Raw genomic sequence first — 115,343 nt, 5'->3', positions numbered from 1 at the left:
GTTAGACTAATGTCTTATTCCCACGGTTTACTCAAAAATTGGCGTAAACACCTCGCAAATAAATTAATTAACTTATTGAAATTAAAGTAGTTCACTTGTTGTTTACTAATTAAGCGCCTACAGTTTACGAAAACGTTAACATGTTGTTACGACTATTGTCGCAATTCAATATTTGAGTAGCGTTGCTAAATTGATTAACGAATATAAAAAACCACCCATCGTAATCTTGCGATGTTTAAAGGGGAAAATAAAAATGGCTTTTAAAAATGAAGAACAAGCAAAAGCTTATTGGGCAGAAAACATTTCATTACTGTTTAAGTTATTAGCGGTATGGTTTGTGGTCTCTTTTGGCTTTGGCATATTACTTGTAGATGTACTAAATGAAGTACGTTTTTTTGGGTTTAAACTTGGCTTCTGGTTCGCCCAGCAAGGCGCGATTTATACCTTTGTAGCTTTGATTTTTGTGTACGTTTTCAAAATGAATACGTTAGATAAAAAATATGGCGTAGACGAATAGGAGCTAAGCAATGGATGTTCAAATACTCACTTTTATAATCGTCGGTTTAAGCTTTGCGCTTTATATCGGCATTGCAATCTGGGCTCGTGCAGGGTCAACAAATGAATTCTATGTTGCCGGTGGTGGTGTACCTCCACTAGCCAATGGTATGGCAACTGCTGCGGATTGGATGAGTGCTGCGTCATTTATTTCAATGGCAGGTATTATTTCGTTTGCTGGCTATGACGGTAGTGTTTACTTAATGGGGTGGACGGGTGGTTATGTACTACTGGCCATGTGTTTAGCGCCTTACTTACGTAAATTCGGCAAGTTTACTGTGCCAGACTTTATCGGGGATCGTTACTACTCACGTACTGCGCGTTTAGTGGCTATTTTATGTGCCATCTTTATTTGTTTTACTTACATTGCGGGTCAAATGCGTGGTGTGGGTGTGGTGTTCTCTCGTTTCTTAGAAGTTGAAATTGAAACCGGCGTTTACATCGGTATGATTATTGTTTTCTTTTATGCTGTACTTGGTGGCATGAAAGGCATTACTTACACGCAAGTTGCGCAGTACTGTGTACTGGTATTTGCTTATTTAGTACCGGCTATTTTCATCTCTATGATGGCAACCGGTCACTTTTTCCCACAAACGGGGTTTGGTGCCACGCTAAGTGATGGTTCAGGCATGTATGTATTGGATAAATTAGATGGTTTAAGTACTGAGTTGGGCTTTGGCCAATACACTGAAGGCTCGAAGAGCATGATTGATGTATTTGCAATCACAGGTGCTCTTATGGTGGGTACTGCTGGTTTACCACATGTAATTGTTCGCTTTTTCACTGTACCTCGCGTAAAGGACACACGTATTTCAGCGGCGTGGACACTGGTGTTCATTGCTATTGTTTACACAACAGCACCTGCAGTAGCTTCGTTTGCCCGTGTAAACATGATTGACACCATTAATGGTAAAGACGGTAGCGGCACAGCGTATGCAGATGCGCCTGCATGGATCAAAAACTGGGAACGTACAGGCCTAATTACCTTTAATGATAAAAATGGTGACGGCAAAATGTTTTACACATCAGGTAAAATCACTGACCCTAATAGCGCGAACGAAGTAAACGTTGACCGCGATATTATGGTACTAGCGAACCCTGAAATTGCCGACTTACCAGCATGGGTTATTGCACTCGTTGCTGCTGGTGGTATTGCCGCGGCACTATCGACTACAGCGGGCTTACTATTGGTTATTTCAACCTCAGTATCGCACGATTTGCTAAAACGGACACTCAAACCGGATATAACCGACAAGCAAGAATTACTTGCAGCGAGGTTAGCAGCGATGATTGCTATTGTAATATCCGCCTACTTTGGGATTAACCCGCCAGGATTTGTGGCCTCGGTTGTAGCCTTTGCCTTCGGCTTAGCGGCAGCGAGCTTCTTCCCTGCAATTATTATGGGTATTTTCTCTAAATCAATGAACAAATTTGGTGCGATTGCTGGCATGGTAACGGGTATTACCTTTACTGCGGCTTATATCATCTACTTTAAGTTTGTGAGCCCTGAGCTTAATAGCCCAGAAAATTGGTTCCTAGGTATTTCACCTGAAGGGATTGGTCTAATCGGTATGATGATCAACTTTGCAGTAGCAGCAGTTGTAATGAAAATGACTAAACCAACACCAATTGAAATCCAAGAAATGGTGGAAGGCATTCGTAATCCTAAAGGGTCTAGTGAAGCACATGCTCACTAATCCATATAGCTAATGATATAACGCATCAAAGCCCGACTTAAGTCGGGCTTTTTATTTGTTTAAAAAATGACTACATTTCAGGTTAAGTCGCTTTTTTATTGAGGATGATTTATGAGTAGTGAGCAACAGGAAGTCGCGCAGTTTATTAACAAGCAAGCACCATTTTCAATGTTACAAGACAGTGCCTGCAGTTATTTTGTAAACCATCTCGATAGTATTTATTTGACCCGAGAAAACCAAACGCAATGGCTTAACAGTGAACAGCCTAAGTTATTTTTAATACGCTCCGGGTTATACGATTTAGTCGATGCCAAAGGCGATACGGTAACGCGTTTAACTCAAGGTGATTACTTTGGTTACCCCTCTTTACTAACGGGAGATGCAATTCAAAACAGTTTAGAAGTACAAAAAGAGGGCATAGTGTATATGCTCGACCAAACGCATTTTGATTATTTACGCCGAGAATATAAAGCCTTTGAGCAATACTTTGTCCGTGCACATGCAAATCGATTACTGTCATCGCATTATAAGAGCAACAACGACAGTTGGTCTGAGCGTAAAATATCAGAGATCATGACTCGCAAAGCGATAACGCTGCCCCCCGATGCCAGCATCCGTCATAGTGCTAAAAAAATGCAAGAGCATGGGGTTTCTTCAATAATGATCACCGAAAACTCGCACCTTGTTGGGGTGGTTACTGACCGTGATTTACGTAATCGAGTGCTTGCTGATGAGGTGGACCCCGCGCAAGCTATCAATAGTATTATGACCAATAAGCCTAAGTTTATATTTGAAAATAATCGTGTGTTTTCAGCGCTACACTTAATGCTTAAGCATAATATTCATCATTTACCTGTGCTTGATGAAAATCATAAACCGCTAGGTATGATCACTAGTACAGACTTACTACGTCAACAAAAAAGCGACCCTGTCCAGCTCATTGGTCGTATTTATAAAGCGCATAATGTCGCTGATTTAAAGCGTTACGCTAAAGAAATTCCTGAGTTATTAAAGGGGTTTTCTAATAATATTGATGATATTTCACTGATTGGAAAACTACTCAGCGGTTTAACCGATGCGCTAACCTCGCGGCTAATATTTTTATTTCAACAACAACATGGTGTTGCACCTACGAGCTTTAGCTTTATTTGTTTTGGCTCTCAAGCGCGCGAAGAGCAAACACTGCATTCAGATCAAGATAATGGCTTGTTATTACCCGATGGTCTAAACGATGAGCAGCACGCGTACTTTAAACAAATGGGTGAATTTGTTTGTGAAAACTTAGTTGAATGCGGTATTCGTCGTTGCCCTGGTAACATTATGGCCAGCAGTGATGCGTGTCGAATGAGTGTTAGTGATTGGCGGGCGAAGTTTTTAAAGTGGATCACCAGCCCCACACCCCAGGCAATGCTCAACTGTAAAATATTTTTTGATCTGCGTTTTATTGAAGGATCAACCACGCTTTATAGCCAGTTTTGTGAAGAGTTAACCCATATTTCTCGCAACGATCTTTTTTATGCGGCAATGGCCAGCGATGTGAATACCAACAGCGCGCCGATTGGTTTATTCAATAACTTTAAAACCGAAAAAACCGAGCAGCACCACAAATACATCGATCTTAAAAAGCGCGGGGTAGTGATCATTAACGATCTGGCAAGGCTGTATGCATTAAAAGTAGGCATCCGCCGTGCTAACACCCAAGAGCGATTAGACGCCTTATTAAAGTATTCATTGTTAAGCAAAGAAGATATTTATAATTTAAAAGATTGTTGGCGATTTTTAACTCAGCTTCGGCTGCGCACACAAATAAACGAAGAGGGGTTACCCAGCAATTGTATAAACCCAGATAAGCTCAATTCGTTAGAGCGTCATCAGCTTAAAGAAGCGTTTTACCTAGTAAAACAAGCGCAGCAAGGCGCGGCGTTTAAATTTGCGCGTGGGAGTTTGTAACAACAATGGTTAAGCAGCTTATTACTCGTTATTTAAAGCGCCGCCACTTGCTCATGCAAAGTGCTTTAAAGCAACGTTACTTAGTGATTGATTTGGAATTAACAGGGCTTGATCCTAAACAACATGAAATTGTTTCGGTTGCTTGGGTACTTATTGATAACGAATGTATCAAAAACAGTCAGTCGCAGCATTTGGTTAATAAAGAGGTGAAAAGTCTAGAGCAGAGCCCCGTTTTTCATGGCATTAGTACTGACTCGGTGGCACAAGGGCAAAGTTTACAAAGCATTTTAACGTCTTTAAGCGCTCACTTTAGTGACTGTATTTTAGTATTTCATAATGCCATGCTCGATTGGGGTTTTTTAAAGTTAGCACTAAAAAATGCAGGGATCACCCAGCGCCCCAAGTTGATTATCGACACCTTACAAATAGAAAAAAAGCGTCTGCTAAAACATAGCTCAGATATAAAATTAGACGATTTAACTCTTAATGAATGTCGTAAACGCTACGACTTACCAAGCTATCATTGTCATCACGCCCTTACCGATGCACAAGCTACTGCTGAGTTGTTATTAGCCCAATGCCATCAAATAAGCGCCGGTAAGGAGCTCAAAGTAGTCGAGTTGACGTAGGTTGGGCAGAGCGAAGCGAAACCCAACCTATAAAGAATGCATAAATACTTGGTTAATGAGGCAGTTTACTTTTGTTTTTATTTGTATAATTATGGGAACGTGTGATTTATTATGAATTCAAGGAACGAATATGAAACTTATCATCGCTATTTTTATTGCCTTATTCCCTCTTATTACTTTTGCTAATTCAAGCGTGCCAGCTAATCGTCATATTGCAGTGCAGGGGTCAGCTGAGGTATTTGTTGAGCCAGATATGGCTCAAATTATATTTGAAGTAAAAAGCACTGAAGATACATTACTTGAGGCTAAACGTGAGCTTGATGGCCGGATTAGCTTGCTACTTGAACAATCAGACAAATACGGTTTTGGCCAAGACGATGTTTATATATCTGGTTTAAAAAGCAAGTTATACACTATGATTGGTACAGAATCTGGGACTGTTTCAGGCGATAAGTATTTAGCCCTGAAAACAGTTAAAGTCACATTAAAAGATATTAAAAAAGTCGATGAATTTATTAATTTTGCTCAAAGCTTAAAAATAGACAATATCGAAAAAATTAATGGTTTATCCTCTAAAGTTAATCAGTTAGAGGCAGAGGCAACACAATTAGCAATCGATAACGCAAAAGCGAAGGGAAATAAGCTCGCTCAAGCTTTTGGCGCTGAACTTGGCAACGTTTACAGTATCAGTGCAAATTCCAGCAGCTCAGATTACGATTATGACGCGGGCGGTGTTAAGCACATTATTTTATCTAGCCACAGAAATAGTATGGTTGCTAGTAATAACGAGAATCCATTTATGCAGCAGCAATATTTAGGCGCAACAATAAGCGTTAAAGCATCAATAAAGGTGGTGTTTGATTTAAAACTAAAATAGCAAACAGTGCAAATACCCACTAGCAGGGCTAAAAGTAAAAGTGCAGTGTGTGTTGATTATGACGTTAATTTAAAGTTTCTAATGCTTGGCTCTTATAATCACAGGCAAGGTCGATTACAATACCGCCATCTAAAAGGCGACGCTGCCTTTCTCTGTACGTAACTAGAGTGGATTTTATATTTCATGGCAATCAAACTTGCAATTAATGGTTTTGGTCGTATTGGTCGAAATATTGTCCGTGCACTATACGAATCAGGCTTAAGCGACGAGATCAAAATTGTTGCAATTAACGAACTAGCCGACCCTGAAGCTATTGCCCATTTATTAAAATACGACACCTCTCATGGTCGTTTTGCTTTTCCAGTTAAACTAGGTGAAGACACTATCAGCGTTGCTGATGACACCATTGCGTTATTTTGTGAACAAAATCCAGTTGAATTACCGTGGCAAACGTTAGATGTTGATGTGGTGCTTGAATGTACGGGGGTTTACCACTCACGTGAGCACGCACAGTTACATTTGACTGCGGGCGCAAAAAAGGTGCTGTTTTCACATCCTGCGGATAATGATGTTGATGCCACTATTGTTTACGGTATTAATGACGATGAGCTTAAAAGCGAGCATACTATTGTCTCTAATGGCTCGTGTACCACCAACTGCGTTGTTCCTGTTATTAAAGTACTCGATGATGCTTTTGGCATTGAATCAGGTGCTATTACAACCATTCATGCGTCAATGAACGATCAGCAAGTGATTGATGCGTATCATCATGATTTACGCCGTACGCGTGCCGCCAGCCAGTCTATTATTCCTGTAGATACAAAATTAGCCCGTGGTATAGACCGTATTTTACCTAAATTTAAAGGTCGCTTTGAGGCCATTGCGGTCCGTGTACCGACCATTAATGTGACGGCGATGGATTTAAGTGTCACGGTTAATGCAGATGTAGATTTAAGTGCGGTTAATAATGCCCTTAAAGCACAAGCTAAAGACCGCCTTGAAGGTATTTTAAGTTACACCGAAGAGCCATTGGTATCGGTTGATTTTAACCATGACCCACATTCTTGTATCATAGATGGCACACAGACACGTGTTAGTCATAAACGACTGATAAAGTTATTAGTTTGGTGTGATAACGAGTGGGGATTTGCGAATCGCATGCTCGATACCGCGCGTGCTATGATGGCATTTAAGTAATATTTTAAACGTATTTTTCAGGTTCAGTATCGTTAACTAAGGAGATGTTCATGTCGGTCATTAAAATGGCAGATTTAGATTTAAACGGCAAACGCGTATTAATTCGTGAAGATTTAAATGTACCCGTTAAAGCAGGAAAAGTGACGTCAGATGCACGTATTCGTGCTGCGTTACCTACTATCAAACTAGCGTTAGAGAAAGGCGCGAAAGTGATGGTTATGTCACACCTTGGCCGTCCTACGGAAGGGCAATACGAAGAAGAGTTTTCATTGGCTCCGGTTGTCGATTACTTAAATGATGCACTTGAGCAAACAGTTCGCCTAGAAAAAGATTACCTAAACGGCGTTGATGTTGCAGATAACGAAGTCGTTGTTTTTGAAAACGTGCGTTTTAATAAAGGCGAGAAAAAAGACGACGAAACCTTATCAAAGCAATTAGCTGCATTATGTGACGTGTACGTAATGGATGCTTTTGGTACTGCGCATCGCGCACAAGCATCAACGCATGGTGTAGGTTTATTTGCTGATGTAGCGTGTGCCGGTCCATTATTATCGGCTGAACTTGAAGCGCTAGGCAAAGCACTTGATAACCCAGCACGCCCGCTCGTGGCGATTGTGGGTGGCTCTAAAGTGTCAACTAAGTTAACCGTACTTGATTCGTTATCTAAAATTGTTGACCAGCTTGTTACCGGTGGCGGTATTGCTAATACCTTTATTGCAGCTGCAGGTTATCCTGTAGGTAAGTCCCTTTTTGAAGCTGACTTAATGGACGAAGCTAATCGCTTATGTGCAGCAGCAAAAGCTAACAATGGTGAAATTCCGGTACCGACTGATGTTGTTGTGGGTAATGAATTCTCAGAATCAGCTGTAGCAACACTTAAAGATGTAAGCGAAGTTACCAGCGACGATATGATTTTTGATATTGGCCCTGATACAGCAAACAAACTTGCAAAAATTATTGCTAATGCGGGCACCGTTGTATGGAATGGCCCAGTCGGTGTTTTTGAATTTGATCAGTTCGGTAATGGTACACGTGCTATTGCCCAAGCAATTGCTGATTCAAAAGCGTTTTCAATTGCAGGCGGTGGTGACACTTTAGCAGCAATTGACAAGTACGGCATTAGTGACAAAGTTTCGTATATTTCTACCGGTGGTGGTGCTTTCTTAGAGTTTTTAGAAGGTAAAAAACTGCCAGCAGTAGTGATGTTAGAATCACGTGCTAAGTAATACGTAAAGTATTAGCTAGCCGTTAGGCAGATGTGGAGTGTCCGCATCTGCTACACTTAACTGATAAATACCTCTCACTTTTATTTATTAGTTATTTAATTCGAATTTTAGGCATTGAGCTTTAAGGTTCGAGGTGCAGTTATTGCACCAAACTAACAAATCCGTTCAAACTAGATAGTTTAATGACTATCGATAAATTGGAGAATACCCAATGGCTTTAATCAGTATGCGACAACTTCTGGATCATGCCGCTGAGCATGGTTACGGTGTACCCGCGTTTAATGTAAATAACCAAGAGCAAATGCGCGCAATTATGGAAGCGGCTGATAAAACAAACAGCCCTGTTATTGTTCAAGGTTCTGCGGGCGCACGTGCGTATGCCGGTGCACCTTTTATTCGTCATATGATTTTAGCGGCAGTTGAAGAATGGCCACATATCCCCGTGGTTATGCATCAGGATCACGGTACATCACCGGGTGTATGTCAGCGTTCAATTCAGTTAGGTTTTTCATCAGTAATGATGGATGGCTCGTTAATGAGCGATGGTAAAACTCCGTCAAGCTACGATTACAACGTTGATGTAACACGTAAAACAGTTGAAATGGCACACGCATGTGGTGTTTCAGTTGAGGGTGAGCTAGGTGTATTAGGTTCACTTGAAACCGGTGAAGCGGGTGAAGAAGACGGCGTTGGCGCTGAGGGTAAACTTACCACAGAGCAAATGCTAACGAATCCAGAAGAAGCGGCAGATTTTGTAAATAAAACCCATGTTGATGCGCTGGCTATTGCCTGTGGTACATCACACGGTGCCTACAAATTTACTCGTCCACCAACCGACGACATTTTAGCGATTGATCGTATTAAAGAAATTCATGCGCGTATTCCAAACACGCACTTAGTAATGCATGGCTCGTCTTCTGTACCACAAGAGTGGTTAGAAGTGATTAACCAATACGGTGGCGAAATTCCTGAAACATACGGTGTGCCAGTTGAGCAAATTGTTGAAGGGATTAAATACGGTGTGCGTAAGGTAAACATTGATACTGACTTACGTTTAGCGTCTACCGGTGCAATTCGTCGTCATTTAGCAATGAACCCGTCGAATTTCGACCCACGTAAGTTTTTAGCCGCTGCAACACAAGCGATGACTGATATTTGTATCGCCCGTTACGAAGCGTTTGGTACTGCGGGTCAAGCAAGTAAAATTAAGCCAATTTCACTTGATGAAATGCACCTTAAATACTTAAGCGGTGAGTTAAACCCAAAAATAAAATAATGAGCCAATAACGGCGATACTCTCGCACTCATCATAAAAAGCCAGTTGCTTACGCACTGGCTTTTTTGATCTGTAAGAGATCAGTATTTTACTTACCGATAAATCTGGGATCACTCGATTACTAACTAACCTTATCTGGGATCATTACTTTACTAAGTGAAGGGCTTAAAGTGACGCATTTTGTACTTTTAAGTGTCGAATATCATAATTAATGGATAAAAATCACACAGTAAATCATTGGTTTAGCTTTGTTAGTGGGTAAAATAGTGATCCGAAAAGGGATCTGCTTGATAAAACTCTGATCCTTGTATTTAAGATCTTAATAAACCTGATCTAAATAGGTGCCGACTTTTATTATTAAGCCTAAAAATAGCTGCTAGTTAGTAATTTGATGATCCCAAGTTAATATCATAAATAGTGCCTTTAATAACGACTCACTTTACTGCAAACCACTTTTTTATTTACTGCTCAAGATGATAAAAATATGACATATTCAATTTTTTGTTACTATTTTGTGTTTTTTTTAGTCTCATTTTAATTTAGACGTTACACTTTAATAAAAATGTCATACTTAGTCATAATAATGAAACCTACTCAATAGCCTAAGAGATAAATTGGAATGTCACGTAAAGTATTAGTCGTTGATGACGAAGCACCTATCAGGGAAATGTTGGTTTTTGTTTTAGAACAAAATGGCTTTCAAGCCATTGAGGCAGAAGATTATGATTCTGCAATAGCCGCAATGGTAGAACCTTATCCAGATATGGTGTTACTCGATTGGATGCTACCTGGTGGTAGTGGAATTCAAATCGCTAAAAAATTCAAACAAAATGAACACACACGCCAAATCCCTATCATTATGCTGACTGCTCGCGGCGAAGAAGAAGACAAAATACGCGGTTTAGAAGTCGGTGCTGATGATTACGTTACTAAGCCGTTTTCACCTAAAGAGTTAATGGCGCGTATCAAAGCGGTTATTCGCCGAGTAGCACCTACCTCTTTAGAAGAAGCAATTGAAGTGCACGGCCTGCGCCTAGACCCTATTTCGCATCGTGTTACCTCAGGGGGCAGTGAGCTTGATATGGGGCCAACCGAATTTAGACTATTACACTTTTTTATGACCCATCCAGAGCGGGTTTACAGCCGTGAGCAACTGCTTGATCATGTATGGGGCACGAATGTGTATGTTGAAGACAGAACAGTAGATGTTCATATTCGTCGCTTGCGTAAAGCGATTGCTACGCTTGGACACGACCGCTTAGTACAAACGGTACGCGGAGCTGGTTATCGCTTTTCGAGTAAATTATAGTGTGCTTACAATTAAGCTTACTTAGTTAAGTAGCAATCTATTAACCTAGCTCAGTCAACTTGTCTGCTAGCGTTTATAAGGTAAAGAGCGTGTATGTATCGAGTTATTAACAAGCAGGCGCTAACAAAGCGGCTGTTTGTCTATTTTATACCTTTACTTTTAATTGGGGTGCTTATTGGTGCCCCATTTTTGATGTTGTTTTTGGGCGCTTTTTCGCTACTTATGTGGCATTACCATCAACTTTATCGTTTAAGTGATTGGCTGCATAATCAGCGCAGCTTTAACCCACCTGAAGGTGAGGGGTCGTGGGAGCAAGTATTTGAAGGCATCTATCAGCTGCAACATCGTAATCGTAAAAAGCGTAACGAACTGGCAGAGCTGATACGCCGTTTTCGTGACGGTGCTGAGGCGGTGCCTGATGCTGTTGTTGTATTGCAAAACGATTTATCAATTGTGTGGTGTAATCAACTTGCACTCAAAGTGTTAGGGTTACAATGGCCGGTTGATCATGGTCAGCGTTTAGATAACCTCATTCGCGATCCTAAATTTGCTAAATATATGCGCCGTAAAGAGTTTAGTGATGCACTGGAGCTTGAAAGTGGCCACAGTGTAGAACAAGTACTTGAGTTTAGGGTGATGCCTTATGCTAACACTCAGTTATTGGTGGTAGTACGTGATGTCACCCGTTTAAAGCAGCTTGAGCAGATGCGTAAAGACTTTGTTGCTAATGTGTCTCATGAGCTCAGAACCCCTTTAACGGTTGTTACCGGCTACCTTGAAATGCTCGACAGTGATTCGCTTCCTCCGCCTGCAATGTGGAATAAGGCACAAACTACCATGCTAGAACAATGTAAACGCATGGATAGTTTAGTGAACCAGTTACTTTCGTTATCACGTATTGAAGGCGCAAAACGCCACAGTAATGATAAGGCAGTAAAGGTACCGCAATTGCTAAAACTGATTGAAACTGAAGCACAGTCTATAAATCAAGATAAAGGCCATCAACTTATTTTTAATATTGATGCGTCACTTGATATTACCGGTGCTGAGGATGAGCTCAGAAGTGCGTTTTCAAACTTAGTATTTAATGCCATTCATTATACTAAGCCAGATGGTAAAATTGAGGTGTGTTGGCAGCGCAACAATGAACAGGCATGTTTTAGTGTTACCGATAATGGTGATGGTATTGCACCAGAGCATATAAATCGCTTAACTGAGCGTTTTTATCGGGTCGATAAAGCCAGAAGCCGCACCACAGGAGGTTCAGGATTAGGCTTAGCAATTACTAAACATGTACTTACTCGCCATGGTAGCCAATTAAAAATTAACAGTGAACTGGGTAAAGGCTCCTGTTTTTCTTTTGCGTTTTCAAGCGATAGGCTGATCTCTATTCCGCCATTAGTGACGAGTAATACTGCTAGTCATAAAAGTGTCATTTAAGAGTCACACCATTGTCATGTACTCACTTTAGAGTGAACCGCAGTTAGGAAATGGGACGAACAAACTGGAGAACCCCAAAATGAAATTTAAAAACTTAGTTGCCGCAATGGGTGTGGCTGTTACAACATTTGTATCTGCGCAAGCAGTAGCATTAGAAGACGGTATGCCTGAGTATCAAAAAATTAGCGGTGTATCAGGTAACTTTTCATCGGTAGGGTCTGATACGTTAGCCAATATGATGACCTTTTGGGCTGAAGAATATAAGCGTATTTACCCAAATGTAAATATTCAAATTCAAGCGGCAGGTTCGTCTACTGCGCCACCAGCATTAACAGAAGGAACGGCAAATTTAGGTCCAATGAGCCGTGCTATGAAGTCGAAAGAAATTGAAGCATTTGAAAAGCGCTATGGCTATAAGCCAACACAAGTACGTGTAGCAATTGATGCATTGGCGGTATTTGTTCATAAAGATAACCCAATTGAAGGGCTGCGTATTGACCAAATCGATGCTATTTTCTCATCAACACGTAAATGTGGCGCACCAGAGCAAGTAAACCGCTGGAGTGATGTTGGTCTAGAAGGTGATTGGGCTGCAAAAGACGTGCAATTATATGGACGTAACTCAGTATCAGGGACTTACGGTTACTTTAAAAAGAAAGCCTTATGTAAAGGCGATTTTCGTAATAACGTGAACGAGCAACCGGGTTCAGCTTCTGTTGTACAGTCAATTTCAGCATCACTAAATGCCATTGGTTATTCTGGCATTGGTTATAAAACATCGGGTGTGCGTACTGTTCCGTTATCTAAAAAAGGTACTAACTTTGTTGATGCCACGCTTGAAAACGTAGCTCAAGGTAAATACCCACTTTCACGTTTCTTATATGTTTATGTAAATAAACACCCAAATAAGCCACTTGGCCCAGTTGAAGCTGAGTTTTTAAAGATGGTACTTTCGCAAGAAGGTCAAAAAATTGTAGAAAAAGATGGTTATGTGCCACTTTCTGCAAAGCTAGTTGAAGTTGAGTTGAAAAAGTTAGGCTTAAAATAAACCGCTAATAATTAAAAAACCGCTCAAATGAGCGGTTTTTTTTGGTTTACAATTTATGCCGATTGATATTAGTCAGCTTTACTTAAGTTTTCAGCTTGTACTTTGCATTGATTATACGCTTCGATGCATTTAGATGAGCAAACCTGTGACTTAAGGCTGTCGGTGGTTGTTTGTTGTTCACAGCTGGTTTCGCATTGATAACTTTGCTGAGCGCATTGGTTAAGTGCTGGATTACCTGCTTGGCTTTGGCACCCTGCCAATGCTGCAAAAGAAAAAGCCACTAGAGTGGTTTTAATAAAAGTTTTCATACTTATCCTTAAAGTGAGGCTACACCAGTATTAAACTTCAACCTGTATATTGTCGATTAATCTAACACTTCCTAAAAAGGCGGCAGCTAAAATAACAAATCGTGTATCTTCGAGTGTAGCAGCTTTTAATGTATCTCGTTGAGCTATCGAAAAATAATCTGGTTTTAGCCCTGCGCTTTCTAAAGTCGCTTTAGCATCAGCTTCAAGAGTAGCAAACGCTTTATTTCCGCTTTTTAGTTGCTGCGCACAGTGATTTAAAGTGTTGAATAAAATCGTAGCGGTTTGCTTTTCATCACTTGATAAATACCCATTGCGTGAGCTCATGGCAAGGCCGCTAACTTCACGCATCGTTGGCACACCAATAATTTCTACTGGTATCGACAAATCACGGGCCATTGTTTTAACAACTTGCAGCTGCTGAAAGTCTTTTTCACCAAAGCAGGCGTAATCAGGTTGGACTAAGTTAAATAGTTTAGTGACAACTGTTGCTACACCTTTAAAATGACCAGGACGTGAGCCGCCGCAATAGCCCATCGAAATACCTGGTACATCAACAAAACTTTGCACCCCTAAGCCATTTGGGTAAATAGCCTCTACACTGGGGATAAACAAAATATCCGTTTCAAGATCGGCTAAACCTTGTTTATCGGCATCTAAGGTACGCGGATAATTGTCTAGATCTTCGTTAGCACCAAATTGCATCGGGTTAACAAAAATACTAACAACGACTTTGTCGGCCAGTGTTTTTGCTTTTTCTACCAACGAAAAGTGACCGCGGTGCAAGTTACCCATAGTAGGTACTAGTGCAACACTTAAACCCGCTTGGCGCCAAGCTCTTATTTGACTGCGTAATGATTTAATTTCAGTGATTGACTGCATTATTTAAACTCGTGTTCAGCGCTTGGAAAAACGCCGCTTTTAACATCGTTACAATACTTTTTAACAGCGGCAGGCATGTTGCCTGTTTCGAGTAAAAAGTTTTTTGAAAATTTAGGAATGTAGCCTGCAGAAATACCGACTAAATCGTGCATAACCAAAATTTGGCCATCGGTTACATTGCCCGCACCAATCCCTATAGTCGGAATGCTTAATGAGTCAGTAATACGTTTTGCTAAGGCACTTGGAATACACTCAAGCACGAGTAGTTGAGCACCCGCTGCCTCTAATGCTTTTGCATCGGCAATAATTTTTTGTGCTTGTGCTTCTTCACGGCCTTGAATTTTAAAACCACCAAATACGTGCACAGATTGCGGAGTAAGCCCTAAATGCCCACACACCGGAATACCTTGCTGAGTAAGTGATTTAATGCTGTCATGTAGCCATTCGCCACCTTCAAGCTTGATCATATTAGCACCTGCGCGCATCAACTCTGCGGCATTTTTACACGCATCATTTGGATTTGCATAGGTCATAAACGGTAGGTCGGCAATAACAAATAGGTCACGGCTTCCAGCGCGAACACAGCGAGTATGGTACGCAATTTCTTGGTTTGTCACAGCGAGTGTGTCATCGCCACCTTGTAATACCATTCCCAAAGAATCACCGACTAAAACAACTTCAACGCCATTCTCATGAAATAACTTAGCAAAACTGGCATCATAAGCTGTTAACGCAGTGATTTTATTACTTTCAGCCTTCATTTTATTCAAAGTTGAAACGGTTATTTTAGACATAATATTCTCGCAGACAGTGGCCTTAGTTAATTACAGCGGTAATTGTTGTAAGTCGTTAAGCGGTAGGTTATTTGCTATCTGTTTGATAGATGCGCCGCTTGGTAAAATAAGTTCGGGTGCAATTTCTTGCAGCGGGTAAACAACAAACTCTCTCTCGTTTAATCCGTAATGAGGCACCGTTAAACGTTTAGTATTTATAACCTGCTCACCAAATAATAAAATATCAATATCCAGTGTGCGTGCGCCCCAACGCTCAGCCTTTCTGACTCGACCATGCTCCAGCTCTATGGCTTGCGTTAAATCAAGTAACTGCTCTGGCTGTAGCGAGGTATTGATACAGGCAACCGCGTTCACATAATCGGGTTGATCTTGTGGCCCCATAGGCTTGCTCGCATAATAATGTGAGCAAGCGATAAACTCGCTGTTAGGCAAGTTTTTAAGTGCAACAACAGCATCATCAAGTTGTTTTTTAGGTGTATTAAGGTTGGCACCTAAGCCTAAATAGACACGTTGCATTATTTACTCAGCTGGTTTTTTAGTGGTGCGCCGACGAGGACGCTTACGTGGTTTTGGTCCGCCTTGATGACCTAGCTCTCGCACCATTTCTTTTTGGCCATTAATATCTTGACTCAAGTACTGCGTCCACCACTGTGCAAGCTCTGTATGCTCAGTTTCACCGGCATCAACACGCAGTAGTAAAAAGTCATAAGCGGCTTTAAAACGAGGCTGCTGTGTCAAGCGATAGGCACGTTGGCCTGCACGTTTGTCTAAACGTTGTTGAATATGCCAAATATCACGGGCGCCTAACGTAAAGCGTTTTGGTACTGCAATATGCTGAGCGTTCTCACTAAGTACTTTATTAATTGCTTGGGCAAAGGCATCGTATTCAGAGAGTTGTTCTTGACGTCGAATTTTTTCAGTACGTTCAACCAATGGAAACCACAGTAACGCTGCAAATACAAACGCAGGGGTGACTTTTTTCTCTGCATTAATGCGAATGTCAGTGTTTGCAAACATTTGCTTGATGAAGGTTTCTTCAAGCCCGCCTGGGTTTTTATCTAAAATGCGGTCAAGTTCAGGGAACAACGATTTAAATAACCCGTATTTGCGCAGCATTAAAAAGTTTTGTTGTGCTTTGCCGTTTAAAAACAGCTTGAGTATTTCTTCAAACAAACGTGCCGGTGGAATGTTATCAAGCAAGCTAGCTAGAGCGGTGATTGGCTTTTCGCTTGCAGGTGCTATTTGCATATCGAGTTTAGTAGCAAAGCGCACTGCACGAAGCATACGCACGGGGTCTTCACGATAGCGTGTTTCAGGATCGCCAATTAACTCAATTTGTTTTGCCTTTATGGCCGCTAAACCATTGGCGTAATCATAAATACAAAAATCATTGATTGAGTAATATAAGGCATTGATTGAAAAATCACGACGCTCGGCATCTTCTTCAATGCTGCCAAATACGTTGTCGCGAAGTAGTTGCCCATGTTCGCTTGATTGGCTAATTTGATTTTTGTCTTCTTGTGCTTCGTGATGGCCGCGCATGGTGGCCACTTCAATAATCTCACGACCAAAAACAATGTGCGCTAAACGAAAGCGGCGGCCAATTAAACGGCAGTTACGAAACAGTTTTTTAACTTGCTCAGGGGTTGCATTGGTTACAACATCAAAATCTTTGGGTTGTTGACCTAACAATACATCGCGAATGCAACCACCAACTAAGTAGGCATCATAGCCACCATCTTTTAGGCGATAGAGTACTTTGATTGCATTTGGGCTAAATTGTTTGCGAGAAATACCATGCTCACCTCGAGGGATCACCAACGGTTCACTGCTGATTGCGACATCTTCGGCACTGGCATTCGGGCCGATAATTTGTCGACAAAATTGAAAAAGCTTGGAAATAATAGTCTGTCTCCTAGAGAAGCGGTTGATTGACTCGCCATTGCAATCAAAATGACAACAAGTACCTTCTCATAGAGCTGTACTTACTGTTTTATGTAATTAGCATATATTTAGGCGGCTATCATATACCAGCAAGGTGGAAAAATTAAGTTGCAGTGCTGAAATTAAGCCATTTTTAACGATTTTATTTGAATTTGTTATACCCAATCCGCGAAAGAGCGTTAAATCTGTATTTCACGCGTAGTGGGAACGCGGCTTAAGTTAAAATGTGCCACGCCCCAAGCAAGTAATTGCTCTGTGGTTAAATCCATAAGTTGGTCGTGGGTTGGCAAACCTAAAAAGTTAAATACCGCTATCAAAGTTGGTTTGGGATTTTGTTTGCAAATAGCGGGGGCGTAATTTTGTTTAGAGAGTTTAAATCCGGGTTTTGCTACCGCTAAAGGTAAATGAGCAAATTCTGGAATAGGGTTATTAAGTTGCTTAAACAGACTTATTTGATGGGCGGTAGGTTCAAGTAGATCAGCGCCTCGTACAATTCGATTGATCCCTTGCTCAATGTCATCAATAACCACCACCAGTTGATAGGCAAATAAACCGTCGCTACGTTTTATAATGTAATCTTCATGGGCCAGAGCAGGGTCAACGTCAATACGCCCCTGAATAAGGTCGTTATAAGTTACGGTTGCATGGCATTGAGTTAAGCGAAGGGCATGACCCTGTTCACTGAGTTGGCTATGTTTACATTGCCCTTGATAAATTCCACCTAGCGCTTTTATTTGCTTACGAGAGCATTGGCAGGCATAAATAAGGTGTTGTTTTGACAGTGAGTTTACTGCATCTTGATAAATAGTAAGACGCTGTGTTTGATACACAACGTTTTCATCCCAATTAAGGCAGTAGGCGTCTAAGGTATTTAGGATATCGGTGGCTGCGCCTTTAACAACGCGAGTGGTGTCTATATCTTCAATGCGTACTAACCATTTCCCTTGGTTAACTTTTGCATCTAGGTAGCTACCTACAGCCGCCACAAGTGAGCCAAAATGTAACGGCCCCGAAGGAGACGGTGCAAATCGGCCGCGATAGTCAGATACTTGCGCGGTAACGGCTGTAGAAGACATGGCTATAACTTAATTAGCCGCGTCCAGCTTGTTTTTCTTTAATTTCGGCAAGTGTTTTACAGTCTACGCATAAATCAGCAGTAGGACGTGCTTCTAAACGACGAATGCCAATTTCAATGCCACAAGACTCACAAAAACCAAACTCGTCTTCTTTAATTAAGTTGATTGTTTTTTCAATTTTCTTAATTAATTTGCGTTCGCGGTCACGAGTACGAAGCTCTAATGAGAACTCTTCTTCTTGTGCTGCGCGGTCAACGGGATCAGGAAAGTTAGCTGCTTCGTCTTGCATGTGTGACTTAGTACGATCAACTTCGTTTCGTAAATCATTACGCCAAGTTTCTAAAATTGTTTTAAAATGAGCACGTTGTGCTTCATTCATGTACTCTTCACCCGGTTTTTCTTGGTATGGTTCTAAACCGGCTTGAGCCAATAAACCATGTCTTTTTTGGTCTGGCATAACTCTCTCCTAAATCCTTAATTTAATGCCTCAGCATTAGCCGGCGGTATAAATAACAGAAACTCATACCCTAGGCAAATTTATTTTTAAATAATCGAATTAGCTTCAACCCTGTTTACCCATATAAAAGTAGCAAAAGCAGTGTTTATACTTTTTTATTACAGTATCGGTTTATAAACTGGCGTTGTTATGTGGGCAAAAATAATAAAAACAACTTATCTTTTACTTTTCGGTTAAGTATTTTTTAGGCGTAATGCAATACCAGCGTTTAAAAGCACGCTGAAAAGCGCTTTGTTCAGAAAAGCCCAGCGCAGTGGCAATGTTTAACGAACTGAGTCCTTGTTTTAGTAATATAAGGGCTTGTTGTTTGCATATTTCGTCAATAATTTTGCTGTAGCTGGTGTGTTGTTGTTTTAAGTAACGCTGTAGGCTGCGAGTTGATAGCGCTAATGCCTGAGCAGCTTGCTGAACACTTAAACGCTCTGGCAGGTGTTGTGTTATTAGCGCTTTGAGCTGACTAATATACTGAGCTTCGTGGTTGTAGTTAATAGCCTGTGCGGCTAATAAAGTTTCTAGCTCGTTATTAGCGCCTTGTAGTGGGCAGTGTAGTAATTGGCTATCAAAGATCATGCTATTTGTTGTGCTATTAAACTCAATAGGACAGTTAAATACACTTTGATACTGTTTAACTTCATTGATGGGCGGTTGTGGGCGCATTAATTTTATTTGGCTGAGCATCAACGGGGCTTGCCATTCACAACATTGTTGAGCAAAAGCAAGCCAGCTACTAAAAAGCTCATCTGCCATGAAGTGTGTGACTGGTGTTTTGGGGTGCCATTCTAGGCTGCTGTGTTGTTGGTGATGATGTAGGCTAATAGTGCCAATGTTTCTAACTAAGGTATGCAGCTTTAAAGCATGTTGTAATGCGCTTAATAAAGAGTCACTCACTAAAGCAATATGCCCAAGTAATCCCCAGTTTTGCGCATTAAGCGCTTGACCAAACTCTAATCCTACTGTGTTCCTATTTAAGTGTTTTGCGCCAATGCTCATGAGCTGTTCGTAATCAGCAAGCGGGTATTTATAGCGACTGTTATTAAGTTGCTGCCCTCCTTGAGTAATATTATTAAGTAAGTGTTCTTTATTCAGACCTTGAGAAGCTAAGTAACTAGTTAAAGAACGAATAATTTGGCTACTTACAAAATACATAAAATATCCTTTTCTAGACGGTTAAAGTTTAAGCTGCCCTAACTGGCGGGCAAAGTCAATTTTGTGCGTTTGAGGTCAAGATTTTAATAAGTATTTACGGCATGGTTGTAAAGTTAAACAATAATAATGACAAGGAACACCACAATGAAGCCCCATTTACTCTCACTTTGTATCGCCAGCAGTCTGCTTTTAGTAGGCTGTGGTGAAGATAATGATAATAACGTTGCACCACCAATTGTCGTGGTGCCTGATCCCGCTCCAGAGACAAGCGCGCCAATAATTGCATTTGATGACGATAATAAACTTGATGCGAATATCCGTTGGACTACCTTCGGTGTGCCGCATATCACTGCTGATAACTTAGAGAGCTTAGCGTTTGGTAGTGGTTATGCTTATGCTAAAGATCATGCGTGTCTATTGATGGATCAAATTATTAAAGTGCGCGGTGAACGCTCGAAATACTATGGTCCAGATAAAGTACCAGGCAGTGGCGACTCAACGCATTTAATTTCTGACTTTGGTTATAAAGCCTTGGGTGTGAATGAATATGCTCAAGCCAATTATGATCAATTAGAAGAGAACAGCCGAGCGCACTTTGAAGGGTTTGTGCAAGGCTTTAATAAATACGTTACTGATACGGGGGTTGATAATTTAGCGCCGGAGTGTGCCTCTGCACCTTGGGTTACCAGTTTAACAGCACAAGATATGTTGGCGTACTCTATGGCTACAGTGCAGCTAGCCAGCTCGGCTAACTTTTTAGAGCTCGCTTTTTTAGCAAACCCGGGTGATGCGAATGAGTATCTGCCAATGCCTACGTCAGAGCAGCCAAGTGCTGTGTCTTCAATGGTAGGCAATATTAATCAGCGAGCAAAGCAATTTAAGCTAGAGAAAAAATTTGAGCACTTAGGGTCAAATGGTTGGGGGCTTGGTAAAGATATGATGGCCAATGGTAAAGGTGGTCTATTAGCAAATCCTCATTTTCCTCACGAGGGCAATTTACGCTTTTGGCAATCACACCTAACCATTCCCAACGCTATGAATGTAATGGGGGGCAGTTTGCAAGGGATGCCAGGAGTGATCAATATTGGTTTTAATGAGCACATAGCTTGGACCCATACTTTTTCTACAGCACGTCATTTTTTAATTTATCAGCTAGCACTAAATGAAAATGATCGCATGGGTTACAGCGTTGAAGGTGATAATTATGAAATTACTTCAAAAACAATTAACGTTGAGGTAACTGTGGCACCAGGGACCACAATTACACTTAGCAAACCGTTTTACTATAGCCACCATGGTTTAATGATTGAAACACCTGCCGCAAATGGTTTAGGGTGGAACGACAGCCAAGCATTTACCATCAAAGATGCCAATGAATTTAATATGGATGTGGTTGCTCAGTGGTCAGCTATTAATCAAGCAACCAGCTTAGAAGAGATGAAGGCCTCGTTTGCTAAATACGATGGCGTTTCATTTAATAACACCATGGCCAGCGATAAAGAAGGTAATGTCTTTTTTGTTGATGACAGCACCGTTTTGAAACTGGGTGATACCGCAAATATGGCAATTCGTTTGCAACCTGAATTGGTTGCACTTAGAGAGTCGACGGGCTTTGATTTAGTACCTGGTAACTTAAAGTTATTTGAGCCGCAAGGCGTTGTGCCTTTTGAACAAGCTCCCCAGCTAAGTCGCACTGACTACGTACAAAACTCAAATGACAGCTATTGGGTTACTAATCTTGAACAACCTCTTGTGGGCTTTGCTGCGCAATATGGCGATGTTCATCAGCCATTATCATTGCGTACCCGTATGGGTTTGAAGCTCATAAAAGAGGGAGGCGGTGAAGACAGTAAGTTTGATTTGGCTGAACTTGAAAATGCGCTAGTAGGCAATCGTATCTATTTAGGTGAATTAGTATTTGATGATTTAGTTGCCCAGTGTAAAGCGCGTGGCGCAACACCGATTACACTAACTAATGGAGCAAGTATTGACCTAACAGCTGCCTGCGCCGTGTTAGAGGGCTGGAATGGCGCTATGAACCTTGATACACAAGGTGCTGCGTTAATCAGAGAGTTTGCTCACTTATTTAATGGTGATGAATACTTATATGATAATTTTGATGTGACCAACCCTGCAAATACGCCAAATACCTTACTTGCCGATGGCTCTGCGTTAACGGCTTTAGCGCATGCAGTGCTTAATTTACAAAGCAATGGCGTGGCATTAAACAGTACTTTAGGTGAGCTGCAATTTGTTGAAAAAACGCTAGCAGGCGGTATTGCTTCAGGCGAGCAACTTCCTTGGAGTGGGCCAATGAGTGTGGAAGGAGGCTTTAATGTGTATCGTTTTGATCGCAGTAGCAGTCGTTCATTTTCTACGGTGATCCCATATATCGATCATCAAACATTGGATGATGCGATAACAGGTAAACCGTTAGCGTCAAATTTAACAGCCAGTGGTTACCCTGTTAATTATGGATCGAGCTGGATGTTTGTGATGAACTTTACTGATGATGGTCCTGTGGCAAAAGGGTTACTGACTATGTCGCAAAGTTCAGATTCAAGCTCAGAACATTTTGATGATCAATCGCGTTTTTACTCAAATACGCCAGTATTAAGGCCTATATTATTTAAAGATGCAGATATTAATCTAAATTTAATTGATGAAATGGATTTATCAATGAATAAAGAGTAAGCACACTTTGAGCGCCAGTACGAATGCTGGCGCGCTGTTTACCTAGTCAACAAACGGCACTTTTTCAATTAAAGTAACTTCACTCGCTGAAATGTGTGCTTTATAAGCTAATACTTCTACGCCTTGCTCAATGGCCTCGCTAAGCAATTGTGCATAGGTTGGGTCAATATGCGCCGCAGCACTGACTTGTGTGATGCCTTGGTGCAGCACCGCAAATAGTAATACCGCACGATGCCCTTGTTTTACCATGTCGATTAATTCACGAATATGCTTTTGCCCACGAACTGTTTGGGCGTCAGGGAAGTAACCCTGACCACTTTGTGGATGATCTTCGCTCAGCAGCGTGACTGATTTTACTTCAACATAGCAATTGGCTTTGCTGCTGTGGGTAAGTAAAAAGTCGATGCGGCTGTTTTCACTGCCATACTTCACTTCACTTTGTATTTGTTGATAGCCTGTAAGCTCATCAATAACCCCATCATTTAGTGCTTCTTCGACCACTTTATTGGCGATAGCGGTATTTACACAGATAAGCTGTGATACATTATTTTGTGTCAGCTCTAATGACTGCGGGTATTTTCGCTTGGTATTACTGCTGGTGGAATAAAAGGCATTAAAACCAGCATCGGCACAGCCCGTCATTTTACCCGTATTAGCACAGTGAGCAGTAAAAGTGGTGCCATCACTGAGCTCTAAATCAGCTAAAAAGCGTTTGTAACGCTTTAATAAAGTGGCAGATTGTAATGGCGGGGTGTACTTCATTAATGACTTCCTTATGTAACCTGAGCGCTGGATAAAAAATTTATTTCAAGTAGTTGTTTTAGCGCTAACTGCGTTGAGTTCACTTTTTCTAGAGATAATAAACTTAAATGCTTTTATAGCTCAATATGTTAGCAAACTTCTTTACCCGAGTTTAGGGTAAGTAAAATTGAGGTTTACAGGCGGGTTGAGGTTATTCACCTCAAGCAGTTGGGAACTTAAGCGCTCTATAGTAAACTCAACCGCACATTTAAGTGCAAGGATATTCTAACATGAGTGAAAAATTTGTTGTTCAATTAAGCGAGCAGTTGGCACCAGGGCATTGGGGCGAAAGTGCGTCATTATCTTTTAACGAACACGGCGCAACGGTTCATTTATCTGAGCAAGAAACATTAAAAAATGTGCAAAAAGCGGGTCGTACAATTGCAAATCAAGGCATTAAAAATGTTGTTCTTGAGGGTGATGTATGGTGCACAGAGAGCCAATGGGCTTTTTATCAAGGCTTTGTATCACCAAAAGTACTAAACGGTGTTGAGTTTGTTGATAACGCACAATCTGATCTTAAAGAACTCGCTGATTTAAAAGCATCGGCAACGTGGGCACGTGAAATGATCAATGGCACAGCCGATGACATATACCCAGAGAGCTTAGCTGAAAAAGCCGCTGAATTTATTCAATCACTTGCACCAGAGCATGTTAGCTATCAAATAATAAAAGGCGATGCGCTATTAGAACAGCAGTGGATTGGTATTCATGCCGTAGGTCGTGGTAGTGAGCGTCCGCCAGTATTACTTGAGCTTGATTACAACCCAACTGGCGATGAGAACGCACCGGTAAGCGCAGCACTTGTTGGTAAAGGTATTACCTTTGACTCAGGTGGTTACTCAATTAAACCAAGCGAAGGCATGTTGGGTATGAAGTGCGACATGGGTGGTGCAGCAACCGTAACCGCAGGTTTGGCACTGGCAATTAGCCGTGGCGTAGAAAAGCGTATTAAGTTGTTTTTATGTTGTGCAGAGAACTTAATTTCGGGTAATGCATACAAACTAGGTGACATTCTTACTTACAAAAATGGCACAACCGTTGAAATTGTAAACACCGATGCTGAAGGGCGTTTAGTATTGGCTGATGGCTTAATGGCCGCAGGCGAGACAGGCGCTCCGCTTATTATTGATGCAGCAACCCTTACTGGTGCAGCCCTTGTTGCTGTTGGTCAAGAGTACAACGCATTGTTTGCCCTTGATAAAGAGCTAGTGCGTGAAGTGGAAGACTTTGCGTCACAAGAAATGGAAGCTGCATGGCCATTACCACTTGAAAAATGGCATCAACAAAACTGCCCATCGCCGTATGCGGATACAGCAAATAGCCGCGCCCAAAAAGGCGGTGGTTTCGGTGGTGCATCTAACGCTGCTGGTTTCTTATCTCGCTTTGTGCCAAACGATGGCAAAGGCTGGGTACACATTGATTTAGCCGCTGCATTTAATATGGGTGGTAGCACAAGTCAATGGGCTTCAGGTGCAACTACACAAGGTATGCGCACCGTAGCACGTACCCTACTTGAAAAGGCATAATCTACTGAGATTACGCATTAGTTAAAAAAATAGGTACCTTAGGGTGCCTATTTTTTTATGCGCCAAACAAGCAATTTTGTTTTATTTACGGTAAAATCCTTCGCCATTACGTGTTTGGGCATCTATTTTTATTTAAACCTCGCTCAAATATTATACATACCACTGGGATCCCTACTATGTCAGAAAAGTGCTATATCACGGCTCAACAATTACTTGAAGATTCATTCCGCGTAGCGGCACAAGTGTATAAAGATGGCTTTCGTCCAGATTTTATTATTGGTATATGGCGCGGTGGTGCTCCAATCGGGATTGCGGTTCAGGAATATTATGATTACAAAGGCATAGAAACGGATCACATTGCGGTTCGTACCTCGTCTTATTACGGTATTGGTAAGCAATCAAAAGAAATCAAAGTACATGGTTTACACTACATAGTTGAAAACGCTAATGCAGGTGACTCTTTACTGATTGTTGACGATGTTTTTGACTCCGGTCGTAGCATTGTGGCGTTAAAAGAGAAGCTCTCTGAGCTAATGCGTTTAAACTTACCACGTGATATTCGTATTGCCTGCCCATACTACAAGCCAAAAAATTCAAAAGTTGATACAGTGCCTGATTACTACATTCATGAATCTGAAGAATGGTTAGTATTCCCGCATGAATTATCAGGTTTAACGCCGGATGAAATTATTGAAGGTAAATCTGATTTAGCTAAAATCCACGATATTTTACTTGAAAAGTAAGTAACCTGACCTCTGGATAATAAATCTATCTCAAGCAGCTATTTTCAGCGCTAACTGCGTTGAATTTACTTGCAATAGGCCAGCTATTGACGCGAAAATTCGCCTTGTTTTCACTGTAAATCTCTGGCTAGAGAAAATAAATCTAACTATCACCCATAATCAATATGTTAGTAAATCTCTTAACCATAGTTCAGGTTAAGTATTATTTTACCTAATAAAAAAGGCCTTAATGGCCTTTTTTATTGTCTTTAAAGCTGTGCAAAGCTATCTACATAGTCACTTAATTTGGGTATATCGACAGCTTGCAGTCCTTGCGTGCTTCTTTGCACTAAGTTTTTCTCTACTAACTCACTCACTACACGCCTGTATGCACGCTCAGTGGTTGCAAAGCGCTCTGCTTCTGCATTTACCGTAGGGTAAGCACGTAACAAGGTGGGATTGTTATTCTCTGCACGTAATAAGCAGTCTTTGGCAATATTGTAGCTCAACGGCAGTAACAGCTTATCTAAATTAATTTTTTGATTTTCTTGAAACTTAGCCGCAATCGTTTGCGCCGTATATAAGCTTAGCTCGGGTTTATCGAGTAATAATGAACGCCAATGTTTTAATTCAATCAAATTATACGTGACATCACTAAAGCAGGTTACCGTGTAAATGCAGGGGTTATTATTGAGTGCTTCAATTTCGCCAATTAGGGTATTGTTACAGTCGAGTTGGCCAAGTAGCAGGCGCCTGCCATTACCTACATCGTAACTAAACGATACAGTTCCACTTCGCACTAATACCAACTTAGTTAACGGCTGGTCTTGCTGTATTAATATTTCTTTTTTTGATTGCTGAAAACTACTGCCGGCAAACGTCAGCAGTTGATCAACAAGGTAACTGGAAAAATGGTATTGAAACATCAATCATGCTCTTCGGACAATTGTCCTATTTATTACACCTTAATGACGATAGCATTAAGATTAAGAATTTACGCTAACTTGCCCACGCTGTTAATATAATTAATGGCGTTAAATGACCTTCATTCTTCCGTGTAATGATTAAAAATTGTGGTATTAACCAGTATATTTTAAGGTTTTATTGGTAAGTTAGCTTTTTTATTTTAACTACTGCGTAGCGTAGCTAGATAATGTACTAAAATTTAACGCGTAATACTAACCTAAAGCCTAGGAGAGAACAATTGAGTTGGGAATATTTAGGTTATTTAGCATCCGCCTTATTAGTCATATCATTAACCATGACTGATGTAACCAAACTACGTTGGTTTAATTTACTTGGCTGTATTGCGTTTACTTTTTACGGTGCGGCTATAGGCTCAGTGCCGGTGGCTTTTACCAACGGCTTGTTGGCTTTGGTCAATATCTATCACATTATTAAGTTATATCGTCAGTCAAAAGTTGATACAAAAAAGGGTTAACGCAAGTTAACCCTTTTTTGTTTTTAATTACTCAGCTTTTGCGACGTCTTTTTCGTAGCGTAACGTACCCGCAATCCACGTTTGCAGCACCTGAGTTTTGTATAGCTGCTCAATGGGGACTTTAAAGTAGTCTTGATCAACCAGTATAAAGTCAGCCCATTTACCTTGCTCTAAACTCCCTAGCTTAAACTCTTGATGCGCTGCATACGCGCCGCCAAGGGTAAACGCACGTAATGCATCTTCTCTGCTTAACACTTCACTGGCGCGCCAACCGTTTTCAGGCAATTGATTATGATCCATACGTGTAATGGCAGAATATAAGCCATCAAACGGGTTCGCGAGCTCGACAGGGTAATCAGAACCCGCTGCAATAGTCGACCCCTGCTCTAAGAATGTTTGCCAAGCGTATGCGCCTTTGAGTTGTTTATCGGTTAAACGCTGCTCTGCCATGTGCATGTCCGATGTAGCATGCACAGGTTGCATTGATGGAATTATTTTCAGTGTTTTAAAGCGCGGTATATCCTCCGGCGAGACTATTTGCGCATGCTCCATGCGATTACGTAGTAGTATGCCACCGGTTTGCTTAAATACATTTTGATAGGCATCAAGCACAATTTTATTTGCTCTATCGCCAATGGCGTGGGTATTTGCACTAAACCCGCTTTTAAAAGTGAGTGTAAATAATTGTTCTAGCTTTTCTTGGGTTTCAAGCATTAGGCCAAAGTGGTTTGCTCTGTCGGCGTATTCTTCAATAAGCGCGGCACCGCGTGACCCTAACGCACCATCAGCGTAAATTTTTACACTGCGAATAGATAAAAAATCTTGAGCATCTTGATACCGGCCAGCTTTAAGCATCATATTTAAATCTGGGCTTGCTGCACTTAACATCGCTACAATTCTAAGCGGTAATGTGCCTAACTCGGCGCGCTGTTTATAAACTTGCCACGTGGTTTTATCAATACCCGCATCGTGGGTTGAGGTAATGCCTAAGCTTAATAAATGTTTACCTGCGGCATCTAATGCATTACTGACCGATTGCGCAGACGTTGCAGGCATATGCTGGGTAACCAAGGTTTCTGCTTTATCTATAAAAATACCGGTTGGTTTGCCAAACTCATCTTTTATAATTTCTCCACCAGTAGGCGATAATGTATCAGCGTTAATATTAGCAAGCTCCAGGGCTTTTGAATTAACCCAAATAGCGTGGCTATCTACTCGCGATAAAATAACAGGGCGGTCGCTGACGACTTTGTCTAAATCAGCGGCGGTAGGGAAACGTGTGTCTGACCATAGCTCTTGGTTCCAGCCCCGACCAATGATCCAACCTTCTTTGCCTTTGGCAAATTCGTTGAGCTTAGCGGTTATTTCATCTACCGATTTTGCGCCGCGCACATCCAGCTGTGACAAGTTATCACCAAGGCCAATTACATGCCCGTGGGCATCAATGAGTCCTGGTAATAAGGTTTTACCATTGGCGTCAATTAGGGTTGCGCCCGGAAAACTATTTTTCAAGCTGTCGGGGCCTGTTTTTACAACTTTGCCATCTTTTATGATTAAGGTTGTAAATGTGTTTACTTCGCCGTGGCGCATTTTTCCTTTGTATAAAGGGGTGTAGCCATTGGCATTATATATTACTTTCGTTTGTGCAATTGCCACACTAGATAAGGCGCAGAGGCTTGCAAGTAATACCGGTTTAATTAATTTATTGAGTTGCATATGAGGTATGTTGTTATTATTTGTACTATCACAGTAGCAAACTCAAATTTAGAATACCAATAGCATAATTTATTAATAGTCGAATAAGCCCAGCTTTTAGCTAGAGCAAGCAAATTCAGGGTGGGATAGGGTGCGTGTTAACAGGAAAGAATTTGTTTAATCTTCTCAAATAAAGCCTAATTAACTAGGCTTTATTTGAGGGAGCTATTTATTTACTGGCGTACAAACTATATTCACTTAATGACAATTGTGCGTCTTTGTCACGGTCGTAGCTGCCAAAGCGTGACCATAAAGCAGGATCACTGGCAGTTTCCGAACGAGTTAAAAAGCCATCTTGATTACGGTCAAGTTTTTCAAATTCTGAGGCAATATAGCTGCTTGTCGCAAAGCTCATGCAGCTAACAACAGTAAGCGTTAGCAAAATAATATGGCGGATAGGTTTCATCTAAATACTCAGTACAAATTGGTGGTTAGATAGTTTTTAAACTCAGTTAAAGAAATTCTGTTGTCTTGATTTTCATCCCAATTTGAAAATGAGTTTAATAGCTGAGGCTGAGCAGCAAGCTCACTATGGGTTAAATACCCGTCGTTGTTGGTGTCTAGATGTTCAAAGCGTTGCTTTACATCAAGTGCACATGCACTATGACTAACAAATAGTAAAGCACCAATAAGGAGAAGCTGTATTTTCATGGTTGGCGTTCCAAGGCATATTTTAATTGCTGGCAGTAATGAAATAAAGCACTTGCCATAATTTAAATCCCAACATTAAATCCGTTTACACACTCCCTCAGGGATTATGGCAAGTGCTTTTAACTCTATACTAATAGATTAAACTTGAATCTAAACTTAAGGTTTAAAGTTTTGGAATTCTTTTTTAGAAATCATCTCGTTGTTATCTTTGTCTAAATCGGCAAACTGCTTAAGTAATTGTTTATCTTGCTTTGCCTCAACAAGCGATATTTGGTCATCCATATTTTTATCTAAATGCATAAAACGTACATTTAATGGCGATGCCAGTGCGGTGGCACTAATAGCTAAAAATAGGAGCGAAAAAGCACCAATTAGTTGTTTCATGAATGTACTCCTTTATTTTATAAACAGCTTAAATTCGTTTAGAGATATGAGTCCGTTTTCATCGGTGTCTATCTGTGCAAAGTTCTCATGTAATAAAGCATCTTCACCTGCTTCAGCTTCACTTAATGTGCCATTACTGTCTTTGTCTAAACGATTAAATTCAGCATCTACATCAAGAGCGAATAAATGAGTACTGGTTAGGCACAAACCGATAAGTGCAGCGTTCTGTAAATTGTTTTTGAACATTCCTTGGCTCTTTTTAGATTAATATTAATGTTCTCGTAACAAAAATGATGCCAATATTTATTTTTATTAATAATCAGTGAGTTATGTTTTTTTGTGATGGTTGGTGCGTAATTTTTACAAGTAACTGTGTGTTTTATGCAACAATTTTGCAGTTATAAGCGTTTAAAATTTTTTAAATCAATTGCTTAACTTGTCGCTATTTAGAGACAGCAGGGGTTTTTATCCTTGATGGTTCAGCGAGTGTATAAGTTGAGCGCTTAATAATAGAACGTTTAAAAATAGCAAAGGACTTTTGTATGCCCGCAGTCATGGCTGAAAAATATAAAGCATTGATAAATTGGCGCCCCAATTTAATTGGCCAATTTGTAATGAGCATGCTGTTGTCGCTGTTGCCCTTATCTATAGTAGTTATTGTGTTTTTAAATGTATTAAATAAGCAATTAGCGGTCACTCAGCAAATTGTGAGTAATAATTACCAAGTAACTAAGTCGTTTAATGTGCTTAAGCAAGAGCTTAATAGTTTAGAAAGAGCAACTAGGCAAAACTGGGTATTAAAGAGCGACTCACTCGATAAGCTAATCGTAGATAAATGGCAATCATCATTGCAAAACATCAATGAGCTAAAACAGCTTTCAAATAACCAAGCAAATACACACCAATGGCAACGGCTAACGGATACTTTGCAAACGGCGCATACTCAACTTGTGGTTGAAGCGCGTCAACAAGCTGAATTATTTGTGCCAATCAGCGAAATACTAGCGGAGCTAACATTGTGGTTACGTGAGGAAAATGAAGCCAAAATCACTCAAAACCAAATTAAGCTCACAAATTTACAAGCTTCCTTTATAAACTGGTTGATTGCACTTACGCCTTTAACGCTGCTTGTTGGCGGCGGTTTTTTGTGGCGCATAAGCGGGCGCTTAAAAAGCTTAACCTCAGTGATTGATAAATTAGGCCAAGGAGATTGGCAGCAAAAAATATCGGTGCAAGGGTCGGCTGAACTCATAGAGTTAGGTAACAAGTTGCAGTGGGTGCAAGCGCAGCTGCATATGTTAGAACAACAAAAAGATACATTTTTACGCCACGTTACTCACGAATTAAAAACCCCTTTGGCTTCTATGGTTGAGGGCACTGAATTACTAGCCGATGAAATCGTTGGCCCCATCAATAACGAGCAAAAAGCGGTACTTGGGCTGATCAGTCAATCGATGGTGAGGCTACGTACTATGATAGACAGTTTATTGAGTTATAACGCCATTCGCACCAGTAAAGACAACGTCAGTGAAGTGGAATTTAATCAGCTAATAAAAAAGGTAAATAACCACTTTGAGCACCGCTTAAATGCGCGAGAACAATCGCTTATTTGGCACAATAGTTTACCTAATATTTCTCTTAGTTTGCCACGGGAGTTAATTGAAATGATTTTAATTCAGTTAATTTCCAATGGCTTAAAGTTTTCTCAGCCAAACCAAGTCGTTACTATTAGCTTGAGTCTAGAAAATAATGGCCTAAATATGCAAGTAGCAGATGAGGGTTGTGGCATTAAAGAGCATGAAAGAGATCATGTTTTTGGGGCATTTTATCAAGGTAAACATACCAAAGAGATTAGCTTACAAGGCAGTGGTTTAGGCCTTACTATAGTCAAAGAGTCAGTTGAACAGTTACATGGGCAACTAAAAATTGAGCATAATGAGCCGCAAGGCTGTCGATTTAACATTGTCATCCCCTATAAAAATAAAGGAGTTAAATAATATGTCTGCGCGTTTAATGGCTATTGTATGGCTAACCAGCAGTCTTGTTTTTTTATCTGGGTGTGAAATAACAAACACTCAAACACAGGGTGAATCAGCATTAAATGTACCCTCTCAGCCAGATAGCAAAACGAATCAGCCAAATCCCAAACCTCGGCCAAAATCAGAGCCAATATATCCCTCTGCAGCGCAAGTTATTGCTTGGCATGCCAATCAGTGCGGTGGTTTTAAATTAGCGCCTAGCAATGAAACCTACTTAGGGGAGCAAGCACTGAAAGCGTTTTTTAGTACAGCATGTTTAAAGCTTAGTAGTGACCCCAATACTGTGATGAGTCAATTACTTAAGCTGGATCAGGCGTACTATTGGCCCGATGATATAAAGCACTATTTATGGCTGCAAAAACAGCACGTATTAATGCAAATAGATGCAAAAAAACAACAGCAAGCATTGAACGCCAAAATGCAAAAAACCTTGTCGTCATTAGCCGCAATTGAACAGCAACTTTTACTACGTGAAGAAACCAAGGAGCAGTAACTATGTCAGTCACACTTCCATCAAGTGCTAAAGTTTTACTCGTTGATGATGATGCCAGCTTGCTGCAATTACTGGCGATTCGAATTCAATCAAAGGGTTATGAAGTAACGACCTGTGATAGTGGTATGAACGCATTACAACTACTTAAAAACCAAGTGTTTGATGCGGTGATCACCGATTTAAGAATGGATGAAATGGACGGCATGGCGCTTCACCGACAGTTGCAAAACCGCTACCCTGCGTTGCCTGTTATTATGATGACGGCTCATGGATCTATCCCTGATGCGGTAGAGGCCACCAAGCAAGGTATTTTTGCCTTTATCACAAAACCCGTTGATAAAGATGAGCTGTTTGACAGCCTAGCCAAAGCCATTGAGATACATGGGGTTAATAATGATGAAGTCGCCCCGCAAAGTAATATTGTCACCCGCAGTGGCGCTATGCTGCATTTGTTGGAGCAAGTGAAACTATTAGGGCCTACACAAGTTAACGTGCTTATTTCTGGTGCCAGCGGTACCGGTAAAGAGTTGCTTGCGCAGGCGATTCATCAGCATAGCCATGTTAGTGATGGCCCATTTGTGGCAATAAACTGTGGGGCCGTGCCTGGTGAGCTATTAGAATCAGAGCTATTTGGTCACAAAAAAGGGGCATTTACTGGCGCAGTAAAAGATCACCAAGGCCTATTTCAGCAAGCGCAAGGCGGTACCTTATTTTTAGACGAAATTGGTGATATGCCGCTTAATTTACAAGTTAAGTTGTTGCGTGTGCTACAAGAAAAAACCATTCGCCCAGTGGGCTTTCAAGAAGAAATTCCCATTAATGTGCGAATTGTTTCTGCAACCCACAAAAACCTGCCTGAAGCGATTAGTAATCAACAGTTTAGAGAAGATTTATACTACCGGTTAAACGTCGTAAACTTAAAGTTGCCCCCGCTGTGTGAACGCCGTGAAGATATTAGCTTATTAGCCAACTTTTTTAGTGCCAACATCGCAAAGCGTATGGAGCAAAAAGAAAAGCGCTTTGCAAACGATGCCATGCATGCCCTAGTAAGGTATGATTGGCCAGGTAATATACGTCAATTACAAAATGTAGTGGAGCAGGTGGTTGCGTTGACTCCTAGTGAGGTTATATCTGAACATTTAGTGCTTAGTGCCCTAAACAGTAATGAAAGTAACGTTGAGCCATTATCACTTAATGAAGCTAAAAAAGAATTTGAACGAGACTATGTAATTAATACCCTGAAAATGGCAGGGGGCAATGTGGCAGAAGGCGCCAAACTTGCCAAGCGTAATCGTTCTGATTTTTATAAGTTGATTAAAAAGCATGAGATTGACGTAGATAGTTTAATTTAATTTGGTTTTTAAAAGGAAGTGAGCATGCAGTTATTCATGGTGTATTTAGGAGGACGCATTCAAGGTTGTCACATAGAAATGCACGACGTACGTTTTGTGGTAGGCCAAAATATTGAGCAAACCTATACCAAACTAAAAAGCCAATGGGTGGGTGATAAAAACAGTGTACACATGGATAGCTACATGGCGGTTAACCATATTGATGGTTATAAAATCGAGGTGGTTGATAGTTATATAGAGCAAAATAAGCAACTTTATTTTGTTAACTTAGGTGCTTACAGAAGCGACTCATTAGCAGAGCAACACGACTTTGCTTTGTATGTTGCCAGCAGTAGTGAAGAAGCAAAACAGCGCGCTAAAAGTGATTTACTCGCAGGGCTTAGCCATCTACATAAAGATGATTTACATGACGTTGATGATTGCTTTGCTATCGACTTACTCGATAGCCAGCTTAATATTAAACTAACCCCAAGTGGTCAAGCACAAACAATTAAACCTGACTGGTTTGGTTATCATGTATTATAATAAATGAGGATTTATTAAGTTTATTAGGATGTTGTGTGAAAAAGTATGCGTTTATACTTTTGCTAGTTGGCTTAAGTGGCTGTAAATCACTGTCGGGTTTACCGCCCGTTGTTGATTTAAATAAACTGGTAAAGCAAGTAAAAAACGATCCTACTGACGTAGTTGCAATTCACAAGCAAGCACAAAAAACACACCGTTCTATTAAGGCACAGGTTGGTAGCGTAAAACAGCTTTTAGCCGCATTAGAAAGCGTTGTTGGGCGCAAGTGGGGTAAACAAAACACTCAGCAACCTAGTGCCAAAAAATACGTAAAATACAGTAATGATTACCAAGCTCGTGCCATTATTGATTTTGAGCAAGGCACTGTAAAAGTAGAAACCATCGCTTTAAAAAATACAATAAGCTTGTTACAGCAGGCTATTGTTATGACCTTACTGACCTCTAGCGATCCCGATAAAACCGATATTTTTACCAGCGAAGCGCCAATTTTAGAAGGCGAGCCGTTTTTATACCAACAAGTACTCGACCAAGATAAGTTACCCATAAAATATAGCTGGCGTGCTAATCGATTTGCGCGTTATTTAGTAAATAATAACTTAAAAAAGCAACGTCAATATGGGCACGTTATTTCGTCGGTTAGTTTTGACTTAGTCGAGCAAAATGCCCATTTAAGAAAGCAAAAGTACAGTGATTATGTGCTGGCGGCTGCAAAAAAATATCAAATATCGGCAGCACTTATTTATGCCATTATTGAAACTGAAAGTAGCTTTAACCCGCATGCGGTGAGTTCATCCAATGCCTATGGATTAATGCAAGTGATCCCGGCTACCGCAGGGCGCGATGTATACCAAAAAATTAAAAAAGTACCTGGGCAACCAACCAAAGCAGTATTGTTTAATCCAAAACATAACATTGATATTGGCAGCGCCTATTTAAGTATTTTAAAAAATAATTACTTACATAAAATTAATACCGATAAAAGTAAGCACTTTGCCATGATCTCGTCTTATAACGGCGGGGCGGGTAATGTACTGCGCATATTTAATAAAAATAGAAGTGTGGCGTTTTCACGAATAAACCAGCTTACTGCAAGCCAGTTTTATAATATTCTCACCACTAAGCACTCACGTGCGGAATCAAGACGCTATTTATACAAAGTCACTAAAGCAGAAAAAAACTATCAGTAACTTATTTACTCATCATTTTCTAGTTGTTCACTTTTGGCAGCCATTTTAAAAGCTACTATTACTAAGCCAAACATAGCAAATGGGATTGCAGCTAACAAATACTCCACCAAATGGCTGTCTTGAAAATTAGCCTGCAGCAAGAAATGCCCTGCAACACACATAATAATAACCACCAAAAGGATGGGCAGTAACATAAGTTCTTTTTTTGCTGAGTGGTTTTTCATTCGCTGTTTAGGTATTAAAAAATAATGCGCTATTGTAATGAGCTTAATAAAGCTTGGCAAACAACACAGATTTTTTAATGACTATTAGGTATGATTAACATCAAAGAAAAGCTTAAAAGTAGTGGTTGGGAATAAAGTGCAACAGAGTTTAAAGCAAGTTTACCTAGTGGGTGGAGCAGTGCGAGATAAACTGCTAAACATACAATCAAAAGATAATGACTATGTTGTTATTGGTGAAACGCCAGAGACAATGGAAGCGCTCGGATTTTTACCCATTGGCAGCGATTTTCCGGTTTACTTACACCCAAACACTAAAGAAGAATATGCACTAGGGCGCACTGAGCGTAAAAGTGGTAAAGGTTATACCGGCTTTGTGGTGGATGCCAGCCCAAACGTAACTCTTGAAGAAGATTTAGCACGCCGAGATTTAACCATTAACTCTATGGCACTAGACGAAAACGGCACTATTATTGACCCTTTTAATGGTCAAGATGATTTAAAAAATAAAATACTGCGCCACACCACCCACGCATTTGTAGAAGACCCTGTTCGGGTATTACGTATTGCTCGCTTTTTAGCCCGTTATGGTAGTGACTGGTCTATTCATCCAAGTACTACTGCATTAATGCATGAGCTTAAAAATAAAGGCGAGTTGGAACATCTAGTACCAGAGCGAGTCTGGCTTGAAACAGAAAAAGCGCTTGGCGAAAAACACCCTGAGCTTTATTTCCAAGCATTAGATGGGTTAGGTATTTTTCCTGAAATAGAACAGATGAAAAACACCCCGCAGCCGGCAAATCATCATCCCGAGGGCGATGTGTTTGTCCATACTATGCTAGTGCTTAGACGAGCAGCCGATTTAGGCTTTAACCTAGAAACGCGTTTTGCTGCTTTAACTCATGACTTTGGTAAAGCGCTAAGCTATAAAAAACGCGGTAATTTACGCGGCCATGAGCGTGAAGGGGTTGCTGTAGTTGAGGCGTTTTGTGAACGTTTAAAAGTGCCTAATCGCTTTCGTAATATAGGCGTGCTTACCAGTGATAACCATACACTTTGCCACACGCTTGAACAGTTAAGACCGCAAACTATTCATAAATTAATCGTCACTAATTTAAATGCGCTAGTGCATCCAGAGCGTTTTATTGCTTTTACTCAAGCGTGCCAGTGTGATGCACAAGGACGAGGCGAAACGCTGGTGGATAAGCCCTATCCACAAGCCGCTAAATTACGTGCTATTCACAACGAACTACAAAAAATGGATAAAAAACAGATAGTGCAAGACGCGCTTAAAAGCGGCAAAAAAGGCCCTGAAATAGGCGAGACAGTAAAACAAGCTGAAATAGATTGCATTAAAGGTTTTTTACAGCTTAATGGCTAACTTGTAAGATTTATGTAGTTAAGCACTACGAGCTAAAACCTCAGCTTGCATGGCTTGTTTATTACTTACCTTGGGCTTTTTAGTCGCGCCCTCTTGAGCATGGTTATTGGCTGCATTAGGACGATATAAATCGAAAATAAACTCTATTTCTTCGGGTTCTAGTAACTCTTTCATTTTGACTCCTCCTAGGTGAGTAGACTAAGGCTGAGCAAATGAATTAAAAGTGAATCGTTACACTTGAGTGTGGATTAAATTGTAACTGCAAAGCTTTAATACAAGGCGGCTTATAATTAAACCGCTTTTTGTTTAATTATTTAAAGGCAAGCTCACAGTAAATACCACTCCATTGCCTCGCTCATTATTGTGCGCCGTTACTGTGCCTTTGTGGTAATCACACACTAGTCTTACAATATAAAGCCCTAAGCCTAAATGCGGTTGTTGCTGCATTTGTTGGCTGCGCACCGATACCATAGAATCAAAAATATGTTCAGTAAGTCCCTCAGGCAATAAAGTACCTGTATTACTTACCGTTAATGTTGCTTTGCTTTCATTTTGCTTAAGGCTGACTTCAATTGCGGTGTTAGCTTCACTAAATTCCAAGGCATTATTAATCAGCTTATCGAGCAGTTGCGCTATAAATTCAGGAGCACCTTGCATCAATAGTGTGCTTTGGCAAATGTTGAGTGTAAATAACTGGTTAGGATAAGTAAGTTGATAGCCCTGCATACAGCCACTAATTACTTTTTGTAAATCAAACGGCTCAGGCTCATTGCTTTGAATACTTTGCTCAAGGCGGGTTGCCTCGCTCATGGTGGTAATTATTTTTCCTAAGCGCTCAACCCCTTCGCTAGCACGCTCAAGGTATTTTTGACTCAGTTCACTTTGCTGCAAGCTTTGTAAGTTCTCAAGTGATGAACGTACAACCGCAACCGGCGTGCGCAGCTCGTGAGATAAGCGCGACGACATATTTTCTAAATAATCGGTATACCCTCCAAGGCGGCTCACTATATTTGAAAAGCTACGCGATAAATCGCCTATTTCGTCATTGGCATCGCTGTAATTTATGTGGCCTGTTACCCGCCCTTGTGCATCAATGGCTTGCTCTGCTGTATCGCGTAGTCGCCTAATACGACTTGATATACGTGAGGCAAAAAAGAACAAAGTGACTGTGCCAATTAACATGACCGCTAAAATTACATTAAATAGCTTTTCCAGCGATTTATTACGCAGTGTACGCACGCCATTGGTGGTTTCTTCAGCTATAACTGCCCCAATAACTTTATCCTCAATCCAAATAGGATACGCAGCCGATAATATCACCGCTTTGTTATCGGGAGTGAGCCGCCACGACGAGGCCGGTTTGCCTTTAAGTGCTTTGGCTAAATGAGCGCCTTGCATTGAAGCTACATCGTGTAAGGTATCTATAAATTCATCTTCAGGGCGCGTTAAAATTTTATAATACAAAGGATGTAAATAGGCCTGTTCAAAGCGCTGCCACGCAGTTTTTGGCGCTTGATTTTTTAGCCCATCGGCCCACACACCATCGGCATTTTGAATACTGCCCGATTGCGCTAATACACGGTGATGATTATCGACCACCCAAATGCGACTGCCGCTGTGGCCCATGCCTTTTAATATACGGTTTATTTCAGGGGAGGGCACCAGTACCGAACCTAAATCATTCGGGTTATTTAAGTTCGATGTAGACATAATACTAGGGGTTTGGTTTGGTTGTTTACTATCAACATCGGCAATGGCAAATCCCAGTTTATTGCCAAGCATACTCAAAGGAAAGCGCAGCTCAAGGTTGTAACCAGTGTCAGTTTTTTTAAAGAAACCCTGAATTTTAGTAAAAGGCATTTTACTATTGGCATCAAATGCGTTGACCCAGCCATCTTGGCGCGGAGCAATAATATAAGTATTAAATTGCCCATCAGGGTTTTTTAGGCCAATTTTTACATAGTCATTATTGGTAATGCTGAGGCTGTTTTTGGCACGGTAAACTAAAGCATCGTCAGTGACGTTAAAGAGCGCATATAAGTAATTATCAAACTTACCCACCATGTGGCTAAATGATAAGTTGCTCAGTTGATGGTTATCATCGGCTGTTTGTAAGTAACGTTTGTCATAAAGCCAAAATAGCGATTGGTAAGCGTCCCAATCGCTGAGTTTGCCATCGAGCTGAATTGGGCTTTTTAAATTATAAGCATAGAGATCGCGGCCTTTTACAACTTGATCTAAAAAGTTGGTTTGTTCGTCAAATAAAGCGGGGCGTTCGTGCAGGGCCGTTGCCAGTGCGCGTGTAGTACCTACGAGCGTTTTTTCTTGGCCTTGGCGTAAAAACTTTTCCATTTCCCATACGTACTCATAGCCTAACCATGGCAACAAAAATAAAAAGCACGAAAGCAGAATAAATTTACTGCGTAGGCCAAATCTCAGCATGTGGGTTGCTCCCACCTGTAACCCATGCCATACACGGTATCAATGCAGTCAAACTGGCTATCGAGTGCTATAAACTTTTTACGAATGCGTTTTACATGAGAGGTAATGGTACTGTCGTCTACATAAATTTTAGCATCGCTCATTAACTCATTACGGCTTTTAACGTGGCCAGGTCGTTGGGCGAGTGAATGCAGCATCCAAAACTCAGTTACGGTTAAATCAACCAACTGTTGCTGCCAAAGCACCTGCATGCGTTGCGTGTCGAGTGTTAGTTGACCGCGAATTATTAATGCGTTGGCATCAGCGGGTTGCTCTAATGCTTCCATGCGGCGAAATAGCGCACCAATACGCGCGGCTAAATGCGCTAAGCTAATGTCTTTGGTTAAGTAGTCATCGGCGCCCATGCGCAGGCCGCATACGGTGTCTATTTCGCTGTCGCGAGCGGTTAAAAAAATAATTGGTAAGGTTTTAGAAAGTGAACGCAGTGTTTGGCACAGTAAAAAGCCGCCATCTATTTCATGGCCTAAGCCAATATCAACAATGGCTAAATCGGGGAGTGCTTCTTTAAAAGCTACTTCTGCTTGAGTGCGGTTTTCATAACCACTTACCTGATAGCCTTGAGCGCTCAGCATTTCTATGTAGTTTTCGCGAATGGCAGTTTCATCTTCAACGATAGCTATTTTTTTCATTTTTTAATTACTCATATTGACTTAGGCGCACTATAGCGAAGTTTTTGCGCTAAGTACGGTTAAAAACACAATTGCCATTTTTTTGCCACAATTGCTCAGCAGTTTGCCATTTTTACTCCCCTTTATTGCCACTTCATGGTGTTTTAATACAGCTATTGAAATTACCAATACAACGCAAGTGCCAACCAATAGCTTGCCAACCATTATTAATAGTAAGGAATAGACCATGAAGAAAACATTAATCGCACTCACACTTGTTAGCACTTTTTGTACGCCAGTATTTGCTGCGGATACCCCATCAAAAGAAGCAAAAAAAGAAACACTTGTTGGCCTGAGCACCGGTGCCATTATTGGTGGTGTTGTTGGTGGGCCAATCGGCGCGTTTGTAGGCGCATTTGCTGGTGGTTTGATTGGCGATGCCAAGGTGGCTGAGCAAACCATTGCTGAGCAGCAGCAAGCTTTAACTGTAATGGCAGAGAAAACCAACGACTACCAGCACGTACTTAATCATAACAGTCACCTAGAGGCGCAACTTGAACTACTGGCGCAACAAAATGAGCAATTAACTCAATCGCAGCTTAATAATTTATTGGCAATGACAGTGCAATTTAAAACAGGCTCTAGCGATATTGCTCCTCATTTTGCCAAGCAGCTTGATCAATTGGTAGCGTTATTAAAAAGCCAACCGCAACTCGCACTCGATTTAAGTGGCTTTGCCGATCAGCGCGGTGCAGAGCAAGCGAACTTATTACTGTCAAAAGCCAGAGTAAACGCCGTACAAAGTTACTTAATTAAACAGGGGATTAGCCATACACGTTTAAGCGCACAAGCGTTTGGCGAGCAACAAAGCATAGCAAATAGTAACACCCTTGAAGATAACTTTTTTGACAGGCGCGTTACCCTGACTACCCGTGCGCTTAATCAAACGACTGATCAAACAGCAAGCAATTAATCGCAAGGCGTTCGATGGAGTGATTTATGTTGAGTAAACCCACCAAAGTGCTTACCAAGGTAAGCCTTTTTATTTTTATTATCATCGTGCTTTTGGCCAGCTTTAAAAGCCATGCACAGTCGCCAAAACTATCCTTGTTTGATAGCCAAGGAGTGGCGGTAAATCCTGGGGTTATTTTAAAAAGCGATGCAAAAATGACCCTAACAGGGCTAATTAATCATGTTGTAGTAACGCAGCACTACATAAATGAAAACCCTTTTGCCGTAAATGCACGTTATGTATTTCCTTTACCCGATGAAAGCGCCGTGCAAGCAATGACCATGCGCATTGGCGAGCGAGTTATCAAAGGTAAAATAGCAAAAAAACGCCAAGCTGAAAAACAGTACCAAGCTGCCAAAAAAGCAGGCAAACAAGCTTCATTGCTGCGACTGCAGCGTGCAAATATGTTTATTACAAATGTGGCAAATGTAGGGCCAGGAGAAGAAATAGTTATAACGCTTGAGTATCAAGAGATTATTGATTACCAACACGGAACCTTTGCGATTCATTTTCCAACCACAATTACGCCACGCTATCATGCAATAACAGGGGAAGTTAACGATGAACAAGATAAGCATGCGATAAAAAGCGCTAATGCACCTTTGTTCACTCCACAGGGTTGGTTAAGCCCTGTTTACACAAAACAAACCAATGAGGCGACAAATGCCAGCGATTTAAGCTTAACAATTAATATGGATATAGGCTTAGAATTGGTTGATATAAACGCTAAGTACCATCAAGTTAATATTGAAAACCCTGCATTTGGGCAATACAGCATTGTGCTAAAACCACAGCAAGCCATAAATAGAGACTTTGTACTTGAGTTTAAGCCACTACAAATAGCGCAAGCGCAAGCTGCACTTTTTACTCAGCAAGCACAAAATGGTGAGCAGTATGCGTTAGCAATGCTAATGCCGCCAAGCGATAGTTTTACTCAATCTCAGCGTTTACCGCGTGAAATGGTGTTTGTAGTTGATACTTCGGGATCTATGCATGGGCAGTCTATTGAACAAGCTAAAAAAGCGCTGTTTTACGCATTATCATTATTAGATAGTGATGATAGCTTCAATATTGTCAGTTTTAATAATGAGGTTGCAGCTATGAGTGAAACCCCATTAATTGCCAGTGACTTTAATTTACGTCGCGCAGAGCGTTTTATTTATAACTTACAAGCCGATGGCGGAACTGAAATAAAAGGCGCACTTGATGCAGTACTCGATGGTACGCAGTTTGAAGGGTTTGTACGCCAAGTTGTATTTTTAACCGATGGTAGCGTAAGTAACGAAGATCAGTTATTTAAACATATTGCGCATACCTTAGGTGATAGCCGTTTATTTACCGTGGGCATTGGTAGTGCGCCTAACCGTTATTTTATGCGTCGTGCCGCTGATATAGGTAAGGGAACTTACACCTTTATAAGCAGTGCTCATGATGTGCAGCCGAAAATGCAGCAGTTGTTTGATAAACTTGCTCATCCGGCTTTGACTAATTTAGCGTTAACAAATACAAATGGAGACAGCTTAGATTTTTGGCCCTCACCTTTGCCTGACCTATATTTTGCTGAGCCTATTATGGTGGCTATTAAATTAGACAATACCGATGCAATTACTTTTACGGGGCAAACGGCGCATGGGGAGTTTAAGGTTAAGCTTAATCCGCAAGCAAGTTCAAAAGCCACAGGAATTGATAAGCTTTGGGCACGTCAAAAAATAAAGTCGTTATTGTTATACAACCAACAAAGTGTTGTAAAACAGCAAGTGCAGCAGCTCGCGCTTGAGCATCAATTACTTAGCCCATTTACTGCGTTTATTGCCATAGAAGAGACGACCATAAAAGAAGTTGCTAAACAAAGCACACAAGTGGCTAATACTATGCCACAAGGAATGAGTATGCGCTTGCCGCAAACTGATGGGCAAAGCAAAATACATATTGTGTTTGGAGCATTACTACTTCTAGGTGGTCTGTTATTAGTAAGGCGTTGTAAATGAAAAAGTGGCTAAGCATAGGTTTACTTGCCTTAGGGCTGAGCTTGTTTGGCCATGGTGTATACATGCAGGCAAAGGCGTGGCTTGCACAAGTGTTAATAGAGCAAGCTTGGCAAACGACCCTTAAATCGCCCAATAAAAAAATTAAGCCGTGGTTTTATGCTGATAGCTACCCGGTGGCACAAATAATATGGCCAAAGCATAATAAACGACTAACCGTGCTTGATGGTGCAAGTGGTAGAAACTTAGCGTTTGCGCCGAGCCACTTTTTACCAGCTGGGGAGTTAGGTGGGGCTGATTTTGGTAACTCGCAAGGAGCACTTATTGCTGGCCACAACGATACCCACTTTGCGTTTTTAAAAAACGCTAAAGTGGGGGAGCAATTTTCTCTACAACTTAAAAATGGCCAAGTGCAGCATTATTCAGTAACTCATGTTGAGGTAATTCATCAGCACAACACCGATTTTTTGCAGCAATCAGGGTTGTATTTATTAACCTGTTACCCTTTTGATTCACTGGCCTCGGGTACCGATTTAAGGTGGTTAGTGTCGGCAGAAATATCCTCACCCGAAGTTGAGTTAGGAATATCAACCACTAGTTCTTGATGGCGTTGACTAATCATTACGCCTATAAACACCACAAATATGCTGATCCACTGGCCAAGAGTTAGTACTTCGTTGAGGATAATGGCTGACAAAATTAAAGTGAAAATAGGGATTAAATTAGAGTAAGCCGCGGCGGTTAATACCGACACTTTACTAATCGCATAGTTGTACATGCCGTACCCACCCAAAGTAACACAAGAGCCTAAGTACAATATGCTCATTAGTGCGGTTAAATCGTGTTGGTTTTCACTGGGTAGGTCAATAAATAATAAAAACGGAGCAAAAAACAAACTACCACTCACACCTTGCAGAGCAATCAATGTGAGTGGGGAATAACGGTTAGCTAAATGTTTTATACACACGGTATAAAATGCCGCGCACACCATGGCCATTAATTCTAAAAAATTCCCCAGTAATGGGTTTGGGGCTTGGCTTGAACTCGGTGAGAGCAAGGTCAGTAAAATACTGCCGCCAATACACAGCGTAAAACCCACCACAATAGCTTTACTAATATGCTCTTTGAGCATGAAAAACGCTAAAAATGCCACAATAATGGGTAAACAAGAAACAATCACTCCCGCTTGAGATGCTGAGGTATATTCCATTGCGTGGCCTTCAAATAAAAAGTACAAGCACGGCTCAGCCAGCGACATGCCTAATAAGTACTTCCAATCGCCTTTTAAATATTCAAAGCGAATTACGTAACGCCATAAACATAACGAAATCAGTAAAGTGGTGAGCATACGTAAAAATATCACCAAGGCAGGGTCATAAATCGCAATCGCGTATTTAAGTGCAATAAAGGAGCTACCCCACAAAAAGGTGGCAATAATTAAACATAAACTGGCAGGCATAAGGTGTAATTTAATCGGTTGAATATAGTGCGATCCTAGCATGCAGAGGGGGTGATTGAATATTTTTTACTTGTTCAAAAATACCGAACTGGTATAAATAAATTCATCATTTATTGCGCTAAGTAAAAAACATGCAAAGGGATCAGGTCGTAGTTGTAAAGCTAGGTACAAGCGTACTCACTGGCGGTACCGATAAGTTAGACAAAGCACATATGGTGGAACTTGTTCGCCAATGCAGTGAGCTAAAAAAGCAAGGTCATCACGTTATTTTAGTATCAAGCGGTGCGGTTGCCGCAGGTCGCGAACAGCTATTAAAACCCTGTGGGCGCACATTAATAGACAAACAAATGTTGGCCGCCATTGGACAGGGGCAGCTCATTCATATTTGGCAAAGCTTATTTGCGTTGTATGGCATTAACGTCGGGCAAATGCTACTAACGCGCGCGGATGTTGACGACAGAGAGCGTTACTTAAATGCCCGCGATACCCTCAATGCCTTATTAAATTATGATGTAGTGCCGATCATTAATGAAAACGACGCAGTTGCTACTAGCGAAATAAAAGTAGGTGATAACGATAACTTGTCGGCATTGGTGGCAATTTTAGCCAATGCCGATAAGTTACTGCTACTGACCGACCAACAAGGGTTATTTACCAGCGATCCCCGCACCGACATTAACGCCACCTTGATTGATGAAGTTACCCATATTAATGATGAGTTACGCCAACTTGCGGGTGGCAGTGGTACAAACCTAGGCACAGGGGGTATGGCAACCAAACTGCAGGCAGCAGATATTGCCAGAAGAGCTGGGGTTGAGGTGATTATTGCCAAAGGCGCTGATGAAAATGTGATTTTAAAATGCATGAGCGAGCAACTGCCAGGCACCCGTTTTTTAAAACTTACTGCTCCTAAAGATGGCCGAAAAAAATGGTTATTGGCAGGGCCTAAAAGTAGTGGCCAAATTTTAATTGATGCCGGTGCGGTGCATGCATTGCAATCTAAGGGGGCTAGTTTACTTGCTAAAGGCATTACGCGTGCAATAGGTGAATTTGAACGTGGAGATTTAATTAACTTAATTGATGTAAACCAGCAAATTATTGCACGCGGGTTAACTCGCTTTAGTCATCTTGAAATCGATAAAATAAAAGGCGCACACTCTAATCAAATCAGCCATTTACTTGATTACGATAGCGGCGTGGAAGTGCTACACAGAGATGATATGGTGGTGTTGTAATTAAGCACTTTTTTAACGATATAGCGCAACGTATAATCCGCTTATAGTGTTGCGCTTTTTTGTGTTAAAATCTTGCACCTTAAATTTGTTGTAAAGAGTATTGAAGATGAAATTAGTTCGCTGGGTTTTAGGTTGTATCATCTTATTTTTTAATTTTGTTTTTACGCCGCGTAGCAAAAAACGTGATCCGCAAGAGCAAACTAAGCTTGATCAGCAAACCGCACAATTTAAGCTCTATCAATTCAAAGCATGCCCTTTTTGTGTAAAAGTACGCCGTTCAATTAAGCGTGAAGGCTTAAAAATTGAAACACGCGATGCAAAAAATGATGAACAATACCGCCAAGAGCTATTAGAGCAAGGCGGAAAAGTTAAAGTACCTTGTTTACGTATTGAGCAAGATGGCCAAGTAAAATGGCTTTATGAATCAAACGATATTATTGCTTACTTAAACAAAGTAGCCGCTTAAAATATTTATTGGTATTTCATACCATCTCACTTATTAAAAGAGACATTACCATGACAATTCGTACCCGTGTTGCTCCGTCGCCAACTGGTGACCCGCATCTTGGCACCGCTTACATTGCCTTATTTAACTACTGTTTTGCTAAACAGCAAGGCGGTGAATTTGTACTTCGTATTGAAGATACTGACCAAGTTCGCAGCACACCTGAATCTGAACAAGCCATCATGGATAGCTTACGCTGGTTAGGCCTTGAGTGGGATCATGGTCCTGATGTAGGTGGTGAGTTTGGTCCATACCGTCAATCTGAGCGCAGTGATTTATATAAAAAATACGCTCATCAGTTAGTTGAAGACGGCAAAGCATTCTACTGTTTCGCAACCAGCGAAGAACTGGACCAAATGCGTGAAGAACAAATGGCCGAAGGTCTGCGTCCTAAATACGATGGTCGTGGCTTAAACCATACAGAAGACGAAATTAAAGCAAACCTAGCTGCTGGTAAACCGTACGTTATACGTATGAAAATCCCAAGCGAAGGTACCTTTAAGTTCAACGATTACCTACGCGACGAAATTGAGATCCCGTGGGAAAACGTAGACATGCAAGTGCTATTAAAAGCGGATGGTTTTCCAACGTACTTTTTAGCTAACGTGGTGGATGATCACCATATGCAAATTAGCCACATTTTCCGTGGTGAAGAGTGGATAAACTCAGCGCCTAAGCTATTAAAACTGTATGAAGATTTTGGTTGGGAAGCACCGGTACTAGGTCACTTACCATTATTGCGTAATCCAGATAAATCAAAACTGTCTAAGCGTAAAAACCCAACGTCTATTAATTACTACAAAGAAATGGGTTACTTACCAGAAGCGGTACTAAACTACTTAGGCCGTATGGGTTGGTCAATGCCTGATGAGCGTGAAAAGTTCACCCTTAATGAAATGATTGAACATTTTGACATGAAGCGTGTATCGCTTGGTGGCCCAGTATTCGACGTAGACAAGTTAAGCTGGTTAAACGGTATGTGGATCCGCGAAAACTTAACTGATGCAGAGCTAATGCAGCGTTTTGTTGACTGGAAATTTAATGGCGACATGCTGGCTAAAGTATTACCAGAAGCTAAAACGCGTATAAATACGCTCTCTGACATGGTTGATTTAGCAGGGCACTTTGTAGGGGGCATCCCGACTTACGACCCAGCGCTATTAACAGCCGGTAAAGCTGACGAAGATGTTATTCGCCAAGCATTACAATTTTTTGTATGGCAGCTAGAAGGCTTACGTAGCTTTGAAAAGCCTGCTATTTTTGCAATTGCAAAAGAAGTCGCTACCTTCCACGAGCTTAAAATTAAAGACTTCTTAGAGCCTATATTTGTGGCTATTACCGGCAAAACATCATCTACCTCGGTATTAGATGCAATGGAAATTTTAGGGTCTGACCTATCGCGTGCACGTTTACGTGTTGCGCTTGCCCATTTAGGTATTTCTAAAAAGCAGGCTAAAAAGATAGAACGCGCATACCGCGATTACCCAAGTGCGTAATCGCGTATATAGATTCAAAAGCCGCTTTATTTAAGCGGCTTTTTTGTACCCGTAGTTTTAAGATGGAGTTGCCAGCATAGGGTAAGTAAATAAGAAAAAGTGAAACACATTAACGAGCCAATGACATAAAATAGCCCATTCTAATCGGCTAGTTTTATAGTAAATATAGCCATAACCAAAACCTGCAACGGCCGCCACAAGCATATAATGAGTACCCGCTGAAAAGTGTGCCAGTGAGAATACACAAGTACTGATCACCGGTGCGAGCAGTGCAAACCTGCTCGGGGTTATTAGATTTGAAAGCTTAGTTTGTATCACTCCCCTAAATAATGCCTCTTCTGCAACGCAGGTAAAAAGTAGGTTGATGGCTATAAATAACAACCAAAATTCAGGTACTTTTGGCGCAAATTCAACAAGGTTTAACGTTAAAGCAGTTATAAGCGCCGCTAAAATAGTGATAATTATGATTAAAGCAGGGTAGCCGATAGTCACTGGCTTTGCCGTTTTGTTTTTTGCAAAAAAATAAGCGCTCAGCATTAAACCCGCTAATGCTTTATCAAAATTAGCATACAAGGTAAATGCAATTGCGTTACTGGTGACTTGTTCATTAACAACAATTGGCAGGTTATTAAAACCCGCAAACCAGTGTAAGGCCAACCCGAGTGAGGCTATTATAAATAAAGACGTTAGAACATTACGTTTTAACGCTGAGGTTGCCAATAGCATAAAGTGAAACAATCCCACATAAACAGCTATAACAGCAACCGCGGTTAAGTTTATATATTCTTGATAATAGGCAGTAATAACACTTAGCAGCAATAAGTATTGCCATAATGGTTGGCGAAATACAGTGAGTTTACACTGTGGGAAAACACATAAAATAGCGGCAGCTAAAAAGTAAAAAGTCATTGGCAAATACTGCTTGTTGTTTGATAGGGGAAATGAGAGAAAACGAATCACATAGCGTTATAGTCTCAATTAGATAATCTTGAGCTATTAATAATTATAGGCTTGTCCGGTACAAATAACGGCTAAATCACAATTGTAGCGGGATACTGATTGGCACTGCTCTAGTGTAAATGCATTGCCACCTAAATAAAGCACATCATTTTTAAGGGATTCTATAGCTTGTGATTTCAAACGGTTGTAGCTAATTGAGGATGTTCGCGTATCATCTGATACATCGCAGCTTTCGCCTTTTATTCCACCAAGGGGGCTTGCACCTCTATCGAGAGCGTCCTGAACACTGTAAAACTGCTCTAGGCCACGTTTTTTAATATGGCTTGAAACGTGTTCTGATAAAACGTCGTCGTCGATATTGGTTGTGTAAGTAACGTTATTACAGCCAGTTAAAAATGAAACCGCACATATTAATAAAGAAAAATACTTCATTAGTTAATCCCTTAAACTCGTATTTGCCTAATTTACTTAGTAAATTAGCGAGTTGCAAATTATCATTTTTCACCTTTATTAAACAGATTCGACCTCTCAAGATTTTTTTTCTGGTAGTATAGCTAGGTTATAAGCAGTTTAAGCAGTGAACACACTATGTTAAGTCCTTACTATCAGCAGCATGCTGATTATGTTTCAATTTCTCGTGAGCAAGGTTGTCGCTTTGCTAAATGTGTAGCCGACGACTACAACCCGCTTCATGATAAAGACGCTAAAAAGTTTTGCGCACCAGGAGACTTACTTTTTTCTCTAGTGTTAGACCGCTATGGCATTAGTGAGCGAATGGAGTTTACCTTTGCCGGTATGGTTGATGAAAATACCAAGCTAAATTTTCCAGAACAACCTGGAGAAGAGTTTGATGTAAACCATGGCGAAAAAGTAATTTTAAAGGTTAAACGCGACGGTAAAACCAGTAAATGCCCAACACTTACAAACAGTTTAATAAAAAATTATGTTGAGTTCTCAGGTGCTGCGTTCCCGCATGTAATTATTCCTTTAATGGGCAAGCAAGAGGTAATGATAAACCCTGCGCGCCCTATGATTATTTATGAATCAATGATCATTAACCTTAATAACATTGATATTAAATCACCGACCCTAGAGTTTGCAGAGCCAAGCTTTGAATACGCTGGTAAACGCGGCAAAATAACCTTGCGCTTTAATTTATTAGAAAACGGCGAAAAGGTGGGTTTTGGTGAAAAACACATGGTGGTATCGGGTATTCGTGAATACTGTCAAAGCACCGTAGATGATTTAATTGCATTTTATAATGAGCGTAAAGCCACATTAAAACCGGCTTAAATACTTCATTTTACTTAGGCGCTATTTAGCGCCTTTTTTATTACTTAAGCTCAGGTATAATAGCGTTCTTTGTTATTTTAAAGCCAAGCTTATGTCTGCCACATCGTTCTCATCACTAGCCCTAGACCCGTTACTATTAACGGCAATAGAGCAAAATAATTACACTACGCCTACCGCCATTCAGCACAAAACGATACCGCCAATTTTAGCGGGCAAAGACGTTATGGGCAGCGCTCAAACTGGTACTGGTAAAACAGCCGCGTTTGTTTTGCCGTTATTACATAAGCTTTTAAATTCCGCTAAAAAAGACGAACCAGGCATTGCCCGTGTGGTTATTTTAACGCCTACTAGGGAGCTTGCTCAGCAAGTATTTGCAAGCTTTGAAAAATACGCACAAGGTACAGATATAAAAGGTGCACTTGCCTATGGTGGCGCAAGCATTGGCCCACAAATCAAAGCACTTAAAACAGCGCAAGTAATAGTGGCAACGCCAGGGCGCTTGCTTGATCACATAGTGAAGGGCAGTGTGGTGCTTTCAAGCGTGGACTCTTTAGTATTTGATGAAGCAGACCGTATGCTTGATATGGGTTTTATTGACGAAATTAGACGAATACTGCGTCATATCCCAGGCGATCGTCAAACCTTACTGTTTTCCGCCACTTTTGATGACAGTGTATTTGAGCTGAGTAAAAAATTACTTAAAGACCCAGAGCTTATTGAAGTTGATAAGCGTAACTCTGCTGCTGTAGAGGTTGAACAAGTTATTTACGCAGTAGATGAAGACAGAAAGCGCGAGCTGGTATCGCACATGATTGGCATGAAAAACTGGCGCCAAGTGCTTATATTCACCCGCACTAAACAAATGGCCGATAAGCTTGCCAAAGAAATGTGTAAAGATGGTTTAAAAACCGAATCTATTCATGGTGATAAATCACAAGGTGCTCGCGACCGCGCTCTTCATAACTTCAAAGAAGGCAGTACACGTGTTCTAGTGGCCACCGATGTAGCAGCGCGCGGTTTAGATATACCGGCACTTAAATATGTAATTAACTTTGAATTACCATACATAGCTGAAGATTATGTACACCGTATTGGCCGTACAGGGCGTGCTGGCGAGCAAGGCCTTGCTATGTCGCTAGTGAGCTTAGATGAGCAATGGCTGCTTGAAGAAATTGAAGTACTGCTTGATACGCGTTTAGCCCCACAATGGCTTGAAGGCTACGAGCCCGACTTAAATAAGCCACCCAAAGATAACCGCAAAAACACTAACAAAGCGCGTAAAGATCGCGATAAAAAACGTATTACAGGCCAAAGAGCGCCAAATAGAAGACGCAAATAAAAGCTTAGGACCTAACCTAACAGGCAGCTAAGAGCGATAACCGGTCATTGAGATTGGCTAAATATAGTAGTTAATTGATTTGTTAAACTGCTCTTTGCGCATATATTCATGAAAATGAGCGCTGCGCGCATATTGGTTAATTTAACTTTACCTAAAAACTTTAGAAAACTTTGCGATAGTAATACCTTAGGTAATTTGTTAAAACTATATAATGTAGAAAAATGAGCGTAGCGTCGGTAGAAATATGCGCGACGAGCGCACTATTAAATTGTTATAGCTACGGAGGGATATGTGGCACGTTCAATATTAATTACAGGTAATGGAATTGGCCTAGCTCTCGATTCTGATTTCTTTTCCTTACAAAATGGACTTGAAAGCGTCTGGAACAATACGGAACATCTGAGCAATGATCATAAAGATTTAATCCTGAGTGCAATAGAAGGAACTACTGATGAATTACCCCCAAGTTCAGAAGACCAATTAGATAAGTTGCAAGTGGCAATTGTTGCAACTGAGTTTTTGAGTAATTTTGAAGTTAGCGGTACTTCATGGATTTCTGAACCTGCAAAAGAATTACCTTCTACATTTAGGAAATATATCCATGAGGTTGCCCTGCATTATCAGCGCTCTGGACAGAGTCTGCCTAAAACATTTGTTGAACCATTATCTGAATTTGTTAGAAGTACAAAAACTCATGTTGTCACATTAAATTATGATAACTTGCTATATGATTCGTTTATTGCCGAGAAAATTCTCAATGGTTACCACGGGGCATTAATTGATGGTTTTTGGAGTTCAGGTTTTGATGAGGAGCATTTAGACCGACATAATGTAAATAGGCATGGCTGGTATATGCATTTACATGGCTCACCATTATTTGTTGAAAATAGTAAAGTTATGTATGCTGGCAGAGACTTCTTAGATCCAGAAGATAAATGCCATATAGTTTTAACTCACGTCGAACATAAACCATTAATTATCGGATCATCCCATATCTTGAGCGCCTACTGGCGTAGGCTTGAAAAAGCATTTGAAGAATCATCTCAAATTATTTTGTTCGGTTACTCAGGTTACGATGAACACTTGAACAATAGAATAAAACTAAGAAAAGATGAAAAAGAACTTCTAATTGTTGAGTGGGAAGGTGCTGGCTCTGAGGATGAAAGAAAAAGGTTTTGGGAAACTAAAACAGGATTCAATCGGTTCGAGTTAGTTAGACTGGAAAACATTTTAGAGTTTACAAGTTGGTAGCTATAACAAGTTGCTTAAACGGACAAAAAACAGTTGGCTTTTGCTCGTTCCTCGCTATTTTAGCCAACAATTTTTTGCCGCTTAGCAAAGCGTTATATACCAGTATTAAGTGATCCTAATGAATGTAACTGAATTATTATTGATTATTGGGTCTTTATGCCTCTACATGTTCTTGGCTGGAAATTCGATAATGATGATATTGGAATGGAAGGCGAAGCCAAGTGAAACTGGCCCAAAAGATATTGTTACAGCGATAATTACGATATTAAGTAAAAAAGAAAATCCAGATGAGTATTTGAAAGCTCGTTTTTTTACCTTTGGTGCAATCATTATGATTTTCGGGGCAGTAGTTCTTTCAAAATTAGAAGGTATATAACAATGCGCTCAAGCTTAGGACGCAGTAAACTGCGCCGCTTAGCTTGGCGTTACCACTGTCTGCAAATGGCACAAATGCGACTGTTAGATTTGATAAAGCCCTACAGTTCAAACCTGACAGATCAAGTTAGTACTTATTAAAATAAACGAAGCTAACTACTTGAACTGGCTTATTTTATGTCGCTTATTATTGTTGCCCGAACCTCGAAATTAAGCTATCAGTTTCTCCGCAAGGTTGAGTTCCATTATCGCTTTTAATAAACGGTATAAGTTAATAGACGCGTCTATTTCTTCTTTACGATTGGTTAAGCTTTCAATATTTAAACCCAGCGGCACACCTAAGTGGGCACAGCTTTTTAAAATTGAGTCGAGGTTTTCGCGACAAATACGCACCGATTCGCTTAATGTATTTTCCGAATCAAGCATGCGCCATTTAGTTGCCTCTGGCACTGAGATACCTAGCCACTGCATAAACTCTAAGGTTTTTTCACCACCACAAGGTGTAAAGGTTAATATAATCCGATTAGGTGTCAGGCCTTGTGCTTTGCATGTGCGCGCATAACTGGTTATTAAATCTATGGTTGCTTGTGCATTGTAAACGGCTTGAGAGATAAAAAACTGGCACCCTTGTGCTGTTTTTTCTATTAAGCGTTGGTGCTCGTTGCGCTTATTGGCATGGCGCTCAGCAATGGTTACACCACCTAAAAAGAAGTCTTCTGACTGCTCTGCCAGTGTTTTGTAGGCATTCGGTAAGCTAAGCTTTATATCACCCGCTGATGAAGGGCTACCCACTAACACCACGTTTTTTAAATCGTAGTCATTTTTGGTTTCATCTAACCACGTTTTAAACTCTCTCACACCGCGCTGAGCTACACTTTTATAAGTAATTACATCAAGATCAGATAAGCCTCGTAAGAGTTGACTGTACTCGCGCGGATCAACTGTTTGCTTAAATGCAAATGGACGCGCTTGCTCTGTACGGCTGCTTTCATCTTGAATGTCATAAATAATTACGCCGTCATATTCAATTTCGTGTAAACGGCCTAATAACTTTTCGGCAATGACTTTTAATTGCGCTTTATCAGTCCCAATTTTTGGCGGTGTTGTGCCAATTAGGTAAACACCTTGGTTGGTGTCCTGTATTTTTTCTTGAAGTGATAAAGCCATAATCCTCATTCCAGCTTAATTTGTGATGATGGATTTAATATAGCAGCCATTTAGACGTCTAGATAGATTTATTTATTGAAAGTTTCTCAACTAACGTGAATTATTTTCATGATTAAACCAAGTTACCAGCAATAACTGACACAGTTGTTTACATAATTAATAGGCTTAGGGCTCTTATATTTAATTACTTTACGGCATACTTAGTTTGGTAAATGTTTTAAAAATTGCTCAATTTAAAAAGGGATAACAATGAAATTTAAATTATTGGCAACTAGCCTAGCGGTATCGCTGGCCTTAACAGGTTGTGCTACGCAGCAAAGTCAAAACACGCAAACAGCAGCTCAACAAGAACAAGTTAATAAAGCAGATGAGCGTGTTTTTTCACAAGATTACCTAATAGAAGAGCTAGATAACGGCCTACGTGTGATGGTAGTTAAAACCGATTACCCAGATGTAGTATCGCTACAAATACCTGTATCTGTTGGCTCGCGTAATGAAGTGGAAGCGGGTAAAACTGGTTTTGCTCACTTTTTTGAACACATGATGTTTAAAGGCTCTGAAAAGTTTCCGCAAGATGTGTATTCAGATATTTTAAAAAATTCTGGAGTTGATAACCGCGCTTACACAACTAACGATTACACTAACTACCACTTAAATTTTTCAAAGCAACATCTTGATAAAGTACTTGAGATTGAAGCTGATATTTTTCAAAACCTAAGCTACACCGAAGAGCAATTTAGAACCGAAGCGCTAACGGTTAAAGGCGAGTACTTAAAAAATAACGCCAGTCCAATTCGTAAATTATTAAGTGCGGTACGCCAAGAAGCGTTCGAAAAACATACCTATAAACACACTACAATGGGCTTTTTTGAAGACATTGAAGCCATGCCAGATCAAATGGCCTACGGTAAAGAGTTTTTTGATAAGTTTTATAAGCCTGAATATGTATCGCTTGTGATTGTTGGTGATGTTGAGCCAAAAGAGACCATGGCGATGGTTAAAAAACACTGGGGTAATTGGCAAAAAGGCGACTATGTTGCTGATATTCCAAAAGAGCCAACTCAACAAGCGCCAAAATATGTGCATGAGCAAAACGAAGGATTACCTGGTCACTGGCTGCTTGTGTCGTATAAAGGGGCCGCATGGGAGCCACAGAAAAAAGACAGAGCCGCATTAGATTTACTGTCGCAGCTTTATTTTTCGAGCAATTCAGATATTTACCAAGAGCTGGTAGTAGAAAAACAAATCGCGAGTCAAATGTTTACCTATAACCCTGAAACTAAAGATCCAGGGTTACTGCATGTATTTGTAAAAGTTGAAAATGCCGATGATTTAGCCACAGTGCGTGATGCCATTAATCGTACCTATGCCAAAGCGCGTACCGAGTTGGTTGATAGCCAAAAACTCAGCGATTTAAAGTCTAACCTTAAATACAGTTTTATAAATGGTTTAGATTCATCGCAAGCAATTGCCTCTACACTTGCCAGCTATATGCATTTTGAGCGCGATCCGGAGGTGATTAATCAGCTGTATAAATCGGCAGACAATATCACTAGCGAAGATATTAGAGCCGTTGCAAATAAGTATTTTGTTGATAATGCGCGCACCACAATTACTATGTCGGCACTTGATAAAGCCCCTGGTTTTGAACAAGAAAGCGACTTAAATGCGTTGGTAGCAAAATATCAGCAAGTACCGAGTAAGCCTATCTTTAAGGTGCTTGATAAAACCAATAGCTCGCCGTTAATCGATATTAACTTATTATTTAATACCGGTGCCGCTGCCGATCCGCAGGGTAAAAAAGGCGTGGCAGCACTCACTGCCGCAATGCTGGCGCAAGGTGGCTCAACCTCAATGAGTTACAAAGATATTAAAAAGGCAATGTACCCGCTGGCGGGTAGTTTTGGTTATCAAATAGATAAAGAAATGCTGTCGTTCCAAGGGCGTATTCATAAAGATAATGCTGCTCAGTGGTATGCCTTAGTGAGTGAGCAGCTGTTAAGCCCAGGCTTTAGAGAAGATGACTTTAAGCGTCTGAAAAAAGAAATGATCGATGGCATTAAGTCGGGTTTAAAAGCCTCTAATGATGAAGAGTTGGGTAAAGAAGTGCTCTACAGCGTACTTTATAAAGGTCACCCTTATGAAAGCTATAACTACGGTGATTTATCAGATTTAGAAGCGCTCACTCTTGATGATGTTAAAGCGTTTTATAATGCCGAACTTACACAAGCTAAACTAACTGTGGGTTTAATTGGTGCTGTGCCTGAAAAACTTAAAGCACAAATGTTAGCTGACTTGGCGACACTTCCAAAAGGCGAACAAAGCCGCTTAACAATCCCTGATGCGCCAGTGCTTGAAGGTCATCATGCAACAATTGTTGAAAAGTCAGCGCAATCAACGGCTGTATCGTTTGGCTTTCCTATTGATACCATTCGTAGCAGCGACGACTGGACTGCATTGTGGTTAGTGCGCTCGTACTTTGGTGAGCATCGTAGTTCTAACAGTTACTTGTACGAACGTATTCGTCAAACCCGTGGTATGAATTACGGTGATTACGCCTACATTGAATACTTCCCTAGAGGTATGTTTCAAACTAAACCGGATGCAAACTTAGGGCGCTCTGAGCAAATATTCCAAGTGTGGCTGCGTCCACTGCGCTCAAACAACGATGCGCATTTTGCTACTCGTACCGCATTATTTGAGCTAGATAAGCTAATTAAAAATGGTATGACCGAGGCAGATTTTGAAGCCACGCGTAACTTTTTAATTAACTTTGTGCCGCAAATGGTTGCTAGTCAAAATCGTCAGTTAGGTTATGCGCTAGATAGCGAGTTTTATAACACCGACAGCTTTGTAAACTACGTCACAAGCAAACTGAAAACATTAAGCGTTGACGATGTAAATCGCGTGATTAAAGACAACCTACAAACTGAGAATATTCACTATGTGTTTGTTACCGGTGATGGTGAAGATATGCAAAAGCGTTTAGCAACTATGCAAACCTCGCCTATGGTGTATAACACCGATAAGCCTGCCGAGTTAGTGGCTGAAGATAAGGTAATTGCTGATTATAAATTAGCAATTCCTGCAAAAAATATTGAAGTAGTGAAAGTGGATAAAGTATTTCAATAATTTAAGTTTTTAAGTATTAAAAAATGCCCTAATGTATTAAGACATTGGGGCATTTTATTTTGTAGATTGTAAATACTAGTTACTAACTAATAGTACTGAGGCTGCACCAAGGGCAAAACTAATAACAGAGCTAATAACTAAACCAGCAATAAAACTTTTAGATGGGCTGTTATTGGCATCATTTTGGTTGTTTTCATCAAGCTTAATAAGCTCACCTTGGCGTACTTCAAATACCGCACATAAGGCCATGGTGGTTTCTTTTGAAGCTGCACCTTCTTTTTCTACTCGTTGAATGGTTCGCAAGCTTACATCACAGGCATCGGCAAGCTGTTGTTGTGTCCAATCGAATGTGTGTCTAAGTGACTTTACCGTTGCAGGGTTTAATTGCATGTTAAAGTTTCCCTACAATTAGCTCTACGACTGTTGCTGTGGTATAGCCAAATACTGCACCACCTAATGCACAACCTAGAATAAAAAAAACCGCTTTTTTAGGATCGCTAGGAAGACTACTTTGAACTTGCTTAGCAAGCACTTCTTGATCTTTGTAAAGAGTGCATTCAAGTCGTCCTGTCAGTATATTGAGCATGTCAAACTTCACTTGGTACTGCGAGTTTTCAAAATCAAATTTGTGTGAGCTTTTTATATTAACACTGCGTCTACTGCTAACTAAGTCATCGTTAATATAGACTTCTTCTTTACCTGTGAAGTAGCTTCCAAAACAGGCTATTTGGTTATCGCCATCTTGAAAGTAAAATTTATAGCCTAATTTTTTTGTATTTAATATGTCGTTTTTCATCATCGTTATCCTTGTTGAGTTGATGATGCTAATTTAGCGTTTATTATTATTTTTTACGCCGTCAGCAGTACGCCAGTGGCTATTTTGGCACATGACACACGTGCTGTCATATGTTGTTATTTACTGATTTTTATTAACTTATTTTATTTTTTCATAAATGCTTAAACCTGCCTAGCTGTCATATAGTATGGCTTTGAAAAAGTAATCTAAACCCTAGTTATATATAATAACTAGAACAAATAACGAAGGGATTAACACCTAGGCGGCTAAATCCGTTAGAATTAGCGGTAGGCTCTTTGTACTAACTTAAGGCATTATTATGCGTCATGAAATTTGGCAACAGCTTCGTAGTGAAGCAAATGAAGTAGTAACTCGTGAACCCCTTTTAGCGAGCCATGTGTATTCGTGTATTTTAAATCATGAGTGCTTAGGGTCGGCATTGAGTTTTATTGTTGCTAATAAACTAGCTGATGCTGTGGTTTCTGCTTTTACAATCCGTGAGTTGTTTGACCAAGCTTTTGTAAAGTGTGACCGCATGCTGACACATGTTGCTCATGATATTAAAGCAGTAAAAGATCGTGACCCTGCGGCCGAAACCTACCTTACTGTGATTTTAAATTTAAAAGGGTTTCACGCGATTCAAGCACACCGCTTAGCTAACTGCTTATGGCAACAAAACCGTAAAGAGCTGGCTCGCTTTATTCAAAGTCGTACCTCAGAGGTGTTTGGGGTTGATATTCACCCTGCCTGTAAAGTAGGCCAAGGCATCATGTTTGACCATGCCACTGGTATTGTTATTGGTGAAACCGCCGTAATTGAAGATAACGTATCTATATTACAATCGGTTACATTAGGTGGTACGGGTAACGAGCAAGGCGATCGCCATCCTAAAATTAGAGCGGGCGTACTTATTGGTGCGGGTGCTAAAGTGTTGGGTAATATTGAAGTGGGCGAGGGCGCACGTATTGGTGCAGGCTCTGTGGTACTAAGCCCTGTACCACCTCACACAACTGCTGTTGGCGTACCTGCAAAAATTATTGGTCGTCCTGATTGTGAGTGCCCGGCAGAAAGTATGAACCAAAACTTTTTAGAATACCCCGAGCCAGAAAACGAATCGCACACCAGTGCAATGCTTTAATTTTTGAGTACCTAGAAATGATATATAAAAGTAACCTTGTGGCTATGCTGCTCTGTTTTTCTTCAGGCGTGGCGTTAGCAAGTGGTTACTTTTTGTTTTTTAAAGATTCCACTCGTGTTACCTCAGCGCCCAAACAAGCTGTAATCTCTTCGGCTAACACTCAAGTCAATAATCAGCCAACTACTTTGCAAGGTTTAGTGCAGGTTAATAAAGCCCAAGAGGCTGATCAACAAACTCAGCTAGCACAACATGTGGTTGAGCTTAATCAGCGGCTTGAAAAAAAATCAATCCAGCTTAAGCAGTCTCAACAACAGCTAAAGTTAAATCAATTAGGAGGTGTAGAGCTTGATGATGAGCTCGCAATACAGTTTGAGCAAGAGGCTGATAATCTCGAATGGAGTTACGAGCTTGAAGTCGCGTTAACTGACTTTTTAATTATTAATGAGTTTGCAGATAGCGCTGAGCTTACAGCGCTAAAGTGTAAGCAAACAATTTGTAAGTTTGAGCTTACCATTAACCAACATGCCGTTAATTATGGAGCTAAATTATGGCGCGAGCTAAACGATAAGCTTCATCTTGAACCTTGGTGGCAGCAATTTAAACTCAGTGCATCTCAATCTAACGATGCCCGTATTGAGTTTACTGTTAGTACGCAAGGCTAGCGCTTAGCAATATGGCTAAGCTTCTACCTTTGAAATAACCTGGCCATCTACTAACTCAGTGATCAACACATCACCCACTTTTACATCTTCCACTGATTTAACCACTTTATTTTGCGCCGTTTTCGTTATGCTGTAACCGCGCGCCAATACATTAAGTGGGCTGACCGAATCAAGCCGACTTGCTTGTAAGGCAAGCGTATTATTTGCGTGTTGTAGTTGCTGCTGCATCGCTTGGTGTAACCTTGCATGTAGTTGTGCTAACAGATGGCTTGCTTGTGCGAGCTTTTTATCTGGTGATTGGCGCATTAGGCGTGGAGTTAAATTAGCTAACACGCGTTCTTGCTTGTATAAACGCTGACGCATTGCCTGTTGCAGTGCAATACTCAACTCATCTAAGCGTTGTGATTTTTGGTTTAGCTGATTGCGCGGGTGGCATAAATTTAAGCGGTGCTGCAACTGTGTGGCTAGTGCGCGTTTATCGGCAATGTCGTGTTTAAATGCATTCGCTAAACGGCTAATTAATTGGTTAACCTTATTGTGTAATTCTTGCGTATTGGGACTTACGAGCTCTGCGGCTGCAGAAGGAGTTGCTGCACGTACATCAGCAACGTAATCGCTAATCGTGGTGTCTATTTCATGGCCAACAGCGCTCACAATGGGTAGTGCGCTTTGATAAATAGCGCGAGCAAGGTGCTCATGGTTAAAGCACCATAAATCCTCTAATGAACCACCGCCGCGCCCGAGTATAATAACGTCGACCTCATTACGTAAATTTGCCAGCTCTATTTGCTTTATTAAATGGCCATGAGCTTCTTTGCCTTGCACCATCGCAGGATAAATAACGACTTCTAATTGCGGCGCACGACGTTTTAGTACTGTTAAAATATCTTTAATTGCGGCGCCTGTAGGTGAGGTGATCACCCCTATGCGATTTATGTTTTGGGGTAGGGGTTTTTTATAAGCGGAGCTAAATAAGCCCTCTGCAGCCAAACGCATTTTTAGCGCGTCAAACTCTTGCTTAAGTTGCCCTTCGCCGGCAGGCTCCATATGTTCAACAATAAGCTGGTAGTCACCACGGGGTTCGTACAAGGATACACGTGCTTTAACGGTTACTTGTGCGCCGTTAATTGGTCGGTAACTTTGGTTGCGATTATTGCCTCGCCACATGGCGGCTTTAATTTGCGCTTTATCGTCTTTTAACGAAAAATACCAATGCCCAGAAGCAGGCGCAATAAAGTTAGAAATTTCACCTGTGAGTATTAAAGACGCAAAACCTTGTTCAAGTAAGGCACGTATTTCACGATTAAGGCGAGATACGGTATAAACCGTTTGCGAGGGCTTAGAAAACATAAAAACTACCAAAAAACATTTATAAATCTAGCTTATCATAAATAAATACAAAATATTATTTACTAGTGCCTACAACGCTGTTAAAATTTGGCCGCAATTCCTTATCTTAGATCCACATGTGAGAAGTTGCCAAAATGCTTAGAATCGCTAAAGAAGCTCTTACCTTTGATGACGTACTTTTAGTACCTGGTCATTCTACTGTTTTGCCACATACGGCAAATATTTCAACTCGCTTAACGCGTGGTATCAAACTTAACTTGCCGCTCATTTCAGCATCTATGGATACTGTTACAGAAGCTCGTTTAGCTATTGCCCTCGCGCAGGAAGGTGGTCTTGGTTTTATTCATAAAAACATGACCATTGCAGAACAAGCGAAAAATGTTCGTAAAGTTAAAACCTATGAAGCAGGTATTGTTTCATACCCTGTTACAGTAACGGCCGATCTGACAATTGCAGATGCCGTTGAGCTGTCTCAGGAAAAGGGATTCTCAGGTTTTCCTGTCACCGATAGCGAAAATAACCTTGTAGGTATTGTAACTAGTCGTGATATGCGCTTTGAAACTAAGCTTGAACAGCCGGTTTCAACAGTGATGACGAAAAAAGAAAACCTAGTAACGGTTAAAGAGGGAACGGCTCGCGAAGATATCTTAAGCTTAATGCACGAACACCGCATTGAGAAGATTCTTGTGGTTGATGATGCGTTTAAACTTAAAGGCATGATCACTGTAAAAGATTACCAAAAAGCACAAGACAAACCAGATGCATGTAAAGACGAGCAAGGTCGTTTACGTGTAGGTGCTGCGGTAGGCGTTGGCGCGGGCACTGATGAGCGTATTGCTGCATTAGTTGAAGCGGGTGTTGATGTATTGCTTATTGATACTTCTCATGGTCACTCACAAGGTGTTATTGACCGTGTTGCAGCGACTCGTCAAGCTTACCCAGATTTACAAATTGTTGCGGGTAATGTGGCAACTGCAGAAGGTGCCATTGCGCTTGCAGATGCCGGTGTTGATGCTGTTAAAGTTGGTATCGGCCCAGGTTCTATTTGTACTACACGTATTGTTACCGGTTGTGGTGTACCACAAATCACGGCTATTTCTGATGCGGTTGAAGGCTTGAAAGGTCGCGATATTCCAGTGATTGCCGATGGTGGTATTCGTTTTTCTGGTGATATTGTAAAAGCACTCGTTGCTGGTGCATCGTGTGTAATGGTTGGCTCTATGCTAGCGGGTACTGAAGAAGCGCCAGGTGAAGTGGAGCTTTATCAAGGTCGTTACTACAAGTCTTACCGTGGTATGGGTAGCCTAGGTGCGATGGATCAAAAAGAAGGGTCATCGGATCGCTACTTCCAAAAATCAAACCAAGCTGACAAGTTAGTACCAGAAGGCATTGAAGGTCGCGTAGCTTACAAAGGGCCAATTGCAACCATTATTCACCAACAAGTGGGTGGTCTTCGCAGTGCAATGGGCTTAACCGGTTGTGCCACAATCGAAGAGCTAAACACTAAACCACAGTTTGTACGTGTAACTTCTGCTGGTATGGGTGAGTCGCATGTTCATGATGTGCAAATCACTAAAGAAGCACCGAACTACCGTTTAGGCTAATCAGCCTTTAACAACTTGAAAAAAGTGGGCTAACCTTTGTTAGCCCTAATATAGTCACACAGCTTAAGCTGGTGGCGTTTAGCACCTGACTTTACGAGATACTTCATGAGCAAAGACATTCACGATTCACGAATCCTCATTTTAGATTTTGGTTCACAATACACGCAGTTAATCGCCCGTCGCGTGCGCGAAATTGGTGTTTATTGTGAGCTTTGGGCTTGGGATGTAACCGAAGAGCAAATTCGCGAGTTTAACCCACAAGGTATTATCCTCTCTGGTGGCCCAGAATCAACCACGCTTGAAAATAGCCCGCGTGCTCCTGAGTATGTATTTAATGCAGGCGTTCCAGTACTTGGCATTTGTTACGGTATGCAAACTATGGCAACGCAGCTTGGCGGCCGTGTACATAGCTCAGATAAAAAAGAATTTGGTTACGCACAAGTTGAAAAAGTGGGTAACTGTGCATTATTTGATGCCATTGAAGATCATATTACTGATGGCGGCAATGGCGTACTAGATGTGTGGATGAGCCACGGTGATAAAGTAATGGAAATTCCAGATACGTTTAAAACCACAGCTAAAACATCTACCTGCCCGCATGCTGCGATGTCTAACGAAGAAAAGCGCTTTTACGGTGTACAATTTCACCCAGAAGTAACGCACACACATCAAGGTCAACGTTTACTAGAGCGTTTTGCTATTGATATTTGTGGTTGTGAAAAATTATGGACGCCAGCAAAAATCATTGATGACGCCATTGAGCGTATCAAAGAAACAGTAGGCGACGACGAAGTTATTTTAGGCTTATCAGGCGGTGTAGATTCATCGGTTGTAGCTATGCTTATTCACCGTGCTATTGGTGAGCGACTAACCTGTGTATTTGTTGATAACGGTTTACTTCGTTTAAACGAAGGCCAACAAGTAATGGACATGTTTGGCAATAAGTTTGGCTTAAACATTGTAAAAGTAGATGCCGAAGATCAATTCTTAAATGACTTAGCGGGTAAATCAGATCCTGAAGATAAGCGTAAAGCCATTGGCCACACGTTTATTAATGTATTTGATGAGCAAGCTAAAAAGCTTAAAAACGCAAAATGGTTAGGTCAAGGTACAATTTACCCTGACGTAATCGAATCAGCGGCATCAGCTACAGGTAAAGCACACGTGATTAAATCGCACCATAATGTGGGCGGCTTACCAGATGACATGAAAATGGGCTTAGTAGAGCCATTACGTGAGTTATTTAAAGATGAAGTACGTAAAATTGGTTTAGAGCTAGGTTTACCGTACGACATGCTTTACCGTCACCCATTCCCAGGGCCAGGTTTAGGTGTTCGTGTACTTGGCGAAATCAAAAAAGAGTATTGTGACTTACTTCGCCGCGCAGACGCTATCTTCATTGAAGAGCTTCACAAAGCAGAGCTTTACCATAAAGTAAGCCAAGCGTTTACTGTATTCTTACCGGTTAAGTCGGTAGGGGTTATGGGTGATGCACGTAAGTACGATTGGGTTGTTTCACTTCGTTGTGTTGAAACCATCGACTTTATGACTGCACGTTGGTCACATTTACCGTATGAGTTTTTAGGTGTGGTTTCTAATCGTATCATTAACGAAATCGACGGTATCTCACGCGTTGTTTACGATATTTCAGGAAAACCACCTGCCACTATCGAGTGGGAATAATTTCCTAAGCGGAAACGTCTATTAATAGGCACTTAAATTGAACTAAAGTCCGCGTAATTGCGGACTTTTTTTGTTTTTAGTTTATTGTGTATTAATGGAACATTGTATTTTAACGGACCATAATATGGTGCATTGCCGATAAAAGTGCTTGATGATGTGTCTTATATAGCGTGGTTGTTCATTAAGTGGCGCATTTGTTCAGTAATCCAATCGGTTAATTTATTATTTGGACTGTCTAGTCGTTTCACTATGCCTACTTCGATTAATTGATCCGTTAAGAAGTCGACTTTAGCGATTTTTATATGTTCAAAAAACCAATGCGCCTTAGCAATATGCTCAGGTACGATGGCCCAACCCTGATTTTGCGTTACTAATTCACAAATCAAATAGTAGCTATCTAAATCCCAATGCTCTGGACTTAGGGCGCTTTCTCGGTTTTCTCCTGAACGATTGCACAGTACAAACTGACGATATTGTTGTAATTGCGAAAGAGTTAATACGTCTTCTTTAGCGAGAGGGTGTTTTTTAGCTATGATCAGATTTTTTTTAAAATACCCTAGAGACTGTAAAGTTAGCTCTGGTGGTAAGATACTGTTACTAACGATGAAGCCAATGTCAGCTTTTTGGTTAGCAATGGCAGTGGCTATATCGTCGTGTGAGCCATTAGTGATAACCAAGTGGGTGTTTGGAAATAGTTCGCCAACTTGAGAAAAAATAGAGTGGATAGTTTCCAGCGGTAAGGTTTCATCTAGCGCGATACGCAATGAGATAGGCTCTTTGTTTGCTGCAGATAAAGCACGCGAGTTTAGGCGTAAACATTGATTGAGTACGACTTGTGCTTCGACTAGCATCTCTTTACCTAGAGGAGTTAACGCGGGATATTTAGAACTGCGATCAAACAACTCAAATCCTAAATCCAATTCTAAATTGGCGATGGCACTACTAATTCGCGATTGTGCCTTATGTAACTGTCTTGCTGCAGCTGAAAAAGAGCCAAGCTCAGCAGCGGTAACAAAAGCTAGTAGTTGATCCAATGTCCAATTCATTTTGTTCTCCACTAAAGTAGTTACTATTAGTAATTGAAGTTACTGCCTTGGTATCCGATAAGCGGATACTAACTAACTTTCTTATATCTCAAATCTATATATTATGCCTGCGTTCTTACTTTCTGGATACTTAAGTTATGCAAGCTGCTCCTCAAATTCAATCACCACAATCTATAGCCAGCGCTTTTTGGCGTTATGCAATTCCGTCCATCGTCGCTATGTTAGTAAGCGGTCTATATCAGATTGTTGATGGTTTTTTCGTCGGTCACTTTATTGGCGCCGAAGGACTTGCTGGTATCAACATGGCAATTCCACTGTTAGGTTTAATAATGGGTTTTGGCTTGCTTATTGGTATGGGCGGCGGCACCATGCTGTCTAAATATCGTGGTGAAAAAAACTTTGTAGACACTAATGCAACAATTGCGACAGCACTTTTTTTGATTATTTTGATTGGCTTATTAGCTACCGTTATATTTGTTTTTTTTGGTCAAAGTTTACTTAATATTCAAGGTGCGAGCGGCGTCATCTTAGAAATGAGCTGGGATTATGTACAGATCATGTCCATAGGTGCCCTTATTTCGGTTGGTGCTAGTGCACTGCCGATGTTGGTTCGAAATGACGATAGTCCTAACCTTGCGACAATATTTATCATTGTTGGTGCCTTGGCTAATATCATTCTGGACTATATTTTTTTAGGTCATTTTGATATGGGATTGAAAGGTGCGGCTATTGCCACTTTAATAGCTCAATTGGTCACGTGTATATTGTGTCTTCGTTATTTTACGGCGTCAAAAGCGAAAACTAAGCTATCAGCTAAACAACTTGATAAAACCATTGCCATTCGCATTGTGCAATTAGGAACGTCAAATTTAGTGATGTTTATCTACTTTAGCTTTGTTATGGCGTTTCATAATATGCAATTTATGGCATACGGAGATACCACACAATTAGCCGCTTTCGCGATTGTTGGTTACTTAGCTAGCTGTTACTACTTTTTTGCTGAAGGCTTGGTAAACGGCTTACAACCACCAGTGAGTTACTACTTAGGCGCCAAACAATATAAATGCATTACACAAATTGTAAAATTAGCTTTTTCTGTCACAGTTGGATCTGGTATCGCGTTCGTCATACTTTTAAATATTTTTCCGGAAATATTTATTAATATTTTTACCACTGGTAACACCGCGTTACTTGAGGCAAGTAAAAGCGGTATTCATTTACATCTTATGACACTCTTTTTAGATGGTTTCTTATTTATGGCGTCTATTTATTTTGTCGCTGTTGGTAAAAGCGGACAAGCTCTATTTGTTTCCCTTGGTAACATGTGGATACAGTTTCCATTTCTATTCATTTTACCGAAATACCTAGGTCTTGATGGTGTTTGGTTAGCTGTTCCTTTATCAAACATCGCTTTCACATTGATTGTATTACCTATGTTACTGAACAACCTTAAAGGTTTTAAAAATATGTATAAGCAGCAAAGTTTCGCATAAAAGAAATTCAGACGGCGAATTAGCATGCTAATTCGCCGTTTTGTTTATTTAAAAAGCAAACAAACCAAAAAGTTGATTTTTTACTTTACCTTTGTCAAAAGGTCTTTATAATTCATCGTCATTGCAGGGGCGTAGTTCCAATTGGTAGAACAGCGGTCTCCAAAACCGACGGTTGGGAGTTCGAATCTCTCCGCCCCTGCCATTTCTTCTTTACATCGTTTTGATTACTTCCTATATTATTCATCTTACTAATCCATCGAGTTGTTATGCATTCACGTTACGCATCTGTTTTTGGTATAGAAAAGCTTGAACTTAATCAACACTTTCGCCCAGCTCAAGCTGAGTTGTCAGCGACTTCATCGTTAATTCTCTGTGATACATTAAAAGATGATATTGAGCGTGCCTTTGCGCCTGTAACAATAAACAAGATTGTTAAATCATCAACCATTGAGTTTAGTGAGCAACAATTAGGCCTGCCTGATTCTAACCTAACCTGTGCGCAAAAACGTGCGTTATGGGCTTTAATGAGTGAACACCTTGATACACTTTAAGTCGGTTACCGATGAGAATATCAATGAGCTGATGGCCATTGAAAATGCCTGTCATACACACCCTTGGACGTTAAAAACAATGCAGTCGTGTTTGCAGGGGCGCTATTTTAATTTAGCTGCGTTCGATGATGAGCAAATGATAGGCTTTTACATTGGTGAAAAAGCAGGGCCCGATTTTACCTTAATGGATATTTGTGTCGCCCCGAGCTTTCAGGGACAAGGATTTGCTAAGCAGTTATTAACGCAGTTTATAGCGTACGGCGAGCAACACAGTGCCGAAAACTTATTTTTAGAAGTGAGAGAGTCTAATACGCGGGCGATTGCTTTGTATGAGCGTGCGGGCTTTATTGAAATGTCAGTACGTAAAAATTATTACCCCAGCGATGCGCCAAATAAAAATGGCTTTGAAGATGCGATTTTAATGGGCATGGCACTGGGTTTAAATTTTTAATGATTACTTATTAGCGATGGCTTGTTCTATTGCTGTAATGAGTTCTACAACGCGTTTTTCTCTTTGAGTCATATCATTGCCTTTTAAACTTTGCTCAAGCGCTGATGCGCTATGGTAAATATCATCAAAGTTAAAGCAACCAGCACTGCCCTTAATACTGTGGGCAAGTGCGCGTAGTGTTTCGCAATCTTGGTTGTTATAAAGGGTTTTTATCTGCTTTAAGTAATCAGGTAAACTTGCCAAATAATTAGCATTTATTTGCTGAAATTTCTCACTTTTTAATAAGCTATCCCACTTATTTTGATTATCGCGTTCAAGGTGTAAATAGCTGACTAATACATTTTCTAGTGCGTCTTTATCAATGGGTTTACCAAGCGCTTTGTTACAGCCTGCTTCAAGGTAAGTATCAATATCATGGTTCATGACATTAGCGGTCAGGGCGATAATTGGGCCATCGTAGGCGGCATCTCTGAGCATTTTAGTTGCTTCTAAGCCGCCCATAACCGGCATTTGCATATCCATGATTATAAGCTGATAGTCGTTCACTAGTGCCATTTCTACTGCTTGTGCGCCATTATTTGCTATATCAGGCTCTAACCCCCATGTTTGAAGGAGTAATTTTATCAGCAACTGATTATCGGGGTTATCTTCTGCCACTAAAATATGCGCATCAAAGTTATTGGTTGCAAAAGAAAGTTGCGGGTCTTTTTCGGGTGATAGCTGAGAGTGTTCAGTCAAAAAAAGGTTACTACTAAGCCCATTACCTAAATGGCAATCTATATCGATAGTAAAGCAACTACCCACACCCACTTCACTGGTTACGCTGACATCGCCACCGAGCAGTTGAGCCAAATTTTTTGAAATACATAGCCCTAATCCTGTACCACCAAATCGGCGTGTGGTTGTGGCATCAGCTTGTTCAAATGGCGTAAATAATCGACTTATTTGGTTTGCCGACATGCCTATACCGGTGTCTTCAACTATAAATGTAAGAATTTTTGGTGCTTGAAACTTTGCCGTAATTGTTACTTGGCCTTGTTCAGTGAATTTAACTGCATTACTAGCAATATTAATCAGGATTTGTTTTAAACGAGTAACGTCACTATTTATCGTATGCGGCAAAGGTAGTGAATAATTAATTGTAAATGAAAGCTGTTTCTCTTGTGCTAAAGGTTTAATGATTGATTCAACATCATGAATAAGCTGCACAACATTTAATGGCGTTTGCTCAACAGCGAGTTTTTCGGCTTCAATTTTTGATAAATCGAGGATGTTATTAATAAGCTCTAATAAATGTTTTGAATTACGAAGAATAGTGCCTAAATGATGTTTATCGTTTGTTTTCTTATCGCTATGCAGTAGTTGCTCGGTAAAACCCATAATAGCAGTGAGCGGAGTGCGAATTTCATGACTCATATTGGCTAAAAAACGGCTCTTAAGCTGGTTTGCTTGCTCTGCTTGAGCGATGGCTGTTTCAAGCTTACTATTCATTGATTCAAGTGCCTTAGTACGGCTCTCTACTTTGTCTTCTAAGTGATGCTTATATTCTTCTAGCTGCTCTTGATAGTGCTTAATTTGGTTAATCATGTGATTAAAGTCGTTAAACAGTATGCCTACCTCATCGGTTGTATAAGCAGGCAGTGTGACTGAGAGGTCGCCATCACCAACGCGATGACTTGCTTCACCTAGTAATTCAATTGGGTTAAGCAGTAAATTGCGCACCACAATAAAAATTAAGATCGGTAGGGTGATCACAGAAATAATTACAATTAGCCCTGTGATGACACTAATTGCTTTACCTGATTGATACAGTACCGCTTTAGGAATGGTCGACACATAATAGTAGCCGCCACTCATTTGGGCTGCAAAAATTAGTCGTTCTATTTTATCAACGCTCGAAAGCTCAATGGTTGATAAGCTGCCAATATCAGCTAGGTCATTAATTTTATTGAGTTCATACTCACTAACATAGTGGCCACGCATTTTGTAATCAGAGCTAAATAAAATTTTACCATCATTGGCGAGTAGTAAATTTAAGGTGTTGTTATAAGGGGCTTCTAAAATACTGGTGTTTAAAATCGAAGGTTCGACCTTAAGGACAATAAAACCAAGTTGTTGTGGGCGTTTTAAATAGTAGTCAACGCTGTATATGCGTTGCACAAAATATAAGTTGGTGGTGCCATCTTCTTTTTGCACCATAAACTGCTGCTGGCTTAAATTGCTTTGTATGACTTGGTCAAAAAACGGATAAGACTTTGGCGCGACAGTTAAATTACTGGAGTAATAGGCATCACTTTCACCGGTTTTTGAGACTAAATTAATACTAATGATATCAGGGTAGGCTTCACTGTAACTGGCAAATACATCCATTAACGCGCCAAGGCGATAGGTATAGCTGGCGTCTTCAAATAAATCTTTAGCTAAAAAGTCACTTAGTACCGGTGAGGCAGAGAGTAACTTAGCCGTTGCATGAAAAGAGTCTATATAGTTGAATACTTTTTGCTGTTGTTGCTCTACAAAGCGACTCATGATCAAGTCAGCTTGTTTTTGCGTAGAGTTAGTTACATTAGTGAGCGTAAACCCACCTAAAAATAACAACGGCAGTATAACCAGTGGAGTTATATACCATAATAATCGAATACTTAGCTTACTGGTTTTCATTACCCAACATCAAATCCTCCATGTAATCGAACAATAATATGATTTACAGAACCATTACTCAAGCTTGGTGTTAAGTTAGTGGGCAATTTATAGCGTTATTGTTAATAATCGCTGAAAACACCAAACTTAAAAAAGATCCGTTAATAACCAACCATTGATTGTTTATAAAGCCAAGATCAGCGAAAATAGTCTTCAATTACGATTAACTTAACGGATAGCGTCACAAGAGCTAATTTGGGTTCTTGTTGGGGTATGTTGAGCTTTCTAGGTTAGCTTGTTTTTAGCCTTGAAAGCTCAGCATACTAAAATACAAATACATCCGTATATCAACTAAAAGAACCTTTTTAATGGCAGACCAAAATCTCCTTAGCGAAATTAATAAACGCCGTACCTTTGCGATCATCTCGCATCCGGATGCGGGTAAAACCACTATCACAGAAAAAGTATTGTTATTCGGACAAGCAATTCAAAAAGCCGGAACAGTAAAAGGGCGTGGCTCTAATCAGCATGCTAAGTCTGATTGGATGGAAATGGAAAAAGAGCGTGGTATTTCTGTGACTACCTCAGTAATGCAATTTCCATATAACAATGCGTTAGTTAATTTACTTGATACTCCAGGACACGAAGACTTCTCTGAAGATACTTACCGTACATTAACCGCGGTAGATTCGTGTTTAATGGTGATAGATGCCGCCAAAGGTGTAGAAGAACGTACCCGTAAGTTAATGGAAGTAACACGCCTGCGCACCACGCCGATTGTTACCTTTATGAATAAATGTGACCGTGATATTCGCGACCCAATGGAACTACTCGACGAAGTAGAAACAGAGCTAAATATTGCTTGTGCACCTATTACGTGGCCAATTGGCTGTGGTAAAGAATTTAAAGGTGTTTACCATATCCATAACGAAGAAACTATTTTATACAAAACAGGCCAAGGTCATACTATTCAAGAAGTGCGTAGCATTAAAGGACTTGATAACCCAGAGCTTGACCAAGCGATTGGTGATGAGCTTGCAGCCCAGTTACGTGACGAGTTAGAGCTGGTTATTGGTGCATCACACGAGTTTGATTTAGATCTGTTCTTAGCGGGTGAGTTATCGCCTGTATACTTTGGTACTGCACTTGGTAACTTTGGTGTAGATCATGTTCTAGATGGACTGACTGAATGGGCGCCAACGCCTTTACCTCGTGAAACAGAAGACCGCCAAGTTGTAGCCACAGAAGAAAACTTCACTGGGTTTGTATTTAAAATTCAGGCCAACATGGATCCAAAACACCGTGACCGTATTGCCTTTATGCGTATTGTGTCGGGTAAATACAGCCAAGGCATGAAAATGAATCATGTGCGTATAGGTAAACAAGTGAGTATTTCTGATGCGGTAACCTTTATGGCGGGCGATCGTGAGCGTGCAGCTGATGCTTACGCTGGTGATATTATTGGTTTACATAACCACGGTACGATTCAAATTGGTGATACCTTTACCCAAGGCGAAAAAATTAAGTTCAGCGGTATTCCAAACTTCGCCCCTGAATTATTCCGCCGTATTCGTCTGCGCGATCCATTAAAACAAAAACAGCTATTAAAAGGACTGGTACAGCTTTCAGAAGAGGGCGCAGTACAAGTATTCAGACCATTAATTAATAATGACTTAATTGTAGGTGCGGTAGGTGTATTGCAGTTTGACGTGGTGGTAGCGCGTTTAAAAGCTGAATATAACGTTGATGCAATTTACGAAAGCGTGAATGTAAATACAGCCCGTTGGGTTAGCTGTGATGATGTTAAAAAGTTTGAAGAATTTAAACGTAAGTGCGAAAGCAACTTAGCACTTGATGGTGGCGATAATTTAACTTACATCGCGCCGAGTCGTGTAAATCTTAACTTGTCGACAGAGCGTTACCCTGAAGTGACATTTAATCACACGCGTGAAAACTAGCACTTAGCCTCTAGCATTAACACAAAGCCTGCTTTGGCGGGCTTATAAAGGTAAATAATATTATGAATATTCGTACTATTTTAGTAGAAAAAGCCATTGCCGCTATGACCGCCGCAGGCCTACCAGAAGATACTAACCCAGCGGTTACCCAAAGCACTCGCCCACAGTTTGGTGATTACCAAATTAATGGCGCGATGGGCGCAGCTAAAAAAATGAAAAGTAACCCGCGTGAATTGGCGCAAAAAATTATTGATCAGTTAGATGTAAGCGACATTGCCGAAAAAACGGAGATTGCTGGCCCTGGTTTTATTAATATTCACTTAAAGCCGGAGTTTTTAGCTCAAAGCGTACAAGCTGCTAATAACCACGCAAAACTTGCCGTAAATGAGCACGCCAAACCACAAAAAGTAGTGGTTGATTACTCATCGCCTAACCTTGCAAAAGAAATGCACGTAGGTCACTTACGCTCAACTATTATTGGTGATGCCGTAGTACGTGCGCTTGAATTTAGAGGCGATACCGTTGTTCGTCAAAATCACATGGGTGATTGGGGCACACAGTTTGGTATGCTAATTGCGCATTTAGAAGATCAAATTAACCAAGGTGTTGATTTAGATACTGTTGCGCTTGCTGATTTAGAAACCTTTTACCGCGATGCGAAAAAGCGTTTTGACGACGAAGAAGGCTTTGCCGATAAAGCGCGTAACTACGTAGTTAAACTGCAAGGTGGCGACGCACATTGTGAAAAACTGTGGAAACTATTTATTGCCACTTCAGTGAAGCATTCTGAAGAAGTATACAAGCGTTTAAATGTAACACTGACACCTGACGACATTATGGCTGAAAGTGCTTATAACAGTGAACTTAACGATATTATTAGCTTATTAAAAGATAAAAATATTGCAGTAGAGTCGCAAGGCGCACAAGTGGTATTTTTAGATGAGCTGGCAAATAAAGACGGTGAACCTTCAGCGTTTATCGTGCAAAAATCAGGTGGCGGCTTCTTATATGCAACCACAGATTTAGCCGCATGTGATTACCGTTCAAACAAACTAGGCGCTGAGCGTATTTTAATATTTGTTGATGCGCGCCAGAGCCTTCACTTTAATCAAGTGGAGCTTACTGCGCGTAAAGCCGGTTTGTTACGTGATGAAACCAGTTACGAGTTTTGCCCATTTGGCACCATGATGGGCGCTGATGGCAAACCATTTAAAACCCGTACAGGCGGCACGGTAAAATTAGCTGATTTACTTGAAGAGTCAATCACTCGCGCAGCAGCCAAACTCGCTGAGCGTGAATCAGATTTATCTGACGAAGACCGCAGTGAAATTGCACGTAAAGTGGGTATTGGCGCAGTTAAATATGCTGACCTTTCTAAGCATCGTACCAGCGATTACATCTTCAACTGGGACAGCATGCTAAGCTTTGAAGGCGCAACAGCCCCTTACTTACAATATGCTTATACGCGTGTTCGCAGCATTTTCCGTAAATCTGGCGTTGATGCTGCAAGCTTAAAAGCCAATGTAAGTATTATTGAGCCGCAAGAGAAAACCCTCGCGCTTAAATTATTGCAGTTAGAAGAAGTTCTTGATCTGATGATCAATGAAGCCACACCGCACGTATTATGTGGTTATTTATACGAACTAGCTAGTTTATACATGACATTCTATGAAGCTTGTCCAGTACTTAAAGAGGGCGTAGAGCCAAGTGTTCGTGATAGCCGTTTAGTGTTGTGTAATTTAGTGGCAGATACGCTGAAAACGGGCTTGGATCTGTTAGGCATTGAAGTCATGGAGCAAATGTAATCACCGTCGTATTTTAATCTAATACTGCGTTGTCCACTCGACTGACCCTAATCACATACAACTACGTATGCTCATAGGGATAAGTCGAGTGTCCGCCTTATCTTAGACTAAACTACTTAGGTGAACGTCTGCTGCGTGTAGTTCGCTTTGACTGCGTTGTCGTGCTTTTTTAGCCTAAGTCACATACAAAAACGTATGCTCCTTGGCATAAAAAAGCACTTCGCCTTGTCAGCGCTTCTACACTTGCAGATATCTGAGTTGTGTAGTTCGCTTTAGCTGCGTTGGTAAAACTATTTAGCCTAAGTCACATACAAACCGTATGCTCCTATGCATAAATAGTTTTACCGCCTTGCTAGCACTCCTAGACTTACAGATAATTTTAGGTTTAGGTGTTAGATTTATATTGACACTGTTCGGTATGTTCACCAATTTTGTAGCTGATAGCTGATAGCTGATAGCTGATAGCTGATAGCTGATAGCTGATAGCTGATAGCTGATAGCTGATAGCTGATAGCTGATAGCTGATAGCTGATAGCTGATAGCTGATAGCTGATAGCTGATAGCTGATAGCTGATAGCTGATAGCTGATAGCTGATAGCTGATAGCTGATAGCTGATAGCTGATAGCTGATAGCTGATAGCTGATAGCTGATAGCTCTTTAGAAGGATTTGATATGAAACTCGAAGATATTCGTCGTGAATACCTGCAAGATGCGCTCAGTGAAGACAACTTGCTTGATGATCCGTTTAAGCAGTTTGAAACCTGGCTTGAGCATGCTGTTGCCAGTAATTTGCCCGACCCTACAGCAATGGTGGTCGCTACGGTTGATGACACCGGTCAGCCTTCACAGCGTATTGTGCTGCTAAAGCATTTAGATGATAACGGTTTTGTGTTTTTTACTAATACCGGTTCACGAAAAGCACAAGAGCTTAAAGGCAATAATAAAATTTCCTTGCACTTTCCATGGCACCACATGGAGCGCCAAGTGATTGTGTATGGTGAGGCGCAGCCGCTTCCAACGTCAGCCGTGGCTAAGTACTTTTTATCACGTCCAAAAGAAAGTCAATTAGCCGCTTGGGCGTCGCAACAAAGCCGCCCGGTGTCGTCGCGCAAAGTGTTAATGGAAACCTTTGCCAATATGAAAAACAAGTTTGCCAAAGGTGAAATACCACTCCCTGATTTTTGGGGGGGATATTGTGTTGTGCCGCAAAAAATCGAGTTTTGGCAAGGCGGAGCTCATCGTCTACATGATCGCTTTATGTATCAGCGTCAGGCCGATAATAGCTGGCAAATAACGCGCTTAAATCCGTAGTGGGCTAGTTTTTTGAAGTTTATAGACTCGCATTGCCATCTTGATTTTAGTGAGTTTGATGCAAACCGCGAATCACTTATTAATGCCTGTGTAGCAAAGGGCGTTAGCCAATTTATTGTGCCAGGTATTAGCTTGGCGCAATCTCAAAACCTACTAGAGTTTAAAGCAACCTACCCACAAGTCAGCATAGCGGCAGGGCTGCATCCTTATTTTTTAGCGCAACACCAACAATCACATTTAGAGTCATTATTTAATTTTGCTAAAGTAAATAAAACACAGCTGGTGGCTATTGGTGAGTGCGGGCTCGATCGCAGTATCGAAAATCTTGAAAAACAAACCTTTTTGTTTGAGCAGCAAATAGCGCTTGCTAATGAGCTTGATTTACCGCTAATTGTTCATCACAGGCAAAGCCATGATTTAATTGCGCAGTCGTTTAAGCGTTGTAGGCCAAAAAACGGCGGTGTGCTCCATGCTTTTTCAGGCTCAATTCAACAAGCACACTATTATATAAAGCAGGGTTTTAAACTTGGAGTCGGTGGGGTTATAACTTACGAGCGTGCAGCTAAAACACGTGCTGTTGTAGCAAAGCTTGAGCCACAGCATTTAGTACTTGAAACTGACTCACCTTCAATGCCACTAAGTGGTTATCAAGGGGAGATAAATACCCCACTGCATATTCCTAAGGTGTTTAATGCGCTCTATGCTTTAAAGCCAAATATCGATAAACATCAATTAGCTATGCAGCTTTATGATTCATGCTCAGAGGTTTTTTGTATATAGCGATTTACCTGCCAGCGCTTTAATCCTCGGCCTAATTGCCAAGTAAAAATACAGGCAATCACTAACATAAGTAGCACTTGGCGACCTAAATCATGAAAATGATTATGGCTTGCCGATACTGCAGCACGGGTTAAATAGGTAATAGATACAAAGCCAATAGGGCGGTTGTCGTCTGAAATAACTTGCTCAACAAAAGGCGTTTTTAACTTACTAATACCCGGCGATGAGTCAGGTAATAAGCCATACACATGATGCGATTGCCAATTATCGCTGCTCGCAAGTACCACACCTTGTTTGTCATAAATAGTGGCCGAGAGTACAAATTCATCTTTACTGATATTGTTGCATAAGGTGGTCAGTTGCTGCTTGTTTTTTTCTATCAGCGGATTTTTAGCATTCAGTGCCATAAACTGAGTGAGAGATTTAGCTGCGCTATTGGCATTATCGTAAAGCAGTTGATGACTTTGAAAGCTACTATTTATACCCACCCAGCTTAATAATACAAAGCAGCCAGCGGCCAATAGCAAACGGACTAAACGCTTTTTTTGCGAGGCTGTAAGTGGATTTTTAAGATGGTTATTTTTCATAGTCACCGTATATGCTGCTGACAGCATTTTGATTTGATGTTACAACTACACTATAACCTTAAATCCACCCTGATGGCGAATTTTGTATCTTATATCCTTATCATCAATGCGCTAAATGTCAGGAAATATAAACGGAGATCCCATGTCGGATGCGAACATGGCACAGCACAGCGCTGAGCAACCATTATCACAACTTACCCTAAATAAATGGTTCAGCTATCAAAAGGGCGTATTTGCACCTTTAAATACAATTCCAAGCAGAGAGCGAGGGCTTTTTAGTATCGCATTTGCAGGCGATTTTAGTATGGCGCATATTAATAGCATGATTGAATTTTTTGCCACTCATCAGCAAAATGTGACAGCAATGTGCCAATACCAGCCAGATTTAGGGTTATCTCCGGCATTATGTTTTTATATAGAAAATACAGAGCAGGCAATAAACCCACTTGAACTTCAAACTTTTGCAAATACCTTGACGTGTCAGTTAGTGCAAGTAACCAATCCCCCTGATTTAAAAAAACCAGGATTATTGGTAATGGATATGGATTCAACAGCCATTACTATTGAGTGCATTGATGAAATTGCGCGTTTAGCCAATGTATATGACGAGGTTGCCAGTGTGACCGCGCAGGCAATGGCAGGTAAGCTTGATTTTAATGAGAGTTTAAACCAACGCGTTGCCAAGCTTGAAGGCATTGAAAAGTGCTTAATTGATGATCTAAAAAGTGCACTGCCTTTAATGCCGGGTATTAAAGCATTGTGCCAAATTTTAAAGCACCACCAATGGTATTTAGCCATTGCATCAGGCGGGTTTGTGCCGTTTGCAGAGCGTGTACAAGAGTTAATTAATTTAGATGAAGTGCATGCCAATGTGCTGGAATTTAAAGACGATAAACTAACAGGTAAAGTGTTAGGAGGCATTGTTGATGCTGAGCAAAAAGCGGTTATTTTAGAATCGCTTCAACAAAAACTAGGCCTTGAAAAAACGCAAACAGTTGCCATTGGTGATGGCGCAAATGATTTAAAAATGATGGCTCAAGCAGGATTAGGCGTTGCTGTGCATGGCAAACCTAAAGTAGTTGAACAAGCCCAAGCGGCTATTTGCCAAGGCTCGTTATTACAATTGCTGTATATGTTGGCAGTTCCGCTAAATCCATCACAGGGTTAACGTAAACGGTTTAACCAAATTAGTTTTCGCCTAGACATTTGCTCAACCTGTTGTTGGTTGAGCGATAAATGCACAAGGGCTTCGTCACTTACATCAATAATATCGCCAACTCCCGATACTGACCACAAGGCATCCTCTAAGTCTTTAGCCTTGTGAATTGCGTATTGGCTAACGTATTTTAGCTCATTTGCTAAGTAGTCAGTATCGAGTCGACCAGTACGTGAAATATATAAACGCATTATAAAAACCAGCTCAGACTTCAGCCCTTTACTTACTTGCTGTTTAAACTCGCTGCAGTCGGTGCCTAAAATACACTGACTGGTAATTGCATCAGCTATATTTTCTTTTTTAGGATCGAAGTTAATCACCAAACTAAATTCTAATGGCGAGTCTTGGCGAGAGCGCTCTTTAATATTCGGGGTGATCACATCAGCAATGTGCGCTTTAGTAATAATATTTGATAAGTCTGTTTTAGTATTTAGCAGTAAAAAATTTTGTAAAATAACATGCAGAGGGCTTGGATATAAACCAAATCCCATGGCGCCAATTTCAAAGTGAGCCATTGATTTATGTAAATATATTGGGAACTGGCAAAGTGTTTTGGTTACCATATTTCTAAGTGCTGTAGAAAGCCCAGGTACTTTAGGTGACTCTTCAGCAACTTTTAATTTTTGTTTATTGCTGTCAATTAAAAGAGTAAAAAAATCGACCCCAGTATGAGGCGACTTTTTCTCTACGTGTGCTTTTAAATTAATCGTGGTTAACGATTTACTTACCGCCATTACTTCATATTGAATAAGACTTAATGAATAACTTTTGGTGATTTTTTGTAAATCGGGGAATGACAGCGACACGATATCGCCTTTTTTAAAGTTTACTTCTTGATTGCACTCTAGTTGCAAACCAAAGACTGAAAAGTCCCGAGTATGGCCATGCAGTACTGAGTCACGGGTGTTAATAACGACGCTGGTTTTATAAAGGTAACGCTTATTAGATCGAAGGTTCACGTACTCTAACGGCACGGTATTTAGCTCCGGCGGTGATGCATGCTTACTGTGGCCAAATAATTTCAATTTATTGGCCAAGGCTTTATCAAATTCATACTGTTGATAATGCTGTTGTTCATGCTTATTACCTACTTGAGTAAGTAGCATTAAATATTTTACGTCTTTTATGGCGCCTTCAACACGTGGTGAAGGCGGTTTATTAAGTTTCTCAATATCTTTACCCAAAGAGTTAGGTAAAGATAAAGGAATATAAGCATCTTCAGTATGGCTTGGCATCAATTGTAATTTAAAGCAGCGCCAACTGTCTCTTCGGCTACCAAAACCAAAAAATAACGCTTTTAATTGTGCATGTTGCTCAAGCTCTGAACGAGTGGCTGAATAGTAGTAAATTTTTCCTGCAGAGACATGGGTAAAGGTATATAAATATTCCTCTTTTACAGCAACAGGTTTTAGTGCCAAGTTACGAATACGCTTATGGTTTAACACACTGTATAGGCAAGATACTTTGCGCTCATCGGTAAAGTAACGCTGAATAAACAGGCTGTTTTCTGTAGTTAAACTTAAGCTTGGATAATAAACACCGTTTTTTTGACTTATAAAAACGTATAGCGAATTGACCCTAGGAATGTAATATTGCTCGTAGCCTTTAGAAATAACTGCATCGAGGGTGTTATCTAAGTTCACTTTGTAGCGGCGTTTATTGCCATGGATAAAGCTTTCTAAAAAATGGTCAAACGCGGTGTTGTTTTCTTTAAATGTGCGTTTTAAGCGAATATGATTAAATTCATCCGAGGTGTTTTCTATCGCAACCACTTCGTATTCAATCCCATTTTTTAACCCAAGCTCAAAATCTTGTTCAAGGCCAACTAAGTGCATAACAATAAGCTGACCTTTTTTTAAGTTATAGCGGAATGCCAACTTAATTTTACAGCCACTGAGTGAAATATCAGAAGTACTTGCTTCAATTTTTGTTTGCTCATCGTACTCAATAGTAATTTTAATTGAGTAATTCATTCGCTCTTCGCGACGACTTTCATAAGCCGCAAACTTAATTACATCGGTGGGTAGTTCGGGTAATGGTTCAATTATTTTAGCTGGGGTGGTCGTTGATTTTTGCTGTAATACACGATAATTATTTTCGGTATTCATCACCGCTTCGTACACGGCAAGGGTGTAGCCTTTATGTTGTTTTATTGCTGCTTCGAATACTTCAATGGCGGTGTCATCCATAAAGTGTTGTTTACCGTTATGCTCATAAGGTTTTACTTGGCCTGTTACTGAGCCTCGCAGATCAATAAAGCGGTCTATCGGCTGAGATAAACGCGACATTTCCATTTTTATTAAAAACTGCTCGGGTTTGCTTAACTCGGCGGTTTTTGACTTGAAAATGAGATCAAACTTAGCATTTCCCAAATACTGTTTTAATTCATTTACAAGCGCTTCATGCTTGAGCAATACGTCTTCAGCCATTTATAAATCATCACCGTCTAATTTAAAAGTAGGTATACTGTTGCAATCATTTATTAGAGAATTAAATAAATCTAATATCGAAAAGTAGTTAAATGCGACCACGATATTATGCATAACTATACTTTGTGTTTATTGTTATTCGTTATGAGCCAATTAATTGGCATGTTTTTATTAGCTTTTTAAAGCAAGAAGCATGCCCTAAAGCAGGTTGAATGAAACTACATCAGTATAGTGTGAGTGTGATACTAAATGCGCTATTCCACAAGGCGTTGTTGCTAAGGTAAAGCCAGCAATGGCAAAATAAGCGCTTAACAGTCAATATTTCAAAATAAAGAATAGTAGGTAAGGTTTTAAATGGCTAAAGCGGCAAAAGTAGAGTTTGTTTGTACAGAATGTGGCATGAACTATCAACGCTGGCAAGGTCAGTGTCGCTGCGGTGCGTGGAACACATTAGCAGAGTTTAAACCTTCTGCAGGGCAAAGCAAAAAAGTAGCAGCTCGTGCAAGTGTCGGTGGCTACGCCGGTGGTATTGGCGGTGGCTCTAAAAAAATTAATGAAGTAGCAACCTCAGAGGCAGAAAAACAGCTTACTGAAATTGGCGAACTTGACCGCGTACTAAGCGGCGGTGTAACCACCGGCTCGGTTAATATTATTTCTGGCGATCCGGGGGCGGGTAAAACAACACTACTATCTGATTTGGTGGCAAGAATGTCTCAGCGTATGCCATCACTTTACTGTACTGCGGAGGAGTCTCTATCGCAGTTTAAAAACAGGGTTAATCGGTTAAAACTAAATTACAACGAAGATGAACTCTATTTACTGTCAGAAACCAGTGTTGAAACCATTATTGAAGAGCTGGATAAAAACAAAATTAAGTTTGCCGTTATCGACTCTATTCAAGCCGTTGTCACCGACACCGCTAATGGTAGCCCTGGCTCACCCTCGCAAGTAAAAAGTGCCGCTCAAGCGCTAACCCAATATTGTAAGCAAAACGATGTCACTATGTTCATTATTGCTCACGTAAATAAAAATAATGAAATAGCTGGCCCGCAAACATTAGTGCATATTGTTGATGCACTGTTACATATTGATACTAACGATGGTCAAGTGCGTACGCTGCGTGCTAATAAAAATCGCTTTGGTGATATAGATACTGTGGGCATTTTTAAAATGTGTGAACGCGGTATGCTCAGTGTGGATAACCCCAGTGAAATTTTCTTATCCGGTTCAACCACTGAATCACCGGGATCGACGATCACCTGTATTCGTAAGGGAAATCGTAATTTACTACTCGAAATTCAGTGTTTAACCACCGAAACAGAGGCTGAGTTTCCACAGCGAGTGTGTGTTGGTTTAAATATGAACCGGATTAAAATGCTTACCGGTATTTTACGTAAGCACACTAAAACCAAAATATTCCACGATACATTTTTTAATATTGTCGGTGGCCTAAAAATTGATGAGTCAGAAACCTGCATTGACTTAGCGCTGGTTACTGCACTTTTGAGTAGTTTAAACGAATTTGTTGTACCTCGAACCACCTGTATTATGGGGGAGTTAAGTTTAAATGGTGATGTACGCCCAATCGACAGTGGTGTGCCCCGTGTTAAAGAAGCGGCGCAACATGGGTTTACTGAAATATTTATCCCATTTCGTAACTACCATAAATCAATGGAAGGGCTGGGTGCCAAAATAACGCCGGTTAAAACCGTGCACGAGCTACTTAGTTTAATTAATTAGCAAACAAAAAGTGCTTAACGACTTATGTTCTCAATGTTAGTCTTGCTTAAAGCCACTTATATAAAGAGTTTAATAAGGAAATAACATGAAAAAATTAGTGATTGCAGCCGCGATTATTGCTGCAGGTGTGGGTGGCGTAAGCTATGCAAACTATGTAGCAACCCAAGAGGTACGCGCTGAGGTTGATAAGCAGTTGGCTTTGGTTAGCGAACAAACAGGTGCCAGCTTTAACTATGCAGAACTATCGGCGAGTGTTATTTCAAATAGTGTTGCCATTAGTAATATAGAAGTGACCAGCCCTGAGGGTGAAAATATTGCCACGGTTGAGCATGTGGAAGTGACAGGTTACGAAACCGATAAAATATCGCCTCATACTGCTTTTACACTGAAGAACTTCCAATTTGATAAAAGCTTTGTCGCTACACTGCCTGCAGATACTAATGCACAACTTGCCTCGGCCAGCTATGATTTACACTCATCATTAGATTACGATGAGCAATCAGGTAACAGCGATATAGTTGTTAAACTACACGCCAACGATATTGCCAGCATTGATATGAATATGGGGCTGGCTAATTCTAAAGCGCTTATGGATGCTTCGCTTGAAATAAGCAAAGCTCAGCAAACAGCAGGTGATACACCGCTTACTTATGAGCAAGAGTTGCAACAGCAAACACTTATTATGCAAGCAATGAGCAAGTTAGAGCCACGCACTATGAGTGTAATGCTCGATAACCAAGGTGAGTTAAGTACTTTGCTAGAAAGTGAATTAGCCAAACAAGGTATGACACTAGAGCAGATGCAAATGATGCTAGCTCAACAGTTACAGCAAGCGCCGGTAACCGAAGAAATAGCGCAAGCATTAACTGACTTTGCTAAAGGTCTAAATTCGCTTAGTGTCTCAGCTAAACTGCCTGAAGGTAAAACCATGATGGAAGTAAATCAGCAGCTAATGATGTTAGCAGGGCAACCCGAAGAGCTGGTTAAATTTATAAATTTAGAAGTAAAAGGCAAATAATAGAATAAGTTGCCAGCTTCCAGTTTAATGTAAAAAGCCGTACTTGATTATTCAAGTACGGCTTTTATTATTTTAGCTGATAGCTGATAGCTGATAGCTGATAGCTGATAGCTGATAGCTGATAGCTGATAGCTGATAGCTGATAGCTGATAGCTGATTACTTAGTGAAGAATACGCGCTCTAATTGTACCTTCAACTGCACTGAGCTCTTTAAGTGCGACTTCTGAGTGATCTGTGTCTACATCAATAACCACGTAACCAATTGCTTCATCGGTTTGTAAGTACTGTGCGGCAATGTTAATACCGTGCTGAGCAAACGCTTGGTTAATTTGCGTTAGCACGCCAGGGCGGTTGTGATGCACGTGTAACAGGCGGCTGCGATTAGCAAGCTCTGGCAATGATACTTCAGGGAAGTTAACTGCGGTAATAGTTGAGCCGTTATCTGAGTACTTAGCGAGTTTACCCGCTACTTCAATACCAATGTTCTCTTGTGCTTCTTGAGTAGAACCACCTATATGCGGCGTTAAAATAACGTTGTCGAATTCACGCAGTGGCGATATAAATTCTTCATCGTTAGATTTAGGTTCAACTGGGAATACGTCAATTGCTGCGCCGCTGAGTTTTTTCTCTGTTAGCGCTTCTGCTAGGGCGTCAATATCAACGACAGTACCACGTGAAGCGTTAATTAAAATAGAGCCTTGCTTCATTACCGCCAATTCAGCCGTGCCAATCAGGTTTTTAGTTTGCGGTGTTTCAGGTACGTGCAAGCTAATAATATCAGCGCGTTGCAATAGCTGCGTTAAGTTATGTACTTGTGTCGCATTACCTAAAGACAGTTTGTCTTCAATGTCGTAATACTCCACGTTCATACCAATATTTTCAGCCATAATGCCCAACTGAGTACCAATGTGACCGTAGCCAATAATACCTAAGGTTTTACCGCGCGCTTCAAACGAGCCATTGGCTGTTTTTAACCAGCCACCACGGTGCGCAGCGGCATTTCGCTGTGGAATACCACGTAATAAAAGCAGTATTTCACCTAGTACAAGCTCAGCTACAGAGCGAGTATTTGAAAACGGGGCATTAAATACTGCAATACCGCGCTCACGTGCTGCGTTTAAATCTACTTGGTTGGTACCAATACAAAAACAACCGATAGCAACCAGTTTTTCAGCTGCATTTAATACCGATTCATTAATATGAGTACGAGAACGCAGCCCCACAAAGTGCACATCTTTAATGCGCTCAATAAGCTCGTCCTCAGGTAGCGATGTTTTAACGTAGTCGATATTGCTATAACCGTTACGTTTTAGCGTTTCAACAGCGCTTTGATGAACACCTTCAAGCAAGAGAATTTTAATTTTGTCTTTTGCTAACGATACCTTACTCATAACCATATCCTATTTAATTTGTGGCCCATTTTTTGTGCCGATAATCACTTTATCAGCACCGCGCTCTGCAAATAGGCCGTTGGTGACTACGCCAACAATTTGATTTATTTGTGTTTCAAGCTGTTTAGCATGGGTAATTTTTAAATTATGTACATCTAAAATAACGTTGCCGTTATCGGTTACAACACCTTGGCGATACACAGGATCACCGCCAAGTTTTAATAATTCGCGGGCAACATAGCTGCGCGCCATCGGAATAACTTCAACTGGCAGCGGGAAATCCCCTAAGGTATCGACTAGTTTGGTGTCATCAACAATACACACAAACTGTTTAGCCACTGCCGCTACTATTTTTTCACGGGTGAGCGCTGCACCACCGCCTTTAATCATTTCGTTTAGAGCGTTAATTTCATCTGCGCCATCAACGTATACATCCAGAGCATCAACATCATTTAGCTCAAATACTTCTATACCAAGTTCTTTTAAACGTGCTGTAGACGCTTCTGAACTAGATACTGCACCAACAATGGTGTCTTTTACTGTGCCTAAAGCATCAATAAAATGATTAACGGTTGAGCCTGTACCAACACCCACTATGGTGTTTTCTTTTACAAACTCCAGTGCAGCCCATGCAGCTGCTTTTTTTAATTCATCTTGTGTCATTGCTATGTGCTCATTTATGTCAAAAATAGACTGTTAGTTTACAAGATTAATTGTTACCAACAGTAGGTTTTATTGGGTGTAATAATAGTTTTAAGAGGCACATCCCACGATTCAATAGGGAGCTTATCCACTTGTTGGCATTCGTGTGCTAGGCCAATAAGTTGTGGTTGCTGCCAGTTTTCTTCGTGTAAACGTGCCAAGGTTCTATCGTAAAACCCACCCCCCATTCCAAGGCGATTACCAAATTTATCAAATGCAACAAGTGGCATAAGTAGATAATCAAGCGCTGGCAATGGGCATATTTGAGAGCAGTTCAGCTTAGGCTCCAAGATACCATAGCGGTTTGCTCTCATGGGTGAGTTTTTTTCATATCGTTGAAATAGTAAATTAGCCCCGTTGAAAGGGTGAATTATAGGTAAGTAAACATGCTGTTTTTTGAGCCATAATTCTTTAATTAACAATGATGTATCTAGCTCTCCATCATTGCTTAAATAAATGGCGATATGTTTTTTTTTAGCTATTTTTTGGCTTTTTATATATTGAATAAAATTCACTTTAAGAGAGTGGGCCGCTATTTCTTGCTGGTTTTTTGATAGATTATTCCGTGCTTTACGAATATCGAGTCTTATTTGTGCGCGATTATTGCTCATTAAATAACTAAACCATAATTAAAAAGAGAATAAGTTCGGGAACATTAAATACACAGCAAGCACAATAAGTAATATTACAACTGTGGCAATCAGTGAATATAAAACAAGGTTACTGCGTTTTTTGGGTGTTGTAGAGAGTGGCTCATCTAGCATTAAATCGTCATCTTGCCATGGTTCGTCATTTTCATCAGGCAGTGATAACTCAACCTCGGGGAGACGTTGCTCAAGATCCTCAAGTTTCTCTTCAAGACGAATTAAGCTACTAGTAATGTAATCTAAGGCATCAAATAAGCGCTGATCTCGCTGGCTGTCGTGCGCTTTTTGAGAAGTAGCTTGTGTAGGGGCTGTTTGCTGAAGTTTGCTTTTGATCCCCAGCGTTGAAAGTAACTTAGCTTGCTTAAGGGCTTTCTCTTTGTTGCTAGGAGCAAACAGCGGCTTGCCATTAAAAAATGCCGCCACCTTTTCAGGTGAGGTTTTTAGTTTTTCTGTCAGTGCATTGGTCACTGCTTGGCTGTCTGCGCCTTCTGCAAGTCCTACAAATATAACACGAAAATTGTCGGCCATTTTTTATCCCTAACACGCTTTATTGTATAAGCAGAGTATATACCTAAAATGTTAAACAGTTCGAGACTGTTTTATGACTAACTTAATACACATAGCAAAACGGCCCTAAAAAGGGCCGTTTTAATATTAGCTAGGTGGCTTACAGGCCAGCTGCTGCGCGAAGTGCGTCTGCTTTATCTGTGCGTTCCCATGGGAATTCATCACGGCCAAAGTGGCCGTAAGCCGCTGTTGGAAGATAAATAGGGCGCTCAAGATCAAGCATTTGAATCAGGCCGTAAGGGCGTAAGTCAAAGTGTTCACGAATAAGTTCGATTAAACGCGCTTCTTCTAATTTACCTGTGCCAAATGTTTCAACACTGATAGATGTTGGCTCTGCAACACCAATAGCATAAGACACCTGAAGTTCACACTTGTCAGCAAGGCCAGCAGCAACAATGTTTTTAGCAACATAACGTGCAGCATAAGCCGCTGAGCGGTCAACTTTTGATGGATCTTTACCAGAGAAAGCACCACCACCGTGACGAGCCATGCCACCGTAAGTATCTACAATGATTTTACGACCAGTTAAACCACAGTCACCCATTGGTCCACCAATTACAAAACGACCAGTTGGGTTAATAAAGAATTTAGTGGCACTAGTAATCAGCTCAGCAGGAAGTACTGGCTTAATAATCGTTTCCATTACCGCTTCTACTAAATCACTTTGCGATACATCTTCGCTGTGCTGAGTAGAAAGTACAACGGCATCAATGCCTACTGGCTTGCCATTTTCGTATGCAAACGTAACCTGTGATTTTGCATCTGGACGCAACCAGTTAAGCTCGCCGCTTTTACGTACTTGTGCTTGGCGTTGTACTAAACGGTGAGAATAAGTAATTGGAGCAGGCATTAATACTTCAGTTTCGTTACATGCGTAACCAAACATTAGACCTTGGTCGCCAGCGCCTTGCTCTTCTGGGCTTGTACGGTCAACACCTTGGTTAATGTCAGGAGACTGTTTACCAATCGTGTTTAAAATTGCACACGAATCGGCATCAAAGCCCATGTCTGAATGTGTGTAACCAATTTCACGTACTGTTTTACGTGTAATTTCTTCGATATCAACCCATGCGCTAGTCGTGATTTCACCACCAACCATAACCATACCGGTTTTAACGTAAGTTTCACACGCTACACGGGCATGAGAGTCTTGCTCTAGGATAGCATCAAGTACCGCATCAGAAATTTGATCGGCGATTTTATCCGGATGACCTTCAGAAACAGATTCAGAAGTAAATAAATGTTTTGCCATTGTAATTATGCTCACAAATATTGCGCTTCACAAACGTCGGTATTAGCGCTAAAAAATTAAGGCGCGTATTTTATCTAAAACAAATGAACTTGCATAGTTTTTTTACGCCTAGACGTCTAAATAAAATATCTAATAGTAAATGGTTCTTAAAAAATATTCATAATGCCCTATTTTTATGGGTTTTTAATTGCACACAGCCCCTACAATAAGTAAGAATGGGGATAAATAAATACCCGCGCAAATACATATAAAGGTAGGAGAATTCATGCCATCTCGCAAAGAACTTGCAAATGCTATTCGCGTCTTGTCAATGGACGCAGTACAAAAGGCCAAATCTGGTCACCCTGGAGCCCCTATGGGCATGGCTGATATCGCAGAAGTATTATGGCGCGATTATCTAAAACATAACCCAACAAATCCAGAGTGGGCTGACCGAGATCGATTTATACTCTCAAATGGTCACGGTTCAATGCTAATTTATTCTCTACTGCATTTAAGTGGTTATGACTTGCCACTGGACGAAATTAAAAACTTCCGCCAAATGCATTCCAAAACACCAGGCCATCCAGAATATGGATACGCGCCAGGAATTGAGACCACTACGGGCCCATTAGGTCAAGGGATCACAAATGCGGTAGGTATGGCGATTGCTGAAAAAGCATTAGCAGCGCAGTTTAACCGTGAAGGCCATGACATTGTTGATCACCACACGTATGCGTTTATGGGTGATGGTTGTTTAATGGAAGGTATTTCTCATGAAGCATGCTCACTAGCCGGTACATTAGGCCTAGGCAAATTAGTGGCATTTTGGGATGACAACGGCATTTCAATCGACGGTGAAGTTGAAGGTTGGTTTAGTGATGATACCCCAGCACGTTTTAAAGCATACGGCTGGCATGTAATTAGTGACGTTGATGGCCATGATAGCGATGCAGTAAGTGCAGCAATTGCAGAAGCTAAAAGCGTGACTGATAAGCCAACACTAATTTGTTGTAAAACTATTATTGGTTACGGCTCACCTAATAAATCAGGTAGCCACGATTGTCACGGTGCACCACTAGGTGATGACGAAATTAAAGCGTCTCGCGAGTTTTTAGGTTGGACGGGCAATGCATTTGAAATCCCTGAAGATATTTATGCACAGTGGGATAACAAAGAAAAAGGCCAACAGCTTGAAGCAAGCTGGGACGAAAAATTTGCCGCATATGAAAAAGCATACCCAGAGCTAGCAGCAGAATACAAACGCCGTACACATTCAGAATTACCAGCTGACTGGGCTGAAAAATCACAAGCGTACATTGAAGAGCTGCAAGCAAATCCAGCAAACCCAGCATCACGTAAAGCGTCGCAAAATGCATTAAACGCGTTTGGTCCGTTACTACCTGAATTTATGGGTGGCTCTGCCGATTTAGCGGGTTCAAACTTAACAATTTGGGATGGCTCTAAAGGCTTAACTGCTGATGATGCAAGTGGTAACTACATTTACTACGGTGTACGTGAGTTTGGTATGTCGGCCATTATGAACGGTATTGCACTGCATAAAGGCTTTATTCCTTACGGTGCAACGTTCTTAATGTTTATGGAATACGCACGCAACGCGGTACGTATGGCTGCATTAATGAAGCAACCAAGCATTTTTGTATACACGCACGATTCAATTGGTTTAGGTGAAGATGGTCCTACTCACCAACCAGTTGAGCAAATTGCGAGCATGCGTTTAACGCCTAACCTATACAACTGGCGCCCATGTGACCAAGTTGAGTCAGCAATTGCATGGCAACAAGCTATTGAACGTAAAGACGGTCCTACATCATTAATCTTTACTCGTCAAGGCTTAGAGCAGCAAGCTCGTGATGCCCAGCAATTAAGCGACGTTAAAAAGGGTGGTTACATCTTAAGTTGTGACGGCAATCCAGAGCTTATTTTGATTGCAACGGGTTCTGAAGTACAGCTAGCGCAAGACTCTGCGAAAGAGCTACGTGGGCAGGGTAAAAAGGTACGTGTTGTATCTATGCCATGTACTGATGCGTTTGAAGACCAATCGCCTGAGTACAAAGAAAGCGTATTACCAGCAAGCGTTTCACGTCGCGTAGCGATTGAAGCGGGTATTGCTGATTACTGGTACAAGTACGTAGGCCTAAATGGCGCCGTAGTTGGTATGACCACCTTTGGTGAGTCGGCACCGGCAAACGAGCTGTTTGAGTTCTTCGGCTTTACGGTAGAAAATGTAGTTAACAAAGCAAACGCATTGTTTTAATTAATTACTTTAGTGTTTTAAAAGCCCGCGCTGTGTAAACAGGGCGGGCTTTTTTATGAGCTGTACTTTTATCACTTCTCTAAAGCGTAGTGCCTCATCGCCCTCTTTGTGCACAAATCATTAAAAATTAATTTGAACAAAGAGAAGCGAATGAGAAGAAAAGAGGCAATACAAAACCCAAATTATAAAAAATAGTTGTTTGATCACTTCTCTAAAGCGCAGCGTCTTTTAGTTCTCTTTGTCCATAAATCACTAAAAGTACTGTTCGAAACTCGTAGCCCGTTGCTCGAAGCATATCTCTCTATAAAGTCGTTCTTTTTTAACCTTTTGGATTTTAGATGAGTAATTTTCACAGCACTTAACTTGCAAGGTTTATATGTATCAGGCACTGTGGGGGTAACAAAATTATAAATTAACAACAGGAGTTAACATGCCAAAGTTCGATAACGTTAGTGTGGTTAAAAAAGCCAATGTATATTTTGATGGCAAAGTATCAAGCCGAACTGTGCTTTTAGGAAATGGTGAAGCGAAAACCTTGGGTTTTATGCAACCCGGTGAATTTGAGTTTAATACTAACCAAAAAGAGTGTATGGAGTTGTTAGCAGGGCAGTGGGATGTGTTATTACCAGGTGAAAGCGAGTGGAAAACATTTAATGCGGGTGAGTCATTTAATGTTGATGCTAATGTCAGCTTCCATGTAAAAGTAAGTGATTTTGCTGATTATTGCTGTTCATACACAGATTAATTACATGAATGGTTAAATTACCAGCACCTCTGAAAGGCCGCTATCACGCGGCTTTTTCCATACTTAATGCTAAATGAATGATCTAAATCAGGTGGGGTAATAAATAATTGCGTAATTTTCATTTTTTCTCTTGTGTTAATTCGTTTAGCCCCCAATACTAACTATGAGGTAACAAATAAAAGGATACCCTATGAAAATTAATCTTTCTGGTCACCATGTTGACGTTACTGATTCTATTAAAGAACACATTAACGAAAAGTTCTCAAAAGTCGCGAGCCATTTTCCATCATTGATATCTCTAGATATTATTCTTTCAAAAGAGCATCATAAGTTCCAAGCAGAAATTAGCACAAATTATGAAGGTGCGCGTATATCGGTAAAAGGGGAAAACGAAGTTATGTATCCTGCTATTTCCAGCGCAGCTAAAAAACTCGATGCCGCATTAAAGCATCGTAAAGGGCAAATAAAAGCAAATTTACATGAAAAGCCTGTAAGTACCACACCAGAAATAGCACATGAAATCATCCAAGAGATGGATTTAAATTAATAACTAACAGCGTGTTATTTTAAAAAGAGCCTAAGGGCTCTTTTTTATTGCCTGTAAATTAGGTAAGTTATGCATTCACACAGTTTATTAATGATAAAAATTAATAATAAAAGCACATAACACACCAAATTTGAGAAGTTAATGCAGTACACACAAAACACATGGAAGTCTCGGTTAGGGGCGCTCGGCCCAGGTATTTTAATGGCAACCGCTGCCATTGGTGGCTCACACTTGGTGGCCTCTACTCAAGCAGGCGCATTGTTTGGCTGGCAGCTATTTTGTCTTATTGTGGTGGTTAACGTTTTAAAGTACCCGTTTTTTCGTTTTGGTATGGAATACACACTCGCCACCAAAAACAGTTTAGTAGAAGGGTATAAAAACCAAGGCCCTGGCTATTTTTACAGCTTTATTGCCCTCAATATTATTGCCGCTGTGGTAAATACCGCAGGTGTATTGTTGCTTACGGCGAGCTTATTACACTACGCATTACCTATTAGCATTCCTGTTACCTTATTGTGTTGGGTAATATTGGCCGTGTGTTTAATTATATTATTACTGGGGCATTTTAAAGCACTCGATAACGTAGCAAAAGCTATTATGGGGCTACTTACTATAGCAACCATCACTGCATTGGTTATTGCTATAAATAACGGCCCAGTAGCGCCTGTAAACTACGTTGGCCCCTCACCGTATGAACTTGCCATGTTGGGCTTTCTGGTTGCCTTAATGGGCTGGATGCCAGCGCCTATTGAAATATCGGCACTGAGTTCTTTATGGCTTAAGGAAAAACAAACTCAGCAAAGTGTGACTAAAAACCAAGGCTTATTCGATTTTAATCTAGGTTATTGGTTAACCGCCGGGCTTGCGCTGGTATTTTTTAGTTTAGGCGCGTTAGTGCAATACGGGCAGAGTACAAATATAGAGCTAGGCGGCGTGGCGTTTGCTAAACAGCTGATTGATATGTACGCATCAACAATAGGCGAGTGGGCAAGGCCTTTGGTATCAGCCATCGCGTTTTTATGTATGTTTGGCACCACACTCACCGTACTTGACGGTTACGCCCGCACACTTAACGAATCACACAAATTACTTGGTTTTAAGCAATCTAAACACAGCTTAAATACGTGGCTTATACTGCAAGCATTGGCCGGTATGGCGGTTATTTTATTTTTTAAATCAGCCCTTGGCCCTATGCTTACCTTTGCAATGACACTTGCTTTTGTAACCACCCCTGTTTTTGCATGGCTTAACTTCAGCCTAGTGCGCTCAGAGCCCGCGATTAAACACAGTCTACTTTTGCGTGGCTTAACCTGGTTAGGCTTGGTGTACTTGGTTGGTTTTGCTATGGCGTTTGTGGTTTGGAGGTTGATGTAATTTTATATTCGAGGTTCGAGGTGAAAGGTACAAATCAAACAACCTCTGCATAAATGTCGATTGTTGTAGACCGCGATAGGCTTCAGCGAGCGAAGATAAGACGGTCAAAAATTATGATGTTTATCCTAATTAGTTAAAATATGGGTTAGATAGGGCTGAGTGAATGTACGATAACAATCCAATTGAGTTTATACACCGCTTATTTGGTATTCCTTACTCAGGAAGACGGTACTAAAATGGCAAGCTCGGCTAATCAACTCCCACCTGCCAACCCTAAAAAAGGGTGGCTTTCTATAGGCGTTTTATGTTTAATCATTACTCTCTATGCCTACAGTTTTAAATTAGAAATTAGCACATTAAGTCTTATTGCTGAAAATGTAATTTCGTTAAAAATTAAACCTGTAGTAATTCCTTTGATAGTTATGATGCCCACTTTTTTTGTACTCATCTACGGTATTTATCAAAGAATGCAAGGTGATATATCAGAGAAATCGATGCGAAGGGGACTATTTGTTATTATAGGATGCTTCCCTCTATTTCTGATTACCTGGTGGATTTACAGCTGGCAACTTAGTGATAAACTTGAAAGTGAAGGCTATTCCATTTGTCACTGGTATTCAGGAGCTTCTCTAGGAGCTCCAAAAATTTGGCTTTCAGATCCAGGTTACTGTATTGAAGACGGTTATTTAGTAAGGATTGAATTACTTGAATGGCTAAAGCAGCAGCGGTTAAGTGGAAAAACACCATCCATTGAAGTCTTCGAGAAGCAATTAGAATTCATGCTCAGTGAATACCATCAAAAATATGGTGTATGAGCTACTTAAAATGCATTAACTAAGTTTTTTATCGCTTTACTTATCTCATTTAAACTAAGTGGGTACATGCGGTTATTCATTAACGTGGTGCATCGAATTGTTTCTGGTACATCGATCATTTTGTCGGATGGCGCGGCTTCGCCACTTATCCGACCTACGTCAAAAGGTAGGTTGGTTAAGCCGAAGGCGCCACCCAACAAAGTTATGGGTTCACGCCCGAAGCTCTGCTGCTAGCGCTGAGCTGTCGTAAATTAATATTTAACTCAGCTCTTTTATAGCGCTACTTATCCCATCCAAGCTCAGCGGGTACATGCGGTTGTTCATTAGCTGCTTTATAAAATCAATTGATTGATAGTACGGCCAGTGTTCAACCGGTTGTGGGTTGAGCCACGCGACTTTATCAAAGTGATTTGTGATTCGGTTCAACCATGCACTGCCGGGTTCTTCATTCCAATGTTCTACTGAGCCGCCAGGATAGGCAATTTCATACGGGCCCATAGTGGCATCACCAACAAATATAACTTTGTAGTCGCTGGTAAATTTGTTGATCAGCGTCATGGTGTCAATAACGTTTGAGTGGCGGCGTTGGTTATCTTGCCACACGTGTTCGTATAAACAGTTATGAAAGTAGTAAAACTCAAGGTGTTTAAATTCGCTGTGGGCGGCGCTAAATAATTCTTCGCAGGTATGAATGTAGTCATCCATTGAACCGCCAATATCAAACAGCATCAATACTTTTACCGCGTTGTGGCGCTCGGGGGCCATTTTTACATCCAGCATGCCGCCTTGCTTGGCGGTCGCGCGAATAGTCTCGTTTAAATCAAGGGTGTCGCTTGCGCCAGTACGAGCAAATTTGCGTAGTTTTTTAAGTGCCAGCTTTATGGTACGAGAGCCAATTTCGCGGTCAGAATCTAGGTTACGGTATTCGCGCTTATCCCACACTTTTACCGCTTGGCGATTGCGGTTGCCGTCTTGACCAATACGCACACCCTCAGGGTTATAACCATACGCACCAAAAGGCGAGGTACCGCCAGTGCCGACCCATTTATTGCCGCCTGCGTGGCGTTTTTGCTGTTCTTCTAAACGCTCTTTTAGGGTTTTCATTAGCTCGTCGAGCCCGCCCATGGCTTTTAGTTGGGCTTTTTCTTCATCACTTAGATGCTTTTCAAACTCTTTACGCAACCAATCTTCAGGTAAGTTGTGTTGTTGTTTTAAGCTTTCGAGCAGGTCTAAGTCGGCAATACCGCTAAAGTAATCGCTAAAGGCTTTATCGAACCGGTCAAAATGGGTTTCGTCCTTTACCATAATAGTGCGCGCTAAATGATAAAACGCGTCTACATCAGCAAATATAACGCCTTGTTTTAAAGCGTTAATTAAATCGAGTAGTTCGCGCAGGCTCACAGGCAAGCGGTATTTACGTAGCGTGAAAAAAAACTGTACCAACATGTTAGCGACGGCTCATAAACGCGAGCTTTTCGATTAGGCTTATGTCTTGCTCGTTTTTAAGTAGTGCGCCGAACATCGGCATTAAGCCGCCTTTTTGCGCTTTGTCGTGCAAGGTTTTTGCGTCTATATCTTCAGCCATTAATAGTTTTAACCAATCCAGTAACTCGCTGGTGGATGGCTTCTTTTTAAGGCCGTTGGCTTCGCGTAAGTTAAAAAATACTTCAAGTGCTTGGCGAACTAAATCTTGTTTAACATGCGGGTAGTGCACATCAATAATTTGCTGCATTTCGTCGCTATTTGGAAAATCAATATAATGGAAAAAACAGCGACGTAAAAACGCATCAGGCAGCTCTTTTTCATTGTTTGATGTGATGATCACAATAGGGCGCTCTTTAGCCACAATACGCTCACCGGTTTCGTATACATGAAATTCCATTTTATCGAGTTCGAGTAGTAAATCGTTTGGAAACTCAATATCGGCTTTGTCTATTTCGTCAATAAGCAGTACTGGGCGTTTTCCGTTTAGTTCAGCGTACATGAAGGCTTGCCACAGCTTACCTTTAACTATGTAGTTACTAATATTATGAACGCGCTCATCACCTAGCTGGCTGTCGCGTAAACGCGATACTGCATCGTACTCGTACAAACCTTGCTGCGCTTTAGTGGTTGATTTTATATGCCACTGAATCAACTCGGTATCTAAACTTTTTGCCAGCTCTTCAGCCAACATGGTTTTACCTGTGCCCGGCTCGCCTTTAATTAAAAGCGGTTTTTGCAGCATAATAGCGGCGTTTACTGCCTGTTTTAATGCTGAGCTTGCGATGTAGTTGTCGGTTGAATTAAATTGCACGGGTCATCCTCTGGTCTGAGCAGTAATTATTATGCGTTATAATGCCATAGTTAATCGGCTTCACCAAGGTAGGCAAAACGGGCGATAGTTTTACCGTCTTTTTCTACGGTTTCAGTAAACATACTTAGTGGGCGTGCCCATATGCCGTATTCACCGTATAAGGCTTGGTAAATAACCAACTGCTCGTTGGTTTCGCTGTGGGTCGCCACATGCATAACTTTATATTGTGGGCCTTTGTAGTGTTGATATAAACCCAGTTTTAGTGCTGTAGTCATAGTCTGTTATCTTGTATAATTTGCCTTCGCTTTTTATTATGCCAAAGAATACGCCAATACTATGAATTATATTTCTCTTGATGATTACAAAAAAGCCTGGGTATTTCGCCACAAAGATATTCCGGTTTCAGATATTGATGCAGCTAATATTAAACCGATGACCAGCGAACGTGCTGCAGTGCTATGGACAACCATGGTGAGTCGTGAACATGATCATCCTGACTTTTTTGATAAAACCGATTGGTGCGCGCAAGAGCAAAACTTTAGCCAAGAAGTAAATTGGGAAGACGCATGGGAAAGCGAAGATCCCCAATTTCCTGACGCTATTTTAAACCACCTAGACTGGCAGGCTAACACCACCGTTTATTTTTGTATGGCGCGCGATAATATTATTGAAACGAGCTTTGATGTGTTTAAACGCAACTGGCAAAACTTTATGTTTTTAGCCGATGGCAGTTTATTAATTGGAAAAAAACGTAATACGGTTGTGCAATTTTTAGAATCAGGCATTGCGAAATTAGGCGAAAAGCCCTAACAATCGGTGCTTAAAAACTGTGTATTACTGTGTTATAAAACATCTATTAAGGTGTTTTTGAGTGTAGCGATTGGTCAGTAAAAATAAGCAGTTTGACACAAACCAACAAGTTGAAATGTGGCAAACTGATGCACAAAAAGTGCTTTATGCACAATTATGTAATGCCTTTTATCAGCGTGAGGTGCAGCGCTTAGTGGCTGAACCTAATGGTGATCGTTTACGCAGGCAATTAAAAAGCCTGCCTTATTACATTGAACGTGCCGCAACACGGGTGGCTAATGCAACATCGCCTTTTACGCTCGATGCGCAAAATGGTGGGTGGCTTGAAAAGCAAAAACCAACTCCGCCAGAAGTTAATTCTTCAGCGAATGAACTTTTTTATCAAGTCTATGCCAAAGTTGGGCTGATTATTCCTGTATTATTACAAAATCACGGCCAAATTCGGGTTAGAATAGACAGCATTGATCAAGTAACTAAAACACAGGTTCATTGCAATGAGCTTGGCTGGTTTGATTTTTTAGGTCAAGGGCTTGAGCAGCAAAGTGCGCAATTACTCAAACCCAACAAAGCAACGCTTGCTGCGGCGTGTTGTGGCCACCAGTGGCAGTTTTCAAAGCGCAGTACGCCACGGGTATTATCGTTACGGGAAATGTTACTAGCTGCCAATATTAATTGGCGCAATGTTAAGCGGCCATTGGCGTAAAGCTTACAATTCAAAATTAAAATAAGGAGTGTTTAATGCGATTTTTTCAATTTGGCTTGTTGTGCTTAGCACTTTTTATCCAGTACCGCCTTTGGTTTGGTCATAACGGGGTGCAAGACTACACCCGTTTAAAAAATGCGGTGGCATCGCATCAACAAACTAACGAAAAACTAATAAAGCGTAATAAAGTATTAAAAGCGGATATAGAAGATTTAAAGCTCGGCCACGAAGGCATTGAAGAGCGTGCCCGCAACGAATTAGGAATGATTAAACCGGACGAAACCTTTATTCGTGTTTTACCGGCTCAACACCATGACAAATAAATTTACTATTGCAGCTATTGTTCCTGCCGCAGGTGTTGGCAGTCGAATGCAACACACAACACCAAAGCAATATATTTCCTTAGCAGGGAAAACCATTCTAGAGCATACGCTCGCTAAGTTATCGCAGTTACAGCAGTTAAACTCTATAGTGGTGGCCCTGAGCGAAACCGACCCCTACTTTGACGACCTTACGCTAGCTGATCCTCGCATTGTGCGTGCTATTGGCGGTAAAGAGCGTGCAGATTCAGTATTAAACAGTTTATTGTTTTTAGCTGCCAACCCACCTGCTTGGGTTTTGGTGCATGACGCTGCAAGACCTTTAGTCGATATTGCTGATATAGAGCGCTTAATCGCACAGTGCATGCAGGCTGATGAAGGCGGCATTTTAGCCAGCAAAGTAAAAGACACTATAAAACGAGGGCAAAGCCATGCGCAGCAAACTGTGCCTCGTGATGATTTATGGCAAGCGCTTACCCCGCAACTGTTTAAATACGACGAGCTTAAAACGGCATTGCAAAGTGCGCTTAACAGCGGTGCAACCATTACTGATGAAGCCAGTGCAATGGAGTGGGCAAATAAGCCGGTAAAGCTGGTAGCAGGGCGTAGTGATAATATTAAAATTACCACCCCAGAAGATTTAGATTTAGCTGGCTTTTTACTGCAAAAACAAAATAATGAGAGTGCAACATGATACGAATAGGGCATGGTTTTGACGTGCATAAATTTGGAGGCCAAGGGCCTTTAACTATCTGCGGCGAAAAAATTGATTACCCGCAAGGCTTTTTAGCACACTCAGATGGTGATGTAGCTATTCATGCCTTATGTGACGCTATTTTAGGATCATTAGCGCTGGGCGATATTGGTAAGCATTTTCCGGATACGTCCAGTGAATATGAAAATATTGATAGCCGTATTTTACTTCGCCATGTAGTGAACCTAGCCAAGCAACAAGGTTATGTATTGGGCAATGCGGATGTAACTATTGTGGCACAAGCACCAAAAATGCTGCCGCACATCCAAACCATGCGAACCAATCTTGCCAGTGATTTAAATGCCGAGCTTTCACAGGTAAATGTAAAAGCTACCACTACCGAAAAACTCGGTTTTGAGGGGCGTAAAGAAGGAATTTCAAGCCATGCTGTGGTCATTATGAGTAAACAAAACGCATGAGCGAATTAAATTATTTATATGGCGCGCCGCTTTCCAAAGCCGACTTTAAAACCACCGCAGAAGACTTTATGGTTGATGAGGAGCTCGGTATAGAGTTTACCGGCAGTGGTGAACACGTGTGTTTGCAAGTGGTTAAAAAGGGTGAAAACACCCAATATGTTGCCAAGCTGATTGCACAAAAAGCGGGTGTATCGCCACGTGATGTAAGCTATGCCGGTATGAAAGACCGCCATGGAGTATGCTCGCAGTGGTTTAGCGTAAAAGTACCGATTAAAAAGCATATTGATTTTACAGAGCTGAACAGTGAAAGCGTGTTTGTGGTATCACAGCAGCGCCATGAGCGAAAATTGCGCACCGGTTGCCATAAAGGAAATAGATTTACTATTACCTTGCGCAATGTAACCGAGCCGCTTGATATTTTGTGCCGTATAAACGCAGTGCGTGCTGGTGTGCCTAACTATTTTGGTGAACAGCGCTTTGGTCGTGATGGACACAACCTAGTGATGGCCGAAAAGATGTTTGCCGGTGAGCGTATTCGCGATAAAAAGCTGCGAGGCATTATTATTTCTGCTGCGCGTTCACATGTGTTTAATCAAATTGTTAGTTTACGCGTGGCTGAGCATGGCCTTGCTAAAACCATGCACCGCGAAGTATTTATGCTCAGTGGCAGTAATGCATTTTTTGAAGATGCGATAAGTGATGAAAATATTGCACGGCTTGCCTCTGGCGACATTATGATGTCGGCGCCCATGGTGGGCAAAAGTGAAAAAGGCTTAACCGAACAAGAAAAAACATGGTTGGCACCGTATCAAGTATGGTGTGATGGCTTAGGTGAGTTAGGGCTTAAAAACGAGCGTAGAATGCTGCGTTTAATCCCTCAAGATCTAAGCATAGAAACACTTGATGAACGCACATTAAAACTCAGCTTTGGTTTACCCAAAGGCTGCTTTGCAACGGCTTTACTGCGCGAACTGGTTGATTATACTGACGCCAGTCCTCGCGAGCGAAAAGAAAAGGATAACGCAGATGAAGATTCTATTAAGTAATGATGATGGTGTTAATGCCAAAGGTATTGCTGTTTTATACCAAGCATTAACACAAATTGCTGAGGTAACGCTGGTTGCGCCAGATAGAAATTGTAGTGGTGCTAGTAATTCACTAACGCTAATGAATCCGCTGCGTGCCACAACGCTCGACAACGGATTTATGTCGGTAAACGGTACACCCACTGATTGTGTGCACTTAGGTGTTAATCAATTAGTGGATGAAAAACCCGATTTGGTTGTTGCCGGTATCAATCATGGCGGTAATTTAGGCGACGATACACTTTACTCTGGTACAGTTGCTGCGGCGACCGAAGGTCGTCATCTGGGCTTACCAGCAATTGCAGTATCTTTGTGCTCTCATCATGGTGAGCATTTTGAAACAGCGGCAGCCGTTACTGTAAATATTATTAAAGGGCTTGCCTCACATCCGCTGCCGAAAGATCAGATCATTAATATTAATGTTCCTGATATTCCGCTCTCTGAGCTCAAAGGCGTTCAGGTAACTCGTTTAGGGGCTCGTCACAAAGCAGAAACCATGACCAAGCAAACCGATCCATGGGGACGCGATATTTTTTGGTATGGTTCTTTGGGTACAGAAAGCGATGCCGGTGAAGGCACTGATTTTTATGCTGTAAATAATGGCTATGCATCAGTCACCCCATTGAGCGTTGATATGACCGCTAAAGACAGTATCAAAGCTGTGGGAGAGTGGTTAGCCGAGTTGGAGATCAACCGTGCTGGCTAATTATACCCGCAGTGCACAAGCGCTTTCAGACCTATTACAACGAGAGGGCGTAGAAGATAAGGAGGTTTTAAAGGCGATTGCGCAAATTCCTCGGCATATTTTTATTGATGATGTACTAAAGCACCAAGCGTATCAAAATACGGCGCTACCGATAGGGCAAGGACAAACTATTTCTCAGCCTTACATTGTTGCCCGCATGACCGAATTGATGCGTTTAGCTGGCGTGAAAAGTAAAGTGTTAGAAATTGGTACCGGATCCGGCTATCAAACCGCGGTACTGGCTAAAACCTTTGATAAGGTGTATTCGGTTGAGCGTATAAAAGCTTTGCAATGGCAAGCAAAGCGTCGATTACATCAGCTCGATTTATATAATGTCACTATGAAACACGGTGATGGTTGGCAAGGATGGCAATCGCAAGCGCCATTTAATGGCATTATTGTGACGGCTGCGGCAACGATTATCCCTCCAGAACTACTCGCACAACTTGCAAATGGAGGCGTATTACTTGCCCCCATTGGTGAGGCAGAACAAAAATTAACCATGGTTATTCGCCAAGGCGATAGCTTTACAGAGCATGTAATTGCGCCAGTAAGATTTGTACCTTTGGTCCCTGGCGATATTGAATAGGAATTCATTTTGAAGTTGTTTACCAAGTTATATGATATGGCCTTAGTGTGGGCTAAGCATCGCCATGCAGAACGTTATTTAGCAGGGATGAGCTTTGCCGAATCGGTTTTTTTTCCGGTGCCACCCGATGTAATGTTAGCGCCTATGTCGCTGGCACAACCGAGTAAAGCATGGCGATTTGCAAGCTTTGCTACCGTAGCTTCTGTGCTTGGTGGCGTGCTAGGTTATCTACTAGGATTTTGGTTATTTGAACCTGTTGTAGAGCCTTTTATTGCACAAATGCAATGGCAAGATAAATTTAATACGGCACTTACATGGTTTAAAGATTATGGCGTATGGGTGGTATTTTTAGCCGGGTTTTCGCCTATTCCTTATAAGGTATTTACTATTGGTGCAGGGGTATTACAAATGGCGTTTTTACCTTTTATTATTGCCTCAGGTATTGGGCGTGGCGCGCGTTTCTTTTTAGTATCTGCTTTAATGAAATGGGGCGGAGTTAAAATGGAACAAAAATTACGCCAATATATTGAAGTACTTGGCTGGGCAGTGGTTGCTTTAATCGCTGTTGCGTACCTATTGTTGCGATAATCGCCATAATATAATGATATTAAAACAGAGGGAAAAACACATTGAATAAACAAATACGCTGTTATGTTGCTTTATTTATTAGTGTTTTGCTCTGTGCATGCTCGTCTCGCCATGTTCCCGCTCCGGTAAGCAGTTTAAATAATAATATTAATGACTATCCCTCACGGATTAATATTAACGGCGGAAAATACACAGTACAAAAAGGCGATACACTTTACTCGATTGCTTTTAGTGCCGGAAAAGATTTCAGAGAGCTTGCAAAAAACAATTCAATTCCATCACCTTACACTATTGTTCCTGGTCAGGTTGTATCCCTTTTAGAACCAAGTAGGTCAAGGGTTACACAAAAAAAGTATAAAAAGAAAGCTGTTAAAAAGTCATCCCATTTACAAAAAAGCAACAGAAAATTAAAGAAAGAGCTTGATAAGCCGAAAAAACGTAGGTATGTTCAAAAACAAGCTAACCAAAAAATTAGCAAGCCTCAAGGTTCTTCAACTAAAAAGTTGAGTTGGTTTTGGCCTGCTAAAGGTAAAATAATCCAACGCTTTTCTAACAAGGAAAATGGTTATAAAGGCCTACAGATTGCTAATAAAAAGGGGACGGCAGTATTCGCCGCTGCTCAAGGAACAGTAGTTTACGCGGGTAGTGCACTAAGAGGTTACGGTAATTTAATTATATTGAAACATAATGATGATTACCTAAGTGCTTATGCACATAACTCAAAGTTACTTGTTAAAGAAAAGCAAATAGTGAAGGCGGGACAAAAAATAGCAGAAATTGGTAATTCAGAGTCTTCAGTAACGGCACTTCGCTTTGAAATTCGTTATCGAGGAAAAGCTGTTAACCCTGCTAAATACCTACCCTGAACTAAAGGTGTTGATTGACAGTTCTGGAGAAGGCTCATGGCTAATACAGCAAAAGCTAATAAAACGACTACAGACCTTAATCATAAAGTTATTGATAGCTTGCTCAGGAGAAGTCTTATGGCTGATGTAGCAAAAGCTGAGAAAACCCCCACTGATGATAAGTTTGACGATTCAAAAGTTGAAGAGCCAACGCAACTACTTGATGACGTGGAAGATGAAGACGTATTTGTTAAAGAAGAAGTCACTAAAAACTTCGACGCCACTCAGTTATACCTAGGCGAAATTGGCTTTTCCCCTCTATTAAGTGCCGAAGAAGAAGTTTTTTTTGCACGAAAATCGCTTAAAGGCTGTGAAGCTTCCCGTAAACGCATGATTGAAAGTAACTTACGCTTGGTTGTGAAAATTGCGCGCAGGTATAACAATCGTGGGCTTGCTCTACTCGATTTAATTGAAGAAGGTAATCTAGGGCTGATCCGAGCGGTTGAAAAGTTTGATCCTGAACGTGGTTTTCGATTTTCTACTTATGCTACATGGTGGATACGTCAAACCATTGAGCGGGCGATAATGAATCAAACGCGTACGATTCGTTTGCCTATTCATGTAGTTAAGGAGCTTAACGTTTATTTACGTACAGCACGTGAGCTAACGCAAAAGCTTGATCATGAGCCTACCGCAGAAGAAATTGCAGAAAGCTTAGACAGACCGGTCGAAGACGTCACCAAAATGCTACGCCTAAATGAAAAAATAGCCTCTGTAGATATGCCCATTGGTAGCGAGAATGACAGTGCATTATTAGATGTGATAGCTGATGAAAAAAATGTAGGCCCTGAAGGTGAAGTACAAAACAACGATATGAATACGCATATTATTGACTGGTTAGGTGAATTAAACCCTAAGCAACGCGAAGTACTGGCACGTCGGTTTGGTTTACTAGGCTATGAACCCTCAACCCTTGAAGATGTTGGCCGTGAAATAGGCTTAACCCGTGAGCGAGTTCGCCAAATACAGGTTGAAGCGCTGCGCCGCTTAAAAGATATTTTGCAACAAGAAGGCTTAAGTACCGAAAGCTTATTTGAACAATTTGCTTAATCTAATCTAAACACACAGAGAAATGAATACAGCCCGGCTTTTTAAGCCGGGCTGTTTGCGTTTAAAGCAGTGCTTTTAATTTATAAAGAAGTTCATGCGCCTGACGCGGTGATAGGTTATCAGGGTCTATTGCGCTCATTTGTTGCTCAAGCTCACTAGGCTGAATTATTTGCGGTTCACTATCAAACGGTAAAACCTGTTGCTCTGTAGTGACTGTGGTGACACTTTGATGGTTTTCAAGCAAGCTTAGCTTTTGTTTAGCTTGGGCAATAACTGCTTTAGGCACCCCGGCCAGTGCCGCTACTTGCAAACCAAAGCTCTTACTCGCTGCGCCATCTAATACCGTATGCATAAAGGCAATGGTATCGTTGTGTTCGATGGCATCTAGGTGCACATTAACCAGCCCAGGCGTTTGCTCTGCAAGTTCTGTAAGTTCAAAGTAATGGGTTGCAAACAGGGTTTTAGCCGCTATTTTTGAAGCGAGGTGATCAGCCGTCGCGTACGCCAGTGATAAACCATCGTAAGTACTGGTTCCTCGGCCTATTTCATCCATAAGCACCAATGATTGCGCGGTGGCATTATTTAAAATAGCCGCGGTTTCGGTCATTTCAACCATAAAGGTAGAGCGCCCAGATGCTAAGTCGTCACTAGCGCCAATACGGGTAAATATTCTATCAATATTACCAATTTTAGCGCTATCGGCAGGGACATAACAGCCAATGTGCGCCATAAGCACAATAAGGGCAGTTTGGCGCATGTAAGTTGATTTACCGCCCATGTTAGGGCCGGTAATTATCAACATTTTACGCTGGTTATTGAGCTCCACAGGATTGGCAATAAACGGGTCTTTCATTACCTGCTCTACCACAGGGTGGCGGCCTTGTTTAATGCTGATATTATCGTTATCGCAAAGCTCAGGCTTGGCATAATTAAGTGTTTGAGCACGCTCTGCTAAATTGTTCAGTACATCTAGATCGGCAATTACTGAGGCCATTATTTGTAGCTGCTCAATATGCGGAGCTATAAATTCAAATAACTGTTCGTATAATTGTTTTTCAAGGGCCAGCGCTTTTGATTGACTGCCGAGAACTTTGTCTTCGTGTTCTTTTAGTTCTGGGATTATATAGCGTTCGTTATTTTTTAATGTTTGACGACGAATGTAATCTGCAGGCACTAAGTGCGAGTTGGCGCGACTCACTTCAATAAAAAAGCCATGCACTCGGTTATAACCAATTTTAAGTGTACTAATACCGGTGCGTTCACGTTCGCGCTGCTCTAGCTGTTCAAGCACATCGGTGGCACCTTGGCTTAAATTACGCCACTCATCGAGTTCGCTGTTATACCCTGGCGCAATAACACCGCCATCACGAATTAACACTGGCGGATTATCAATGACAGCACGTTCAAGTAATGCTTGTAGCTCAGGAAGCTCTTTAGAATGCGTAATTATATGCGAAATACGCGTATCAGTTGCATCGTTTAATAAGCTATGCAGTGGCGCCAATGCTTGAAGCGCACTGCGAAGCCGTGTTAAATCGCGTGGGCGGGCGGTATGTAATGCCAAGCGAGCAATTACACGTTCTATATCACCAATCTCTTTGAGCGCGTCATGCAGTTCACCACATAATTGTGCATCTAAAATGGCAGTAATAGCATTAAGTCGTGAGTTGAGTTCATCTTTATTACGAATAGGAGTATGAATGCGGCGTTTAAGTAATCGCGAGCCCATCGCCGTTGCTGTTTTATCAAGCACTTGGGCTAAGGTGTTTTCAAAGCCGCCGGATAAATTAACCGTTAACTCAAGGTTTTTACGGGTTGGCGCATCCAAAATAACCGCGTGTTCGTTATGCTCAAGAGTGATTGCGCGGATGTGCGGTAATGCAATACGTTGGGTATCTTTTACGTACTGCATTAAACAGCCTGCTGCCACCAAGGCGCTATGTGCTTTGTCGACGCCAAACCCCACTAAATCTTTGGTCCCAAACTGCTCGCACAGTAAGTGTTGCGCGGTATCAAGGTCAAACTCCCAATCAGGGCGACGTCTTGCCCCTTTAATGTGTTCAATTAAGTGAGTGTTTTCAAAGTGTTCGCTATACAGTAATTCAGCAGGCGCTAAGCGTTGTAGCGTTGAGCTAAATGCTTCATCAGTGTTTACTTCAACAACATTAAAGCGCCCTGAGTTGATATCAAGGTAAGCAACACCGTATTGGCCTTTTTTATTTTGCCAAACACTGGTTAAAAGGTTGTCTTGGCGTTCTTGCAATAAGGCTTCGTCAGAAATGGTGCCCGGAGTGACAATACGCACTACTTTGCGCTCAACAGGGCCTTTACTGGTAGCAGGGTCGCCCACTTGTTCACAAATAGCCACTGACTCGCCCATTTGCACTAAGCGGGCTAAGTAGTTTTCTACCGCATGATAAGGTACGCCTGCCATAGGAATAGGATCGCCGCCGGCTTTGCCACGGTGTGTTTGTGAAATATCAAGCAACTGCGCGGCGCGTTTTGCGTCGTCAAAAAAGAGTTCGTAAAAATCCCCCATCCGATAAAACAATAAAATATCGCGATGCTCTGATTTTATTTTTAGATACTGCTGCATCATAGGGGTTTGTTGTTTTATAGTGTGCGGTGCATAAAGATCAAACGACATGTATTTACCCAAAGGCTGAATATGGAATTACATCAAGAGATTAAGACACTTGCTGCGCAATTAGGCGCTATTTTAACGGATAAACGCTTATGGATCACTACCGCTGAATCATGTACTGGTGGTGGAGTGAGTTATTCGCTTACCGATACCCCCGGAAGCTCTGCATATATTGACCGCGCATTTGTCACTTATAGCAATAACGCAAAGCATGAATTACTCAATGTGAAGCGTGATACCCTTGAGGAATTTGGCGCGGTGAGCGAACAAACAGTCATTGAGATGGCAGCAGGTGCATGTAAGGCGGCTAATGCTGATATTGGCATTGCTATTTCAGGAATTGCAGGTCCCAGTGGTGCCACTGAGGGCAAACCGGTAGGGCTTGTGTGGTTTGGGCTACAAATTAACGGTAAACATTGGACGTTTGAGCAAGTATTTGATGGAGATAGGGCACAAGTTAGGCTGCAAGCTATTGTATTTTCATTGAAAAGTATAATAGAGAAGATAAAATAATAAAATTAGCTTGATACTGTGATTTCATACAGTATACTTGTCTGCATTAGCTGGATTTGGAGAGTAAAATGAACGATAACAAACAAAAAGCATTGGACGCAGCTTTATCACAAATTGAACGTCAATTTGGTAAAGGCTCAATTATGAAATTGGGTGATAACAAGGCGTTAAACATTGACGCTGTATCAACAGGCTCGCTAGGTATTGATATTGCTTTAGGCATAGGCGGCTTACCAATGGGGCGTATTGTTGAAGTATATGGCCCAGAGTCATCAGGTAAAACAACGCTAACATTGCAAGTTATCGCTGAAGCTCAAAAAGAAGGTAAAACGTGTGCCTTTGTTGATGCTGAGCATGCTCTTGATCCAATTTATGCACAAAAACTAGGCGTTAACATTGATGAGTTACTGGTATCTCAACCAGATACGGGTGAGCAAGCACTGGAAATTTGTGACATGTTGGTGCGTTCAAGCGCGGTTGATGTGGTTATTGTCGATTCGGTTGCAGCATTAACGCCAAAAGCTGAAATTGAAGGCGACATGGGTGATTCACACATGGGCTTACAAGCACGTTTAATGTCACAAGCATTACGTAAGCTGACTGGTAACATTAAGCGCTCAAACACGCTATGTATTTTCATTAACCAAATCCGTATGAAAATTGGTGTAATGTTTGGTAACCCTGAAACAACAACCGGTGGTAACGCCCTGAAATTTTACGCCTCTGTACGTATTGATATTCGCCGTATTGGTTCGGTAAAAGAAGGCGATGAAGTTGTTGGTAATGAAACGCGCGTTAAAATTGTGAAAAACAAAGTTGCACCGCCGTTCAAACAAGCTGAATTTATCATTATGTATGGCGAAGGTATTTCTAAGCAGGGCGAGCTGATTGATTTAGGTGTTAAGCACAAAATTGTTGAAAAAGCGGGTGCTTGGTACAGTTACAATGGCAACAAAGTTGGCCAAGGTAAGTCTAATTCGATTAAGTTCCTTAAAGAAAACCCTGAAATTGCAGATGAAATTGAAGGTAAATTACGAGAGATGCTATTGCTAAAAGCAACGGTTGAGCCAGAAGATGGCGAAGACGTATTAGGTGATGAAGGCGACCTTTAAGCCCATTTGTTTTAAAGCTTGATTTGACCCGAGCTTAAAAAAAGCGCTAACCATTAGGTTAGCGCTTTTTTATTGTTTGCTATAAAGTGACTTAAAGCCTAGTTAGCTTTATAGCTGCCAGTTAACTGACAATGAGTAGTTACGCGGTGCCCCGTAGTAACCTTGCTCCCAATAAAGGCTGTTTATGTACTTTTCATCAGTACTGTTATTAACATTAAAGGTAACACCGACGTTTTGAGTAATTTCGTAGGTGGCCATTAAATCTAATAAGCCATAAGCATCTTGTTTTGTAGTTGCCAATGCGTTGCCTGCTGGATCTTTTACTTGCACACGGCTAATAGAATCTTGCCAGCGGTAATTAGCACCTAAGGTTAAACCATCAATAAATGGCACTTGATAAGTGGCTGCCATTTTTAATTGGTTTTCTGGGGTGTAATCTTTAACGAGTTCATCACCATCAATACTTAAATTACTGAAGCTGATGCTGGCACTTAAATCATCAGTTAAGCGACCGCTTAATTCAATTTCGAAACCATCACTGTTAATACCATCTGCAGCGTAATAACGCGTATCGCTTGGAAGGGAGCCCGGAAGTGCAACAGCAAGTCCATCTTGCTTAGCATCAAAATAGGCCAGTGTTACAAATACTTGCTCATCTAAAAGTTGTGCTTTTAAACCAACTTCAGCACTTTTACCAATAACCGGAGCCAGTTGCTCAGCGTTAATGTCTAACTCTTTTTGTGGCACAAACGTTTCGGTGTAGCTAGCATACGCTGATAACGACTCAGTAAAATCGTACACCGTACCAATGTAAGGAATAACCTCTGAGTCATCGCGGGTTTGCACGACACTATAAGCAGTACCTTTAGTTTCCCAATCGGTATAGCGAACGCCTGCCAAAATGCTTAATGGCTCTGCTAGTTTAATACGAGTTGAAATATAGGCAGATCTTTGTGTATTTTGTACATCACTGCCGTTAGGCGAATCAACCAGTGTTGCCTCAGGGATAACACCATCCCAAGTCGCTAAATCAGGCATCGCAGGGAAACCATTACCTGTAGTGTAGTCATAAAGCGATTGGTCATTAAAGTCCATGTTTGCTTGGCTAATACCGAATGATAAGTCGTGCTCTAGTGAAAATAACTCAAATTTACCGCTGGCATATAAGTCAAACAAATCTTGGGTGTCTTTGTAATCATAACGACTCGCATAGCCGGTTAAACCTAAACCAGTTTCTTTATCTGGGGTACCATACACATAAAATAATTCAGAATTTTGTTCATTCTTTATGTGGGCATAACGGGCTTTAGCGACCCAGGTAGCCGATAAATTTTGCTCAAGAGTTACATAGATACGTTCAGCGCTATTATCCCAATACGAGCAATCTGCAGCTGTACTAGTTGACTCATCATAGTTAGTGGGGGAGCCATCTGTGTAATAAAGCGGTAGCGCGCCCCATAGAGGGCTGTCGGCATCTTTTTGTTGGTTTACGTAGTTAATGTTCAGAAGTGTATCGTCGGTTAGCTTTCCTTCATAGGCAAGGTAGGCAATGGTTTTATCGGTTTCGTAGCGGTCTAGATATGACTCTTTATCTTGCTTAGTAAATACAGCACGGACAGCATGCTCGTCGTTAATCGGTGTGGAAACATCAATATCTACACGTTTGTTATTCCACGAACCATAAGAAACCGATGCATGAACTTGTGTTGTGTAGGTTGGCTTTTTTAGCACCATATTAACAGTCGCTGATGGGTTACCTGCACCGGTCATCATGCCATTGGCACCACGTACAATTTCAACACGGTCGTAAATTGCAGTATCAAGTGTCCCTTGAATTGAACCAGAGGTTTGCGGTGTGCCTAAGCCATCGATTAAAAAGTTAGTTATTTCAAAACCACGGGCTTTAAAGTAAGTACGATCGGTTTCTATTTGTTCCACTGTTACGCCTGGGGTGCTTTCTAATACCGCATTAATATCATCAAGTGAAAAGTCATCCATCAACGCGCGTGAGACAACAGAAATTGATTGCGGAGTTTCTTTAATGGTTAAACCTAGCTTAGTCGCTGACTGTGCTTCTTCGGTAATATAATTTTTATGATGTTGCCCATAAACGGCAATTTTTTCTAAAGGTAGGTCGTCTTGCGTGTCGTTTGCAACAGCATGCCCAGATAAAACCAGTGAAGTAAGTAGACTCAGTTTAAATGCAGAGTTTTTATGTTTGTACAGCATCATGTTTCCCATAAGATTAAATGTGGGTGGTAATTTAATCTAAATGAGAGTGATTTGCAATTGCGTTTGCTGGGTATTTTACACGTCTTTAATATTTTTTAAGTAAAGCGCATGGATTTGGTTAACTTGAGCTCTGGTTAAAAACAAAAAAAGCGGCCGAAGCCGCTCAGGAAGTAAATCAGTATTTTAATTGGTTAGGAAATTAAAACGCATACTTTACAGAAAATTGTAAACGATCTAGATCGCCATCTACGCCACTTTCAAGCTCGCGTTCTGCATGTTTAAATTCAGCGCCAAAGGTTAGACGTTTAACCGGTGAGTATAAAATATTTGCGCTGTAGCTTTGGCTTGATTCTGTAGGGTCGCCATACATTGCAAGTAGGTTTTCATCATTATCAGCAGACAAGAACGAATATAAGAAAGTAGAGCGCCACTGGCTGTTCCACTTATGTTGATACGCAATAAAACCAGATGTTGAATCAATCGCATCTAGGTCATCACCATTAAGAACCGCACCACGTGCTACGTTTAGACCCACATAACGACCTAGTCCTTTACCTTGGGTAAGCATAAATTTTAGATTGTCTTCACCAAGCTTCACCATACCCGATGCACTAACACCAAATGAGGTTTCATCGGCATCAACACCACCTACTTTGTAGGTCAGTTGACGAGCAAGGGCTGTTACTACAAAGTTACCCCAATCAGCATTATGGGTGTAGCGTGCGGTAAAGTCAGGTAATGAGGCATCATCAGTTACGGCCATGCCACCGCCGGCTGTAGTAATTGTGCTTTCTGGGTTCTCTAACGAGAATGACCATGCACCCGTAGTGTATTTAATTTGAGATTGACGAACAAACACCGTGCCTTCTGCAGGACCAACAAAATCAAGTGCTTCTGGTAATGCACCGACGTTTTGAAAGTTTGACCATGTTTGACCAAATAACCAGCCATCATATGAGATAAATGCATGGCGAATGCGCGGAGAGTATGAATTAGACACACGCTCGTTGCCGCCAGGAGCTGACAATAAAAAGTCTAGCTCTATTTTAGTTTTAACCGTTTTACCGTTATCTAATAAGGTAGCAGTTCCAAAATTAAAACGTGACTCACGAGCGTGCATATCAAATACGGCGTCTGAACTATTATCGTTACCAACGGTTAGTGTACTTGGCACATAAAAATCACGGCCAACACTGGTGCCCGCAGGAGCGCCTGCTGAGTAGTCACTCCACATTGCGTCGAGTTTAATGTATCCACCGTAGGTAAATTCTGTATCACCTATTTTTGCAGCATAAGCTGTGCTAGAAAGTGCACATAGTACAGCACTAGCTGCCAGTGTTTTAATTGGAGTAAATTTCATTGTTGCGTCCTTTTATAGGCTACTTGTTGTATGTTGTTTGCTTATGATATGTATTAATGTGTGTTACTTATATAGTACTAACAGATTGAATTTAATTATCTTTAATCTAATTTGTTAGTAAATACGAATTATTAATAAACAATCAAAGTTTTTAAATATTCAAGCTACTGTTGTATATGTACACAATTTACTCAATCAACTATTAGTCTATTAGACTAAGGTTTAATAATTATTGAGTGTTCATATACTTTTATTTAATAGTATGTTTTTTATGTAAATAGGGTGTAGCCATGAGGATTATAGATAAGATAATCGTTGTTTGAACTCAGATACAACTAATGTCTAATATTTAATAGTGCACTGCTGAGTAATCCTTGATGAAAAGCCTAAGGCAAGTAATATAAATTGGAGACTAATATGTCACAAAGTATCTATCCAGTTCCTGCGCACATTAAAAACGCAGCGCTCGTCGATAATGAAAAATATAATACGATGTATAAACAGTCTATTGAGGACCCTGAAGGGTTTTGGGCTGAGCACGGTAAGCGTCTTGACTGGTTTACTCCATATTCAAAAGTAAAAAACACTTCATTTGATAAAGGCCATATCAATATCAAATGGTATGAAGATGGCTACCTTAATGCCTCATATAACTGTATTGATCGTCACTTAAAAACAAAAGCAGATAAAGTAGCGTTAATTTGGGAAGGCGATGATCCCTCGCAAAGCGAAAATATTACCTACCAACAACTACATGATGAAGTTGCTAAATTTGCCAATGGTTTAAAAAAGTTGGGTGTGAAAAAAGGTGACCGTGTTGCCATTTACATGCCAATGAGCCCACAAGCTATATATGCAATGCAGGCTTGTGCTCGTATAGGCGCAATTCATTCAGTTATTTTTGGTGGTTTTTCACCGTCAGCTATTGCGGATCGTATTAACGACTCGGGCGCTAAAGTGGTGATCACGTCAGATGAAGGCCGACGTGCAGGTAATTGTGTTCCGCTCAAAGCCAATGTAGATGAAGCCGTATTACAAGATTCAGTCACCACTGTTGAACATGTAGTGGTACATAAACTAACGTCAGGCGATGTTGATTGGCACGACCATGATATTTGGTGGCATGACTTAGTTGCAGATCAAGCGCCAGAGTGCGAACCTGAACACATGAATGCTGAAGACCCGCTGTTTATTCTGTATACCTCGGGTTCTACGGGTCAGCCTAAAGGTGTGGTACATACCACTGGTGGTTATTTAGTGTATTCATCAATGACTCATGAATATGTTTTTGACTTAAAAGAAGATGATATTTTTTGGTGTAGTGCCGATGTGGGCTGGATCACAGGTCACAGTTATATTGCTTACGGGCCGCTCGTTAATGGGTGTACGCAAGTCGTATTTGAAGGCGTACCAACTTACCCAACTGCTGGTCGTATGGGTGAAGTGGTTGATAAACATAACGTGACAATTTTATACACAGCACCTACTGCCATTCGTGCATTGATGGCCAAAGGCGAAGAGCCGATTGCCAGCTCACATCGCGACAGCTTGCGCATTTTAGGTTCTGTGGGTGAGCCAATCAATCCAGAAGCATGGACCTGGTACTATGAAAAAATTGGTAAATCTAATTGTCCAATTGTAGATACTTGGTGGCAAACTGAAACCGGTGGCATCATGATTGCGCCATTACCAGGTGCAACCGATATGAAACCTGGCTCTGCAACTCGTCCATTCTTTGGTATTGCACCGGCGTTATTTGATGCTGAAGGCAATACATTAGAAGGTGCGGTTGACGGTAACCTTGTGATTTTAGATAGCTGGCCTTCACAAGCACGAACAGTGTATGGCGACCATGAGCGCTTTGAACAAACCTACTTTAGCGCTTATCCTGGTGTGTACTTTACTGGTGACGGTTGTCGTCGCGATGAAGACGGTGATTATTGGATCACAGGACGCGTTGATGACGTACTTAATGTGTCTGGGCACCGTTTAGGTACTGCTGAAATTGAAAGCGCATTAGTTGCTCATGAAGCTGTAGCTGAAGCGGCAGTGGTAGGTTACCCACATGATATTAAAGGCCAAGGTATTTACGTTTACATAACTCCTAATGAAGGCGTTACTGTGAGTGATGAGCTGACCAAAGAGATCCGTAATTGGGTACGTAAAGAGCTAAGCCCAATAGCATCACCCGATATGATTCAATGGTCGCCAGGTTTACCAAAAACACGTTCTGGCAAAATTATGCGTCGTATTTTACGTAAAATCGCGGCAAATGAGTACCAACAGCTTGGTGATACCTCAACACTTGCTGATCCGTCAGTGGTTGATGAGCTAGTAGAAAATCGATTAAATCGTTAATTTCGCGTTAAAAGCTTGATTAGAAGTTGATTCTAAACGTAGTATATCGGCTGTTGTCTATTGGACAGCAGCCGAATTTTTGGGAGTGAACAATGAGTCAGTTTTTAATAGCGGACGATCATCCGTTATTTCGTGAAGCACTAAAGGGCGCTTTGAGTGCAAAGTTTGCGGGTTTGGAAGTATTTGAATCAGCGGATTTTGATAGCACATTGCAGGTGTTAAGCGAACAAGAAGATCTTGATATATTACTACTAGATTTACACATGCCAGGTAACGGTGACTTATACGGCTTGATCCGTATACGTGAAGATTACCCAAGCTTACCTATTGCGGTGGTTTCGGGTAGTGAAGATGTAAATATTGTTTCGAAAGTTATGGGTTATGGGGCAATGGGGTTTATTCCTAAGTCTTCATCATCTGACGATATTGCCAACGCAATTAACCAAATACTTGAAGGCGATACTTGGCTGCCAACCGAGCTAAAAAGTAAAGTGGCTGAAATCGAAGGCGCAGATAGAGAAATTGCCGCACAAGTGGCATCACTTACTCCACAGCAATACCGCGTTTTACAATATTTGCACGAAGGTTTACTGAATAAACAAATTGCGTACGAACTTCACATTTCAGAAGCCACAGTCAAAGCACACATTACTGCCATATTTAGAAAACTCGGTGTTTATAACCGAACTCAAGCTGTTTTAATTGCTGCAAAACTACAACTAGAACCCATAGAGCAAGCCTAAGCAGACTAAATAAGAGGCGAAAGCCTCTTTTTTGCAATCCCATTACAACAAACCAATTAGTTAATTACCATGACATAACAAGTCATTCATCTTTATTACATGACCTGCTCAGAAAATAATGCTAGGTTACGGGCATTTTGTAATTAAGAGAGCATGGTATGTCAGACTCAATAGACTCACCACACACATCCCAAGATGA

At 41.0% G+C, this 115,343-nt stretch carries 108 protein-coding genes and 1 tRNA gene (1 of these 109 only partly in view); 68 read left to right on the top strand and 41 right to left on the bottom strand.

The window, feature by feature from the left end; translation table 11 throughout:
• Nucleotides 1–253: 253 nt before the first annotated feature.
• The 11 genes from ND6B_RS14400 to ND6B_RS14450 all read left to right on the top strand — a co-directional run bounded on the left by ND6B_RS14400 (nucleotide 254) and on the right by ND6B_RS14450 (nucleotide 13,204).
• Entirely contained in the window at nucleotides 254–517 is a 264-nt protein-coding gene (locus tag ND6B_RS14400) for a DUF4212 domain-containing protein (protein ID WP_008464847.1), read from the top strand.
• A gap of 10 nt (nucleotides 518–527) precedes the next feature.
• A complete protein-coding gene (locus ND6B_RS14405; protein WP_016900488.1) occupies nucleotides 528–2,252 on the top strand; it encodes a sodium:solute symporter family protein in 1,725 nt (574 codons plus the stop codon).
• 111 nt (nucleotides 2,253–2,363) lie between these two features.
• On the top strand, nucleotides 2,364–4,202 hold the full coding sequence (locus tag ND6B_RS14410; RefSeq protein ID WP_013465753.1) for a DUF294 nucleotidyltransferase-like domain-containing protein: 1,839 nt from the start codon (nucleotides 2,364–2,366) through the stop codon (nucleotides 4,200–4,202).
• A 5-nt stretch (nucleotides 4,203–4,207) separates the two neighbouring features.
• On the top strand, nucleotides 4,208–4,831 hold the full coding sequence (locus ND6B_RS14415) for a 3'-5' exonuclease (protein WP_033102869.1): 624 nt from the start codon (nucleotides 4,208–4,210) through the stop codon (nucleotides 4,829–4,831).
• Nucleotides 4,832–4,961: 130 nt separating this feature from the next.
• Nucleotides 4,962–5,708, top strand: a complete 747-nt coding sequence (locus ND6B_RS14420) for an SIMPL domain-containing protein (protein ID WP_033102868.1) — start codon at nucleotides 4,962–4,964, stop codon at nucleotides 5,706–5,708.
• Between the two features lie 183 nt (nucleotides 5,709–5,891).
• Nucleotides 5,892–6,905, top strand: coding sequence for an erythrose-4-phosphate dehydrogenase (epd, locus tag ND6B_RS14425; protein WP_016900482.1), 1,014 nt, complete (start codon nucleotides 5,892–5,894; stop codon nucleotides 6,903–6,905).
• A gap of 50 nt (nucleotides 6,906–6,955) precedes the next feature.
• The gene (locus ND6B_RS14430) at nucleotides 6,956–8,131 is read left to right on the top strand and encodes a phosphoglycerate kinase (protein WP_016900480.1); all 1,176 of its coding nucleotides are present in this window, start codon (nucleotides 6,956–6,958) and stop codon (nucleotides 8,129–8,131) included.
• 211 nt (nucleotides 8,132–8,342) lie between these two features.
• Complete coding sequence (fba, locus tag ND6B_RS14435) at nucleotides 8,343–9,407, top strand: class II fructose-bisphosphate aldolase (protein WP_008111197.1); 1,065 nt, start codon at nucleotides 8,343–8,345, stop codon at nucleotides 9,405–9,407.
• Nucleotides 9,408–10,026: 619 nt separating this feature from the next.
• Nucleotides 10,027–10,716, top strand: coding sequence for a phosphate regulon transcriptional regulator PhoB (phoB, locus tag ND6B_RS14440; protein ID WP_013465747.1), 690 nt, complete (start codon nucleotides 10,027–10,029; stop codon nucleotides 10,714–10,716).
• A 93-nt stretch (nucleotides 10,717–10,809) separates the two neighbouring features.
• Complete coding sequence (phoR, locus tag ND6B_RS14445) at nucleotides 10,810–12,156, top strand: phosphate regulon sensor histidine kinase PhoR (protein ID WP_033102867.1); 1,347 nt, start codon at nucleotides 10,810–10,812, stop codon at nucleotides 12,154–12,156.
• A 79-nt stretch (nucleotides 12,157–12,235) separates the two neighbouring features.
• Nucleotides 12,236–13,204, top strand: a complete 969-nt coding sequence (locus ND6B_RS14450; protein ID WP_013465745.1) for a PstS family phosphate ABC transporter substrate-binding protein — start codon at nucleotides 12,236–12,238, stop codon at nucleotides 13,202–13,204.
• 68 nt (nucleotides 13,205–13,272) lie between these two features.
• On the opposite strand, the gene ND6B_RS14455 is transcribed toward ND6B_RS14450, so the two are convergent.
• From ND6B_RS14455 to ND6B_RS14490, 8 genes are all read right to left on the bottom strand, one after another.
• Entirely contained in the window at nucleotides 13,273–13,512 is a 240-nt protein-coding gene (locus ND6B_RS14455; RefSeq protein ID WP_013465744.1) for a hypothetical protein, read from the bottom strand.
• 30 nt (nucleotides 13,513–13,542) lie between these two features.
• Entirely contained in the window at nucleotides 13,543–14,391 is an 849-nt protein-coding gene (gene panC, locus ND6B_RS14460) for a pantoate--beta-alanine ligase (protein WP_016900475.1), read from the bottom strand.
• Entirely contained in the window at nucleotides 14,391–15,185 is a 795-nt protein-coding gene (gene panB / locus ND6B_RS14465) for a 3-methyl-2-oxobutanoate hydroxymethyltransferase (protein WP_016900473.1), read from the bottom strand. Before panB ends, panC begins: the two co-directional genes overlap by 1 nt.
• 30 nt (nucleotides 15,186–15,215) lie before the next feature.
• Entirely contained in the window at nucleotides 15,216–15,701 is a 486-nt protein-coding gene (folK, locus tag ND6B_RS14470; RefSeq protein WP_016900471.1) for a 2-amino-4-hydroxy-6-hydroxymethyldihydropteridine diphosphokinase, read from the bottom strand.
• Between the two features lie 3 nt (nucleotides 15,702–15,704).
• Nucleotides 15,705–17,003 carry a polynucleotide adenylyltransferase PcnB gene (pcnB, locus tag ND6B_RS14475; protein ID WP_024602358.1) on the bottom strand — a complete coding sequence of 433 codons (1,299 nt, stop codon included), beginning with the start codon at nucleotides 17,001–17,003 and terminating at the stop codon, nucleotides 15,705–15,707.
• Between the two features lie 305 nt (nucleotides 17,004–17,308).
• Complete coding sequence (gene gluQRS, locus ND6B_RS14480) at nucleotides 17,309–18,205, bottom strand: tRNA glutamyl-Q(34) synthetase GluQRS (protein WP_033102866.1); 897 nt, start codon at nucleotides 18,203–18,205, stop codon at nucleotides 17,309–17,311.
• 13 nt (nucleotides 18,206–18,218) lie between these two features.
• Nucleotides 18,219–18,662 carry an RNA polymerase-binding protein DksA gene (gene dksA, locus ND6B_RS14485; RefSeq protein WP_013465738.1) on the bottom strand — a complete coding sequence of 148 codons (444 nt, stop codon included), beginning with the start codon at nucleotides 18,660–18,662 and terminating at the stop codon, nucleotides 18,219–18,221.
• 222 nt (nucleotides 18,663–18,884) lie between these two features.
• Nucleotides 18,885–19,868 carry an AraC family transcriptional regulator gene (locus tag ND6B_RS14490; RefSeq protein ID WP_033102865.1) on the bottom strand — a complete coding sequence of 328 codons (984 nt, stop codon included), beginning with the start codon at nucleotides 19,866–19,868 and terminating at the stop codon, nucleotides 18,885–18,887.
• A 144-nt stretch (nucleotides 19,869–20,012) separates the two neighbouring features.
• On the opposite strand from ND6B_RS14490, the gene ND6B_RS14495 reads away from it, so the two are divergent.
• Nucleotides 20,013–22,562, top strand: coding sequence for a penicillin acylase family protein (locus ND6B_RS14495; protein ID WP_033102864.1), 2,550 nt, complete (start codon nucleotides 20,013–20,015; stop codon nucleotides 22,560–22,562).
• Between the two features lie 42 nt (nucleotides 22,563–22,604).
• Here ND6B_RS14495 and sfsA read toward each other — a convergent pair whose 3' ends face one another.
• Entirely contained in the window at nucleotides 22,605–23,324 is a 720-nt protein-coding gene (gene sfsA / locus ND6B_RS14500) for a DNA/RNA nuclease SfsA (protein ID WP_033102863.1), read from the bottom strand.
• A gap of 269 nt (nucleotides 23,325–23,593) precedes the next feature.
• On the opposite strand from sfsA, the gene pepB reads away from it, so the two are divergent.
• A complete protein-coding gene (gene pepB, locus ND6B_RS14505) occupies nucleotides 23,594–24,892 on the top strand; it encodes an aminopeptidase PepB (RefSeq protein WP_028835718.1) in 1,299 nt (432 codons plus the stop codon).
• A 176-nt stretch (nucleotides 24,893–25,068) separates the two neighbouring features.
• Complete coding sequence (locus tag ND6B_RS14510; RefSeq protein WP_008111161.1) at nucleotides 25,069–25,635, top strand: phosphoribosyltransferase; 567 nt, start codon at nucleotides 25,069–25,071, stop codon at nucleotides 25,633–25,635.
• Between the two features lie 248 nt (nucleotides 25,636–25,883).
• On the opposite strand, the gene ND6B_RS14515 is transcribed toward ND6B_RS14510, so the two are convergent.
• Entirely contained in the window at nucleotides 25,884–26,540 is a 657-nt protein-coding gene (locus tag ND6B_RS14515; protein WP_016900456.1) for a Crp/Fnr family transcriptional regulator, read from the bottom strand.
• Nucleotides 26,541–26,818: 278 nt separating this feature from the next.
• Here ND6B_RS14515 and ND6B_RS14520 point away from each other — a divergent pair, with 278 nt between their 5' ends.
• On the top strand, nucleotides 26,819–27,055 hold the full coding sequence (locus tag ND6B_RS14520) for a YgjV family protein (RefSeq protein ID WP_033102862.1): 237 nt from the start codon (nucleotides 26,819–26,821) through the stop codon (nucleotides 27,053–27,055).
• Nucleotides 27,056–27,082: 27 nt separating this feature from the next.
• Here ND6B_RS14520 and ND6B_RS14525 read toward each other — a convergent pair whose 3' ends face one another.
• From ND6B_RS14525 to ND6B_RS14545, 5 genes are all read right to left on the bottom strand, one after another.
• A complete protein-coding gene (locus tag ND6B_RS14525) occupies nucleotides 27,083–28,771 on the bottom strand; it encodes an amidohydrolase (RefSeq protein WP_033102861.1) in 1,689 nt (562 codons plus the stop codon).
• Between the two features lie 208 nt (nucleotides 28,772–28,979).
• Entirely contained in the window at nucleotides 28,980–29,216 is a 237-nt protein-coding gene (locus tag ND6B_RS14530; protein WP_033102860.1) for a calcium-binding protein, read from the bottom strand.
• An 8-nt stretch (nucleotides 29,217–29,224) separates the two neighbouring features.
• Nucleotides 29,225–29,461, bottom strand: a complete 237-nt coding sequence (locus tag ND6B_RS14535) for an EF-hand domain-containing protein (RefSeq protein ID WP_016900452.1) — start codon at nucleotides 29,459–29,461, stop codon at nucleotides 29,225–29,227.
• Nucleotides 29,462–29,617: 156 nt separating this feature from the next.
• A complete protein-coding gene (locus ND6B_RS14540) occupies nucleotides 29,618–29,845 on the bottom strand; it encodes a hypothetical protein (protein WP_024602367.1) in 228 nt (75 codons plus the stop codon).
• A 12-nt stretch (nucleotides 29,846–29,857) separates the two neighbouring features.
• A complete protein-coding gene (locus ND6B_RS14545) occupies nucleotides 29,858–30,091 on the bottom strand; it encodes a cag pathogenicity island protein Cag25 (RefSeq protein ID WP_013465728.1) in 234 nt (77 codons plus the stop codon).
• 296 nt (nucleotides 30,092–30,387) lie between these two features.
• On the opposite strand from ND6B_RS14545, the gene ND6B_RS14550 reads away from it, so the two are divergent.
• Genes ND6B_RS14550 through ND6B_RS14570 form a run of 5 tightly spaced genes read left to right on the top strand, consistent with a single transcriptional unit; the run spans nucleotide 30,388 to nucleotide 35,441 of the window.
• Complete coding sequence (locus ND6B_RS14550) at nucleotides 30,388–31,842, top strand: HAMP domain-containing sensor histidine kinase (protein WP_033102859.1); 1,455 nt, start codon at nucleotides 30,388–30,390, stop codon at nucleotides 31,840–31,842.
• A 1-nt stretch (nucleotide 31,843) separates the two neighbouring features.
• On the top strand, nucleotides 31,844–32,377 hold the full coding sequence (locus ND6B_RS14555) for a hypothetical protein (RefSeq protein ID WP_033102858.1): 534 nt from the start codon (nucleotides 31,844–31,846) through the stop codon (nucleotides 32,375–32,377).
• A gap of 2 nt (nucleotides 32,378–32,379) precedes the next feature.
• Nucleotides 32,380–33,729 carry a sigma 54-interacting transcriptional regulator gene (locus tag ND6B_RS14560; protein ID WP_013465725.1) on the top strand — a complete coding sequence of 450 codons (1,350 nt, stop codon included), beginning with the start codon at nucleotides 32,380–32,382 and terminating at the stop codon, nucleotides 33,727–33,729.
• Nucleotides 33,730–33,753: 24 nt separating this feature from the next.
• Nucleotides 33,754–34,254 carry a DUF1543 domain-containing protein gene (locus ND6B_RS14565; RefSeq protein WP_033102857.1) on the top strand — a complete coding sequence of 167 codons (501 nt, stop codon included), beginning with the start codon at nucleotides 33,754–33,756 and terminating at the stop codon, nucleotides 34,252–34,254.
• A gap of 35 nt (nucleotides 34,255–34,289) precedes the next feature.
• A complete protein-coding gene (locus tag ND6B_RS14570; protein WP_033102856.1) occupies nucleotides 34,290–35,441 on the top strand; it encodes a murein transglycosylase domain-containing protein in 1,152 nt (383 codons plus the stop codon).
• A 5-nt stretch (nucleotides 35,442–35,446) separates the two neighbouring features.
• On the opposite strand, the gene ND6B_RS14575 is transcribed toward ND6B_RS14570, so the two are convergent.
• Nucleotides 35,447–35,665 carry a hypothetical protein gene (locus ND6B_RS14575; RefSeq protein ID WP_033102855.1) on the bottom strand — a complete coding sequence of 73 codons (219 nt, stop codon included), beginning with the start codon at nucleotides 35,663–35,665 and terminating at the stop codon, nucleotides 35,447–35,449.
• Between the two features lie 136 nt (nucleotides 35,666–35,801).
• Here ND6B_RS14575 and ND6B_RS14580 point away from each other — a divergent pair, with 136 nt between their 5' ends.
• Nucleotides 35,802–37,043, top strand: a complete 1,242-nt coding sequence (locus ND6B_RS14580) for a multifunctional CCA addition/repair protein (protein ID WP_033102890.1) — start codon at nucleotides 35,802–35,804, stop codon at nucleotides 37,041–37,043.
• A gap of 18 nt (nucleotides 37,044–37,061) precedes the next feature.
• On the opposite strand, the gene ND6B_RS20265 is transcribed toward ND6B_RS14580, so the two are convergent.
• The 3 genes from ND6B_RS20265 to pdsR form a co-directional block, all read right to left on the bottom strand.
• Nucleotides 37,062–37,217: a hypothetical protein gene (locus tag ND6B_RS20265; protein WP_200882073.1), complete on the bottom strand. Its 156-nt coding sequence runs from the start codon at nucleotides 37,215–37,217 to the stop codon at nucleotides 37,062–37,064.
• A gap of 132 nt (nucleotides 37,218–37,349) precedes the next feature.
• The gene (gene pdsS, locus ND6B_RS14585) at nucleotides 37,350–39,485 is read right to left on the bottom strand and encodes a proteobacterial dedicated sortase system histidine kinase (protein ID WP_033102854.1); all 2,136 of its coding nucleotides are present in this window, start codon (nucleotides 39,483–39,485) and stop codon (nucleotides 37,350–37,352) included.
• Nucleotides 39,479–40,174: a proteobacterial dedicated sortase system response regulator gene (gene pdsR, locus ND6B_RS14590; protein WP_033102853.1), complete on the bottom strand. Its 696-nt coding sequence runs from the start codon at nucleotides 40,172–40,174 to the stop codon at nucleotides 39,479–39,481. Before pdsR ends, pdsS begins: the two co-directional genes overlap by 7 nt.
• 226 nt (nucleotides 40,175–40,400) lie before the next feature.
• Between pdsR and pdsO the strand changes: the two genes are divergently transcribed.
• The 3 genes from pdsO to ND6B_RS14605 are packed head-to-tail and all read left to right on the top strand — an operon-like array spanning nucleotide 40,401 to nucleotide 43,755.
• Nucleotides 40,401–41,126: a sortase-associated OmpA-like protein PdsO gene (pdsO, locus tag ND6B_RS14595; protein ID WP_033102852.1), complete on the top strand. Its 726-nt coding sequence runs from the start codon at nucleotides 40,401–40,403 to the stop codon at nucleotides 41,124–41,126.
• A 26-nt stretch (nucleotides 41,127–41,152) separates the two neighbouring features.
• Nucleotides 41,153–43,153: a marine proteobacterial sortase target protein gene (locus tag ND6B_RS14600; protein WP_033102851.1), complete on the top strand. Its 2,001-nt coding sequence runs from the start codon at nucleotides 41,153–41,155 to the stop codon at nucleotides 43,151–43,153.
• Nucleotides 43,150–43,755 carry a class GN sortase gene (locus ND6B_RS14605; RefSeq protein WP_033102850.1) on the top strand — a complete coding sequence of 202 codons (606 nt, stop codon included), beginning with the start codon at nucleotides 43,150–43,152 and terminating at the stop codon, nucleotides 43,753–43,755. Before ND6B_RS14600 ends, ND6B_RS14605 begins: the two co-directional genes overlap by 4 nt.
• Here the strand turns inward: ND6B_RS14605 and ND6B_RS14610 are convergent.
• Entirely contained in the window at nucleotides 43,650–44,609 is a 960-nt protein-coding gene (locus ND6B_RS14610) for a DMT family transporter (RefSeq protein WP_033102849.1), read from the bottom strand. The two genes, ND6B_RS14605 and ND6B_RS14610, sit on opposite strands and share 106 nt — an antisense overlap.
• A gap of 131 nt (nucleotides 44,610–44,740) precedes the next feature.
• Here ND6B_RS14610 and proB point away from each other — a divergent pair, with 131 nt between their 5' ends.
• The 3 genes from proB (at nucleotide 44,741) to gltX (ending at nucleotide 47,845) form a co-directional block, all read left to right on the top strand.
• Nucleotides 44,741–45,844, top strand: a complete 1,104-nt coding sequence (gene proB, locus ND6B_RS14615) for a glutamate 5-kinase (RefSeq protein ID WP_033102848.1) — start codon at nucleotides 44,741–44,743, stop codon at nucleotides 45,842–45,844.
• A 106-nt stretch (nucleotides 45,845–45,950) separates the two neighbouring features.
• Complete coding sequence (locus tag ND6B_RS14620) at nucleotides 45,951–46,310, top strand: glutaredoxin family protein (protein ID WP_008111110.1); 360 nt, start codon at nucleotides 45,951–45,953, stop codon at nucleotides 46,308–46,310.
• Between the two features lie 50 nt (nucleotides 46,311–46,360).
• A complete protein-coding gene (gene gltX / locus ND6B_RS14625; protein ID WP_008111109.1) occupies nucleotides 46,361–47,845 on the top strand; it encodes a glutamate--tRNA ligase in 1,485 nt (494 codons plus the stop codon).
• 57 nt (nucleotides 47,846–47,902) lie between these two features.
• Here gltX and ND6B_RS14630 read toward each other — a convergent pair whose 3' ends face one another.
• Together ND6B_RS14630 and ND6B_RS14635 are read right to left on the bottom strand one after the other, a co-directional pair.
• Nucleotides 47,903–48,754 carry a CPBP family intramembrane glutamic endopeptidase gene (locus ND6B_RS14630; RefSeq protein WP_033102847.1) on the bottom strand — a complete coding sequence of 284 codons (852 nt, stop codon included), beginning with the start codon at nucleotides 48,752–48,754 and terminating at the stop codon, nucleotides 47,903–47,905.
• An 87-nt stretch (nucleotides 48,755–48,841) separates the two neighbouring features.
• Complete coding sequence (locus ND6B_RS14635) at nucleotides 48,842–49,237, bottom strand: hypothetical protein (RefSeq protein WP_033102846.1); 396 nt, start codon at nucleotides 49,235–49,237, stop codon at nucleotides 48,842–48,844.
• 156 nt (nucleotides 49,238–49,393) lie between these two features.
• Here ND6B_RS14635 and ND6B_RS14640 point away from each other — a divergent pair, with 156 nt between their 5' ends.
• The 4 genes from ND6B_RS14640 to ND6B_RS0119005 all read left to right on the top strand — a co-directional run bounded on the left by ND6B_RS14640 (nucleotide 49,394) and on the right by ND6B_RS0119005 (nucleotide 53,064).
• A complete protein-coding gene (locus ND6B_RS14640) occupies nucleotides 49,394–50,098 on the top strand; it encodes a DUF3581 domain-containing protein (protein WP_016900441.1) in 705 nt (234 codons plus the stop codon).
• Nucleotides 50,099–50,189: 91 nt separating this feature from the next.
• Nucleotides 50,190–51,437, top strand: a complete 1,248-nt coding sequence (locus ND6B_RS14645; RefSeq protein WP_033102845.1) for a DEAD/DEAH box helicase — start codon at nucleotides 50,190–50,192, stop codon at nucleotides 51,435–51,437.
• Nucleotides 51,438–51,728: 291 nt separating this feature from the next.
• On the top strand, nucleotides 51,729–52,688 hold the full coding sequence (locus ND6B_RS14650; RefSeq protein ID WP_033102844.1) for an SIR2 family protein: 960 nt from the start codon (nucleotides 51,729–51,731) through the stop codon (nucleotides 52,686–52,688).
• Between the two features lie 118 nt (nucleotides 52,689–52,806).
• Complete coding sequence (locus ND6B_RS0119005) at nucleotides 52,807–53,064, top strand: hypothetical protein (protein ID WP_033102843.1); 258 nt, start codon at nucleotides 52,807–52,809, stop codon at nucleotides 53,062–53,064.
• 209 nt (nucleotides 53,065–53,273) lie between these two features.
• Here ND6B_RS0119005 and ND6B_RS14655 read toward each other — a convergent pair whose 3' ends face one another.
• Nucleotides 53,274–54,230 carry a methylenetetrahydrofolate reductase gene (locus ND6B_RS14655; RefSeq protein ID WP_033102842.1) on the bottom strand — a complete coding sequence of 319 codons (957 nt, stop codon included), beginning with the start codon at nucleotides 54,228–54,230 and terminating at the stop codon, nucleotides 53,274–53,276.
• A 249-nt stretch (nucleotides 54,231–54,479) separates the two neighbouring features.
• On the opposite strand from ND6B_RS14655, the gene ND6B_RS14660 reads away from it, so the two are divergent.
• Nucleotides 54,480–57,362, top strand: coding sequence for a M16 family metallopeptidase (locus ND6B_RS14660; protein ID WP_033102841.1), 2,883 nt, complete (start codon nucleotides 54,480–54,482; stop codon nucleotides 57,360–57,362).
• Between the two features lie 75 nt (nucleotides 57,363–57,437).
• Here the strand turns inward: ND6B_RS14660 and ND6B_RS14665 are convergent, their stop codons facing one another.
• A complete protein-coding gene (locus ND6B_RS14665; RefSeq protein ID WP_008110269.1) occupies nucleotides 57,438–57,752 on the bottom strand; it encodes a helix-turn-helix transcriptional regulator in 315 nt (104 codons plus the stop codon).
• 1 nt (nucleotide 57,753) lies between these two features.
• The gene (locus ND6B_RS14670; RefSeq protein WP_033102840.1) at nucleotides 57,754–58,161 is read right to left on the bottom strand and encodes a hypothetical protein; all 408 of its coding nucleotides are present in this window, start codon (nucleotides 58,159–58,161) and stop codon (nucleotides 57,754–57,756) included.
• A 316-nt stretch (nucleotides 58,162–58,477) separates the two neighbouring features.
• Between ND6B_RS14670 and cysE the strand changes: the two genes are divergently transcribed.
• On the top strand, nucleotides 58,478–59,296 hold the full coding sequence (gene cysE, locus ND6B_RS14675) for a serine O-acetyltransferase (RefSeq protein WP_010387694.1): 819 nt from the start codon (nucleotides 58,478–58,480) through the stop codon (nucleotides 59,294–59,296).
• Nucleotides 59,297–59,313: 17 nt separating this feature from the next.
• Nucleotides 59,314–59,958: a hypothetical protein gene (locus ND6B_RS14680; protein ID WP_033102839.1), complete on the top strand. Its 645-nt coding sequence runs from the start codon at nucleotides 59,314–59,316 to the stop codon at nucleotides 59,956–59,958.
• 15 nt (nucleotides 59,959–59,973) lie between these two features.
• On the opposite strand, the gene xseA is transcribed toward ND6B_RS14680, so the two are convergent.
• A complete protein-coding gene (gene xseA, locus ND6B_RS14685) occupies nucleotides 59,974–61,308 on the bottom strand; it encodes an exodeoxyribonuclease VII large subunit (RefSeq protein ID WP_033102838.1) in 1,335 nt (444 codons plus the stop codon).
• 134 nt (nucleotides 61,309–61,442) lie between these two features.
• Here xseA and guaB point away from each other — a divergent pair, with 134 nt between their 5' ends.
• Complete coding sequence (gene guaB / locus ND6B_RS14690; protein WP_008110278.1) at nucleotides 61,443–62,912, top strand: IMP dehydrogenase; 1,470 nt, start codon at nucleotides 61,443–61,445, stop codon at nucleotides 62,910–62,912.
• A gap of 105 nt (nucleotides 62,913–63,017) precedes the next feature.
• Nucleotides 63,018–64,595, top strand: a complete 1,578-nt coding sequence (gene guaA / locus ND6B_RS14695) for a glutamine-hydrolyzing GMP synthase (RefSeq protein WP_033102837.1) — start codon at nucleotides 63,018–63,020, stop codon at nucleotides 64,593–64,595.
• 161 nt (nucleotides 64,596–64,756) lie between these two features.
• On the opposite strand, the gene ND6B_RS14700 is transcribed toward guaA, so the two are convergent.
• On the bottom strand, nucleotides 64,757–65,641 hold the full coding sequence (locus tag ND6B_RS14700) for a LysR family transcriptional regulator (protein ID WP_033102836.1): 885 nt from the start codon (nucleotides 65,639–65,641) through the stop codon (nucleotides 64,757–64,759).
• A 137-nt stretch (nucleotides 65,642–65,778) separates the two neighbouring features.
• Between ND6B_RS14700 and ND6B_RS14705 the strand changes: the two genes are divergently transcribed.
• The 4 genes from ND6B_RS14705 to rimI all read left to right on the top strand — a co-directional run bounded on the left by ND6B_RS14705 (nucleotide 65,779) and on the right by rimI (nucleotide 68,136).
• Complete coding sequence (locus tag ND6B_RS14705; protein WP_033102835.1) at nucleotides 65,779–67,134, top strand: MATE family efflux transporter; 1,356 nt, start codon at nucleotides 65,779–65,781, stop codon at nucleotides 67,132–67,134.
• Nucleotides 67,135–67,259: 125 nt separating this feature from the next.
• Nucleotides 67,260–67,336 (top strand) — tRNA-Trp (locus tag ND6B_RS14710).
• A 64-nt stretch (nucleotides 67,337–67,400) separates the two neighbouring features.
• Complete coding sequence (locus ND6B_RS14715; protein WP_024602105.1) at nucleotides 67,401–67,685, top strand: hypothetical protein; 285 nt, start codon at nucleotides 67,401–67,403, stop codon at nucleotides 67,683–67,685.
• Nucleotides 67,672–68,136 carry a ribosomal protein S18-alanine N-acetyltransferase gene (gene rimI, locus ND6B_RS14720; RefSeq protein WP_033102889.1) on the top strand — a complete coding sequence of 155 codons (465 nt, stop codon included), beginning with the start codon at nucleotides 67,672–67,674 and terminating at the stop codon, nucleotides 68,134–68,136. Before ND6B_RS14715 ends, rimI begins: the two co-directional genes overlap by 14 nt.
• A 3-nt stretch (nucleotides 68,137–68,139) precedes the next feature.
• Here rimI and ND6B_RS14725 read toward each other — a convergent pair whose 3' ends face one another.
• Entirely contained in the window at nucleotides 68,140–70,797 is a 2,658-nt protein-coding gene (locus tag ND6B_RS14725) for an ATP-binding protein (RefSeq protein ID WP_033102834.1), read from the bottom strand.
• 347 nt (nucleotides 70,798–71,144) lie between these two features.
• On the opposite strand from ND6B_RS14725, the gene prfC reads away from it, so the two are divergent.
• The 4 genes from prfC (at nucleotide 71,145) to ND6B_RS14745 (ending at nucleotide 76,631) form a co-directional block, all read left to right on the top strand.
• The gene (gene prfC / locus ND6B_RS14730; RefSeq protein ID WP_028833913.1) at nucleotides 71,145–72,734 is read left to right on the top strand and encodes a peptide chain release factor 3; all 1,590 of its coding nucleotides are present in this window, start codon (nucleotides 71,145–71,147) and stop codon (nucleotides 72,732–72,734) included.
• A 62-nt stretch (nucleotides 72,735–72,796) separates the two neighbouring features.
• Nucleotides 72,797–74,539 carry an arginine--tRNA ligase gene (gene argS / locus ND6B_RS14735; protein ID WP_033102833.1) on the top strand — a complete coding sequence of 581 codons (1,743 nt, stop codon included), beginning with the start codon at nucleotides 72,797–72,799 and terminating at the stop codon, nucleotides 74,537–74,539.
• 673 nt (nucleotides 74,540–75,212) lie between these two features.
• Nucleotides 75,213–75,851 (top strand): pyridoxamine 5'-phosphate oxidase, encoded by a 639-nt coding sequence (pdxH, locus tag ND6B_RS14740; protein ID WP_024602100.1) that lies wholly within the window; start codon nucleotides 75,213–75,215, stop codon nucleotides 75,849–75,851.
• Between the two features lie 12 nt (nucleotides 75,852–75,863).
• Entirely contained in the window at nucleotides 75,864–76,631 is a 768-nt protein-coding gene (locus tag ND6B_RS14745; RefSeq protein ID WP_033102832.1) for a TatD family hydrolase, read from the top strand.
• On the opposite strand, the gene ND6B_RS14750 is transcribed toward ND6B_RS14745, so the two are convergent.
• Nucleotides 76,598–77,218 (bottom strand): AhpA/YtjB family protein, encoded by a 621-nt coding sequence (locus ND6B_RS14750; protein WP_013465696.1) that lies wholly within the window; start codon nucleotides 77,216–77,218, stop codon nucleotides 76,598–76,600. The two genes, ND6B_RS14745 and ND6B_RS14750, sit on opposite strands and share 34 nt — an antisense overlap.
• Before the next feature lie 142 nt (nucleotides 77,219–77,360).
• On the opposite strand from ND6B_RS14750, the gene serB reads away from it, so the two are divergent.
• The gene (serB, locus tag ND6B_RS14755) at nucleotides 77,361–78,386 is read left to right on the top strand and encodes a phosphoserine phosphatase SerB (RefSeq protein ID WP_033102831.1); all 1,026 of its coding nucleotides are present in this window, start codon (nucleotides 77,361–77,363) and stop codon (nucleotides 78,384–78,386) included.
• Here serB and ND6B_RS14760 read toward each other — a convergent pair.
• On the bottom strand, nucleotides 78,383–80,863 hold the full coding sequence (locus ND6B_RS14760) for a PilZ domain-containing protein (RefSeq protein ID WP_033102830.1): 2,481 nt from the start codon (nucleotides 80,861–80,863) through the stop codon (nucleotides 78,383–78,385). The genes serB and ND6B_RS14760 overlap by 4 nt on opposite strands.
• A gap of 354 nt (nucleotides 80,864–81,217) precedes the next feature.
• On the opposite strand from ND6B_RS14760, the gene radA reads away from it, so the two are divergent.
• Together radA and ND6B_RS14770 are read left to right on the top strand one after the other, a co-directional pair.
• Nucleotides 81,218–82,603 (top strand): DNA repair protein RadA, encoded by a 1,386-nt coding sequence (gene radA, locus ND6B_RS14765; RefSeq protein WP_013465693.1) that lies wholly within the window; start codon nucleotides 81,218–81,220, stop codon nucleotides 82,601–82,603.
• Nucleotides 82,604–82,688: 85 nt separating this feature from the next.
• Nucleotides 82,689–83,621 carry a hypothetical protein gene (locus tag ND6B_RS14770; RefSeq protein WP_033102829.1) on the top strand — a complete coding sequence of 311 codons (933 nt, stop codon included), beginning with the start codon at nucleotides 82,689–82,691 and terminating at the stop codon, nucleotides 83,619–83,621.
• A gap of 161 nt (nucleotides 83,622–83,782) precedes the next feature.
• Here the strand turns inward: ND6B_RS14770 and serA are convergent, their stop codons facing one another.
• The 5 genes from serA to metK all read right to left on the bottom strand — a co-directional run bounded on the left by serA (nucleotide 83,783) and on the right by metK (nucleotide 88,180).
• Nucleotides 83,783–85,012, bottom strand: a complete 1,230-nt coding sequence (gene serA / locus ND6B_RS14775; protein ID WP_028833921.1) for a phosphoglycerate dehydrogenase — start codon at nucleotides 85,010–85,012, stop codon at nucleotides 83,783–83,785.
• Between the two features lie 9 nt (nucleotides 85,013–85,021).
• A complete protein-coding gene (gene rpiA / locus ND6B_RS14780; protein ID WP_013465690.1) occupies nucleotides 85,022–85,675 on the bottom strand; it encodes a ribose-5-phosphate isomerase RpiA in 654 nt (217 codons plus the stop codon).
• A 53-nt stretch (nucleotides 85,676–85,728) separates the two neighbouring features.
• A complete protein-coding gene (locus ND6B_RS14785; protein WP_033102828.1) occupies nucleotides 85,729–86,325 on the bottom strand; it encodes a 5-formyltetrahydrofolate cyclo-ligase in 597 nt (198 codons plus the stop codon).
• A gap of 18 nt (nucleotides 86,326–86,343) precedes the next feature.
• Nucleotides 86,344–86,889 carry a hypothetical protein gene (locus tag ND6B_RS14790; RefSeq protein ID WP_013465688.1) on the bottom strand — a complete coding sequence of 182 codons (546 nt, stop codon included), beginning with the start codon at nucleotides 86,887–86,889 and terminating at the stop codon, nucleotides 86,344–86,346.
• A 139-nt stretch (nucleotides 86,890–87,028) separates the two neighbouring features.
• Nucleotides 87,029–88,180 (bottom strand): methionine adenosyltransferase, encoded by a 1,152-nt coding sequence (metK, locus tag ND6B_RS14795; RefSeq protein WP_010387726.1) that lies wholly within the window; start codon nucleotides 88,178–88,180, stop codon nucleotides 87,029–87,031.
• Nucleotides 88,181–88,445: 265 nt separating this feature from the next.
• On the opposite strand from metK, the gene tkt reads away from it, so the two are divergent.
• From tkt to ND6B_RS14820, 5 genes are all read left to right on the top strand, one after another.
• Entirely contained in the window at nucleotides 88,446–90,437 is a 1,992-nt protein-coding gene (gene tkt / locus ND6B_RS14800) for a transketolase (protein WP_033102827.1), read from the top strand.
• A gap of 430 nt (nucleotides 90,438–90,867) precedes the next feature.
• Entirely contained in the window at nucleotides 90,868–91,182 is a 315-nt protein-coding gene (gene ppnP / locus ND6B_RS14805; protein WP_010387728.1) for a pyrimidine/purine nucleoside phosphorylase, read from the top strand.
• 190 nt (nucleotides 91,183–91,372) lie between these two features.
• Nucleotides 91,373–91,729, top strand: a complete 357-nt coding sequence (gene hpf, locus ND6B_RS14810) for a ribosome hibernation-promoting factor, HPF/YfiA family (protein WP_013465684.1) — start codon at nucleotides 91,373–91,375, stop codon at nucleotides 91,727–91,729.
• A gap of 141 nt (nucleotides 91,730–91,870) precedes the next feature.
• On the top strand, nucleotides 91,871–93,103 hold the full coding sequence (locus ND6B_RS14815) for an NRAMP family divalent metal transporter (RefSeq protein WP_033102826.1): 1,233 nt from the start codon (nucleotides 91,871–91,873) through the stop codon (nucleotides 93,101–93,103).
• Between the two features lie 236 nt (nucleotides 93,104–93,339).
• Entirely contained in the window at nucleotides 93,340–93,918 is a 579-nt protein-coding gene (locus ND6B_RS14820) for a hypothetical protein (RefSeq protein ID WP_033102825.1), read from the top strand.
• Nucleotides 93,919–94,176: 258 nt separating this feature from the next.
• Here ND6B_RS14820 and ND6B_RS14825 read toward each other — a convergent pair whose 3' ends face one another.
• The 3 genes from ND6B_RS14825 to ND6B_RS14835 are packed head-to-tail and all read right to left on the bottom strand — an operon-like array spanning nucleotide 94,177 to nucleotide 96,489.
• Nucleotides 94,177–95,364 carry a vWA domain-containing protein gene (locus ND6B_RS14825; RefSeq protein WP_033102823.1) on the bottom strand — a complete coding sequence of 396 codons (1,188 nt, stop codon included), beginning with the start codon at nucleotides 95,362–95,364 and terminating at the stop codon, nucleotides 94,177–94,179.
• Nucleotide 95,365: 1 nt separating this feature from the next.
• The gene (locus ND6B_RS14830) at nucleotides 95,366–96,214 is read right to left on the bottom strand and encodes an AAA family ATPase (RefSeq protein WP_008464234.1); all 849 of its coding nucleotides are present in this window, start codon (nucleotides 96,212–96,214) and stop codon (nucleotides 95,366–95,368) included.
• 50 nt (nucleotides 96,215–96,264) lie between these two features.
• On the bottom strand, nucleotides 96,265–96,489 hold the full coding sequence (locus ND6B_RS14835) for a DUF1653 domain-containing protein (protein ID WP_008110327.1): 225 nt from the start codon (nucleotides 96,487–96,489) through the stop codon (nucleotides 96,265–96,267).
• A gap of 61 nt (nucleotides 96,490–96,550) precedes the next feature.
• On the opposite strand from ND6B_RS14835, the gene ND6B_RS14840 reads away from it, so the two are divergent.
• From ND6B_RS14840 to rpoS, 11 genes are all read left to right on the top strand, one after another.
• A complete protein-coding gene (locus ND6B_RS14840) occupies nucleotides 96,551–97,024 on the top strand; it encodes a DUF2947 domain-containing protein (RefSeq protein ID WP_013465675.1) in 474 nt (157 codons plus the stop codon).
• A 70-nt stretch (nucleotides 97,025–97,094) separates the two neighbouring features.
• Nucleotides 97,095–97,727 (top strand): hypothetical protein, encoded by a 633-nt coding sequence (locus ND6B_RS14845; protein WP_016899656.1) that lies wholly within the window; start codon nucleotides 97,095–97,097, stop codon nucleotides 97,725–97,727.
• Nucleotides 97,728–97,762: 35 nt separating this feature from the next.
• The gene (gene ftsB / locus ND6B_RS14850; protein WP_008110330.1) at nucleotides 97,763–98,050 is read left to right on the top strand and encodes a cell division protein FtsB; all 288 of its coding nucleotides are present in this window, start codon (nucleotides 97,763–97,765) and stop codon (nucleotides 98,048–98,050) included.
• The gene (gene ispD, locus ND6B_RS14855; RefSeq protein WP_033102822.1) at nucleotides 98,040–98,741 is read left to right on the top strand and encodes a 2-C-methyl-D-erythritol 4-phosphate cytidylyltransferase; all 702 of its coding nucleotides are present in this window, start codon (nucleotides 98,040–98,042) and stop codon (nucleotides 98,739–98,741) included. Before ftsB ends, ispD begins: the two co-directional genes overlap by 11 nt.
• Nucleotides 98,738–99,220, top strand: a complete 483-nt coding sequence (ispF, locus tag ND6B_RS14860; protein WP_033102821.1) for a 2-C-methyl-D-erythritol 2,4-cyclodiphosphate synthase — start codon at nucleotides 98,738–98,740, stop codon at nucleotides 99,218–99,220. Before ispD ends, ispF begins: the two co-directional genes overlap by 4 nt.
• On the top strand, nucleotides 99,217–100,266 hold the full coding sequence (truD, locus tag ND6B_RS14865) for a tRNA pseudouridine(13) synthase TruD (protein WP_033102820.1): 1,050 nt from the start codon (nucleotides 99,217–99,219) through the stop codon (nucleotides 100,264–100,266). The genes ispF and truD overlap by 4 nt, the downstream gene beginning before the upstream one ends.
• Nucleotides 100,247–101,011 (top strand): 5'/3'-nucleotidase SurE, encoded by a 765-nt coding sequence (gene surE / locus ND6B_RS14870; RefSeq protein WP_033102819.1) that lies wholly within the window; start codon nucleotides 100,247–100,249, stop codon nucleotides 101,009–101,011. Before truD ends, surE begins: the two co-directional genes overlap by 20 nt.
• Nucleotides 101,001–101,639, top strand: a complete 639-nt coding sequence (locus tag ND6B_RS14875; protein ID WP_033102818.1) for a protein-L-isoaspartate(D-aspartate) O-methyltransferase — start codon at nucleotides 101,001–101,003, stop codon at nucleotides 101,637–101,639. The genes surE and ND6B_RS14875 overlap by 11 nt, the downstream gene beginning before the upstream one ends.
• Nucleotides 101,640–101,648: 9 nt before the next feature.
• Nucleotides 101,649–102,227, top strand: coding sequence for a YqaA family protein (locus ND6B_RS14880; RefSeq protein WP_033102817.1), 579 nt, complete (start codon nucleotides 101,649–101,651; stop codon nucleotides 102,225–102,227).
• A gap of 41 nt (nucleotides 102,228–102,268) precedes the next feature.
• The gene (locus ND6B_RS14885; RefSeq protein ID WP_033102816.1) at nucleotides 102,269–103,093 is read left to right on the top strand and encodes a peptidoglycan DD-metalloendopeptidase family protein; all 825 of its coding nucleotides are present in this window, start codon (nucleotides 102,269–102,271) and stop codon (nucleotides 103,091–103,093) included.
• 117 nt (nucleotides 103,094–103,210) lie between these two features.
• Nucleotides 103,211–104,182 carry an RNA polymerase sigma factor RpoS gene (rpoS, locus tag ND6B_RS14890; RefSeq protein ID WP_033102888.1) on the top strand — a complete coding sequence of 324 codons (972 nt, stop codon included), beginning with the start codon at nucleotides 103,211–103,213 and terminating at the stop codon, nucleotides 104,180–104,182.
• Between the two features lie 61 nt (nucleotides 104,183–104,243).
• Here the strand turns inward: rpoS and mutS are convergent, their stop codons facing one another.
• Nucleotides 104,244–106,829, bottom strand: coding sequence for a DNA mismatch repair protein MutS (gene mutS / locus ND6B_RS14895; protein WP_033102815.1), 2,586 nt, complete (start codon nucleotides 106,827–106,829; stop codon nucleotides 104,244–104,246).
• A 21-nt stretch (nucleotides 106,830–106,850) separates the two neighbouring features.
• Between mutS and ND6B_RS14900 the strand changes: the two genes are divergently transcribed.
• Together ND6B_RS14900 and recA are read left to right on the top strand one after the other, a co-directional pair.
• Entirely contained in the window at nucleotides 106,851–107,339 is a 489-nt protein-coding gene (locus tag ND6B_RS14900; RefSeq protein WP_033102814.1) for a CinA family protein, read from the top strand.
• A 68-nt stretch (nucleotides 107,340–107,407) separates the two neighbouring features.
• Nucleotides 107,408–108,451 (top strand): recombinase RecA, encoded by a 1,044-nt coding sequence (gene recA / locus ND6B_RS14905; RefSeq protein WP_008110343.1) that lies wholly within the window; start codon nucleotides 107,408–107,410, stop codon nucleotides 108,449–108,451.
• Between the two features lie 108 nt (nucleotides 108,452–108,559).
• Here recA and ND6B_RS14910 read toward each other — a convergent pair whose 3' ends face one another.
• Nucleotides 108,560–110,680, bottom strand: coding sequence for a TonB-dependent siderophore receptor (locus ND6B_RS14910; RefSeq protein ID WP_200882077.1), 2,121 nt, complete (start codon nucleotides 110,678–110,680; stop codon nucleotides 108,560–108,562).
• Nucleotides 110,681–110,882: 202 nt separating this feature from the next.
• Nucleotides 110,883–112,043 carry a DcaP family trimeric outer membrane transporter gene (locus ND6B_RS14915; protein ID WP_008111542.1) on the bottom strand — a complete coding sequence of 387 codons (1,161 nt, stop codon included), beginning with the start codon at nucleotides 112,041–112,043 and terminating at the stop codon, nucleotides 110,883–110,885.
• A gap of 417 nt (nucleotides 112,044–112,460) precedes the next feature.
• Between ND6B_RS14915 and acs the strand changes: the two genes are divergently transcribed.
• From acs to ND6B_RS14930, 3 genes are all read left to right on the top strand, one after another.
• Nucleotides 112,461–114,401, top strand: a complete 1,941-nt coding sequence (gene acs, locus ND6B_RS14920) for an acetate--CoA ligase (protein WP_033102812.1) — start codon at nucleotides 112,461–112,463, stop codon at nucleotides 114,399–114,401.
• A gap of 92 nt (nucleotides 114,402–114,493) precedes the next feature.
• Nucleotides 114,494–115,144: a response regulator transcription factor gene (locus tag ND6B_RS14925; protein ID WP_008111545.1), complete on the top strand. Its 651-nt coding sequence runs from the start codon at nucleotides 114,494–114,496 to the stop codon at nucleotides 115,142–115,144.
• A 158-nt stretch (nucleotides 115,145–115,302) separates the two neighbouring features.
• On the top strand, nucleotides 115,303–115,343 hold the beginning of the coding sequence (locus tag ND6B_RS14930; protein WP_033102811.1) for an AbgT family transporter. 1,567 nt of this gene lie beyond the right edge of the window; 41 of the gene's 1,608 nt are visible here — the first part of the coding sequence; its start codon is at nucleotides 115,303–115,305; the stop codon falls past the right edge of the window.

The organism is Pseudoalteromonas sp. ND6B (assembly GCF_000764215.1).
GTDB lineage: Bacteria > Pseudomonadota > Gammaproteobacteria > Enterobacterales > Alteromonadaceae > Pseudoalteromonas > Pseudoalteromonas tetraodonis.
Note: the sequence above shows the minus strand (reverse complement) of the source record. Positions and strands in the feature narration are given on the sequence as shown.

What these genes read in the sequence shown, in the direction of transcription:
- ND6B_RS14400 (WP_008464847.1), top strand. Translation starts at nt 254, where the DNA reads ATGGCTTTTAAAAATGAAGAACAAGCAAAAGCTTATTGGGCAGAAAAC.
- ND6B_RS14405 (WP_016900488.1), top strand. Translation starts at nt 528, where the DNA reads ATGGATGTTCAAATACTCACTTTTATAATCGTCGGTTTAAGCTTTGCG.
- ND6B_RS14410 (WP_013465753.1), top strand. Translation starts at nt 2,364, where the DNA reads ATGAGTAGTGAGCAACAGGAAGTCGCGCAGTTTATTAACAAGCAAGCA.
- ND6B_RS14415 (WP_033102869.1), top strand. Translation starts at nt 4,208, where the DNA reads ATGGTTAAGCAGCTTATTACTCGTTATTTAAAGCGCCGCCACTTGCTC.
- ND6B_RS14420 (WP_033102868.1), top strand. Translation starts at nt 4,962, where the DNA reads ATGAAACTTATCATCGCTATTTTTATTGCCTTATTCCCTCTTATTACT.
- epd (WP_016900482.1), top strand. Translation starts at nt 5,892, where the DNA reads ATGGCAATCAAACTTGCAATTAATGGTTTTGGTCGTATTGGTCGAAAT.
- ND6B_RS14430 (WP_016900480.1), top strand. Translation starts at nt 6,956, where the DNA reads ATGTCGGTCATTAAAATGGCAGATTTAGATTTAAACGGCAAACGCGTA.
- fba (WP_008111197.1), top strand. Translation starts at nt 8,343, where the DNA reads ATGGCTTTAATCAGTATGCGACAACTTCTGGATCATGCCGCTGAGCAT.
- phoB (WP_013465747.1), top strand. Translation starts at nt 10,027, where the DNA reads ATGTCACGTAAAGTATTAGTCGTTGATGACGAAGCACCTATCAGGGAA.
- phoR (WP_033102867.1), top strand. Translation starts at nt 10,810, where the DNA reads ATGTATCGAGTTATTAACAAGCAGGCGCTAACAAAGCGGCTGTTTGTC.
- ND6B_RS14450 (WP_013465745.1), top strand. Translation starts at nt 12,236, where the DNA reads ATGAAATTTAAAAACTTAGTTGCCGCAATGGGTGTGGCTGTTACAACA.
- ND6B_RS14455 (WP_013465744.1), bottom strand. Translation starts at nt 13,512, where the DNA reads ATGAAAACTTTTATTAAAACCACTCTAGTGGCTTTTTCTTTTGCAGCA.
- panC (WP_016900475.1), bottom strand. Translation starts at nt 14,391, where the DNA reads ATGCAGTCAATCACTGAAATTAAATCATTACGCAGTCAAATAAGAGCT.
- panB (WP_016900473.1), bottom strand. Translation starts at nt 15,185, where the DNA reads ATGTCTAAAATAACCGTTTCAACTTTGAATAAAATGAAGGCTGAAAGT.
- folK (WP_016900471.1), bottom strand. Translation starts at nt 15,701, where the DNA reads ATGCAACGTGTCTATTTAGGCTTAGGTGCCAACCTTAATACACCTAAA.
- gluQRS (WP_033102866.1), bottom strand. Translation starts at nt 18,205, where the DNA reads ATGTCTTCTACAGCCGTTACCGCGCAAGTATCTGACTATCGCGGCCGA.
- dksA (WP_013465738.1), bottom strand. Translation starts at nt 18,662, where the DNA reads ATGCCAGACCAAAAAAGACATGGTTTATTGGCTCAAGCCGGTTTAGAA.
- ND6B_RS14490 (WP_033102865.1), bottom strand. Translation starts at nt 19,868, where the DNA reads ATGTATTTTGTAAGTAGCCAAATTATTCGTTCTTTAACTAGTTACTTA.
- ND6B_RS14495 (WP_033102864.1), top strand. Translation starts at nt 20,013, where the DNA reads ATGAAGCCCCATTTACTCTCACTTTGTATCGCCAGCAGTCTGCTTTTA.
- sfsA (WP_033102863.1), bottom strand. Translation starts at nt 23,324, where the DNA reads ATGAAGTACACCCCGCCATTACAATCTGCCACTTTATTAAAGCGTTAC.
- pepB (WP_028835718.1), top strand. Translation starts at nt 23,594, where the DNA reads ATGAGTGAAAAATTTGTTGTTCAATTAAGCGAGCAGTTGGCACCAGGG.
- ND6B_RS14510 (WP_008111161.1), top strand. Translation starts at nt 25,069, where the DNA reads ATGTCAGAAAAGTGCTATATCACGGCTCAACAATTACTTGAAGATTCA.
- ND6B_RS14515 (WP_016900456.1), bottom strand. Translation starts at nt 26,540, where the DNA reads ATGTTTCAATACCATTTTTCCAGTTACCTTGTTGATCAACTGCTGACG.
- ND6B_RS14525 (WP_033102861.1), bottom strand. Translation starts at nt 28,771, where the DNA reads ATGCAACTCAATAAATTAATTAAACCGGTATTACTTGCAAGCCTCTGC.
- ND6B_RS14530 (WP_033102860.1), bottom strand. Translation starts at nt 29,216, where the DNA reads ATGAAACCTATCCGCCATATTATTTTGCTAACGCTTACTGTTGTTAGC.
- ND6B_RS14535 (WP_016900452.1), bottom strand. Translation starts at nt 29,461, where the DNA reads ATGAAAATACAGCTTCTCCTTATTGGTGCTTTACTATTTGTTAGTCAT.
- ND6B_RS14540 (WP_024602367.1), bottom strand. Translation starts at nt 29,845, where the DNA reads ATGAAACAACTAATTGGTGCTTTTTCGCTCCTATTTTTAGCTATTAGT.
- ND6B_RS14545 (WP_013465728.1), bottom strand. Translation starts at nt 30,091, where the DNA reads ATGTTCAAAAACAATTTACAGAACGCTGCACTTATCGGTTTGTGCCTA.
- ND6B_RS14550 (WP_033102859.1), top strand. Translation starts at nt 30,388, where the DNA reads ATGCCCGCAGTCATGGCTGAAAAATATAAAGCATTGATAAATTGGCGC.
- ND6B_RS14555 (WP_033102858.1), top strand. Translation starts at nt 31,844, where the DNA reads ATGTCTGCGCGTTTAATGGCTATTGTATGGCTAACCAGCAGTCTTGTT.
- ND6B_RS14560 (WP_013465725.1), top strand. Translation starts at nt 32,380, where the DNA reads ATGTCAGTCACACTTCCATCAAGTGCTAAAGTTTTACTCGTTGATGAT.
- ND6B_RS14565 (WP_033102857.1), top strand. Translation starts at nt 33,754, where the DNA reads ATGCAGTTATTCATGGTGTATTTAGGAGGACGCATTCAAGGTTGTCAC.
- ND6B_RS14575 (WP_033102855.1), bottom strand. Translation starts at nt 35,665, where the DNA reads ATGAAAAACCACTCAGCAAAAAAAGAACTTATGTTACTGCCCATCCTT.
- ND6B_RS20265 (WP_200882073.1), bottom strand. Translation starts at nt 37,217, where the DNA reads ATGAAAGAGTTACTAGAACCCGAAGAAATAGAGTTTATTTTCGATTTA.
- pdsS (WP_033102854.1), bottom strand. Translation starts at nt 39,485, where the DNA reads ATGCTGAGATTTGGCCTACGCAGTAAATTTATTCTGCTTTCGTGCTTT.
- pdsR (WP_033102853.1), bottom strand. Translation starts at nt 40,174, where the DNA reads ATGAAAAAAATAGCTATCGTTGAAGATGAAACTGCCATTCGCGAAAAC.
- pdsO (WP_033102852.1), top strand. Translation starts at nt 40,401, where the DNA reads ATGAAGAAAACATTAATCGCACTCACACTTGTTAGCACTTTTTGTACG.
- ND6B_RS14600 (WP_033102851.1), top strand. Translation starts at nt 41,153, where the DNA reads ATGTTGAGTAAACCCACCAAAGTGCTTACCAAGGTAAGCCTTTTTATT.
- ND6B_RS14605 (WP_033102850.1), top strand. Translation starts at nt 43,150, where the DNA reads ATGAAAAAGTGGCTAAGCATAGGTTTACTTGCCTTAGGGCTGAGCTTG.
- ND6B_RS14610 (WP_033102849.1), bottom strand. Translation starts at nt 44,609, where the DNA reads ATGCCTGCCAGTTTATGTTTAATTATTGCCACCTTTTTGTGGGGTAGC.
- proB (WP_033102848.1), top strand. Translation starts at nt 44,741, where the DNA reads ATGCAAAGGGATCAGGTCGTAGTTGTAAAGCTAGGTACAAGCGTACTC.
- ND6B_RS14620 (WP_008111110.1), top strand. Translation starts at nt 45,951, where the DNA reads ATGAAATTAGTTCGCTGGGTTTTAGGTTGTATCATCTTATTTTTTAAT.
- gltX (WP_008111109.1), top strand. Translation starts at nt 46,361, where the DNA reads ATGACAATTCGTACCCGTGTTGCTCCGTCGCCAACTGGTGACCCGCAT.
- ND6B_RS14630 (WP_033102847.1), bottom strand. Translation starts at nt 48,754, where the DNA reads ATGACTTTTTACTTTTTAGCTGCCGCTATTTTATGTGTTTTCCCACAG.
- ND6B_RS14635 (WP_033102846.1), bottom strand. Translation starts at nt 49,237, where the DNA reads ATGAAGTATTTTTCTTTATTAATATGTGCGGTTTCATTTTTAACTGGC.
- ND6B_RS14640 (WP_016900441.1), top strand. Translation starts at nt 49,394, where the DNA reads ATGTTAAGTCCTTACTATCAGCAGCATGCTGATTATGTTTCAATTTCT.
- ND6B_RS14645 (WP_033102845.1), top strand. Translation starts at nt 50,190, where the DNA reads ATGTCTGCCACATCGTTCTCATCACTAGCCCTAGACCCGTTACTATTA.
- ND6B_RS0119005 (WP_033102843.1), top strand. Translation starts at nt 52,807, where the DNA reads ATGAATGTAACTGAATTATTATTGATTATTGGGTCTTTATGCCTCTAC.
- ND6B_RS14655 (WP_033102842.1), bottom strand. Translation starts at nt 54,230, where the DNA reads ATGGCTTTATCACTTCAAGAAAAAATACAGGACACCAACCAAGGTGTT.
- ND6B_RS14660 (WP_033102841.1), top strand. Translation starts at nt 54,480, where the DNA reads ATGAAATTTAAATTATTGGCAACTAGCCTAGCGGTATCGCTGGCCTTA.
- ND6B_RS14665 (WP_008110269.1), bottom strand. Translation starts at nt 57,752, where the DNA reads ATGCAATTAAACCCTGCAACGGTAAAGTCACTTAGACACACATTCGAT.
- ND6B_RS14670 (WP_033102840.1), bottom strand. Translation starts at nt 58,161, where the DNA reads ATGATGAAAAACGACATATTAAATACAAAAAAATTAGGCTATAAATTT.
- cysE (WP_010387694.1), top strand. Translation starts at nt 58,478, where the DNA reads ATGCGTCATGAAATTTGGCAACAGCTTCGTAGTGAAGCAAATGAAGTA.
- ND6B_RS14680 (WP_033102839.1), top strand. Translation starts at nt 59,314, where the DNA reads ATGATATATAAAAGTAACCTTGTGGCTATGCTGCTCTGTTTTTCTTCA.
- xseA (WP_033102838.1), bottom strand. Translation starts at nt 61,308, where the DNA reads ATGTTTTCTAAGCCCTCGCAAACGGTTTATACCGTATCTCGCCTTAAT.
- guaB (WP_008110278.1), top strand. Translation starts at nt 61,443, where the DNA reads ATGCTTAGAATCGCTAAAGAAGCTCTTACCTTTGATGACGTACTTTTA.
- guaA (WP_033102837.1), top strand. Translation starts at nt 63,018, where the DNA reads ATGAGCAAAGACATTCACGATTCACGAATCCTCATTTTAGATTTTGGT.
- ND6B_RS14700 (WP_033102836.1), bottom strand. Translation starts at nt 65,641, where the DNA reads ATGAATTGGACATTGGATCAACTACTAGCTTTTGTTACCGCTGCTGAG.
- ND6B_RS14705 (WP_033102835.1), top strand. Translation starts at nt 65,779, where the DNA reads ATGCAAGCTGCTCCTCAAATTCAATCACCACAATCTATAGCCAGCGCT.
- ND6B_RS14715 (WP_024602105.1), top strand. Translation starts at nt 67,401, where the DNA reads ATGCATTCACGTTACGCATCTGTTTTTGGTATAGAAAAGCTTGAACTT.
- ND6B_RS14725 (WP_033102834.1), bottom strand. Translation starts at nt 70,797, where the DNA reads ATGAAAACCAGTAAGCTAAGTATTCGATTATTATGGTATATAACTCCA.
- prfC (WP_028833913.1), top strand. Translation starts at nt 71,145, where the DNA reads ATGGCAGACCAAAATCTCCTTAGCGAAATTAATAAACGCCGTACCTTT.
- argS (WP_033102833.1), top strand. Translation starts at nt 72,797, where the DNA reads ATGAATATTCGTACTATTTTAGTAGAAAAAGCCATTGCCGCTATGACC.
- pdxH (WP_024602100.1), top strand. Translation starts at nt 75,213, where the DNA reads ATGAAACTCGAAGATATTCGTCGTGAATACCTGCAAGATGCGCTCAGT.
- ND6B_RS14750 (WP_013465696.1), bottom strand. Translation starts at nt 77,218, where the DNA reads ATGAAAAATAACCATCTTAAAAATCCACTTACAGCCTCGCAAAAAAAG.
- serB (WP_033102831.1), top strand. Translation starts at nt 77,361, where the DNA reads ATGTCGGATGCGAACATGGCACAGCACAGCGCTGAGCAACCATTATCA.
- ND6B_RS14760 (WP_033102830.1), bottom strand. Translation starts at nt 80,863, where the DNA reads ATGGCTGAAGACGTATTGCTCAAGCATGAAGCGCTTGTAAATGAATTA.
- radA (WP_013465693.1), top strand. Translation starts at nt 81,218, where the DNA reads ATGGCTAAAGCGGCAAAAGTAGAGTTTGTTTGTACAGAATGTGGCATG.
- ND6B_RS14770 (WP_033102829.1), top strand. Translation starts at nt 82,689, where the DNA reads ATGAAAAAATTAGTGATTGCAGCCGCGATTATTGCTGCAGGTGTGGGT.
- serA (WP_028833921.1), bottom strand. Translation starts at nt 85,012, where the DNA reads ATGAGTAAGGTATCGTTAGCAAAAGACAAAATTAAAATTCTCTTGCTT.
- rpiA (WP_013465690.1), bottom strand. Translation starts at nt 85,675, where the DNA reads ATGACACAAGATGAATTAAAAAAAGCAGCTGCATGGGCTGCACTGGAG.
- ND6B_RS14785 (WP_033102828.1), bottom strand. Translation starts at nt 86,325, where the DNA reads ATGAGCAATAATCGCGCACAAATAAGACTCGATATTCGTAAAGCACGG.
- ND6B_RS14790 (WP_013465688.1), bottom strand. Translation starts at nt 86,889, where the DNA reads ATGGCCGACAATTTTCGTGTTATATTTGTAGGACTTGCAGAAGGCGCA.
- metK (WP_010387726.1), bottom strand. Translation starts at nt 88,180, where the DNA reads ATGGCAAAACATTTATTTACTTCTGAATCTGTTTCTGAAGGTCATCCG.
- tkt (WP_033102827.1), top strand. Translation starts at nt 88,446, where the DNA reads ATGCCATCTCGCAAAGAACTTGCAAATGCTATTCGCGTCTTGTCAATG.
- ppnP (WP_010387728.1), top strand. Translation starts at nt 90,868, where the DNA reads ATGCCAAAGTTCGATAACGTTAGTGTGGTTAAAAAAGCCAATGTATAT.
- hpf (WP_013465684.1), top strand. Translation starts at nt 91,373, where the DNA reads ATGAAAATTAATCTTTCTGGTCACCATGTTGACGTTACTGATTCTATT.
- ND6B_RS14815 (WP_033102826.1), top strand. Translation starts at nt 91,871, where the DNA reads ATGCAGTACACACAAAACACATGGAAGTCTCGGTTAGGGGCGCTCGGC.
- ND6B_RS14820 (WP_033102825.1), top strand. Translation starts at nt 93,340, where the DNA reads ATGGCAAGCTCGGCTAATCAACTCCCACCTGCCAACCCTAAAAAAGGG.
- ND6B_RS14825 (WP_033102823.1), bottom strand. Translation starts at nt 95,364, where the DNA reads ATGTTGGTACAGTTTTTTTTCACGCTACGTAAATACCGCTTGCCTGTG.
- ND6B_RS14835 (WP_008110327.1), bottom strand. Translation starts at nt 96,489, where the DNA reads ATGACTACAGCACTAAAACTGGGTTTATATCAACACTACAAAGGCCCA.
- ND6B_RS14840 (WP_013465675.1), top strand. Translation starts at nt 96,551, where the DNA reads ATGAATTATATTTCTCTTGATGATTACAAAAAAGCCTGGGTATTTCGC.
- ftsB (WP_008110330.1), top strand. Translation starts at nt 97,763, where the DNA reads ATGCGATTTTTTCAATTTGGCTTGTTGTGCTTAGCACTTTTTATCCAG.
- ispD (WP_033102822.1), top strand. Translation starts at nt 98,040, where the DNA reads ATGACAAATAAATTTACTATTGCAGCTATTGTTCCTGCCGCAGGTGTT.
- ispF (WP_033102821.1), top strand. Translation starts at nt 98,738, where the DNA reads ATGATACGAATAGGGCATGGTTTTGACGTGCATAAATTTGGAGGCCAA.
- truD (WP_033102820.1), top strand. Translation starts at nt 99,217, where the DNA reads ATGAGCGAATTAAATTATTTATATGGCGCGCCGCTTTCCAAAGCCGAC.
- surE (WP_033102819.1), top strand. Translation starts at nt 100,247, where the DNA reads ATGAAGATTCTATTAAGTAATGATGATGGTGTTAATGCCAAAGGTATT.
- rpoS (WP_033102888.1), top strand. Translation starts at nt 103,211, where the DNA reads ATGGCTGATGTAGCAAAAGCTGAGAAAACCCCCACTGATGATAAGTTT.
- mutS (WP_033102815.1), bottom strand. Translation starts at nt 106,829, where the DNA reads ATGTCGTTTGATCTTTATGCACCGCACACTATAAAACAACAAACCCCT.
- ND6B_RS14900 (WP_033102814.1), top strand. Translation starts at nt 106,851, where the DNA reads ATGGAATTACATCAAGAGATTAAGACACTTGCTGCGCAATTAGGCGCT.
- recA (WP_008110343.1), top strand. Translation starts at nt 107,408, where the DNA reads ATGAACGATAACAAACAAAAAGCATTGGACGCAGCTTTATCACAAATT.
- ND6B_RS14910 (WP_200882077.1), bottom strand. Translation starts at nt 110,680, where the DNA reads ATGCTGTACAAACATAAAAACTCTGCATTTAAACTGAGTCTACTTACT.
- ND6B_RS14915 (WP_008111542.1), bottom strand. Translation starts at nt 112,043, where the DNA reads ATGAAATTTACTCCAATTAAAACACTGGCAGCTAGTGCTGTACTATGT.
- acs (WP_033102812.1), top strand. Translation starts at nt 112,461, where the DNA reads ATGTCACAAAGTATCTATCCAGTTCCTGCGCACATTAAAAACGCAGCG.
- ND6B_RS14925 (WP_008111545.1), top strand. Translation starts at nt 114,494, where the DNA reads ATGAGTCAGTTTTTAATAGCGGACGATCATCCGTTATTTCGTGAAGCA.